General features: G+C 59.7%; 100 protein-coding genes and 3 pseudogenes (2 of these 103 only partly in view). 64 read left to right on the plus strand and 39 right to left on the minus strand.

Translation table 11 applies throughout. The features are described 5' to 3' along the window. The 3 genes in view from QP999_RS00275 to QP999_RS00285 are tightly spaced (at most 20 nt apart) and all read right to left on the minus strand, a layout consistent with a single transcriptional unit that may run on beyond the window. Positions 1 to 414, minus strand: partial view of a sirohydrochlorin chelatase gene (locus tag QP999_RS00275; RefSeq protein WP_070564874.1) — the 5' portion only. The gene continues 279 nt to the left of window position 1, outside the view; only the first 414 of its 693 coding nucleotides appear in the window; the start codon lies at positions 412 to 414; its stop codon lies off the left edge, out of view. A 20-nt stretch (positions 415 to 434) separates the two neighbouring features. Continuing rightward, on the minus strand, positions 435 to 683 hold the full coding sequence (locus QP999_RS00280) for a hypothetical protein (RefSeq protein ID WP_070597285.1): 249 nt from the start codon (positions 681 to 683) through the stop codon (positions 435 to 437). After that, positions 680 to 2350: a nitrite/sulfite reductase gene (locus QP999_RS00285; protein WP_284847335.1), complete on the minus strand. Its 1671-nt coding sequence runs from the start codon at positions 2348 to 2350 to the stop codon at positions 680 to 682. The genes QP999_RS00280 and QP999_RS00285 overlap by 4 nt, the downstream gene beginning before the upstream one ends. Positions 2351 to 2579: 229 nt before the next feature. On the opposite strand from QP999_RS00285, the gene QP999_RS00290 reads away from it, so the two are divergent. Continuing rightward, positions 2580 to 3932, plus strand: coding sequence for an FAD-dependent oxidoreductase (locus tag QP999_RS00290; RefSeq protein WP_284847336.1), 1353 nt, complete (start codon positions 2580 to 2582; stop codon positions 3930 to 3932). Between the two features lie 197 nt (positions 3933 to 4129). On the opposite strand, the gene QP999_RS00295 is transcribed toward QP999_RS00290, so the two are convergent. Continuing rightward, positions 4130 to 5497, minus strand: a complete 1368-nt coding sequence (locus QP999_RS00295; protein WP_070530873.1) for a phosphomannomutase/phosphoglucomutase — start codon at positions 5495 to 5497, stop codon at positions 4130 to 4132. Between the two features lie 48 nt (positions 5498 to 5545). Next, positions 5546 to 5989, minus strand: a complete 444-nt coding sequence (locus QP999_RS00300; RefSeq protein WP_083299235.1) for a DUF3499 domain-containing protein — start codon at positions 5987 to 5989, stop codon at positions 5546 to 5548. A 93-nt stretch (positions 5990 to 6082) separates the two neighbouring features. On the opposite strand from QP999_RS00300, the gene QP999_RS00305 reads away from it, so the two are divergent. After that, positions 6083 to 6553, plus strand: a complete 471-nt coding sequence (locus QP999_RS00305) for a metallopeptidase family protein (RefSeq protein ID WP_070564863.1) — start codon at positions 6083 to 6085, stop codon at positions 6551 to 6553. Positions 6554 to 6681: 128 nt separating this feature from the next. On the opposite strand, the gene QP999_RS00310 is transcribed toward QP999_RS00305, so the two are convergent. The 3 genes from QP999_RS00310 to QP999_RS00320 all read right to left on the minus strand — a co-directional run bounded on the left by QP999_RS00310 (position 6682) and on the right by QP999_RS00320 (position 9446). Then, the gene (locus QP999_RS00310; RefSeq protein WP_005528147.1) at positions 6682 to 6930 is read right to left on the minus strand and encodes a WhiB family transcriptional regulator; all 249 of its coding nucleotides are present in this window, start codon (positions 6928 to 6930) and stop codon (positions 6682 to 6684) included. Between the two features lie 489 nt (positions 6931 to 7419). Then, positions 7420 to 8514, minus strand: a complete 1095-nt coding sequence (gene manB / locus QP999_RS00315) for a mannose-1-phosphate guanylyltransferase (protein WP_070522520.1) — start codon at positions 8512 to 8514, stop codon at positions 7420 to 7422. Between the two features lie 56 nt (positions 8515 to 8570). After that, the gene (locus QP999_RS00320) at positions 8571 to 9446 is read right to left on the minus strand and encodes a glycosyltransferase family 2 protein (protein ID WP_502870645.1); all 876 of its coding nucleotides are present in this window, start codon (positions 9444 to 9446) and stop codon (positions 8571 to 8573) included. Between the two features lie 89 nt (positions 9447 to 9535). Between QP999_RS00320 and QP999_RS00325 the strand changes: the two genes are divergently transcribed. The 3 genes from QP999_RS00325 to QP999_RS00335 are packed head-to-tail and all read left to right on the plus strand — an operon-like array spanning position 9536 to position 12679. After that, on the plus strand, positions 9536 to 11188 hold the full coding sequence (locus QP999_RS00325; RefSeq protein WP_210384679.1) for an LCP family protein: 1653 nt from the start codon (positions 9536 to 9538) through the stop codon (positions 11186 to 11188). A 45-nt stretch (positions 11189 to 11233) separates the two neighbouring features. After that, complete coding sequence (locus tag QP999_RS00330; RefSeq protein ID WP_070564858.1) at positions 11234 to 11932, plus strand: TIGR03089 family protein; 699 nt, start codon at positions 11234 to 11236, stop codon at positions 11930 to 11932. A gap of 24 nt (positions 11933 to 11956) precedes the next feature. Beyond that, entirely contained in the window at positions 11957 to 12679 is a 723-nt protein-coding gene (locus tag QP999_RS00335) for a sulfite exporter TauE/SafE family protein (RefSeq protein WP_070564855.1), read from the plus strand. A gap of 88 nt (positions 12680 to 12767) precedes the next feature. On the opposite strand, the gene QP999_RS00340 is transcribed toward QP999_RS00335, so the two are convergent. Together QP999_RS00340 and QP999_RS00345 are read right to left on the minus strand one after the other, a co-directional pair. Further along, positions 12768 to 13388, minus strand: coding sequence for an endonuclease domain-containing protein (locus tag QP999_RS00340; RefSeq protein WP_246818411.1), 621 nt, complete (start codon positions 13386 to 13388; stop codon positions 12768 to 12770). Positions 13389 to 13874: 486 nt separating this feature from the next. Further along, positions 13875 to 14756 (minus strand): LysR family transcriptional regulator, encoded by an 882-nt coding sequence (locus QP999_RS00345; RefSeq protein ID WP_284847337.1) that lies wholly within the window; start codon positions 14754 to 14756, stop codon positions 13875 to 13877. 130 nt (positions 14757 to 14886) lie between these two features. Between QP999_RS00345 and QP999_RS00350 the strand changes: the two genes are divergently transcribed. From QP999_RS00350 to QP999_RS00360, 3 genes are read left to right on the plus strand one after another with little or no spacing between them, the layout of a single operon-like run. Next, the gene (locus tag QP999_RS00350) at positions 14887 to 16542 is read left to right on the plus strand and encodes a thiamine pyrophosphate-dependent enzyme (protein WP_070565236.1); all 1656 of its coding nucleotides are present in this window, start codon (positions 14887 to 14889) and stop codon (positions 16540 to 16542) included. A gap of 12 nt (positions 16543 to 16554) precedes the next feature. Further along, positions 16555 to 17889, plus strand: coding sequence for an aromatic amino acid transport family protein (locus tag QP999_RS00355; RefSeq protein ID WP_070565234.1), 1335 nt, complete (start codon positions 16555 to 16557; stop codon positions 17887 to 17889). Between the two features lie 13 nt (positions 17890 to 17902). Beyond that, positions 17903 to 18943: a histidinol-phosphate transaminase gene (locus QP999_RS00360; RefSeq protein ID WP_070565231.1), complete on the plus strand. Its 1041-nt coding sequence runs from the start codon at positions 17903 to 17905 to the stop codon at positions 18941 to 18943. Here QP999_RS00360 and QP999_RS00365 read toward each other — a convergent pair. Next, positions 18940 to 19689, minus strand: a complete 750-nt coding sequence (locus QP999_RS00365; RefSeq protein ID WP_350309527.1) for a TetR/AcrR family transcriptional regulator — start codon at positions 19687 to 19689, stop codon at positions 18940 to 18942. The two genes, QP999_RS00360 and QP999_RS00365, sit on opposite strands and share 4 nt — an antisense overlap. 66 nt (positions 19690 to 19755) lie before the next feature. Between QP999_RS00365 and QP999_RS00370 the strand changes: the two genes are divergently transcribed. The 4 genes from QP999_RS00370 to QP999_RS00385 are packed head-to-tail and all read left to right on the plus strand — an operon-like array spanning position 19756 to position 25166. Continuing rightward, positions 19756 to 21267, plus strand: a complete 1512-nt coding sequence (locus QP999_RS00370) for a flavin monoamine oxidase family protein (RefSeq protein WP_284847338.1) — start codon at positions 19756 to 19758, stop codon at positions 21265 to 21267. Between the two features lie 2 nt (positions 21268 to 21269). Further along, positions 21270 to 22214, plus strand: coding sequence for a universal stress protein (locus tag QP999_RS00375; RefSeq protein WP_070565221.1), 945 nt, complete (start codon positions 21270 to 21272; stop codon positions 22212 to 22214). Then, entirely contained in the window at positions 22211 to 23764 is a 1554-nt protein-coding gene (locus tag QP999_RS00380; RefSeq protein ID WP_070565218.1) for an APC family permease, read from the plus strand. The genes QP999_RS00375 and QP999_RS00380 overlap by 4 nt, the downstream gene beginning before the upstream one ends. A gap of 25 nt (positions 23765 to 23789) precedes the next feature. After that, the gene (locus tag QP999_RS00385; protein WP_284847339.1) at positions 23790 to 25166 is read left to right on the plus strand and encodes an NAD-dependent succinate-semialdehyde dehydrogenase; all 1377 of its coding nucleotides are present in this window, start codon (positions 23790 to 23792) and stop codon (positions 25164 to 25166) included. 75 nt (positions 25167 to 25241) lie between these two features. Here QP999_RS00385 and QP999_RS00390 read toward each other — a convergent pair whose 3' ends face one another. Further along, positions 25242 to 26471, minus strand: a complete 1230-nt coding sequence (locus QP999_RS00390; protein ID WP_070565212.1) for an aromatic amino acid transport family protein — start codon at positions 26469 to 26471, stop codon at positions 25242 to 25244. Between the two features lie 78 nt (positions 26472 to 26549). After that, the gene (gene gabT, locus QP999_RS00395) at positions 26550 to 27878 is read right to left on the minus strand and encodes a 4-aminobutyrate--2-oxoglutarate transaminase (protein ID WP_070565209.1); all 1329 of its coding nucleotides are present in this window, start codon (positions 27876 to 27878) and stop codon (positions 26550 to 26552) included. A 117-nt stretch (positions 27879 to 27995) separates the two neighbouring features. Between gabT (QP999_RS00395) and QP999_RS00400 the strand changes: the two genes are divergently transcribed. Next, a complete protein-coding gene (locus QP999_RS00400; RefSeq protein WP_070565206.1) occupies positions 27996 to 29441 on the plus strand; it encodes a PucR family transcriptional regulator in 1446 nt (481 codons plus the stop codon). A 4-nt stretch (positions 29442 to 29445) separates the two neighbouring features. Here the strand turns inward: QP999_RS00400 and QP999_RS00405 are convergent, their stop codons facing one another. After that, a complete protein-coding gene (locus QP999_RS00405) occupies positions 29446 to 30972 on the minus strand; it encodes a helix-turn-helix domain-containing protein (RefSeq protein ID WP_246816527.1) in 1527 nt (508 codons plus the stop codon). Between the two features lie 111 nt (positions 30973 to 31083). Between QP999_RS00405 and gabT (QP999_RS00410) the strand changes: the two genes are divergently transcribed. From gabT (QP999_RS00410) to QP999_RS00440, 7 genes are all read left to right on the plus strand, one after another. Further along, positions 31084 to 32409, plus strand: coding sequence for a 4-aminobutyrate--2-oxoglutarate transaminase (gene gabT / locus QP999_RS00410; RefSeq protein ID WP_070684102.1), 1326 nt, complete (start codon positions 31084 to 31086; stop codon positions 32407 to 32409). A 35-nt stretch (positions 32410 to 32444) separates the two neighbouring features. Next, positions 32445 to 33893 carry a flavin-containing monooxygenase gene (locus QP999_RS00415; RefSeq protein ID WP_284847340.1) on the plus strand — a complete coding sequence of 483 codons (1449 nt, stop codon included), beginning with the start codon at positions 32445 to 32447 and terminating at the stop codon, positions 33891 to 33893. A gap of 15 nt (positions 33894 to 33908) precedes the next feature. Continuing rightward, positions 33909 to 34889, plus strand: coding sequence for an alpha/beta hydrolase (locus QP999_RS00420; protein WP_284847341.1), 981 nt, complete (start codon positions 33909 to 33911; stop codon positions 34887 to 34889). Positions 34890 to 34988: 99 nt separating this feature from the next. Further along, on the plus strand, positions 34989 to 36299 hold the full coding sequence (locus QP999_RS00425) for a YkvI family membrane protein (protein WP_070597254.1): 1311 nt from the start codon (positions 34989 to 34991) through the stop codon (positions 36297 to 36299). A 32-nt stretch (positions 36300 to 36331) separates the two neighbouring features. Beyond that, positions 36332 to 38050 (plus strand): helix-turn-helix domain-containing protein, encoded by a 1719-nt coding sequence (locus QP999_RS00430; protein ID WP_284847342.1) that lies wholly within the window; start codon positions 36332 to 36334, stop codon positions 38048 to 38050. A 117-nt stretch (positions 38051 to 38167) separates the two neighbouring features. Further along, positions 38168 to 39286 (plus strand): alcohol dehydrogenase catalytic domain-containing protein, encoded by a 1119-nt coding sequence (locus QP999_RS00435; protein WP_284847343.1) that lies wholly within the window; start codon positions 38168 to 38170, stop codon positions 39284 to 39286. A gap of 101 nt (positions 39287 to 39387) precedes the next feature. Beyond that, entirely contained in the window at positions 39388 to 40920 is a 1533-nt protein-coding gene (locus tag QP999_RS00440; protein ID WP_284847344.1) for a permease family protein, read from the plus strand. A gap of 166 nt (positions 40921 to 41086) precedes the next feature. Here QP999_RS00440 and QP999_RS00445 read toward each other — a convergent pair whose 3' ends face one another. Further along, on the minus strand, positions 41087 to 41776 hold the full coding sequence (locus QP999_RS00445; protein WP_284847345.1) for a TetR/AcrR family transcriptional regulator: 690 nt from the start codon (positions 41774 to 41776) through the stop codon (positions 41087 to 41089). 144 nt (positions 41777 to 41920) lie between these two features. On the opposite strand from QP999_RS00445, the gene QP999_RS00450 reads away from it, so the two are divergent. The 4 genes from QP999_RS00450 to QP999_RS00465 are packed head-to-tail and all read left to right on the plus strand — an operon-like array spanning position 41921 to position 47235. Beyond that, the gene (locus tag QP999_RS00450) at positions 41921 to 43429 is read left to right on the plus strand and encodes a flavin monoamine oxidase family protein (RefSeq protein WP_070523376.1); all 1509 of its coding nucleotides are present in this window, start codon (positions 41921 to 41923) and stop codon (positions 43427 to 43429) included. A 13-nt stretch (positions 43430 to 43442) separates the two neighbouring features. Next, positions 43443 to 44333 (plus strand): universal stress protein, encoded by an 891-nt coding sequence (locus QP999_RS00455; protein ID WP_083299233.1) that lies wholly within the window; start codon positions 43443 to 43445, stop codon positions 44331 to 44333. Then, positions 44330 to 45853: an APC family permease gene (locus QP999_RS00460; protein ID WP_070523379.1), complete on the plus strand. Its 1524-nt coding sequence runs from the start codon at positions 44330 to 44332 to the stop codon at positions 45851 to 45853. The genes QP999_RS00455 and QP999_RS00460 overlap by 4 nt, the downstream gene beginning before the upstream one ends. Before the next feature lie 8 nt (positions 45854 to 45861). Then, entirely contained in the window at positions 45862 to 47235 is a 1374-nt protein-coding gene (locus QP999_RS00465; RefSeq protein WP_070523382.1) for an NAD-dependent succinate-semialdehyde dehydrogenase, read from the plus strand. 47 nt (positions 47236 to 47282) lie between these two features. On the opposite strand, the gene QP999_RS00470 is transcribed toward QP999_RS00465, so the two are convergent. Beyond that, on the minus strand, positions 47283 to 48464 hold the full coding sequence (locus QP999_RS00470) for an acyl-CoA dehydrogenase family protein (RefSeq protein ID WP_284847346.1): 1182 nt from the start codon (positions 48462 to 48464) through the stop codon (positions 47283 to 47285). Between the two features lie 87 nt (positions 48465 to 48551). Between QP999_RS00470 and QP999_RS00475 the strand changes: the two genes are divergently transcribed. From QP999_RS00475 to QP999_RS00495, 5 genes are all read left to right on the plus strand, one after another. Beyond that, positions 48552 to 48962, plus strand: coding sequence for an acyl-CoA thioesterase (locus QP999_RS00475; protein ID WP_070597241.1), 411 nt, complete (start codon positions 48552 to 48554; stop codon positions 48960 to 48962). 77 nt (positions 48963 to 49039) lie between these two features. Then, positions 49040 to 50011, plus strand: a complete 972-nt coding sequence (locus QP999_RS00480; RefSeq protein WP_070523392.1) for an NAD(P)H-dependent flavin oxidoreductase — start codon at positions 49040 to 49042, stop codon at positions 50009 to 50011. Between the two features lie 2 nt (positions 50012 to 50013). Next, the gene (locus QP999_RS00485) at positions 50014 to 50814 is read left to right on the plus strand and encodes an enoyl-CoA hydratase-related protein (RefSeq protein WP_070523396.1); all 801 of its coding nucleotides are present in this window, start codon (positions 50014 to 50016) and stop codon (positions 50812 to 50814) included. 234 nt (positions 50815 to 51048) lie between these two features. Continuing rightward, the gene (locus QP999_RS00490; RefSeq protein ID WP_209167619.1) at positions 51049 to 51429 is read left to right on the plus strand and encodes an MmcQ/YjbR family DNA-binding protein; all 381 of its coding nucleotides are present in this window, start codon (positions 51049 to 51051) and stop codon (positions 51427 to 51429) included. Between the two features lie 55 nt (positions 51430 to 51484). Next, positions 51485 to 51931, plus strand: coding sequence for a MarR family winged helix-turn-helix transcriptional regulator (locus tag QP999_RS00495; protein WP_070523402.1), 447 nt, complete (start codon positions 51485 to 51487; stop codon positions 51929 to 51931). Positions 51932 to 51952: 21 nt separating this feature from the next. Here QP999_RS00495 and QP999_RS00500 read toward each other — a convergent pair whose 3' ends face one another. Both QP999_RS00500 and QP999_RS00505 read right to left on the minus strand, forming a co-directional pair. Further along, entirely contained in the window at positions 51953 to 53188 is a 1236-nt protein-coding gene (locus tag QP999_RS00500) for a M20 family metallo-hydrolase (RefSeq protein ID WP_284847347.1), read from the minus strand. Positions 53189 to 53197: 9 nt separating this feature from the next. Beyond that, positions 53198 to 54790, minus strand: coding sequence for an amidohydrolase (locus QP999_RS00505; protein ID WP_284847348.1), 1593 nt, complete (start codon positions 54788 to 54790; stop codon positions 53198 to 53200). A gap of 141 nt (positions 54791 to 54931) precedes the next feature. Here QP999_RS00505 and QP999_RS00510 point away from each other — a divergent pair, with 141 nt between their 5' ends. The 6 genes from QP999_RS00510 to QP999_RS00535 all read left to right on the plus strand — a co-directional run bounded on the left by QP999_RS00510 (position 54932) and on the right by QP999_RS00535 (position 62843). After that, positions 54932 to 56071: a helix-turn-helix domain-containing protein gene (locus QP999_RS00510; RefSeq protein ID WP_284847349.1), complete on the plus strand. Its 1140-nt coding sequence runs from the start codon at positions 54932 to 54934 to the stop codon at positions 56069 to 56071. Positions 56072 to 56209: 138 nt separating this feature from the next. Beyond that, positions 56210 to 57562 (plus strand): MFS transporter, encoded by a 1353-nt coding sequence (locus QP999_RS00515; RefSeq protein WP_284847350.1) that lies wholly within the window; start codon positions 56210 to 56212, stop codon positions 57560 to 57562. 65 nt (positions 57563 to 57627) lie between these two features. Next, the gene (locus QP999_RS00520) at positions 57628 to 58236 is read left to right on the plus strand and encodes a cation efflux transmembrane domain-containing protein (RefSeq protein ID WP_070597224.1); all 609 of its coding nucleotides are present in this window, start codon (positions 57628 to 57630) and stop codon (positions 58234 to 58236) included. 407 nt (positions 58237 to 58643) lie between these two features. Continuing rightward, positions 58644 to 60026 (plus strand): hypothetical protein, encoded by a 1383-nt coding sequence (locus QP999_RS00525; RefSeq protein WP_284847351.1) that lies wholly within the window; start codon positions 58644 to 58646, stop codon positions 60024 to 60026. A gap of 217 nt (positions 60027 to 60243) precedes the next feature. Continuing rightward, a complete protein-coding gene (locus tag QP999_RS00530) occupies positions 60244 to 61398 on the plus strand; it encodes an alpha/beta hydrolase (RefSeq protein WP_284847352.1) in 1155 nt (384 codons plus the stop codon). Between the two features lie 50 nt (positions 61399 to 61448). Next, the gene (locus QP999_RS00535; RefSeq protein ID WP_070523571.1) at positions 61449 to 62843 is read left to right on the plus strand and encodes a GntP family permease; all 1395 of its coding nucleotides are present in this window, start codon (positions 61449 to 61451) and stop codon (positions 62841 to 62843) included. Here QP999_RS00535 and QP999_RS00540 read toward each other — a convergent pair. The 3 genes from QP999_RS00540 to mmuM form a co-directional block, all read right to left on the minus strand. Beyond that, entirely contained in the window at positions 62840 to 63331 is a 492-nt protein-coding gene (locus tag QP999_RS00540; protein ID WP_070523424.1) for a gluconokinase, read from the minus strand. The two genes, QP999_RS00535 and QP999_RS00540, sit on opposite strands and share 4 nt — an antisense overlap. Before the next feature lie 68 nt (positions 63332 to 63399). Next, complete coding sequence (locus QP999_RS00545) at positions 63400 to 63786, minus strand: hypothetical protein (protein WP_070523427.1); 387 nt, start codon at positions 63784 to 63786, stop codon at positions 63400 to 63402. A 43-nt stretch (positions 63787 to 63829) separates the two neighbouring features. Further along, positions 63830 to 64720, minus strand: coding sequence for a homocysteine S-methyltransferase (gene mmuM, locus QP999_RS00550; RefSeq protein WP_284847353.1), 891 nt, complete (start codon positions 64718 to 64720; stop codon positions 63830 to 63832). A gap of 555 nt (positions 64721 to 65275) precedes the next feature. Between mmuM and QP999_RS00555 the strand changes: the two genes are divergently transcribed. Both QP999_RS00555 and QP999_RS00560 read left to right on the plus strand, forming a co-directional pair. Beyond that, positions 65276 to 65830 carry a CAP domain-containing protein gene (locus QP999_RS00555; RefSeq protein WP_284847354.1) on the plus strand — a complete coding sequence of 185 codons (555 nt, stop codon included), beginning with the start codon at positions 65276 to 65278 and terminating at the stop codon, positions 65828 to 65830. A gap of 82 nt (positions 65831 to 65912) precedes the next feature. Then, positions 65913 to 67253 (plus strand): AAA family ATPase, encoded by a 1341-nt coding sequence (locus tag QP999_RS00560; RefSeq protein ID WP_070597214.1) that lies wholly within the window; start codon positions 65913 to 65915, stop codon positions 67251 to 67253. 158 nt (positions 67254 to 67411) lie between these two features. Here QP999_RS00560 and QP999_RS00565 read toward each other — a convergent pair whose 3' ends face one another. Beyond that, positions 67412 to 68926, minus strand: a complete 1515-nt coding sequence (locus QP999_RS00565) for a sodium:solute symporter family protein (protein WP_284847355.1) — start codon at positions 68924 to 68926, stop codon at positions 67412 to 67414. Positions 68927 to 69166: 240 nt separating this feature from the next. On the opposite strand from QP999_RS00565, the gene QP999_RS00570 reads away from it, so the two are divergent. Beyond that, entirely contained in the window at positions 69167 to 69883 is a 717-nt protein-coding gene (locus QP999_RS00570; RefSeq protein ID WP_070523448.1) for a FadR/GntR family transcriptional regulator, read from the plus strand. 9 nt (positions 69884 to 69892) lie between these two features. Here QP999_RS00570 and QP999_RS00575 read toward each other — a convergent pair whose 3' ends face one another. Genes QP999_RS00575 through QP999_RS00590 form a run of 4 tightly spaced genes read right to left on the minus strand, consistent with a single transcriptional unit; the run spans position 69893 to position 73240 of the window. After that, entirely contained in the window at positions 69893 to 70603 is a 711-nt protein-coding gene (locus QP999_RS00575; RefSeq protein WP_070523451.1) for an N-acetylmannosamine-6-phosphate 2-epimerase, read from the minus strand. Between the two features lie 41 nt (positions 70604 to 70644). Beyond that, positions 70645 to 71586 (minus strand): ROK family protein, encoded by a 942-nt coding sequence (locus QP999_RS00580; protein WP_070597211.1) that lies wholly within the window; start codon positions 71584 to 71586, stop codon positions 70645 to 70647. Positions 71587 to 71617: 31 nt separating this feature from the next. Next, a complete protein-coding gene (locus QP999_RS00585) occupies positions 71618 to 72562 on the minus strand; it encodes a dihydrodipicolinate synthase family protein (protein WP_070523457.1) in 945 nt (314 codons plus the stop codon). Positions 72563 to 72607: 45 nt separating this feature from the next. After that, the gene (locus tag QP999_RS00590; protein ID WP_070597208.1) at positions 72608 to 73240 is read right to left on the minus strand and encodes a 3'-5' exonuclease; all 633 of its coding nucleotides are present in this window, start codon (positions 73238 to 73240) and stop codon (positions 72608 to 72610) included. Between the two features lie 300 nt (positions 73241 to 73540). On the opposite strand from QP999_RS00590, the gene QP999_RS00595 reads away from it, so the two are divergent. After that, the gene (locus QP999_RS00595; RefSeq protein ID WP_284847356.1) at positions 73541 to 75403 is read left to right on the plus strand and encodes a GmrSD restriction endonuclease domain-containing protein; all 1863 of its coding nucleotides are present in this window, start codon (positions 73541 to 73543) and stop codon (positions 75401 to 75403) included. A gap of 120 nt (positions 75404 to 75523) precedes the next feature. Then, positions 75524 to 76030 carry a GNAT family N-acetyltransferase gene (locus QP999_RS00600; protein WP_070523467.1) on the plus strand — a complete coding sequence of 169 codons (507 nt, stop codon included), beginning with the start codon at positions 75524 to 75526 and terminating at the stop codon, positions 76028 to 76030. Positions 76031 to 76107: 77 nt separating this feature from the next. On the opposite strand, the gene QP999_RS00605 is transcribed toward QP999_RS00600, so the two are convergent. Together QP999_RS00605 and QP999_RS00610 are read right to left on the minus strand one after the other, a co-directional pair. Beyond that, positions 76108 to 77820 carry a bifunctional metallophosphatase/5'-nucleotidase gene (locus tag QP999_RS00605; RefSeq protein ID WP_284847357.1) on the minus strand — a complete coding sequence of 571 codons (1713 nt, stop codon included), beginning with the start codon at positions 77818 to 77820 and terminating at the stop codon, positions 76108 to 76110. Positions 77821 to 77948: 128 nt separating this feature from the next. Beyond that, on the minus strand, positions 77949 to 78410 hold the full coding sequence (locus QP999_RS00610; protein ID WP_284847358.1) for an ASCH domain-containing protein: 462 nt from the start codon (positions 78408 to 78410) through the stop codon (positions 77949 to 77951). Positions 78411 to 78729: 319 nt separating this feature from the next. On the opposite strand from QP999_RS00610, the gene QP999_RS00615 reads away from it, so the two are divergent. Continuing rightward, positions 78730 to 79923: an ATP-binding protein gene (locus tag QP999_RS00615; protein WP_284847359.1), complete on the plus strand. Its 1194-nt coding sequence runs from the start codon at positions 78730 to 78732 to the stop codon at positions 79921 to 79923. Positions 79924 to 80330: 407 nt separating this feature from the next. After that, complete coding sequence (locus tag QP999_RS00620) at positions 80331 to 81578, plus strand: arginine deiminase (protein ID WP_284847360.1); 1248 nt, start codon at positions 80331 to 80333, stop codon at positions 81576 to 81578. Between the two features lie 466 nt (positions 81579 to 82044). Here QP999_RS00620 and QP999_RS00625 read toward each other — a convergent pair whose 3' ends face one another. After that, positions 82045 to 82383 (minus strand): hypothetical protein, encoded by a 339-nt coding sequence (locus tag QP999_RS00625; protein ID WP_141748952.1) that lies wholly within the window; start codon positions 82381 to 82383, stop codon positions 82045 to 82047. 843 nt (positions 82384 to 83226) lie between these two features. Here QP999_RS00625 and QP999_RS00630 point away from each other — a divergent pair. The 8 genes and pseudogenes from QP999_RS00630 to QP999_RS00665 all read left to right on the plus strand — a co-directional run bounded on the left by QP999_RS00630 (position 83227) and on the right by QP999_RS00665 (position 90569). Beyond that, positions 83227 to 84798: an alanine/glycine:cation symporter family protein gene (locus QP999_RS00630; RefSeq protein WP_284847361.1), complete on the plus strand. Its 1572-nt coding sequence runs from the start codon at positions 83227 to 83229 to the stop codon at positions 84796 to 84798. A gap of 21 nt (positions 84799 to 84819) precedes the next feature. Beyond that, positions 84820 to 85452, plus strand: a complete 633-nt coding sequence (locus QP999_RS00635; RefSeq protein WP_284847362.1) for a type 1 glutamine amidotransferase — start codon at positions 84820 to 84822, stop codon at positions 85450 to 85452. 390 nt (positions 85453 to 85842) lie between these two features. Beyond that, positions 85843 to 85947 (plus strand): annotated as a pseudogene (locus tag QP999_RS00640) (arginine deiminase family protein); the annotation flags it as partial. Between the two features lie 304 nt (positions 85948 to 86251). Continuing rightward, a complete protein-coding gene (locus QP999_RS00645; protein ID WP_284847363.1) occupies positions 86252 to 87526 on the plus strand; it encodes a hypothetical protein in 1275 nt (424 codons plus the stop codon). Between the two features lie 31 nt (positions 87527 to 87557). Then, entirely contained in the window at positions 87558 to 88130 is a 573-nt protein-coding gene (locus tag QP999_RS00650; RefSeq protein WP_284847364.1) for a hypothetical protein, read from the plus strand. A 3-nt stretch (positions 88131 to 88133) separates the two neighbouring features. Next, positions 88134 to 88715, plus strand: coding sequence for a hypothetical protein (locus QP999_RS00655; RefSeq protein WP_284847365.1), 582 nt, complete (start codon positions 88134 to 88136; stop codon positions 88713 to 88715). Between the two features lie 197 nt (positions 88716 to 88912). Then, positions 88913 to 90166, plus strand: a complete 1254-nt coding sequence (locus QP999_RS00660; protein ID WP_284847366.1) for an ATP-binding protein — start codon at positions 88913 to 88915, stop codon at positions 90164 to 90166. 55 nt (positions 90167 to 90221) lie between these two features. Then, complete coding sequence (locus QP999_RS00665) at positions 90222 to 90569, plus strand: DUF2200 domain-containing protein (protein ID WP_284847367.1); 348 nt, start codon at positions 90222 to 90224, stop codon at positions 90567 to 90569. Between the two features lie 33 nt (positions 90570 to 90602). On the opposite strand, the gene QP999_RS00670 is transcribed toward QP999_RS00665, so the two are convergent. Continuing rightward, positions 90603 to 90833 carry a hypothetical protein gene (locus QP999_RS00670; protein WP_070597191.1) on the minus strand — a complete coding sequence of 77 codons (231 nt, stop codon included), beginning with the start codon at positions 90831 to 90833 and terminating at the stop codon, positions 90603 to 90605. A 1-nt stretch (position 90834) separates the two neighbouring features. Further along, a complete protein-coding gene (locus QP999_RS00675) occupies positions 90835 to 91677 on the minus strand; it encodes a RelA/SpoT domain-containing protein (protein ID WP_350309524.1) in 843 nt (280 codons plus the stop codon). Positions 91678 to 91879: 202 nt separating this feature from the next. Between QP999_RS00675 and QP999_RS00680 the strand changes: the two genes are divergently transcribed. The 8 genes from QP999_RS00680 (at position 91880) to QP999_RS00715 (ending at position 100795) form a co-directional block, all read left to right on the plus strand. After that, complete coding sequence (locus QP999_RS00680; RefSeq protein ID WP_284847368.1) at positions 91880 to 92842, plus strand: DUF2891 family protein; 963 nt, start codon at positions 91880 to 91882, stop codon at positions 92840 to 92842. Positions 92843 to 92997: 155 nt separating this feature from the next. Continuing rightward, entirely contained in the window at positions 92998 to 93996 is a 999-nt protein-coding gene (locus QP999_RS00685; protein ID WP_227485844.1) for a sortase family protein, read from the plus strand. Positions 93997 to 94291: 295 nt separating this feature from the next. Beyond that, positions 94292 to 95035 (plus strand): hypothetical protein, encoded by a 744-nt coding sequence (locus QP999_RS00690; RefSeq protein ID WP_284847369.1) that lies wholly within the window; start codon positions 94292 to 94294, stop codon positions 95033 to 95035. Positions 95036 to 95454: 419 nt separating this feature from the next. Further along, positions 95455 to 95820 (plus strand): hypothetical protein, encoded by a 366-nt coding sequence (locus QP999_RS00695; RefSeq protein ID WP_284847370.1) that lies wholly within the window; start codon positions 95455 to 95457, stop codon positions 95818 to 95820. A 223-nt stretch (positions 95821 to 96043) separates the two neighbouring features. Continuing rightward, on the plus strand, positions 96044 to 96805 hold the full coding sequence (locus QP999_RS00700; RefSeq protein ID WP_284847371.1) for a 5-oxoprolinase subunit PxpA: 762 nt from the start codon (positions 96044 to 96046) through the stop codon (positions 96803 to 96805). Then, complete coding sequence (locus QP999_RS00705; protein WP_284847372.1) at positions 96805 to 98352, plus strand: 5-oxoprolinase subunit B/C family protein; 1548 nt, start codon at positions 96805 to 96807, stop codon at positions 98350 to 98352. The genes QP999_RS00700 and QP999_RS00705 overlap by 1 nt, the downstream gene beginning before the upstream one ends. A gap of 24 nt (positions 98353 to 98376) precedes the next feature. Beyond that, the gene (locus tag QP999_RS00710) at positions 98377 to 100173 is read left to right on the plus strand and encodes an acetyl/propionyl/methylcrotonyl-CoA carboxylase subunit alpha (protein ID WP_284847373.1); all 1797 of its coding nucleotides are present in this window, start codon (positions 98377 to 98379) and stop codon (positions 100171 to 100173) included. Positions 100174 to 100195: 22 nt separating this feature from the next. After that, complete coding sequence (locus tag QP999_RS00715) at positions 100196 to 100795, plus strand: GntR family transcriptional regulator (protein WP_284847374.1); 600 nt, start codon at positions 100196 to 100198, stop codon at positions 100793 to 100795. Positions 100796 to 101055: 260 nt separating this feature from the next. Here QP999_RS00715 and QP999_RS00720 read toward each other — a convergent pair whose 3' ends face one another. Both QP999_RS00720 and QP999_RS00725 read right to left on the minus strand, forming a co-directional pair. After that, positions 101056 to 101835, minus strand: a complete 780-nt coding sequence (locus tag QP999_RS00720; protein ID WP_502870646.1) for a putative hydro-lyase — start codon at positions 101833 to 101835, stop codon at positions 101056 to 101058. Then, complete coding sequence (locus QP999_RS00725) at positions 101826 to 102989, minus strand: NRAMP family divalent metal transporter (RefSeq protein WP_284847585.1); 1164 nt, start codon at positions 102987 to 102989, stop codon at positions 101826 to 101828. The genes QP999_RS00720 and QP999_RS00725 overlap by 10 nt, the downstream gene beginning before the upstream one ends. A gap of 307 nt (positions 102990 to 103296) precedes the next feature. Between QP999_RS00725 and QP999_RS00730 the strand changes: the two genes are divergently transcribed. Both QP999_RS00730 and QP999_RS00735 read left to right on the plus strand, forming a co-directional pair. Then, entirely contained in the window at positions 103297 to 104457 is a 1161-nt protein-coding gene (locus QP999_RS00730) for an acetyl-CoA C-acyltransferase (protein ID WP_284847375.1), read from the plus strand. Beyond that, a complete protein-coding gene (locus QP999_RS00735) occupies positions 104458 to 106644 on the plus strand; it encodes a 3-hydroxyacyl-CoA dehydrogenase/enoyl-CoA hydratase family protein (protein ID WP_284847376.1) in 2187 nt (728 codons plus the stop codon). 175 nt (positions 106645 to 106819) lie between these two features. Here the strand turns inward: QP999_RS00735 and QP999_RS00740 are convergent, their stop codons facing one another. Then, on the minus strand, positions 106820 to 107017 hold the full coding sequence (locus QP999_RS00740; RefSeq protein WP_158014578.1) for a hypothetical protein: 198 nt from the start codon (positions 107015 to 107017) through the stop codon (positions 106820 to 106822). Between the two features lie 444 nt (positions 107018 to 107461). Beyond that, positions 107462 to 108202, minus strand: a pseudogene (locus QP999_RS00745) (IS3 family transposase); the annotation flags it as partial. Positions 108203 to 108837: 635 nt separating this feature from the next. Between QP999_RS00745 and QP999_RS00750 the strand changes: the two are divergent. After that, complete coding sequence (locus tag QP999_RS00750) at positions 108838 to 109149, plus strand: helix-turn-helix domain-containing protein (protein WP_062036437.1); 312 nt, start codon at positions 108838 to 108840, stop codon at positions 109147 to 109149. Positions 109150 to 109602: 453 nt separating this feature from the next. On the opposite strand, the gene QP999_RS00755 is transcribed toward QP999_RS00750, so the two are convergent. Next, a complete protein-coding gene (locus QP999_RS00755; protein WP_284847377.1) occupies positions 109603 to 110169 on the minus strand; it encodes a hypothetical protein in 567 nt (188 codons plus the stop codon). 77 nt (positions 110170 to 110246) lie between these two features. Between QP999_RS00755 and QP999_RS00760 the strand changes: the two are divergent. From QP999_RS00760 to QP999_RS00770, 3 genes and pseudogenes are all read left to right on the plus strand, one after another. Then, positions 110247 to 111192: pseudogene (locus QP999_RS00760) on the plus strand (methionyl-tRNA formyltransferase). A gap of 65 nt (positions 111193 to 111257) precedes the next feature. Beyond that, positions 111258 to 112274: an iron-siderophore ABC transporter substrate-binding protein gene (locus tag QP999_RS00765; RefSeq protein WP_005291893.1), complete on the plus strand. Its 1017-nt coding sequence runs from the start codon at positions 111258 to 111260 to the stop codon at positions 112272 to 112274. 173 nt (positions 112275 to 112447) lie between these two features. Then, positions 112448 to 113086 (plus strand): DedA family protein, encoded by a 639-nt coding sequence (locus tag QP999_RS00770; RefSeq protein WP_005325329.1) that lies wholly within the window; start codon positions 112448 to 112450, stop codon positions 113084 to 113086. Between the two features lie 10 nt (positions 113087 to 113096). Here the strand turns inward: QP999_RS00770 and QP999_RS00775 are convergent, their stop codons facing one another. The 3 genes in view from QP999_RS00775 to QP999_RS00785 are tightly spaced (at most 50 nt apart) and all read right to left on the minus strand, a layout consistent with a single transcriptional unit that may run on beyond the window. Continuing rightward, complete coding sequence (locus QP999_RS00775; protein WP_019176090.1) at positions 113097 to 113879, minus strand: ABC transporter ATP-binding protein; 783 nt, start codon at positions 113877 to 113879, stop codon at positions 113097 to 113099. A gap of 50 nt (positions 113880 to 113929) precedes the next feature. Continuing rightward, positions 113930 to 115024: a FecCD family ABC transporter permease gene (locus QP999_RS00780; protein WP_005325330.1), complete on the minus strand. Its 1095-nt coding sequence runs from the start codon at positions 115022 to 115024 to the stop codon at positions 113930 to 113932. After that, a protein-coding gene (locus QP999_RS00785) for a FecCD family ABC transporter permease (protein ID WP_005325331.1) crosses the window boundary here: on the minus strand, positions 115024 to 115343 show its 3' portion. It continues 799 nt past the right edge of the window; only the last 320 of its 1119 coding nucleotides appear in the window; its start codon lies off the right edge, out of view; its stop codon occupies positions 115024 to 115026. Before QP999_RS00785 ends, QP999_RS00780 begins: the two co-directional genes overlap by 1 nt.

Genomic DNA, 115343 nt, shown 5'->3' on the forward strand with positions numbered 1-115343 from the left:
ACGCTCATCGGAGGAACCGACGGAGTACACCACGACGGTATCCGTTCCTTCCGGCACCTGCTGCGCGAGCAGCCTTGCCATATCCTCCCCGGTGCCGAGGCCGCGTGCTTGGCGGAGGGTGACTCCGGAGGCCGCGGAGGCCTGGGCCAGTGCAGCGGGGACGTCGACGCGCTGGTGGTAGCCCTCTGTAAAAAGCAAGGGCACAACAATCGCCTCGCGCACGCCTTGTTCAGCAAGGTTGTGCGCGGCCTCTTCGAGGGGAGGATCGTTGAACTCGAGGTGCGCGGCGGTGGCTGGCGCACCGGCAAGCTCGCCGGCAGCGCGGGTCAGGGCCGCCACGCTCGCTGCGGCCGCGGGATGGCGCGAGCCGTGCGAGAGGGTCAGCAGTGCGGTGGTGGAATTCGGGGCTGTCATAGCTGGGCGGTGTCCTTTTCCTAGGCGGTGGCGGTGGAGTGGCCGCGGCGAGCGAGGGAGCGCTGCAAAGCCTCCGTTGAGGACACCGCCGGCGCGGGCGCTACGGGGGCATCGTCTTGGCCATGGAAACGCACGGAAAAGATCCGGAGGCACTCTTCGCACTTCCAGGCGAAGTCATCTTCTTCATCGGGGAACAGGTTGGTCCCAGCGCAATAGGGGCAGTAGGCGGGATGGTTGCGGTTGGGGTTGGGCTTGCGGCGGAAATTCATTGCAAGTCCTCCTCGTCCGCGCGCAGCACCCAGTGGCGGAACTGCTCGCCGTCCTCGCGCTGCTCCTTGTATTTATTGACCAAGCGGATGACATAGTCGGGGACTTCATCGGCCACCACCTTGTGCCCGCGCAGCTTGCGCCCCCAGTCCGGGGATAGGCCGAGGGCACCGCCGAGGTGGACCTGGAAACCTTCGACGCGATTGCCATCAGAGTCAGTGACTATCTGTCCCTTCAGCCCAATGTCCGATACCTGCGAGCGAGCACAGGCATTGGGGCAGCCGTTGAGGGCGATGGACAGCGGCACATCGAGGTCGCCAAGGGTATCTTCCAGGATGTCGACAAGCTCGATGGCGCGGGCCTTGGTGGTCACGTGGGCGAGCTTACAAAATTCCAGGCCGGTGCAGGAGATGACGCCGCGGCGGAACTCCGAGGGCTGGGAGTACAGGCCCGTCTCATCCAAAGCGCGGGACAGGGCGGGGATGTCCTCTTCCTCAACGTCGAGGAAGAGAAGCTCCTTCATCGGGGTGGTACGGATGCGGTTGATGCCGAACTTCTCCGCCACGTCGGCGATGGCGATGAGCTGTTCGCCGGTGGCATGCCCCACGGTGGGCTTGACGCCCACGTAGAACTTTCCATCCCGCTGCCGGTGCACGCCGAGGTGGTCGCGGTTGCCGGGGGCGATGGGGAGCGGGAGGCCGTCGAGAAGCGGCGCGTCCAGATACTCCTCTTCTAGGACCCTGCGGAACTTCTCAATGCCCCACTGCGCCACGAGAAACTTCAGGCGCGCGCGGTTGCGGTTGCGGCGGAAGCCATAGTCGCGGAAGATGCGCGCGACACCGGCCCACACCTCCGGGACGCGCTCAAGCGGGATCCATGCGCCGAGGGATTGCGAGAGCATCGGGTTGGTGGACAGGCCTCCGCCCACGAAGCAATCGAAGCCCGGCCCGTACTCAGGGTGCTCGGTGCCAACAAAAGCGATGTCCTGGATTTCGTGCGTCACGTCCTGCCGGGAGTTGCCAGAAATGGCGGTCTTAAACTTGCGCGGGAGGTTGTGAAACTCCTCGCGCGGGAGGTAGTTGTTCTTGATCTCCTCGATGGCCGGGGTGGCGTCGATAATCTCGTCGGCCGCCACGCCCGCTACCGGTGAGCCTAGGATGACGCGGGGCACGTCGCCGCAGCCCAGCAGGGTATCCAAGCCGACGGAGCGCAGTTTCTCCCAGATGGCGGGAACGTTTTCAATCTGAATCCAGTGCAGCTGAATGTTCTGGCGGTCCGTAAAGTCCGCGGTGGAGCGCGCATAGTCGCGCGAAATCTCTCCTACGGCACGCAACTTGGCGGGATCCGCGCGGCCCCCGTCGAAGCGCACGCGCATCATGAAGTATTCGTCCTGCAGCTCGGCGTTGGTGAGCTTGGAGGTCATCTCACCGCCCAGGTTCTGGTTGCGCTGGGTATACAGGCCCAACCACTTAAAGCGCGGGGCAAGATCCTCGGCGGGGATGGAGGAGAAGCCCTGCTTCGAGTAGATATCGATGACGCGCTGGCGCACGGCGAGGGCGTCGTCGGCCTGCTTAATCTCCTCATCAGCGTTAAGCGGGGCGGTGCCGTCGATCTTCCACTGGCCTTCCGGTTTCTTCGCGCGTGGCTTTCGCTGTGTGGCGGTGGTCATAATCTGCTGCCTTTCGTCGGATACTGAAAACCTACCGGTCTAGCTAAAACAGACAAAGCAGTCTTTTTTATTTTCTCTCAAATATGCAAAGCACGCTGGGTTTATGCCACAATGTTCTCCGAATGTAATTAGGCCCAGTTGCCCTACAGCAGACAAGCCGGTTCAATGAAACCCACGCTTGTTTAGACCTAAGCTTTCGTTAGTTACTACAACATTCCGAAAGGCCATCATGACCCAGCAGCCCCTGAAAGTAGCCGTCATCGGCGCCGGCCCAGCCGGCATCTACGCCTCCGACATCCTGGTGAAGAAGACCGGCGGCAACGTTCAGATCGATCTCATCGAGCAGATGCCAGCCCCCTTCGGGCTCATCCGCTACGGCGTGGCTCCGGACCACCCGCGCATTAAGGGAATCATTAACTCCCTGCACCGCGTGCTTGACACCGACCAGATCCGCCTTCTGTCCAACATCACCGTGGGCCGCGATGTCACTGTCTCCGAACTCGAGGAGTATTACGATGCCATCGTCTTCGCCACTGGCGCTGTTGGTGACTTGGGCATGCAGATCCCAGGCTCCGACCTCGAGGGTATCCACGGTGCGGGCGAGTTCGTCGGCTTCTACGACGGCAACCCGCGCTTCGAGCGCTCCTGGGATCTCTCCGCCACCGACGTCGCAGTGATCGGCGTGGGCAACGTGGGCCTGGACGTGGCCCGCATCCTGGCCAAGACCGGCGATGAGCTTAAGGAAGCCACGGAAATCCCCGATAACGTCTACGAGTCCCTGGCCAAGAACCAGGCCACCACCGTGCGCGTCTTTGGCCGCCGCGGTCCGGCACAGGCCAAGTTCACTCCACTGGAGCTCAAGGAGCTCGACCACTCCCCCACCATCAACGTGGTGGTGGACCCGGAGGACATCGACTACGACGAGGCCTCCCTCAAGGCCCGCGAAGAGGCCAAGTCCTGCGACCTGGTCTGCCAGACCTTGGAGGGCTACGCCATCCGTGAGCCCAAGGATGCCCCGCACACCCTGCAGATCCACCTCTTCGAGCAGCCTGTCGAGTTCATCGGTGAGAACGGCAAGGTCACGGCAGTAAAGACCGAGCGCACCGCACTCAACGGCGATGGCTCCGTCTCCGGCACCGGCAAGTTCACCGAGTGGCCGGCACAGGCCGTCTATCTGGCCGTGGGTTACCGCTCTGATGCCATCGAGGGCGTTCCCTTCAATAAACAGAAGAACGTCATCAACAATGACGGCGGACACGTCGTCGACCTCGACGGTGAGGTCGTGCCGGGCCTCTACACCACCGGCTGGATCAAGCGCGGCCCGGTTGGGCTCATCGGCAACACCAAGTCCGATGCCACGGAGACCATCGGCATGCTGCTTGCCGACGCCGATGCGGGCAACCTCTCCCACTCCCGCGAGGAGGACATCGTAGAACTCTTCAAGTCCAAGGGCTTGGAGCACCTGACCTGGGAGGGCTGGAAGAAACTGGACGCCGCCGAGCGCGCACTGGGTGAGGCAGAGGGCCGCGAGCGCAAGAAGTTCGTCGAGTGGGAAGAGATGGTCACCCACTCTCGCGACTAGACCGGCCAGCATGGCTCGGCCGCTCTCTTCGGCTGAGCCGCCTATGCTTTGGCCTACCCCAGCCCAACTAAAACCAAAACTGCCCTATCTGACGAAGTTATCTCTCTCGCCGCGATAAACGCGGGGAAAATCGTCAGATAGGGCAGTTTTCGTCTCAAGTCTCAAGGCCTTCGTGTGAAGGCACGTGCCTTCACACGCTAGGCGCGGATGATGCCGAGGACCTCGTCGACGATGGCCTGCACCTCGTCGGCAGTCTTGGCCTCAACGTTGAGGCGCAGCAGCGGCTCAGTGTTGGAGGCGCGGACGTTGAACCAGGCATCGGTGCCCTTCAGCTGTACGGTCACGCCATCGAGCTCGTCGACGGACTCAATCTTGTCCGCCAACTCATCGAGCACGCGCTGCGTCGTAGCCTTCTGGTCATCCACGGTGGAGTTGATTTCACCCGAGGCCTCGTAACGCGAGTACTGCGCCATGAGCTCGCTCAGCGGCTTGTCCTGCTCGCCCAGAGCAGCCAGCACGTGCATGGCAGCGAGCATGCCGGAGTCCGCATTCCAGAACTCCTGGAAGTAGTAGTGCGCGGAGTGCTCGCCACCAAAGACCGCCTTCTCCTTGGCCATCTGGGCCTTGATGAAGGAGTGGCCCACGCGGGTACGCACGGCCTTGCCGCCCTTCTCCGCGATGAGCTCCGGAACGGTCTTGGACGTAATCAGGTTATGGATGACGGTGGCACCAGGGAACTTGTCCAGGTAGCGCTCCGCCACCAGCGCACAAATAGCAGAAGGCGAGACCGGCTGGCCCTTCTCATCCACCACGAAGCAGCGATCCGCATCGCCGTCGAAAGCAAGGCCGATATCCGCCTTCTGTTCGACGGTGAACTTCTGAAGATCCACCAGGTTCTTCGGATCCAGCGGGTTAGCCTCGTGGTTGGGGAAGGTGCCGTCGAGCTCAAAGTAGAGATCCCGGACGTCGAAAGGCAGGCCCTCAAAGACCGCCGGGACGGTGTGGCCGCCCATGCCATTCGCGGCGTCGACAGCCACGACCAGTGGGCGGGAGTTCTCCAGCGGCACCAGGCCGCGAAGGAATGCCGCGTAGTCCGGAAGAACCTCACGCTCAGTGACGGTGCCCGGCTCACCGTCGAAGGCCGGGGTGCCGTCGATCAGCATGTCCTTGATCTGCTCCAGCCCCGTCTCCTGCCCCACCGGAACAGCGCCCGCGCGGCAGAGCTTGATGCCGTTGTACTTAGCCGGGTTGTGGGAGGCGGTGAACATAGCGCCCGCGCAATTGAGGTGGCCGGCGGCAAAGTACAGCTCATCGGTGGACGTGAGGCCGAGCTGGATAACATCAAGGCCCTGCGCGGCAGCGCCCTCAGCAAAGGCGGCTGCCAGCTGCGGGGAGGACGGACGCATGTCGTGGCCCACTGCCACGGTGGTCTCCCCTTCCCCGCGGAGGATGGCGGCGTAGGCCGCGCCAGTATCGCGCACGAGGGTTTCGTCGATGTCCTCACCCACGACGCCACGGACGTCATAGGCCTTGATCACTGCATTGAGCTGTTCACGAGTTCGCATAGCCCACAAGCATACCCCCGTCAGTCGCGGTAATCCGCGTGCGACGAACTAGTCGGCGTCCGGAACCACCGTCAGGTGAGCGCGGCGGCGCTGGCGGGCATCGTGGACGCGGCGGGTTCGGAACACGGGGTGGTTCGAATTCCGCGGATCCGCGCCGTCGAAAGTAGCGGAATAGTCAATGGGATCGGCGCCGGAACCAGCAGTGGAATCATCCACCAAGCCAGTGGTCACGCGCCCAGCCTCACGGACCGCCTCGGCGAGAGCTGTAAGGTCATCATCCTCATCGAGCTCGATGCGGTCAACGCGCACCATTTCCCATCCTTGCGGGGCGGTAATTCGTGCGCTGTGCTTTTCGCACAGATCCCAGGCATGGGGATCGGTTTCTTCGGAGAGCGGGCCCACGACGGCGGTTTGCTGCGCATAGGCATAGGTCAACGTCGCCACGGCGGGACGGCCGCAGCCGGGGCGGGAGCAATGGCGAGAGCTATTCACGGGCCCAAGTCTAAACCCTAACTTGAGATTTAGATAGTTCAGCGCGGCGCGTCTCGCCGCGAGCCCACCTCGATGCGGCTTAGACTAAGCCGCATGACCACGCCTCGCCCGCATATTCGCCCGGCCCGCCACCGCCATGGCCGTGGTGCCCGCGGGCCGCTGTTGCCGCAGAATACGCCGCGCTACCGCAGCAGCGCCGAGCGCTTCGACATGGCCGTGCTCGAGGCCTACTCCCCCATTCACAATGCCTTTGCCGAACAGCTCACCGGACTCGATCTCGCCGTTGATACCGTGCCCCGCATGCGCCTCTCAGTTGATATGACTGTGTTGCCGGATGAAATCATCGCGGATGGCCCCGTTCCGCTCGGGCGCATCGTCCCGGCGGGCGTGGATTCCGAAGGCCAACCCACGCGCGCCCGACTCGTCATTTTCCGCATGCCCGTGGAGGAGCGCGTGCACTCCGCGCAGGAGCGTGAAGAGCTACTGTCCACGGTGCTAACCGCTCTGGTGGCCAATTACCTCAACGTCGATCCCGGTGATATCGATCCGCGTTTTACTTGGTAAAGGCTAGGGGTGCAGAGCGCCCCTGCCCTAAAACCACTACTCCCCCTCACCGCCGAGACCCGAGCCAAATGACATAGGACTGTGCAGTGAGGGGGAGCACTGATGCTGGTTAGTAGCTGCTTTGAGCTCTAACCAATCTCACGCTTGAGGCGGCGACGCTCACGGTCCGAAAGCCCGCCCCAGATACCGAAGCGCTCGTCATGCTCCAAGGCATACTCGAGGCATTCATCACGCACCGCGCAGGCCTGGCAGATACGCTTAGCCTCGCGGGTAGATCCTCCCTTTTCCGGGAAGAATGCTTCTGGATCCGTCTGGGCGCACAGCGCCTGGTCTTGCCACTCCTGCTCGACGGCACCAAAGAGTTCATCGAGCGACATCTCTGCAGCAGCACCGCCACGGAGAATAGCGCTGTTATTCGTTGTATTGTCCACGCCGCTTCCTTTCTCCGAGGTCGTTTCTCTCTTAATTCGATGGCACCGACCCTACACCGAAAAGATTTTTCGGTGCCGTGCCCGCCGTGCCGTTGATTACACTGATGTCATTTCACACCGAATCACTAAATATCGTCAACCTGTCGCGAGAGATTTTTCGGCGGCTCCAGCGAAAACGCTGTACAGCATCCCCAACTTTCACATCCGTCACAGATCGCCCATCTAGGGGGCAATCATCGGGGGTACTACATGTAGTGGCCACCCCCAACCCTGTGAACAATTCTAAGGTTGCTTCGGCGTGTCGCCACCCAGTTGGGCAAAACACATGGATCTCATTCGCACCATGAAAACCATGCGTCACGCCCAAAAGATACGGAAAGCACCGAGAAGGTTCCTTCCTCCTCGGTGCCTTTTCCTCCTTTTACGGCGCAGCGCTTAGGCGTCGGAGCTGAAACGCACGCCAGCGTCCGGAATGCTCACGCCCGGGAAGACGCGCATGCCGCCCTGCAGTTCGCAACGCGCGCCAATGGTGGCGCCTTCACCAATAACGCAACCATCAATATGCGCGTTGGCACCGATGTGCGCGCCCGAGGCAATGATGGAGTTGTTAATGATGGCACCCGGCTCAATGGTCACGCCGTCAAAGACCACCGTGCCGTCCAAACGCGAACCCGCCCCAATGACAGACCCGCGACCCACAGCCGTACCCGACAGCAACAGCACGCCACCGGCAATACCCGCGGACTCATCCACCACGGACTCGCCCGTGCGGCCCACCAGCAACGGTGAATGCGCAATGCCGCGCACCAGATCGGAAGAACCACGGACGAAATCATCCGGGCGGCCCATGTCGCGCCAATAGGAGTTGTCCACATGCCCAACCACTAGGCGGCCAGACTCCAGCAGCTGCGGGAAGGTCTCGCGCTCCACGGAAACCACACGGCCCTCCGGGATGGTCGCAATAACATCCTTCTTAAACACGTAGCAGCCAGCGTTAATCTGGTTCGTCGGCGGATCCTCGGTCTTCTCCAAGAAAGCGGTCACCCGCCCGTTGGAATCCGTCGGGACGCAGCCAAACGCGCGGGGATCGGCGACGTTGAGCAGGTGCATCGTCACGTCGGCATCCTTCGAGTGGTGAGTATCGAGGATGCCGTTGAGGTCCATACCGGACAAAACGTCACCGTTGAACACCATGACCGTATCCTGACGCAGCTTGTCGTAGACATTGCGGATACCGCCGCCCGTACCCAGTGCGGTTTCCTCCACGACGTACTCGATCTCCAGACCCAGATCTGAGCCGTCCCCGAAGTACTCCTCAAAAACCTCCGCCTTATAGGAGGTGGAGAGCACCACGTGCTCAATCCCCGCGTCCTTGATGCGGGCGAGGAGGTGCTGAAGGAATGGGTAGTTGGCCGTGGACAGCATCGGCTTCGGTGTGCCAATCGTCAGCGGGCGCAGGCGAGTGCCGCGACCTCCCACCAGAATGACGGCATCGGCCGTCGATCCCCACTGGGGCGCTGATTCAGTCATATCGTTCCTTAATCTCTTTTCAGATAAGCCACCGTTAGTGTATAGGCGCACCTAGCTCAGGAGCCGTCGCGGCACGCGCTTAATACCAGCCCACGTACGCGCAGCCCCAGCCACAAGGCCACGCGCAGGGGCGCTTGGTACCAGTGCGGGTGCCTGTCCGCCTGGAAGCGATAGGCCGAATCATGGTGCGCGCGCAGCATTGCGCCGCGGTGCGCCTGCGTCGAATGGCCTTTGGCGTGGGTAATCACCGCCGTGGGGCAGAAGATATTGCGCCAGCCGGCGCGGACGAAGCGGTCACCTAAGTCCACATCCTCCAAATACATGAAGTAACGCTCATCAAAGCCGCCAATCTGTGCAAAAGCCTCCCAGCGCACCAACAGACAGGAGCCGGATAGCCAGCCGGCGGGGCGCTCGCTGTCCATGTCGGCGTCATCGCGGTAGGCGCGCGACCACGGGTTGGAGGGCCAGATCGTTCCGAACAGCGCATGGCCAATTCCCGTGAGCAACGTGGGCACTGCGCGCGCCGAAGGATAGTTACTGCCGTCCGGCTCCACGATGCGCGGCCCCACCGCCGCGGCATCCGGGTGACGGCGTGCGCACGCAATCAGCTCATCCAGGGAGCCTTCGCTAAAGGTCACGTCCGGGTTGGCGATGAGGAAAAATTCGTCATCGACCCCACGCGCACGCACAAAGCGCGCGCCGGCATTCATCCCCGCGCCGTAGCCGAGGTTGCCGCCGGTATCGAGGAATTCCACGTCCACGTGTTCCCGCGCGGCGGCTTCCGGCACCCCGTCGGTCGAGCCGTTGTCGGCAAGGATGGTGAGGGTAGGGCGGGACGTCGCCAAGCGCAGCGAGGACAAGAAGTCGCTGAGGTAACGGCCAGGAGAAAAGGTCACGGTGACCACGGCCAGGGGTTTCTGTAAATTCTTCACGATGAATCTGAGCGTACCCAACGCCAACGCGCGCACGCGCCCGCGACACTGCTTCACGTTTTTGCAGCGAGCTCACCTAAACTAGTCCCGTGACTTCCCCGAACTCCCCGCGCGCCGCCCGCCATATCCAGGCCGCGCCCTCGCAGTCCGCGCCCACCGCCCAACGAGGATCGACGCCGGTGAAAGCCATCGTCGCTTTCTTGTCCGCCGTTGTCCTCGTGGTCTCCGGCGTGGGTTACTTCACCGTGGGCAAGCTGGGAAATGACATCTCCTCTGCGTCGAACCTGGCACTGGGTAACCAGGGTGGTTTCAAGGACAGCAGTCTCGATGGCGCGGTCGATATCCTGCTCGTGGGCAAGGACTCCCGCACCGATGCCAAGGGGAATCCGCTTTCCGAACAGGAGCTGGCAGATCTGCATGCCGGCGTGGACGAAGGTGAGGAAAACACGGACACCATCATGGTGATCCGTATTCCGAACGACGGCTCGCGCGCGACTGCCGTGTCTATCCCGCGCGATACCTATGTCCACGACAGCGAGTTCGGAAACACCAAGATCAATGCTGTCTTCGCGCTCCACAAGTCCGCCAAGATGGAGGAGCTCCAGCAGGAGAACGCTGAAGCTGAGGCAGCAGGTAAGAAGCCTCCCTACACGGAGAAGGAGATGGAGAAGGAGAGCACGGAGGCCGGCCGTGCTGGGCTCATCTCGATGGTGCGCACGCTTACGGATGTCAGCGTTGATCACTACGCTGAGGTGGGGCTCTTGGGCTTTGTGCTGCTTACCGACGCCGTCGGGGGCGTCGATGTCTGCCTCAACAATGACGTGGATGATCCGATGTCCGGTGCGAAGTTCCCGAAGGGGCGCCAGACCCTCAAGGGCTCCGAGGGCTTGTCCTTCGTGCGCCAGCGCTATGACCTGCCGCGCGGCGACCTTGACCGCATCGTGCGCCAGCAGGCATACATGGCATCCCTGACCTCGCAGGTTTTGGATTCGGGAACGCTGACGTCCCCGGGCAAGCTCAACAAGATTGCCGATGCCGTGGAGCGCTCCGTTGTCATCGATGATGGCTGGGACATCATGGGATTTGTCACCCAGCTGGCCGGGCTGGCCGGCGGCAACGTGACCTTTACGACGATCCCGGTGACCTCAATTACCGGCGTGGGTGACTATGGCGAATCGGTGGTGACCATCGATACTGCGGAGGTACATCGCTTCATGGATGATCTGGCCAAATCCCAAGAGAAGGCTGAGGAAGAAAAGAAGTCTGAGGATGCCCCAGCCGACCAGGAAGGTGAAGACGGCGAAAAGCCCGTGGCCGAGGACCTCAACCTCCACGTCCTGAATGCAGGCACCGTCGACGGCATGGCCGGCGGAATCGGTGCGTGGTTGAAGAACGTGGGCTACACCGTTGAGCGCACCGCCAACGCGCAGTCGGGCCTGTATACCGAGTCCCAGATTGTGGCCGCGGATGCCAACGATGAGCGCGCCCAGGCCTTGGCTGAGCAGCTCGGCGGCCTGCCGGTCACGGCCAACGAGGAGCTCGAGCCGGATACCTTCATCGTGGTGGCTACGGATGATTACTCTGGCCCGAAGGATGACTCCGCGCAGGAAGAGGAGGCTTCCGCCGAGACGAGCGAAGGCGGCGACACCCAGCAGGTGGGTACTCCGGGCGATGACTTCGGTACCGCGGAGGTGGCACCGGAAATCGACGCCGGCGGCGACGGCCCGCGCTGCGTGAATTAACAGCGTCGTGGCGGGCTGAGCGCCCGCCACCTACGATGGGCGGACATGGAACTCCTTCAGCATCTCTTGACCGCCGATGCCTCCGCTCCCCGCCTCAGCGTCTACAACGAAGCTGACGGCACCCGCATGGACTTCTCGGCGCAAACGCTGGAGAACTGGACCTCCAAGATTGCCAACATGCTGTTGGAAGAGCTCGACCTTGAGCCCGGCACCGATGCCCGCATCCTCATCGACCTTCCGGTGTCGTGGCAGGCTGCCGTCATTGCGCTTGGGGCACTAGCCGCGGGCATCCCCTTTGACATTACGGATGGTGCGGCTGCCCCAGAGCCGCACGTCGATGATGTCGCCGTAGTTTTCACCTCCCCGGAGGCCTACCTCGAGGCCACCGCCGGCTCGGCTTCTACCCCACTGGTCGACACGGTGCTGGTCACGCGAGATCCTTTTGGCCGCGGCGTTGTCGAAAGCGGCGGCGAGTTGCCGCTCGGCACCATCGACTTCGGCCCCACGGTGCGCTTTTATGGCGATCACTTCTATGGTTCTACCACTCCGCTTCCGAAGCTTTTCCCCACGGATTTGGGCGCTGAGCGCGTGTTGTCTCCAGGGTGGAGCGACACCGCCTCCTTCCAACGTGCTGTGTTAGAGCCACTGGCTGCGGGTGGCTCGGCCGTCATCGTGTCCGGATTGTGCTCGGCGGACCGCTTGGAGGAAATCGCGGCCAACGAGAAGGTCACTGTCCGCGCTTAAAGCTTGTCGTGAGATAGTAGAGCGATGTTCAGCTGGCTCTACGTCTTCATCGGCCTACTCATCCTTGTGGGCACAATCTGCCAGGGAACCATCGGATTCGGCCTGGGCACCATCGCCACCCCAATCTTGGCGCTGATTAAGCCGGAGCTTGTTCCCACGCTTATCCTCCTGCTGGCCTTCGTCATTTCAACCACGACAATGCTCAAGTCACGCTCAGCGGTGTCGTGGGACATCGTGGCCATTTCCTCCATCGCGCGAATACCCGGCTCCCTGCTCGGCGCGTGGGCCATTGCCTCCCTCTCCCACCGCGGGCTCTCCCTTTTCATCGGCTGCGCCGTCATCTTTGCCATGACCTTGTCTAGTCTTGGCTGGTCGCCGAAGCGAACCACCACCAACATCGCGGTCGCGGGTGCTGCTTCCGGGCTCCTGGGCACGTCCACCTCCATCGGTGGTCCACCCATGGCGTTAGTACTCAAAGGATACGACCCCACCCGTGTGCGCGGCACCCTGTCGGGCACGTTCATCATCGGCTCCACCATCTCGCTAGCCACCTTGGCCTTGAGCGGGCAAATCACCAGCCTGCAGCTCACCGCGGCCGCGGCCTACCTTCCGGTAGCCATCGTCGGCCTCATCGCTGCCGGATACCTCAACCGATTCATCAACGCCACGGTGCTCAACCGCATCGTCATCATCGTGGCCATCAGCGCGGCTGTGGCGCTCATTGTTGAGGGGCTGGTTGCTGCCTAGCGTCCGCGGCCTACTGCCACGACCACGCTCCGCACTGCCCGTTCTGCCAAAGTTCTCGCCTCCGACTCAAGATCTGGCAATAACTTTGTCAACTAGGGCAGTTGGGTGGCTCCGGGAAATCTGGCGGTTCCGGGTAATCGGGTGGCTCAGGCAAGTCGGGCGGCAGATACCCTAAGTGCTCGCTGTATTCCCAGGGCTTTGGCTTGGGCGGCAACACTCCCTCATGCCAGAAGCCGATGAATTTGAAGTAGCGCTTCTCGAAGTCCGGATTCCTGGCATTGGCTATCTGGTCGATGACATAGTCCAGATGATGTGCCACGCAATGACCTGTGTAGCGCAACGTGAGCCACCCAATCAGCGCACCCTCGTTGTTCTTCCAATGGTCTCGTAGCCATGCCTCTCGCTGGGAATGGAATTTCATCCCGTTGATTTCTACCGCAACCTTGAGCTCTGGGAGCACGATGTCCCAGGTGTAGTGGCCGATAACAACGTTGCACTCAACTTTGAGCCCACGCCTCTTCAGTCCCTTCGCCACCTTGACCTCCGCACCGGAATCCGTGAACAGGGCGGCTTGCTCCAGCATCCGTTGGCTTGCAACAGGGATGACATTGAGTGCTTCGCGGTGGCTGTCCAAGCGAGCACGCCCCGACTTCGAAGAATAGATAGATTCGAAGACGCGAATCCCCAGATCAGGACTAACGGACTTCATAGCGACAAGAGGATTAAGAATCCGGATCCCCGACAAAGTGACAAAACTAGTGACGCTCACCCGCGAGTGCACATAAAAGGTCGATGTCGGCATCCTCTCTGCACTAGCGAGCCTCAGCGGAAAAGTGACAGGCTCGCCAAGGAGTACCTGGGCAGCCGTTGTACCTGTCGCCTTAAGGTATGGACGGTGCTCCTGCAACAGCTTCAAAGCTCTAAAGGCTCGGGCCTGCCCCAGACGTAGATTCCCTTGGCGATTCTCGCAATCTCCCCACGGCTCACGCGAGTTGCAAGCGCGCCTTTAGATAGGCCGCGCACAACGCCATGGTTCATGTCATTCCCCCCCGGAAAGTTTGGCCTCCACGCTAACATGGCGCCCCGCCACATGCCGAGCAACTGCCCGTTCTGCCAAAGTTATAGCCTCTGATTCAAGATCTGGCCTGATCTTTGGCAACAACGACAGTTATGCCCACTGCAAACTAAGCAGACCCTAGCGAAGCGACCCCTCAATAAAACTGCGGAACCGCCGAGCAATCTGCGCTATCTCCTGCCCCGCGAAGTGGCCCGGGGACCATGCCGCCACCAGCGGCACACCGCCTAGAGCGCGCTCGCCATCAACGACATCAAAGCCCACCAGCCGCGCCGGCTGCAGCTCCGTCATTAAAGCTACGGCTCGCCCGGCACGCGCCAAGGCGCATAACGTCGCCGTATCATCGCACTCCACGTGCGAGCCCAGGGCATAGCCGGCCGTGCCCACGAAGGAATCCACCACCCCGCGGGACACGCTGCGCCGCGAGGGCAACGCCACATTTTCCTGCAGCAAGCGCTCGACCTCCACGCTTGTCGAACCCGCGCATTCCAGCACCAGCGGGTGCGTCGGCGGCGCCCAGGCGCGCACCGGAATCGTGCCCAGCGGCAAGGAAGCCACGTCATTGCCCGGCGGGATGGTAGCAATCACCATGTCGGCGGTTCCTTCCAGCGCCTCGAAGACGTCGTAGTGCGAGACCGGAGTCGTCGTAAGCAGAGGAATCGACGAGCCGGCGGCCTCTATAAACGGGGCGAGAAGCGTCGACATCGTCGTCGGCGTGGCCGCCACGCGCAGCGCCGGAATTCTGCCAGCCCGAAGTGCCTCCACCGCCTGCCCGGCGCGCGCGGATGCAGCGAGGAGGCGGCGGCAGGTGGGAATGAGGGCGTGCGCGGCATCGCTTAGCACGAGCGAGGAACCGGCCCGCACAAAGAGCTCAAGGTCCAGCTCTTTTTCAAAACGCCGCAGTTGGCGGCTCAACGCCGGTTGGGTAATTCCGAGGCGTGAGGCGGCAGCGGTCACCGTCCCGGCCTCAGCCACCGCGAGGAAATATTTGGCCTTCACCATGTCCATTCCCCTACTTTTACCAGCCCCCATGCCCTATATGCATGGCTTTAGAGCTTTAGCAACATTAGACAACATGACATCACCAAAGAATAATGAGACCACTACCACAACGAAGTCAGGGAGGTTCTCCATGTCACATGTCGGCGCCGCCATTGCCGCATCCCTTGCCGCGCACAATGTGCCCCGCGCATTCCTCGTACCCGGCGAAAGCTTCCTTCCCGTGTTGGACGGACTCTACGATTCCCCCGTCGAAGCCATCGTCTGCCGCCACGAAGGCGGCGCCACCTACATGGCCGAAGCCCAGGGCAAAGCCACCGGCCAGCCCGGCGTCGCCATGGTCACCCGCGGGCCCGGCGCGGCCAACGCCTACGTCGGCATCCACACCGCTTGGCAGGACGCTACCCCGCTCGTCCTCTTCGTCGGCCTCATCCCCACTTCGGACCGCGACCGCGAATCCTTCCAGGAATTCGATCCCAAGGCGTGGTTCGGCACCCAGGCCAAGCAGGTCTTCGTCCTCGACGATCCGGAGCGCGCCTCTCGCGTCGTGGCCGAAGCCTTCTTCCAGGCCCAGCAGGGCCGCCCCGGCCCCGTCATCGTGGGCCTGCCGGAAGATGTTCTCCACAAGGAGTTCACCGGCACCATCCACCCGCCCATCCCGGTTGCGGAAGGCGCGCTTTCCGACGATCACCTGGGCCTCCTCTCCCGCGAACTGAGCCACGCAGAGCGACCACTTATTTTCGCCGGCGGTCCGCGCTGGACCCCAGAGACCGCGGAGAAGATCACTCGCTTCGCCGAAGAGCACCGTATCCCGATCATTCAAGACTTCCGCGCCGCCGACCGCGTGCCTTTCGACTCCCCCGCCAACGCCGGCTGGCTCGGCTACGGCCGCGACCCCCGCGCGGCGCAACTTTTGGAAGCCGCCTCCCTCGTCATTGAAGTTGGTGCCGTTCTCGGTGATGTTCCTACCGACGGCTATACCCTGCGCCAGTCACCGCAGGCGCGCAACATCGCCATCAATCCCGACACCAGCCTGCGCGGGCACTCGGTACCCCTCGAGAGCCACATCGTGGCAAGCCCTGTGGCCTTCGCCAACACGCTGGACCGTCTAACCGTCGAGGGCACGGAGCAGCGCGGCGAGTGGTTTGATTCCGCGCACGCGAACCACCTCAACTTCGCCACCCTCCCCGAGCCCGCAGACTACCGTCCAGGCAAAGAGGGCACCGCCCACATGGAGGCCATCCTCGCAGCGCTCCACGAGCAGTTGCCCAAGGACTCGATCTACACCTTTGGCGCCGGCAACCACTGCATCTGGGCCCAACAGTTCTTGCGCTCGACGGTCTACCCCTCCCAGTTCAGCGTGCGCAACGGCTCGATGGGCTACTCCATCCCGGCCGCAGTTTCCACCAAGCTGCAGTTCCCGGAGCGCACCGTGGTCACCATTGCTGGCGATGGCGAATACCTCATGAACGGCCAGGAGCTGGCCACCGCGCTGCAATACGGCGCGCCTTTCCTCATCATCGTGATGTCCAATGGCGAGTTCGGAACCATCCGCGATCACCAGAAGAAGCACTTCCCCGATCGCGTTTCCGGCACGCAGCTGGTGAACCCGGATTTCGCGGCGGTTGCCCGCGGCTTCGGCGCCCACGGCGAGCTCGTCACCGATGACGCACAAGCACCAGAGGCAGTCGCGCGCGCTCTAGCCGCCATCGCCAACGACGGGGTACCGGCACTGATCAACGTCATCACCGATCAAGAACATTCCCTGCCTATTCCGCCCACCAACTAAAGGAGGCTCATCATGAGCTCTACCAACACTCCCCCAACAACCACGCCACCCACTACTGAGCTGAAGGAGGGCGAGCACATTGTGGGCGATGGGGTCGTCGCCAAGCAGCGCCCCGCCGCATCCACCGCATCGTGGATCATTACGCTCTTCGGTACCGCCGTGGGTGCCGGCATCCTCTTCCTGCCGCTCAACGCCGGTGGTTTCGGGTTCTGGCCGCTGGTCTTCGCCACGGTCTTCATCTTCCCGCTGGTGTTTTTCTCCCACCGCACCTACGCGCGCATCGTCGCGGGCGCCCCCAAAGAGGACCACGGCAAGGACATCCTCGAGCTGGTCTCGCAGTACCTGGGCAAGGGCCAAGGAATCGTCTTCGCGGTGCTGTATTGGATCACGGTCTTTTCCACGGTCCTGATTTACGGTGTCTCCATCACTAACGCGGTGGATAGCTTCATCGTCAACCAGCTGGGCGGGCCTTCGCTCGACCGGTGGCTACTGGCCATGCTCTGCGTCGGCGTCATGACCGGTGCCTTCGCCATCGGCCGCAAGCCCATGATTTGGCTGGCCCAGGTGCTGGTGTACCCGCTGATTATTGCGCTGGCCGTCACCTCCATTTACCTCATCCCGCGCTGGGACCTGCAAAGCTTCCTTCACTTTGATGACGGCTCGGATGGCTACGGCGGCATTTTCAAGGGAATTTTCCTCATCCTGCCGGTGCTGGTCTTCTCCTTCTCCCACATGGCAGCGCTGTCGCAATTCGCCCTCGATATGCAGCCGCAGTACGGCGAGAAGACCGAGAAGCGCGTCTCCCGCACGGAGTTCTACACCTCCATCCTGCTCGTGGTCTTCACCATGTTCTTCGTGTGGTCCTGTGTCCTCGCGCTCGGCGCCGACGGCATGAATGAGGCCCTCGAGCAAAACATCCCGGTGCTCTCCTACTTCGCCAACGTCACCGGCACGCCGTTCATGGCCTACATGGCGCCCATCGTGGTCATCTGCGCCATCGTCTCCTCTTACTTCGGCCACATGCTCGGCACAGAAGAAGGCACGGAGTACCTGCTGAAGAACGCCGCTCCGAAGCTGGCGGAGAAGGTCTCGCACCGCACGCTGCTCAACATCATTTATGTCATCGCCTTCGTGTGCACCACGCTCGTGGCGATCTTCAACCCCTCCATTATTTCCATGATTTCCGTGGTCTCCGGTGTCTTCGTGGCGTTCATCGTTTACCTGGTTCCGGTGTACATGTTCAAGAAGTTGGACGTGTACAAGCACTTCCGCAATGACCCGTGGAACTACTTCGTCTTCGGCATGGGCCTGCTGATTATGGCCGTGACCATCTGGGACATGATTTAGAAAGGACGTGATTATGCTACGCAATGATCTCTCGAGCTTCCCCGAGTACAAGGTGGGCAAGGACTTCCCCAACGCGCTCAAGCTCTCATCCAATGAGGTCCCCTTCCCGCCAGCTGAGGACATCATCGCCGCGGTTGCCGACGCCGCCCGCACCACCAACCGCTACCAACAGCCCGGCAGCCTGGAGCTCACCAATGCACTGTGCAACTACTTGGGCGTGCCGGCGGATAATATCTTCGTCTCCGCGGGCTCCACGCCCATCCTGCAGGCCACCATCTTGGCGTCCTGCCATACAGGCGATGAGGTCATCGTGCCCTGGCGCAGCTTTGAGGCCTATCCCCTGTACGTGCGCATGGCCGGCGCGGAACCGGTTCTGGTCCCACTCACGGAGGATTACCGCGTCGATCTGGAAGCAGTACTCGAGGCGCTAACGGAGAAGACCAAGCTCATCATCTTGTGCAACCCCAATAACCCGACGGGCACCGTGATTACCCGCGGTGAATTCCGCGCCTTCATGGACAGGGTGCCCAAGGACGTGGTCGTGCTGCTGGATGAGGCTTATTGGGAGTACAACGACGCCCCCGATACCCCGGATTCGGTGGAGGAATACCAGCGCTACCCCAACCTGCTCGGCGTGCGCACCTTCTCCAAGGCGTGGGGTTTGGCCGGCATGCGCGTGGGCTACGCGGTGGCGGGCGAAGAGATCATCAACGCGCTGCGTCTGCTCTCCCTGCCACTGACGGTGACCGCCATGGCGGAAACCGCCGCCGTGGAGGTGCTCAAGCGCCACGACGAGCTTGCCGACGCCGTCGAGATCACCAAAGCACAGCGCGACCGCGTCTGCGCGGAGCTGGGGGCTGAGAAGTCCTACGGCAACTTCGTCTGGCTGCCGCGCGCGGATGCCGCGGAGGTGGAAACGAAGATGCTCGATGAAGGCGTGGTCATCCGCCGCTACCTCGACGAAGGCGTGCGCGTGTCCATCACTGATGAGGCCGAGACTACGCAGTTCTTGGAGGCCTGGCGGCGCGCGGGCATTGAGCCTTGGAGGGGCTAGCCATTCTTCTCGTCGGGGAGATCTGACAGGAGGGCTTCAAGGCCTAAGCGGAACGGCTCGTCGGCATAGGGATTCCTCTGAGCCTGGCTCTCTGCCATGGAGGCGTCCGGTGAGAAAGCACCGCGCGCATCGGCCAGTGCCGGTGCGCGCGCCTCACTATCCACCGGAAGGTCAAAGATGTCTTCGGGGGCGTGGACATCGTAAGCACTGCCATAAATGAAGGATTCCAATGCCACGATGCGCGGCATGATGGCCGAGCGCGGAAGACCAGTCAGCTTCAAAACTCGGGCTAGTACCTCGTACATTTCAACCGTACGAGGTGCTCCAGAAATAGGTGTCAACGCAATAATCCGCACGAGCGGAACATGCCGTGCGCAGACATCGCGGTAGGACGTTGCCCAACGTATGAGTGCATCGCGGGGTGAGAGTGTCGGGGTGGCCTCCAATACGGCATACAAGGAACTGCATTCCACTTGCTCCATGACGGCATCTTCGATCAGCGCGAGCAAGTCATCTTTCCCCGAAAGGTGGTTGTACAACGCGCTGGTTCCCACGTTTAGACGGCGGGCAATGCGCGCCATTGTGAGTTTTTCATATCCTTCTTCCCCCACAATGGTGAGCGCAGCCTTAGCGATTTTTTCGCGCGTAACCAGCGCTTTATGGGGACGACCTTTAGACCGATGTGAATTCCCAGCTTCAAAACCTTGTCTCACGTTACGTTCCTTCTGTACAGTGATACGAGACACAAAATGAATGATGTTCATTTTGCCACACCTGCCCCTTCATCGTCCCATAGGAACGGAGACACCTTCATGACTTCACTCGTCAATCCAGACAATCCCGTTATCGAGCGCGATGTCGTCGTTATCGGCGCCGGCCCCGCTGGCCTCATGGCCGCACATACCCTAAAGAAGAAGGGCCTGAGCGTAGCCGTCCTGGAAGCTCGCGAGCGCGTCGGTGGCCGTACTTGGAACGGCAAGGTCAAGGATGCACAGGGAGTCGAGCACTTCGTAGAGCTCGGAGGCCAGTGGATCTCCCCCGACCAGACCCGCCTCATCGAGCTCGTTGATGAACTCGGCCTCGAAACTTTCTCCCGCTACCGCGAGGGCAAGTCGATCTACGTCTCCCCTGATGGCACCCGCCACGAGTACGAAGGCACCGTATTCCCAGCCGATGAGAAGACCATTGCTGAGATGGACCGCCTCATCAAGATCATGGATGAACTCGCAGCGGAAATGGACCCGGCAAACCCTTGGTCCCACCCGCGCGCCAAAGAGCTAGACTCCATCTCTTTCCGCTCTTGGCTTGAGGAGCTTTCCGACGACACTGAAGCCATCGACAACGTTTCGATTTATGTGGCGTCCGGCATGCTGACCAAGCCCTCTTACACGTTCTCCACTCTTCAAGCAGTGCTCATGGCTTGCTCCGCAGGCTCCTTCAGCAACCTTGTGGACGAGGACTTCATCCTGGATAAGCGCGTCGTCGGCGGTATGCAGTCCGTTTCCTTAACTCTTGCCAAGGGCTTGGGCGACGATGTCCACCTCGGCACTCCTGTGCGCGAGCTTCACTGGGCGGAGCCGGATGCATCTACCGCGGACGAACTCAACAACATCAAGGCAGATGTTCGCAACGGTGTCGCGGGTAATGGCGAGGCTGGAAACGTTACCGCCATTTCGGAGAAGGTCACTGTCAAGGCCCGTTTCGCTGTCCTTGCTGTTCCGCCAAACCTGTACAACCGCATCTCCTTCGTCCCGCCGATGCCGCGCGACCAGCAGATTGCGCACCAGCACATCTCCATGGGACTGGTTATCAAGGTCCATGCCATCTACGACACCCCGTTCTGGCGCGAAGAAGGACTCTCCGGCACCGGCTTTGGTGGCGGCCGCCTCGTTCAGGAGGTTTACGACAACACCAATTACGGCAAGAATTTTGCCGAATCTACCGCAGATAAGGAAGACACCTACGGCACCCTCGTGGGCTTTGTCTCCGACGTTTATGCAGAGGAGATGTGGCACCTGCCGACTGAAGAGCGCAAAGAACGCATTCTCGACGCCATGGCAGATTACCTTGGCCCAAAGACCAAAGAGCCCATCGCTTTCTACTTGTCCGACATGGCAGCCGAAGAGTGGACGCGTGGCGCCTACGCTACCTCCTATGATCTCGGTGGACTCTCGCGCTGGGGGCACCTCCAGAATCAGCCGACCGGCCCCATCTACTACGCATGCTCCGACATCGCTGCGGAAGGTTACCAGCACGTCGACGGCGCAGTACGCCAGGGCGAGATTGCAGCATTAGCCATCGCAGAGCAAGCAGCGAAGGCTTAAACATGGCTCCCGCAAGTTTCCCTCGCCGCAGCACTAGTGGTTGCATCCTCGTGGGCTACGTCGCTACCGATTTCGGCAAAGACGCGTTGCGCTTAGGAATTGCTCTCGCAAAAGAGCGCAACGTGCACCTCGAACTCGTTATGGTAGCCCCCGCGCATAGCTCCTTCTCGGGCGTTTACCCGCACGACCGTGGCTATGACTCCATTGTGGAGGAACAAATCGCTGGATGGCTGGAGGAGGCTCTCGCGGAGGTTCCTGAAGAAATCACTGCAACCGCACGCATCGTGACGGGAGATTCCGAAGCTGCCGCGCTCTGCGAAACTGCGGAGACCCTTGGTGCTGACTTGCTCGTCGTTGGTGCCCGGAAGGGCGGCCTCTTCGGACGTTTCCAGATGGGTTCTGCGGTCAATGCGCTCTTGCACTCTGCCCCTGTTCCTGTCGCGCTTGCACCACGCGGATACTCCTACCCAGGCCCTATCACTCGAGTCACAACCTTCTTCGGTCCTCGCCGTGGCACCTCCGACGTCATTGCGATCGGCCTTGATCGTGCGCGTCGCCGTGAGATTCCCTTGCGGCTCGTTTCGCTCGTCCTAAGCGGTGAGTCTGACATGCATGGGCTCGGAACCGACGTGCCCAGTGCGCTCAATGCTTATGCCAACCGAAAACTGGCTGACTCCGCCCAACACATGCTTGACGCCGGGCACGCCACCACCGAGGTGGCCTCTGGCAAGGATGTCAGCACTGCGTTGGAAAAGCTGAACTGGCAAGACGGGGAAATCGCCGTTGTCGGTTCCTCCCGCATGGCCGTTCCTGGACGCCTCTTCTTAGGCTCAACAGCGTCTCGAATGCTCCGCTTGATCCCAGTCCCCATGATTGTTGTGCCCGCCGGCTACATGCAGGCCGGCGAAGAAAACAATCTTTTATCGAAAGGTGGTGACAACACATGACCACCACGACCCCTTCGACGCCAACCACCCACTCGGTAAATGAGACAGCGTCGAACAAAGGCCTAGCTACGGGCCGCGTCGGATTGCTTGGCGCAGTAGTCATTGGCGTCAGTTGCATCGCCCCTACCTATACGCTGACCTCCGGTATTGGCCCAACGATTTCAGCTGTGGGCCAATACGTCCCGGCAGTGCTGTTGCTGGGCTTTATCCCCATGCTGCTTGTAGCGTTTGCCTACCGCGAGCTCAACAACGCAGTCCCTGATTCAGGTACTTCCTTCACGTGGGCTACAAAAGCCTTCGGCCCGTGGGCCGGCTGGATGGGAGGATGGGGGCTTATCACCGCCACGATTCTGGTGCTATCAAACCTGGCGGCGGTGGCCGTCGATTTCTTCTATCTACTTCTTGGCCAGCTCTTCAACAACCCGGCTATTAGGGATCTAACCCGGAACCTGTGGGTTAATATCCCGACTACCTTCGTCTTTATCGCTATCGCGGGCTACATCTCTTACCGCGGCCTCGACTCAACACAAAAGCTGCAGTATGTACTCGTAGCGATTCAGATTGCTGCCATTGTGCTTTTCGACGTCGTCGCAATCCACAACGCCTATAACAACGGCGGATTCGACTTCACACCGATTTCGCTCGAATGGTTCAACCCGGTTGGCATCGGTAGCTTTTCCCTCATTGCTGCGGGCATCTCACTGTCCATCTTCATGTTCTGGGGATGGGACGTAACCCTCACGATGAACGAGGAAACGAAGAACCCCGAAAAGACGCCGGGTCGTGCAGCTACGATCACGGTGCTCATCATCATCGCGCTGTATATCCTCACCGCGCTGGCAGTCATCACTTGGGCCGGCACAGGTGCCACAGGCCTGGGCGCTGGTAATCCAGAAAACCAGGAATCGATTTTCGCGGCGCTTTCAGAGCCTGTCTTGGGCAAGGCCTCGATCCTGATTTATATCGCGGTTCTGTCCTCTTCCTTCGCCTCCCTGCAGTCCACGATGGTGGGCCCCGCCCGCACCTTGCTGGCTATGGGCTACTACCGCGCTTTGCCGCCGGTGTTCGCAAAGATCAGCCCCCGCTTCCGTACACCGTCGACGGCCACCATTGTTTCCGCTGCAGCAGCAGCCGTGTTCTACGCGGTAACCCGCCTTATTTCGGAAAACGCGCTATGGGACACCATCGCTACGATGGGCCTCATGGTCTGTTTCTACTATGGAATTACGGCCGTGGCCTGCATCTGGTACTTCCGAACCGAACTGTTTAGCTCGATGCATAACATCGTGTTCAAGTTCCTCTTCCCCACTGTGGGCGGCGGATTCTTGCTCATGATGTTCTTCATCACTGCATTCGATTCCATGGATCCGTCCTACGGATCCGGGTCTGAAATCGGTGGTATCGGCATGGTCTTCATATTGAGCGTCGCTGTCTTAGGACTCGGCGTATTCATCATGCTGTTCACTCGCTTTGCCCATCCAGGATTCTTCAAGGGCGAAACCCTCACGCGAATTTCCTCGCGCGACGACGACCAGCAACCGCTGGTCTAACTACACACGAGAAAAGGAGTAATCAATGTCCAACACCTATCGCGTACAGAACCCCGTAACCAATGAGGTAGTCGAAACCTTCGATACCGCTACCGACGCTGAAGTCGAAGCAGCACTGGCAAAGTCCGCCGCGGCTTATAAAGAGTGGTCTGCACGCCCCATCTCTGAGCGCGCAGAAATCATGACCCGCGTCAGCGAGCTCTTCGAGGAGCGCAAGGAAGAACTAGCCCAGATCGCCGGCGAGGAGATGGGCAAGTTCCACTCCGAGGGCATCGAGGAAGCTGAGTTCTCTTCCGCCATTATCAAGTACTACGCCGATAACGGCGCAGACTTCACCAAGGACCAAGAGATCCCAACTGCCTCCAACGGCACGGCAGTCATCCGCCGCCTGCCTATCGGCCCACTGCTCGGCATCATGCCGTGGAATTTCCCCTACTACCAGATCGCCCGCTTCGTGGCACCCAACCTGATGCTGGGCAACACCATCATTCTCAAGGACGCGGAAATCTGTCCGCGCTCGGCCCTCGCCGTTCAGAAGATCATGGATGACGCTGGCGTTCCTGAAGGCGTGTACAACAACGTCTTTGCTTCCCACGACCAGATTTCCACCATCATCGCGGACTCTCGCATCCAAGGTGTATCTCTTACCGGTTCTGAGCGCGCAGGCTCCATCATCGGCGCGCAAGCCGGCGAAAACCTCAAGAAGGCTGTTCTCGAGCTCGGCGGCTCTGACCCGTATGTCCTGCTCGATACTGACGACGTCAAGGCAGCTGCGGAGCTGGCATGGGGCACGCGTATGTACAACACCGGCCAGGCCTGCAACTCGAACAAGCGCATGATTGTCATGGAAGACATCTACGACGAGTTCGTCGCTGAGCTCGAGCGCCTCGCCAACGCTGCAGTAAAGTCCACTCCGGACAACCAGACTGAAGGCGCATACTCTGCGCTGTCCTCCCGTGAGGCAGCCGAAAAGCTGCGTGACCAGCTGGACCGTGCCGTTGCTGCCGGTGCTAACTTGCGTGCAGGCGGCGAGCTCTCTGCGGAAGGTGCTTACGTCTCCCCTGCTGTCATCACCGATATCCCGGTTGGCTCCGATATTTACTACGAGGAGTTCTTCGGCCCAGTCGCGACCGTTTACAAGGTAAGCAGCGACGAAGAAGCCCTCGATTTGGCTAATAACACCCAGTACGGCCTCGGCGGCACCGTGTTCTCCCAGGACACCGAGCGTGCCGCCGCTGTCTCCCGCCGTCTCGAGTGCGGCATGGCCAATGTCAACACTCCCGCAGGCGAAGGCGAAGAAATGCCATTCGGTGGCGTAAAGCGCTCCGGCTTTGGCCGCGAGCTCGGCCCACTTGGCATGGATGAGTTCGTTAATAAGCAGCTCTACTACGTGGAGAAGTAGCCCGAAATAGATCACCAAAAGGGTGTTGGATTATCGACGGATAATCCAACACCCTTTTAGTTCACTTTGCTGAGGTTAAGCCCAACCCGCCGGCACCAGCCCGACGATCGAAATGATCGAATAAATGAAAGCCAAGAAATACACCACGATGATGGTTGCCTGAATAACCGGGTGCGCAAGACCACCCACGGTCCAGCCGGGATCGCGGTCGCCCTTCTTGCGGGAGGCGTGCAGCAGCATCACCGGGATGACGGACATGATGGCACCCGCAAAGCCGCCCGCATAGGACAGCGCCGCAACGAAGCCGCCGAGGCCTGCAATCGAGATCACCAGTGGCGGTACCACCGTCAGCGCCACCGCGACGATGCGCTGCCCCTTCACACCTTCCCAGTGGAAGATGTCGAGGACGTTGCGCATGGTGGTGAAGCCAATCGCCAGGAATGACGTCAGCATGGCCGCCAGGGCAAAAATGTTGGCCAAGTAGTAGGCAACCGGGCCCAGTGCCTCACCCCAGGCAATGGTCACCACTTCGGTGACTTCCATACCGAGAAGGCCGAGGGCTGCAAATGGAACCAGCGCCAGGGTAAAGCCCGTGATGACCATGCCGACGACGATCGCGCGCGCGGTCTCCTGCGGCTTCGACGGATCCATCCCCTGGACCAGCTCCGGAACCACATACTGCGCCAGGAAGGAGAACACCGCCAGGTTCAGAATCGGGACGATGAAGAAGGGGTGAAGAACCAATAGGTTTTCCACCTTGATACCTGGTCCCAGGATGGTCCATCCGCAGAGGACAGCGATGATGATGGCCATACCGGCGGTAACGGCGCCCTCAGTGGCACCCGTGGTGTGCAGACCGCGGTACATCACCCACGAGCCAAACCCAAAGAAGATCAACGTGCCCAGAAGCGGCGGCAGGCCGAAAATGTTGTTGATCAAGTCACCGGAGCCGGCAGCATAGGCAATGAGCGCACCGATACCGTTGACGATGATGGCGACGAAGACCAGCCACCGCCCCCACTGCCCCAGGTAGTGTTCGGCCAGTCCCGAGACTTGCAGTGTGGCCTTGGTGCGCATGGCGGACTCCGCCACGTACAACATGGAAATGGTCGTGAGCGTGCCAGCCACGAGCAGGGCGATGACGAGCGCGAGGAATCCACCGTTGCGAGCGGCATAAGGAATGGAGAGAACTCCAGCGCCGATGTTGGTGCCGAAGATGAGGGCGATGCCCTGCACGAAGGACAGGGCGGGCTTGAATTCCTTCGTGGATTCATCCTTCTGAGGCACAGAAATGTTGTTGGACAAAGACTTCTCCGATGACTATTAAATGGCTATTAAAACGTGAACTCACCCGGCCATCGCCGGGTGAGAACTGCATTCGCCTTACTTGAATTCGTTGAACTGCTTGACGACGACCTGCAGCGCCTCACGCCACAGGTCCTCCGGGATGGCCAGGGAAGGCAGGAAGCGAATGACATTGTGGTCCAGGCCGCACGTCAGCAGCAGGACGCCCTCGGCCTTGGCACCGTCAGCAATCTTGTGCACCAGCTCGGAGTCCGGCTCGCCCTCAGCGGTAACAAACTCGAGGGCAAGCATGGCGCCGCGGCCGCGGAACTCGGCCACGCGCTCATCGCCCAGGATGGGCTCCAGCTCCTCGCGGGCGACCTTCTCCAGGTTCTGAGCACGCGCACCGAAGTCCTTCTCCTCAAACTCCTTGAAGGTTGCCAGCGCAGCCGCGCACGCCACCGGGTTACCGGTGTAGGTACCGCCCAGGCCACCAGGCTGCGGGGTATCCATGATTTCCGCACGGCCGGTCACTGCGGACAGCGGCATGCCGGAGGCAATGCCCTTCGCAATGGTCACCATGTCCGGCACGATGCCCTCGTGGTCGGAAGCGAACCAGGTACCGGTGCGCATCATGCCCGCCTGGATCTCGTCGATGATGAAGACGACGTCATTGTCGTTGCACCACTTCTGGATTGCTGCGAGGTAGCCCTCGGCCGGAACGACGAATCCGCCCTCACCCTGAATCGGCTCGGCAACGACGCAGGCCAGGTTGGTCGCGCCGACTTCCTGCTCGATCATGGTGATGGTCTTCTTGGCGGCCTCGGCACCACTCAGACCATCGCGCAGCGGGTAGGACATCGGTGCGCGGTAGATCTCCGGGGCGAAGGGACCGAAGCCGTTCTTGTAGGGCGATTGCTTGGCGGTCATCGCCATGGTCAGGTTGGTGCGGCCGTGGAAGGCGCGGTCCATGACCACCACACCACGCTTGCCGGTGTAGTTGCGGGCAATCTTTACTGCGTTCTCGACGGCCTCCGCGCCGGAGTTGAACAGCGCAGTCTTCTTCGGGTGGTCACCCGGGGTGACCTCGTTGAGCTTTTCTGCCACGGCCACGTAGGACTCATAAGGAGAAACGGTGAAGGAGGTGTGGGTGAAGTGCGCGACGGCCTCCTGGACCGCGGCCACGACGGCCGGGTTCGAAGCGCCAGCGGAGGTCACGGCGATGCCGGAGGCAAGGTCGATGAAGCGGTTGCCGTCGGCGTCGGCAAGAATGCCGCCATCGGCATCCACTACGTAACCCGGAAGCGACGGCGCCATGCCCGCGGGGAGGGCGTTCTTGCGGCGCTCATCCAGGGCGGCGCTCTTCGGGCCCGGGACCTGCTGGCCCAGGTGGCGAGACTGCTCAATGTGGTACTGAAGTTCCTGCATGATCTTCCTTTTGTGCTCGGATGAATAGTGTGCCCCTTAGTGTGGTCTCCACCACCCTCCGCACACTATGGACGAGATGTATAAATTTCCTCCCCTTAGCTGTGTACCCTGTCCACCATGCGTGAGATTTCCTTCCGCTGGCTGCTCAACCAGCGCTCATTGAACCTGCGAAGCATCGTCACCGGTAGCGCCACATTCAACACCATCCACGCCTCCGAGCTCGCGGACCCCAGCGAGTTCACCTCCCCCGGCGCGCTCATGCTCACGTTGGGGCTTGCCTTCCAGGAAGAACCGGAGGGCTTCGAACGCTATGGTGCGGCCCTGGCCGCGGCCGGCGTGCAGGGCATCGGCTTCGGCACCGGACTGGCCTTTAGCGAGGTCCCCACCGCGCTCATCCATGCCTGCTCCCAGCACAATCTCACCCTCTTTGAGGTCCCGCGCGCCACCCGATTCGTCTCCATCACCACGGCCGTGGCTCAAGAACAGGCCCGCTTGGACAACAACGCGCACTTTGCACTCCACCGCCAGCAGGAGCGCCTCAACCAGGCCGCGGCCACGAGCATCGGGGCGCTCGTCATGCAAGCCGGCAAAGAACTCGGTGCCGCGGTAGCGGTGGCCAGTTCCTCCGGAGCGGTGGTCAGCCGCAGCGATCGCGGCCAGCTCAGTGCGGCCGACGCCGCGGTGGAGGCCGCGGAGCAGACGGGGCGGGGAACGGGGACGTCGACAAGCACAGGCGCAACCATCACCAGCATCTTCGGCTCGGCGGGACGACGCTGGGCCATCGCGGTAACGCGCGCGGAGAAGTTCGATTCCTACTCCCGCGCGCTCATCCGGCACCTCGCGGGCCTGGCCAGCCTGCTCTTAGATCATCCCGACACCACTGCACACACGATCCTCGGGGCGTTGGCGCTTGACGCCCAACTGGCCGGGGTTGACTCCCCCGCCTTACAGGCGGCCTTCCATACGGTCGATAGCCACGACCTCGTGGATGTTCTGTTTCTCACGGCACCATCCCCCTCCCGCCTCGCGCGGGCATTAAGCGAGATTGGAAAAGCCGAGCCTCTCAGCCTCATCCGCCCGGAACACGATTCGGCGCTTATCGCGCTTCCCCCGGGCACCGCGCACACGAACTTGTGCGGGAAACACACCCGCTACCTCCGAACGTCCATCCTGCAGCGCATCCAATGGCAGGCGTTGACACCGGCGCTCTTGTCCTCTCTCCAGAGCCACGCGCGCAGCCTGCCCCTCGGCACGGCGGCCGTTTTCGATTCGGCTGCCCCTACCTGGCTGGCAGAACCCGGCGTACCCGAGGCCCTCGCTGCCCGGCGCGCGGCGACGGTCAGCCTTCTTACCGAGCACGATGCGCAGCACAACACAGAGCTGTGCGCCACGCTGCGTTCCTTCCTCGTGGGCAACGCCAACTTGGCCACCGCCGCCGCGGAGCTCGGCGTTCACCGCCACACCGTGCGCGCCCGCTTGGACAAGATCGAGCAACTCTGCGGCGTGGACCTGGGCAACCCCGTCACCCGCGCGGAGCTGCTCTTGCTCAGCCTTGATTCTTAAGATCTCAGTCCGGAACGCTCACGCCCAGGATGAGAAGTTCCGCCGCCACGAGGGGATCCTTAAGGTCCACCTCCAATAATTCCTCCAAGTCCGCGATGCGCTTGCGCACGGTGTGGCGGTGCGAATGCAGCTCCTCAGCGGTGCGGCTTACATGCCCGCCGGCGCGCAAGTAAACCTCCAGTGTTTCCGCCAAGTCGGTGCCGTGCTCGGCGTCAAAGGAACGCACCTTGCCCCAGGTCTCCTTCGCGCGGTTGTGCGCCGCTCCTTTAACCCGAGGGTCCCTAGTCCAGCTCAAGGTGCGCGATTCCGGCCCCGCGAGCATCCCCGGCTGCAGCCCGAAAGCGAAAGACTCCAGCTCGTGGACAATCCCCACCCCCAGCTCGGCCCACGGCATGGGTTGGCCCACGACGATGCGCTTGCTCCCGCGAATATCGCGCAGCAAATCCTGCAGATTTTTCATCGTTCGGCTTCCCCTAAAGAGCAGGAGGCTGGAGGACTTATCCAGCGCGTACTCGAAGAGCAAACGCCCGTGGTCTTGGAGTCGGGCGTCCAGGGCCTGGATGAAGCGCTGGTGAGCCCGCTCCCCCTCGGATTTCACCAAGACCGGGCGCACCCTCCCCTGCGCATCACCCACGAGGTGGAAGATGCGCCGCATGGGATCTTCGGGTTCGTCCAACCCCAGCTGAATGGCCAAAGCCATGGAGTTGAGCTCATTCTGTGTGCGCCGCAGCTCTTGTGGGCGCTTCACGCTAAGCTCCGCTAGGCCCGCGGCCTGCTTGAGTAGCGCGCGCTCGTTCACGCCGAAACCATCACGCGCCACTGCCAAGAGCCCGAAGGAGCGCGCACCGTGGTCGGCCAAGCGCTGGGCCAAGACATTCCACCCGCCCACGCGGCGCGCGGCATAAAAGTTCTGGGCTCGGGTATCGGCGATCACCGGTGCCCAATCCACCGGAGGCAGCCCCGGGTAGCTCGACTGTGCAAAGACGCGCCCGTCTTTATCGACGAGACAGGAATGCGCGCCCAGGAGGCGACTGGTCTTGTCCACGAGGGCATCGAGGCCGGCCACGGCGGCGTCGTTGAGCGCACCCTGCTGGGCGATGAAACGCTCCAACCCTTCCTCGCGCTGGCGCTGCAATTCGTCGTGCAAACGCGCGAGCACCGAAACGAAAGGGACGCGCCGCGCCACCGTGAAGAGCGAAATATTGCATTCCCGAGCGGCCTCCAGCATTCCGGGAGGAACCTCGGCAAAGGCCAGCCCAACGCCGAAACCCACCCCCGTTACCCCACCCACGGACACCTTGCGGATGTACTCTGCCAGTTCCTCAGGCTGTCCTTCAAATGCCATGCCGGTGAGCAAAATGACGGCCCCGGATCCCACAAATTCGCGCGGATCGCGCAGTTCACACGGGTGCATCACGGAAAAGGAACGCCGACAATCGTGCAGAATCTCTATCCCCAGATCGGGTTGATTGGCCAACCACGTGAGGGACACGCTCCCCTCTTCCAGCCCGGCCGCTACCCCCTTATCCACTGTGGACAATTTCTCACCATTCTTTCACCAGATCGTCTGTGGCCCTCCTGAAGTTTAGCCGCCAGAATGACCTACGTCATAACAAATCCCGAGCATTAAGGAGCAGACAGCATGCAGGATCTCAAGCACCGCCTCCCTCAGGAGCGGAATGTTTCCACCGCAATCCCTGGCCCCCGCAGCCAGGAGCTGAATGCCGCCCGTGAAGCAGACGTCGCCGCTGGCGTCATCCCGGGCTACCCCTCCTACATCACTGACGGCGACGGTGGCGTGCTTGTCGACGTCGACGGCAACACCATCGTCGACTTCGCATCCGGCATCGCCGTGACTTCCGTCGGTGCCTCCAACCAGCGCGTTGCCAAGGCCGTCGCCGAAGCTGCCAGCCACCTCACCCACACCTGCTTCCTCAACGCTCCTTACGAGGGCTTTGTCCAGGTAGCCAAGAAGCTCAACGAGTTGACCCCGGGCACCCACGAAAAGAAGTCCTGCCTCTTCTCCACCGGTGCTGAGGCAGTGGAGAACGCCATCAAGATCGCTCGCCGCTACACAGGCAAGAACCGCGTCGTGGTTTTCGACGGTGCCTTCCACGGCCGCACCAACCTGACCATGACCATGACCGCCAAGAACAAGCCGTACAAGTCCGGCTTTGGCACCCTGGCCGCTGACATCTACCGCGCGCCGATGTCCTACCCGCTGCGCGACGGCCTCGACGGCAAGCAGGCAGCAGCGCGCACCCTGCGCTACATCGAGCAGTACGTCGGCACCGAAGAGTTGGCTGCCGTCATCATCGAGCCGGTTCAGGGCGAGGGCGGCTTCGTTGAGCCGGCCAAGGGCTTCCTCCCGGCACTGCAGGAATGGTGCACCGACAACGGCGTTGTCTTCATCGCCGATGAGATCCAGGCCGGCATCTGCCGCACCGGCTCCTGGTTCGCCTGTGAAGACGAGGGCATCATCCCAGACCTCATCACCACCGCCAAGGGCGTGGGCGGCGGCATGCCGCTCTCCGCTGTGACCGGCCGTGCCGAAATCATGGATGCCCCGGACCCGGGCTCCCTGGGAGGCACCTACGCCGGTAACCCGGTGGCCTGCGCTGCTTCCCTGGCAGCCTTCGAGGAAATGGAGGAGCTGGACCTCAACTCCCGCGCTCGCGAAATCGAGGCCATCATCCGCGAAGAGCTGGAGCCGCTGCTCGAGCTCACCGCCGTTGCTGAGGTCCGCGGCCGCGGCGCCATGATCGCCATCGAGCTGGTCGATGACAACAACCAGCCAAACGCCGACCTCACCGCCAAGGTAGCCAAGACCTGCCGCGAGCAGGGCGTGCTCATCCTCACCTGTGGCCTCGACGGCAACGTCATCCGCCTCCTTCCGCCCCTGGTCATCAACGAGTCCACCCTGCGTGACGGCCTCCAGGTTCTGGCTGAAGCCATTCGCGCGAACTAATCCGAAACACCAACACCTCAAGGAGACACACCACCATGAAGATCTACGACTGCATCATCCTCGGCACCGGCTACGGCGGACTGGGCATGGGCGCCCAACTTGTTCGCGACGAGCAGCAGGACTTCCTCATTCTCGAAGCAGCCGACGAGGTCGGCGGCGTCTGGCGCGACAACACCTACCCGGGTGCTGCCTGCGATACCCAGGCTCTGATCTACTGCTACTCCTACTTCCTCAACCTCGGCGTCTCCCGCATGTTCGCCGGTCAGGACGAGATGCAGGGCTACCTCAAGGCCCTCGCAGAAGAGTTCAAGCTCTACGATCACATCAAGTTCAACCACCGCATCACCCGCGCCGAGTGGAAGGAAGACCTCAAGGCGTGGGAGATCGAGGCCAACGGTGAGACCTACTACGGCCGCGTCTTCGTCGGCGCCTGGGGCCAGCTCTCCAAGCCGAAGATCCCGAACTTCCCGAACCGCGAGGCATTCCAGGGCGTGCAGTTCCACTCCGCCGAGTGGAACCACGACGTCGACCTGAACGGCAAGAAGGTCGCCGTCATCGGCAACGCGGCCTCCGCTGTCCAGCTGGTTCCGGAGGTTGCAAAGGTTGCGGAGAAGCTCTCCGTGTTCCAGCGCTCCGCAAACTACATCCTGCCGCGCAACCAGGTCATCTTCACCGAGGAGGAGACCAAGGAGTTCCAGGAGAACCCGGATTCCTACCGCGCCATCCGCCAGGAAATCCACGAGGTCCGCGAGGAGGGCTTCGACCGCACCCGCAAGGGCACCGACTCCGCCGCCGAGGGTGTCGAGCAGGCCATGGAGCACCTGCGCTCCCAGGTCAACGACCCGGAGCTGGTGGAAAAGCTCACCCCGACCTTCGCCTTCGGCTGCAAGCGCATCTTGCGCTCCGATGACTTCTACCCCACCTTCAACCGTGACAACGTGGAGCTTGTCACCGCTGGCATCGAGAAATTCACCGAGACCGGCATCCGCACCGAGGACGGCGTCGAGCACGACTTCGACGTTGTCATCTACGCCACCGGTTTCCACTCCCAGGAATTCCAGGGCGACCTGCCGATTGCCGGCCGCGACGGCATCGACCTGCGCGAGCGCTGGGGCAACTCTCCGGAGGCTTACCTGGGTATGACCGTGGATGGCTTCCCGAACTTCTTCATGCTCTACGGCCCGAATACCAACCTCAACCACCACTCCGTGGTAGCCATGCTCGAGGCACAGGACCGCTACATCTCCCAGGCCGTTGCTTACCTGCGCGAGAACCCGGAGGCAGCCCTCGACGTGAAGAAGAACGTCATCGACGAGTTCAACACCCGCATCCAGAAGGAACTCGAGGAATCTGCGTTCTCCGCTGACTGCTCCTCGTGGTACAAGAACGAGGAAGGCCGCGTCATCAACAACTGGTCCGGCAACGTTGCTGAGTACTACGAGCTCACCGACAAGCTGGAGATCAACGACTACGAGCTGGTCTAGAAGGTAGTGATCACGATGCACACTCTGCACGACGAATACTCCGGGCGCCCCGTCGCTGAGGATGCGTGGAAGGCGCTGAAGCCTTTCCGCGATGGTGGAGCGAAGTCCTTCCATAACTTCCCCATCCCGCAGGTGCGTGAGAACTACGTAGCCTCGGCCCACGCCAACCCTCTCCACGAAGAAAAGGAACCTGCGACCACAGATTTCCAGGTCGACCAGTTCCAGGTTCGCCTTTATGACCCCCGCCCGGAGGCAGAACGCGGCCAGGAGACCCCCGCGGTGCTCTACATGCACGGCGGTGGCTGGCTCATGGGCAACCTGGAGACCCACCACTCCTCGGTACGCCGTATCGCGGTGCTGACCGGCCTCCCGGTCGTCGCGGTGGATTATCGCCTCGCCCCGGAGCACACCTACCCGGCGGCTATCGACGATTGCCGCGCCGCCTACCGCTGGCTGTCCAACCCCGAGGCAGAGCACGGACTGACCGTGACCTCCATCGCGGTCGCCGGTGATTCGGCCGGCGGCCAGCTGGCTGCCACGTTGGCGAATGAGTTCGCGGTGCTTGACGACGTCGCCAAGCTCAGCGCCCAGATCCTGCTCTACCCGATCACGGATTGCTCCCGCGAGCGCACCGAGAACGGTGCTTCCTACAAACGCCTGGAGGAAGGCTTCCCTCTCGCCTCCGACACCATGCGGTGGTTCATCGATACCTTCGTCACGGAGGAATCCCAGCGCACCGCCACGGATCTCTCTCCGCTGCTGTTGGAAGAGCTGCCGGAGGGCCTGCCCCCGTCGCTCGTCATCACGGTGGACAACGATCCACTGGCGGATGAGGGCATCGAGTATGCCGGGAAGCTAGCTAAAGCTGGCGTCGACGTCACTCACAAGCACCTCCTGGGCTACCACCACGGCTTGTTTACCTCCGCCGCCATCATTGACCGCGGCGAGGAGGAGCTTGCTGGAATCGCCGAGTTCATCAAGGCGGTGACGAGCTAACAACTTTCGCTCCATCACGCACGGGGCAGGCGCCTTTCCTAGGCGGCCTGCCCCGTCTGCATTAGTAGAAGCATTAATCCATCCACAGTTAGGTTCACCATGCTTAAACGCTCATTCGGCATCGCGATGGCCTTCATCGGCGTGCTCGCGGGAGCCTCCTTCGCGTCCGGCCGTGAGGCCCTCCAATACTTCGTTGCCTTCGGCAACATGGGCATCGTCGGTGCCATCGTCACCGCACTGGCCATGACCATTTCCGGAATCACCATTCTCCAATTGGGTTCTTATCACCGCGCAAAAGAACACACTTCTGTGTTCAACGCGGTGTCCACGCCAATTGTGTCGAAGATCCTTGACTTCGCCACGCTGACCTGTCTTTTCTGCATCGGCTTCGCCATGTTCGCCGGCGCCGGCACCAACCTCAACCAGCAGTGGGGCTGGCCGGTGTGGATCGGTGCGATCCTCATGCTCATTCTCACGCTGCTGACTGGTTTGCTCGATGTGGACAAGGTGACCATCGCCATTGGCGCTATCACCCCGTTCATCATCATCCTGCTGACCATCGGCACCGTGTATACCGTGTTGACGTCCAGCCCCGATTGGTCACACCTCAACGAGCAGGCGCAGACCATTCCCACCACGCTGCCCAACTGGTGGGTCTCCGCCATCAATAACTTGGGCCTCAACGTCATCGTGGTGGTCTCCATGATGATCGTCATCGGCGGCAACTTCCTCGATGCCAAGGAAGTGGGCTATGGCGGCATCCTCGGCGGCCTGTGCTTCCTGTTCCTGCTCGCGGTCCTGGTGGGCGGCCTCTACGTTTCGGTGGGCCCAATTACCGACGCCGAAATGCCAACCTTGGCCATGATTGAGCAGATTCATCCAGCGCTCGGAGTCGCCATGTCCATTGCTATCTACGGCATGATTTATAACACCGCCATCGGTATGTTCTATGCCTTTGCCAAGCGCCTGACCCGTGGCAAGCCACAGCACTTCTACAAGGTTTATGTCATCTCGGTGCTCATCGGATTCGTGCTCTCCTTCGTCGGCTTCTCTAACCTCATCGGCTGGGTATATCCGATTCTGGGCTACATGGGTATCGCCATCATGTTCATCATCGGCTTTGCTTGGATGAAGAACCGCAAGGACCTGCAGTCTGAGGCCGATCTGCGCCGCCGTGCCCGCGAACTACTCAAGAAGCGTTTTGAGAATGACAACCATCTCTCTGATGAGGAAATGCGCGAGCTTTCCGCTATCGCCCGCAATTCCTCCATTCCCGAATCTGACTTCATCAGAGAAATCATGACTGAGGTCGATTCCGAGGACGTGCCCGAAGAGCTACAGATTGGTGATGGCAAGCTCCACGCGCTCATCACTGGCAAGCCCATTCCGCGCACTAAGAAAAAAGTCTGATCCTAATAATCTGATCCAAATAAACTATAGGCATGTCTCTCCTCGGCACCGTACTCTCCCACCTCGCCAGCGGCACCCGTGTCCCCGACGAGCTGCGAGAGCAACTGGATGCCGAGGAGCTCAGTTCGCTTCGGGCCGTTGAGGAGACCATGCGCGCCAACCACACATGGCGGGTGATGTCGACCAAACTGCTCGATGTTTCTCAGATGCTCAACTCGGGCCGCGAATCCACTGATATCTTTCACGCCATCGTGCGCCACGCGCGCACCACTATTGGCACGGACGTGGGTTATCTCAGCCTCAACGATGAGGACACCGGCTTTACTAAGGTGCTGGCCACCAGTGGTGTCGTCACCGAAGAGTTTCGAACCATCAACATGCCGATGGGCTCGGGAGTCCTCGGCATTGTGGCCGCCACCAACCGCCCGGCGTGGACCTATGACCATTCCGCCGACCCCAACGTCACGCACGTGGATTACGTGGACCGCGCGGTGGAGGCCGAGGGAATCCGCGGGATCCTTGGCGCCCCGATTCGCATTGCCGGGCGCACCATCGGCGCGCTCCTTGTGGGCGACCGCCACCCCCGTCACTACACGCACGAGGAGATTGCCGCGCTCGAGGTGCTTGGCTCTATCACCTCTGTGGCATTGGAGAATGCGCAAGTCATCGAGAGCCAAGGCGAATCCGTTGCCGAGCTAACCCGCTCGCAGATAGCTCTGAGCCGCCATGTGGAAGAGCTGCAGTGGCTCAATGAGGTCAACGCGAAACTGCTCCACGTGCTCATGAATAATGCCAGCTTCGAAGAACTCGAACGCGTGCTGACTGAAAGTCTCGATGCTCCGGTGATGCTGTGGACCACGGAGGATGCCCCGGACACTTTCCCAGCAAGCACGTTCCCTGTGGAGTTTAATGGCCGCGCACTAGGAACGATTGGTGTGGACAAGCAGCTCAGCGACGCCGAATTGCGCGTCATCAGCCATGCTTCCGCAGCCTTTACGTCGATCGCCCTTTTTGCTGAGGCGCTTGTCGACGCCACCGCGCGCAAAGTCGATGACCTGGTCTATGCCGTAGCCCTCGGCAATGCCGGGCGCGAAGAGATTGCCCGCCTGCGACATCTGACGGGTATCAGCCTGAACTCCTCAGCACAGCTGTATTTCGTCGGCCTGCACTCAGCAAAGGGCCTGCCCACTCGTCCGCAGCTGGAACACCTCTTACCGGGTAATGCCGCTATTACGCACCACGATCAGCACGTGTGCGTGCTGTACCAGCCGGATCGAGGTATCGATGCGGCGCTGGCCCCGCTGCTAACTGAGTTCCCCGATTTAACGGTCTCCGCCATCGGCTTTGATGGCCTGAGTGAAGCACGCAGCGCACATGATTCCGCCATGTCTTACCTGGAATCAGCGCTCGCCCTGGGAGTGCGCGGCCGTCTGATCACCGAGGACTCCCTGGGCACGGTGGGCCTCATCTTGGGGGCGGACCCTCACGCATTGAACGCTCTATCCACGCGCACCATCGGCCCGCTGCTGTGTTATGACGAGGAGCATTCCACGGAGCTAACCGATACCGCCCACCACTATCTGCTCTCCGGGCACAGCATCCCGCAGACGGCCCGCGCCATGTTCATCCACCCCAACACGGTGCGCCAGCGCCTCGACCGCATCGCTGAGCTGATGGGTGATGAATGGGCCGTCGGCCAGCGCGGGCTCGATGTCTTCGTGGCGCTGCGCGCCCACGCGCTCGCCAAGTAGACAATTCCCCATCTATACCCCCATCTGATGTAATTTCTCCCATACCGTTCCTGCCCTCATCGACGTTCTGTGGCGTACATTACGTTGCATTAACCCACCCGATGTCTGGAGGTAGATATGTCTGACACGATTACCATTCGCGGCGCCGTCCTGGAGCGCTCCGGCGATGAGCGTCCCTACGCCGACTCCAAGCCCATTACCGTGAGCGAGCTCGAGCTCACCGCCCCCGGCGAAGGCGAGATCCTGGTCAAGATCACCGCCGCTGGCCTCTGTCACTCCGACCTCTCAGTGGTCAACAACAACCGCCCCCGCCCGCTGCCGATGCTTTTGGGTCACGAGTCCGCTGGCATCGTCGAGAAGATCGGCCCAGGCGTGACCAACGTCAAGGTTGGCGACCACGTGGTCATGACCTTCCTGCCGCGCTGCGGCGAGTGCGCCGGCTGCAAGACCGACGGCAAGATGCCCTGTGAGGTCGGCTCCAAGACCAACAACGAGGGCACCCTCATCCGCGGTACTCGCCACCTCACCCGCAATGGTGAGATGGTCCAGCACCACCTCGGTGTTTCCGGCTTCGCCACCCACGCAGTGGTTTCCGAGCTCTCCGTCGTGCCGGTGGGCTCCGATGTCCCGGCGGATATCGCCGCTATTCTCGGCTGCGCCATCCTTACTGGCGGCGGCGCCATCCTCAACGAAATCGATCCAAAGCCCGAAGACAGCATCGCCGTCATCGGCCTCGGTGGCGTGGGCATGGCCGCCATCATCACCGCCGCTGCACTCGGCGTGAAAGAGATCGTGGGCATCGACATGCAGAAGGACAAGTGCGAAAAGGCCCTCGAAATCGGTGCTACTTCCGCCATGACCCCGCAGGAAGCTGAAGAGTCCGGCAAGAAGTTCACCGCCGTCGTGGAGGCCGCCGGCCACCCGAAGGCCCTGGAAACCGCCTACAAGGTCACGGCACCGGGTGGCCTGACCGTTACCGTTGGCCTGCCAGCACCGGGCTCCACCATCACCATCGACCCGCTCGTGATGACCGGTGAGGCACGCCGCCTGCACGGCTGCTACCTGGGTTCCTCCGTTCCGTCGAAGGACATCCCGAAGTACGAGCAGCTGTGGCGTGAGGGCAAGCTCAACGCCGAGGCCCTGATCTCCGACCACATCAAGCTCGAGGACATCAACACCGCCATGGACCGCCTGTCCGACGGTGTGGCACTGCGCCAGATCATCGAGTTCGACTAAGCAAGACTCGTCTAAACCTCAACCACTTCGCCTTTCCTCACCAAGCCCTGCGCGGTTCGCGCCCGTGGGGCTTGGTCCCTTTTCTTTGAAAGGAGGCCGTCATGGCCGCAACCACCGAAGCCGCCGAACCCGAAGAACAGGGAATCGGTCAAGCTTCGCCCCACTGGAAAATGGGGCCATTTGATGTCCGCTTGCCGTTCGTGCACTACCGCATTGAGTGGCCGGACTTTGCCCAAGGCCTGTTCATGTGCGTGGTCGATCTGGGCGCTATCCCCCTGATGACTGAGGCCCTCGGCATGCCCTATGAGGCGGCACTGGCCGTCGTCATGCTCAACGGCCTTCTCTACCTGACCCACCACCTCTTGGGTGACCCGGTTGTCCCGGGCTGGATTACCCCAGCTATTCCGCTGCTGACGGTCTACATCCAGACCTTCCCGGAAGGAGAGCAGCGAATCTGGGCGCTGATCAGTTTCCAGCTCTTGCTGGGCATATTCTCCTTAACACTGGGTATAACTGGGTGGGCGTCAAAGGTCGTTCGCCTCATTCCTTCAGGTCTGCGCGCCGGTATCGTGCTTGGTGCCGGTATTGCAGCGATTATCTCGGTATTTCAAGAAGACGGACGTTTCCACTCCTTCCCTATCACCATCACCATCGCGGTGGCCGTGGCCTTCTTCCTCATGTATTCGCGCGGCTTCCAGGCACTGCGGCAGAAGGCCGCCGGCTGGCGCTTCCTGGCTTCGCTAGGCATCCTGCCTGCAATCTTCGTCGCGGTTTTCGTCGCACCGCTGGCCGGCGAGGCACCGTGGCCGGACGTGGAATGGGGCTTCTCCAAGCCTGACTTCATGACCTTGTGGTCTGAGTACACGGTCTTCGGCGTTGGCTTGCCACCGGCGCACATGTTCCTCACCGCCATCCCCACAGTGTTGGCTGCCTACATCGTCGTCTTCGGTGACGTCCTGCAAGCCAACGCCGTTCTCAAGGAAGCCGACCATGTCCGTACGGATGAGGCCGTGGTCTACAGCCCGTCGCGCGCACACCTCCTCTTCGGCGGCCGCAACATGCTGATGTCCATCATCGGCCCAGACATCGCCATGTGTGGTCCACTGTGGGCGGCGATGCACGTGGTCATCGTTGAGCGCTACAAGCAGGGCAAGCGCGCCATGCGCACCATATTCGGTGGCGCGGGCTCCTTCCGCTGGGGCACCAACACGGGCCTCCTCCTGCTACCGATTACCTCTTTCGTTGAGCCTATCCTGCCGGTGGGCTTGGCACTGACGCTCATCATCCAGGGCTTCGTATCCGTGCGTGTGGGCATCATGGAGGCCAAGAACCAGAAAGACCTCGGCATCGCAGGCATAACCGCTGGCGTGCTGGCCACCCAGGGCGCCGCGTGGGGATTCGCCGCCGGCATCATTATGGTGCTGGTCATCTACGGCAAGGACATGTTCAAGGACGAGCGCGACGGCACCATCCGCAACTTCGATGAGATCGATCCGGAGGAAGGCTTCGCCGACGCGCAGGCGGATTTCACGGAGCTGGCAGAACTCAATGATCTAGACGCTGACGGGCACCCGATCGATCCGAACGCCCACCGCACAGGATCCAAAGAATCTCCAAAATCTAGCGAGACCTAAGCTCAACCAGCTTATTCCCCAAGGTGCTTCCCTCCCCAATAGCAGTTCACCCCTAGCTGCAGGGGAGGGTTTCGCACGTCATCCTTCTTTGTCAGCTATTCGAGAAGCTGCTGGATGGAATCCGTTTTATCCGTGGGGCTGTGTTCTCTAAATAGACGTCACAAATCTAAGCCTCATTTGATGATAGGAACTGTTCCAACAGGGCTTCCAAACCAGTTTCAAACGACTTGTCCGCACGAAGTTTAGATTGTTCGCTCTCCTCCGAAGACTGCTCTCGGAATTGAGCCAAGTAGATGTCATTCATCTTGTTCAATGGACTATCTCCAGGCCCAGGCGATTCAAAAATATTCAAAGGCGCATGAACGTCGTAAGCAGAACCAAAAACAAAAGACTCTACTGCGACAAGCCTCGTAATAACTTCCGCTTCGGGAACTCCAGCGAGTGCAATTACTTGGACGAGCAATTCGTACATCGAAATCGTTTGGGGCGAACCATAAAGTGGAAGCTCAGTAATTACGCGAATCAGCGGAATATTATCAGCCAGAATATCCCGATACGACCATGCCCATTGCCGAAGCGCATCAGCTGCTGGTAGTTCCCCTGCAAGGGCGTGCTTCAGCGACGAAGTATCGACCTTTGCAATGATGTCATCTTGTACCAGAGCCAGCAGTTCTTCTTTGTTGGAAATGTGATTGTAGAGCGCTGCCGTACTAACCTTCATTGACCTAGCTACCGCTGACATCGATAAGGCTTCAAGCCCCTTGCGCTCAACAATTTGCAGTGCGGCTGATGCTATTTTTTGCCGGTTCACCAGCGCTTTCAATGGCCGCCCTTTGGGGCGCGAAACACTTACCACTGTGATCCCTACAATTCTTGCCGCGCGTTTGTTACTGTAGTCACAACGTTAAATTAAACCCTTTAATTTAACGTTGAAACACCATCGTCCATACGAAGGTCTCACTCACCGCATACCTACTGCACGCGAAGGAGAAACGCTCCAATGGTCACGCAACGTAATGGTAATCCCAACGCCGAAGAGCGCACAGTCGATGTTGTAATCATCGGCGCCGGTGCTTCAGGGCTAATGGCTGCCCGCACTCTCAAGAAAGCAGGAAAATCAGTCTGTGTTCTCGAAGCCCGCAATCGCGTGGGCGGCCGTACCTGGAACGGAAAGGTACTCGACGACCAAGGTACTGAACACTTCATTGAGATCGGCGGCCAGTGGATTTCCCCCGATCAAACGCGCCTCACCGAACTCGTCCAAGAGCTCGGACTCGAGACTTTTGATCGGTACCGCGAAGGAAAATCAGTCTACGTGTCCCCAGACGGCACGCGCCACGAATTTGAGGGAGATACCTTCCCAACGTCAGAGGAAACCGCCTCCGAGATGAATCGATTGATCGCTGAGCTCAATCAGCTGGCCGAGGAAGTCGACGCTAACGCCCCTTGGGAGCACCCACGAGCCAAAGAACTCGATAGCCAATCCTTCCGTGACTGGTTAGAAAGCCTATCTGACGATTCTGAGGCAATTGACAACATCTCGCTTTACATTTCCTCTGGAATGCTTACTAAGCCTTCCCGCACCTTTTCCGTACTTCAAGCAGCTCTGATGGCTTCATCTGCTGGTTCTTTCGACAACCTTGTTGATGAAAACTTCTTGCTTGATAAGCGAGTTGCCGGCGGCATGCAGTCAGTTTCCATAACGATGGCAGAGGAACTCGGCGATGACGTCATTCTCAGTTCACCTGTTCGCACTCTCGAATGGGCTACGCCAGATCCTTCTACGGCAGACGCCCCCAACAATGTTGAAGCGGACGTCCGCAATGGTGTGGACAACAATGGTGGACCGGGAACCGTAACTGCCTATTCTGATCGCGCTGTTGTCCATGCTAAAAACGCTATCCTTGCGGTTCCGCCAAACCTCTATAATCGCATTTCCTACGTGCCTCCCCTGCCGCGAGAACAGCATGTTGCCCATCAGCACATTTCCATGGGTCTCGTCATCAAAGTTCATGCAGTCTATGAAACTCCCTTCTGGCGTGAAGAGGGACTGTCCGGTACTGCATTCGGTGGCGATCGACTCGTTGCCGAAATCTATGACAACACCAATTACGGCAAAAACTTCGCAGGCGGTGAGGAAGGAAAAGAAGACGCATTCGGCACATTGGTTGGCTTTGTTTCCGACGTTTACGCCGAAGAGATGTGGGCTCTCCCCGCTGAAGAACGCAAAGAGCGCATCCTCGATGCAATGTCCATTTACCTTGGTGACAAGGTGAAGAAGCCAATCGCATTCTTCCTCTCCGATATGGCGGCCGAAGAATGGACTCGCGGAGCCTACGCAACGTCATACGATTTGGGTGGACTATCGCGTTGGGGCCATCTTCAGAACAAACCAACCGGCCCTATCTATTACTCCTCTTCTGACATCGCTGGTGCAGGTTACCAGCACGTCGACGGCGCGGTGCGTATCGGTGAAGCCGTTGCGAAACAGATTCTTGGGCAGGGATAAGCGGTGACTGTTCATGAATCCACCCACAGATTTTCCGCGCCGCAGGGCTAACGGCTCTCTGCTAGTCGCATACATCGACACCTCTGACGGTCATGATGCTCTCCATTTAGGAATTGCTCTCGCGCGTGAGCGCCAGGTCAACCTGAAGATAGTCTCGGTTATTCCTCCTGTTAGTCCTCAAGGTTTTGGTGTTCAGACTCAAGATCCTGGTTACAACGCGATTGTGCGAGAACAAACCGAACAGCGTCTCGCCAGTGCGTTAAATAGTCTTCCCGCTGACATTTCTGCGACATGGCACGTCGTCGAGGGGACAGAACCCGCACTTGCCTTGAATGATGCCGCGCAAAAACTTGAGTGCGATTTAATCGTCGTCGGAGCACGCTCAGGCGGACTTTTGAACCGATTCCGCATCGGTACAGTACCAAGTTCATTGCTATACACAGCACAAACACCAGTAGCGCTAGCTCCTCAAGGCTATTCATATCCAGGACCGATAACGAGCATTTCTGCCCTTGTTGGCCCGCGCCGAGGACGATCAGATGTCGCGGCAATCGGACTCGACCGCGCAAACCGCCGAGAGATTCCATTACGCATCATTACTTTGAAGATCTCCGGAGAAGATGCCGGGCACGGATTTGAGCTCCCACTCTCAGAGGCAATCGAAGGAGCGGTTTCCAAGGGACAAGCGTCACGCATCACTACTTCGGGATCAAGTGTCCAGTCAGCGCTGCGAAACCTTAGCTGGGAAGAGGGCGAAGTGGCAGTTCTTGGTTCTGCGCGTATTGCCGGCGATGGTCGGCTCTTCCTTGGCACAACTGCTCATCGAATCCTCAAGCACTTACCAGTTCCAACCATTGTTGTCCCTTCGGGCTACATGTCGCTGAAAGGAGGTGCTCCCTCATGAGTGAACAACCAGCAGTTTCAGAGAAAGGATTGGCAGTCGGCAAAGTCGGTTTGCTCGGAGCTGTCGTCATTGGCATTAGTTGTTTGGCGCCAACTTACACACTCACTTCGGGAATCGGTCCTGCCATCTCGGCCGTGGGCGTCTTCGTTCCAGCCGTTCTCATTCTGGGGTTTATCCCCATGCTGCTTGTGGCCTTTGCTTACCGCGAGCTCAACAACCGTGCTCCTGATTCAGGAACCACTTTTACATGGGCGACCAAAGCCTTCGGCCCGTGGGTCGGTTGGATGGGTGGCTGGGGTCTGATCGCCGCCACGATATTGGTCCTATCGAACCTTGCCGCAGTGGCCGTTGACTTCTTCTATCTGCTCATCGCACAGCTTGCCGGTAGACCAGAGCTCGCTGAACTCACACGCAACCTCTGGGTAAATATTCCAACCACACTTGTGTTCTTAGTTGCTGCAGCTTGGGTCGCGTATCGAGGTATGGACACAACGCAGAAGATGCAATACATCCTCGTTGCAATTCAAATCATCGCAATTGTCTCCTTCGATGTCGCAGCATTATGGAGGGCTTACAACGGAGATGGATTCGATTTCACCCCCATCCAATTCAGCTGGTTCAACCCATTTGAAATCAAGGACTTCTCGGTGGTTGCTGCCGGAATCTCCCTATCCATCTTCATGTTCTGGGGCTGGGATGTCACCCTAACTATGAATGAAGAAACGAAAAACCCAGAAAAAACTCCTGGCCGGGCGGCTACCGTCGTCATCGTCATCACGATCATTTTGTATGTACTTACAGCGGTAGCCGTTATGGCATGGGCGGGCATCGGCGAAAGCGGACTAGGCGCCGGTAACCCAGACAATCAGGAATCAATTTTTGCAGTGCTTTCTTACCCGGTTATGGGCCCATTTGCCATCCTTATTTATATCTCGGTTCTAGCTAGCTCTTTTGCATCCTTGCAATCCACGCTGGTTAGCCCCGCCCGCACGATTCTGGCGATGAGCTATTACAAAGCTCTTCCCCCACAATTGGCTCGAATCAGCCCACGATTCCAAACTCCAACCGTCGCAACGATTGTCGCAACCGTCGTTTCTGGAGCCTTTTATGCCATAACAAGAGTGCTCTCAGAGAATGCACTTTGGGACACAATTGCTGCTCTTGGTCTCATGATTTGTTTCTATTACGGCATCACAGCAGTTGCCTGTCTGTGGTATTTCCGAAAAGAACTCTTTACTTCAGTAAGGAACTTCCTGTTTAAGTTTCTATGCCCGTTGCTGGGCGGTGGCTTCCTTCTCTTAATGTTTTTCATCACCGCTTATGACTCCATGGACCCGAGCTTTGGTTCCGGTTCTTCTCTTGGAGGGGTCGGAATCGTCTTCATCCTGGGCGCCAGCATCCTCGTGCTCGGATTAATCCTCATGTTCATTACCCGACTCCGCAACCCAGATTTCTTCACGGGCTCAGTAATCAGCCGTAGTGAATCCAGTTCAGATACAACAACCCCAAACTTTTCCTAGGAGGAAAAATGTCTCAGTACCGTGTACAGAATCCAGTCAACAACAAGATCATTGAAACTTTCGATGCTCTCGATGATGCTGCTATTGAGCCAATCCTCGAAGCTTCTTCCGTAGCTTTCACCGAATGGTCTGGAACTCCAGTCTCACAACGAGCAGAAATTGTGGCCAAGGCAGCTTCACTCTTTGAAGAACGCAAAGAAGAACTCGCTGCCATCATTGCTGAAGAGATGGGGAAGCCACTTCCGGAAGGCGTTGAAGAAGCCGAGTTCTCATCTGCCATCATCCAGTACTATGCGGACAACGCGGAGAAGTTTCTCGCGGATCAAGAGATCCCTACGGAGGCGGACGGTAAGGCATTCATTCGCCGCCGCCCATTCGGGCCTCTGCTCGGCATCATGCCGTGGAACTTCCCGTACTACCAGGTAGCGCGATTTGCAGGACCCAACCTTGTCGCAGGAAACACCATCATCCTTAAACACGCGGAGATTTGCCCGCGTTCTGCTCTGGCGATCGAAAAGATCTTTCTCGATGCCGGCCTTCCGGCAGGGGTGTACACCAATGTTTTTGCTACCCATGAGCAAATCTCTACCTTGATCGCAGATCCCCGCGTTCAAGGAGTTTCTCTTACCGGATCCGAGCGGGCCGGAGCTATCGTTGGTGCACAGGCTGGCCAGCACCTCAAGAAAGCTGTACTCGAGCTTGGAGGTTCAGATCCATATGTCATCCTCGACACGGATGATGTTAAGGCTTCAGCCGAACTCGCTTGGGGTACGCGTATGTACAACACCGGCCAAGCCTGCAATTCAAACAAGCGGCTTATTGTCGCAGAAGACATTTATGACGAGTTTGTTCAAGAACTAGTTAATCTTGCGCAACAAATGGAGCCAGGACTACCGGATACTGCCGGGGAAACTGTGTATGCCCCGCTATCTTCCCGTAGCGCTGCAGAGAACCTCAAAGAACAGATCGAGCGCGCTGTTTCTGCTGGAGGCCAGCTACTGGCGGGTGGTGAACTCTCAGAGGAGGGCGCCTACATCTCCCCTGCAGTAATCACAGATATCCCTCGAGGTAGCGATTCCTATTATGAGGAATTCTTTGGACCGGTCGCCACGGTCTACAAGTTTAAGACTGATGAGGAAGCGCTCGAGATAGCTAACGACAATGTCTTCGGCCTTGGCGCAGCAGTGTTCTCTCAAGACTCCAAGCGAGCCCAAGCAATTGCTGAGCGCATCGAATCTGGCATGAGCAACGTCAATACACCAACTGGTGAAGGTCCTGAACTCCCCTTTGGTGGTGTCAAGCGTTCAGGTTTCGGTCGCGAGCTTGGTTCACTTGGTATCGAGGAGTTCATCAATAAACAGATGTACTTCATCGCCAACTAAACACAGCTAGGCCCGAAGCCTCTTCATCAAGGGACTTCGGGCTACTTTTAGCTAAACGCCTGCTCCCCCGTCAGCACACGCCCCAGAATCAGCGTGTGGATCTCATCGGTGCCCTCGTAGGTGCGCACCGATTCCAGGTTGGCGGCGTGCCGCAGCGGCGAGTAGTCCGCGGTGACGCCGTTGCCGCCCAAGATGGTGCGGGCTTGGCGGCAAATCTCGATGGCGGTGCGGCAGTTCGCCAGCTTGCCCACCGAAATTTGATAAGGCTCCAACGTTCCCGCGTCCTTGGCGCGGCCCAGGTTGAGCGCCAACAGCTGCCCCTTGTTCAGCTCCACCGCCATATCGACCAGCTTTTGCTGCGTGAGCTGGAAGGATGCCAACGAGCGGTCGAATTGCTTGCGCTCCTTGGCATACTTCAGCGCCACCTCCAAGGAATCGCGCGCAGCGCCCAAAGCGCCAAAGCTAATGCCGAAACGCGCCTCATTAAGACACATGAACGGCCCCTTGAGGCCAGGGTGCTTGGGCAGCAGGGCGTCGCCAGGCACGGCCACACCATCCAGCGAAATATCGCACTGGATGGAAGCGCGCATCGACAGCTTGCGAGTGATTGGGGTAGCTCTAAAACCCGGCGTAGATGTCGGCACAATGAACCCGCGCACGCCCGCCTCCACCCCGGCGGCGGAGGCATCCTCCTCGGACACCTTGGCCCAGATGATGGCCACCCCGGCCACGCTTGCCAGGCCAATCCAGCGCTTCGCGCCATCCAGAACCCACTCGCCTGAGCGGTAGCGCGCCACCGTCGCCATGCCCGCCGGGTCGGAGCCCGCGGTCGGCTCCGTTAGCCCGAAGCAACCGATGACGTCACCCGCGGCCATCTTAGGCAACCACTGCTTCTTCTGTTCCTCCGAGCCGTGTTTATAAATGGCCGACATCGCCAGCGATCCCTGCACCGAGACCACCGTGCGAATTCCCGAATCGCCGGCCTCTAGCTCCTGCATGACCAACCCGTATTCCACGGCAGTGCGCCCGGCGCAGCCGTAGCCTTCCAGGTGCATCCCGAACAGACCAGCCTCCGCCAGCACCGGGAAGATCGAGTCCGGCAGCACCGCTTCCTCGTACCACTGCGCCACGTGCGGGCGGATGTGCTCATCCACCAGTGCGGCCACGCGGTCACGCGTGGCTTTTTCTTTTTCGCTCAGGAGGGCATCGATTCCCAGCAGATCCGTCATGGCATTCTCCTCACGGTTCGAGTGACGAACCACAATTCGTATGTATAGTAATACGCATCACTCTACCTGCTCCCCCAAGGAGGAACAATGCGCGCGCCCGCCAACGCCATCCCGGTGCCCCTCGCTTTGCGGTGGTCCGACCAGGACGCGAACGCCCACGTCAACAACGCCACGATAGTCACCCTCCTCGAGGAGGCACGCGTCCGCGCAGCCGCCGCACTGACCGGCCCCGTCGCCACCGATACCTACGCTCACGTGGTGCGATCCCTCGAAGTGCAGTACGAGGCCGAGCTCACCTACACCGATTCCATCGAGGCGCGGGTGTGGATTTCCCGCATCGGAACCACCTCCTACCAGGTCGCCCACGAACTCATCCAGGACGGCACCTCGTGCGTGTTCGCCACGGCGACGCTGGTGCTTATCGACGTCTCCGCGCGCCGCCCCATCCCCCTGCCCGAGGACCTCACCGAGCGCCTGCGCGCTCATTTCTCCGAATAGCCATTCACCACCTTTAGCCCAGAACTTCCATCCACTTCTCCCCAATTGCTAGTCACCCACAAAGGAGCACCACCCTCATGATTTCCACCCGCGTTACCGAGATGCTCGGCATCACTCACCCCATCATCCAAGGCGGCATGCAGTGGGTCGGCCGCGCTGAGCTTGCCGCTGCCGTATCTAATGCCGGCGGCCTCGGCGTCGTCACCGCGTTAACCCAGCCCACCCCGGAGGACCTGCGCCACGAGATTCGCCGCACCCGCGAGCTCACCGACAAGCCCTTCGGCGTCAACCTCACCATGCTGCCGGCGATTACCCCGCCGCCCTATGCGGAGTACCGCGACGTCATCATTGAGGAAGGCGTAAAGATCGCCGAAACCGCCGGCAATAATCCCAAGGAGCACATGCCGGCTTTCAAGGACGCGGGTATCACCGTCATCCACAAGTGCACCTCCGTGCGCCACGCGCTCAGTGCGCAAAAGGTGGGCGTGGACATCGTCAGCATCGATGGCTTCGAATGCGCTGGCCACCCTGGCGAGGATGACATCCCGGGCCTAGTCCTCATCCCCGCCGCCGCGGATCAACTCGATATCCCCATCATCGCCTCGGGCGGTTTCGCGGATGGCCGCGGCCTGGCCGCCGCGCTCGCTTTGGGCGCCGAGGGCATCAACATGGGCACCCGCTTCGTAGCCTCCGCAGAGGCGCCGGTGCACGAGAACGTCAAGCAGGCCATCGTGGAGCGCTCCGAGCTGGATACCCAGCTCATCCTCCGGGAGCTGCGCAATTCCACCCGCGTGGCCAAGAATGCCGTGAGCGATGAGGTAGCCGAGCGCCTCGCTCAAGGCGCGGAGTTCGGCGATATCCGCCACCTCGTTGCCGGCAAGCGCGGCCGCGCGGTCTACGAGACCGGTGACTTGGATGCGGGCGTGTGGACCTGTGGTACCTCGCAGGGGCTTATCCACGACGTCGCCCCGTGCTCCGAGATCGTCTCCCGCATTTCCGCCGATGCCCAGCGCATCATTTCCTCCCTCACCGAACTCGTTAAGGACTAACCATGACCGACGCCATCCTCACCCGCCGCGAAGGCTCCGCCCTTATCGCCCAAATCAACAACTCCGCGCGGCGCAACGCCATTGCCAAGGAACACTGCGAAGCACTTTCGGCCGCGCTTGCCGACGCCTCCCAAGACCCCTCCATCCGCGCCCTCATCATCACTGGTGATGAGACCGCCTTCTGCGCGGGCGCGGACATCGTGGCGGCGGCACAGGCTGCGGCTGCAGCGCAGCAGTCAGGCGAGACCCCCAACCCGGCTGAGTCGACGATGCTGCCGCAGCTCAACGCGCTCGTCACCGAAATCCAGGCCGCCGAGATTCCCGTCATCGCTGCGGTCGAAGGCGCAGCCGCCGGCGCTGGGGCATCGCTGGCCTTCGCCTGCGATCTCATCGTGGCCGGCGAGCAATCTTACTTCACGCTGCCCTTCGGCAAAATTGGTCTCATCCCCGACGGCGGTGTCAGCCTCACCGCGCTCGCCTCCGTGGGGCGCCACCGCGCTCTTGCCTTGGCACTGCTGCAGGACAAGCTCGGCGTCGCCGAAGCGGAGGCGGCTGGGATCGTCGCCAAGCGCGCGCCCCAGGGCCAAACCCTCGAGGCCGCGCTGCAGCTAGTCCAACGCCTGCATATCGCGCCACGTGACGCCCTGGCCAAGGCCAAGGAAGCCATCAACCGCACTGCGCTTGGACAGCTCGATGAGCAGCTCGCCTGGGAGGAGCCCACGCAGTACGCACAGATGGATTCGGCAGGCCACAAGGAAGGCGTCATGGCTTTCCTGGAGAAGCGGCCCGCGCGCTTTGATTAGCGGCGGTTTTGACTAGTAGAAAACTGCCAGGGAGACCACATGGTGAATCCAGCGTCGCCCGCCATACTCATTCTTGTGCGTTTGAGAGAGCGCATGCGAGAGAGAGAACCCCTCACCCTCCAGAGGGCGGCCAGTGGCCGATACACGGAGGGACTTGATAGAGACGCCGTTGGGCCCCTTTCTTCGAGAAATCGAAAAAGGGGCCCAACGGTGTTTTCACCTAGTGTGGACCTCATGAGCACCGCTGCCCTAGACCTCCATGCCTGCGCCACCGCACGCGCTGCGGAGCTTCCCGGCGCCACGCTGACACACCCCTTCGGGCCGGACTGGGACGTCTTTAAGGTACGCGGCAAGGTCTTCCTACTTCTCACCGCCGTGACTGGTTCCCAGCAAGCCATCCTCAAGGTCGAGCCCCTCGATGGCGAAGCGCTGCGCAGAGAGTATTCCTTCATCGCACCTGGCTACCACATGAATAAGCGCCATTGGGTTTCCGTGTATCCCGACGCCAAGCTCACCCCGCAGCTGCTGGCCGAACTCGTGACGGACTCGTACCGCCTCGTGGTGGAGAAACTCCCTCGCTCGCAACGGCCCATCGATCCCTCCACCTTTGGTTAGGGTTGTCAACGTAAACATTTGCGGACGCGAGTCCTCAACTCTTACGCTGGATCGCGTGAGCAAAAATGAGCTAATCGATGAGACCATTGCGGAATATCGCCGCTTCGAGCGCGCCCGCGCGCGGTTCGATACGGAAGCGCGCCGCGAATACGGGATCACCGGCTCCCATCTTTCGCTTCTCCGGCTCATCGATAAGAAGAGCCCCATCCCCATCCTGCAGCTGCGCAAGGAGTTGGGATGGCAGCCCGCCACCATCGGGCAGGCGGTCAAGCGCTTGGTGCGCGATGAGCTTATCTCCATCGATGATGATCCGGAAGATCTTCGCCGCCGCCTGTGCAGCATCACCGAGGAAGGCCAGCACTTCTTGCTCCACGTCCCCCTCACCGGCCCGGTGCGCCTGCGCACCTACGAGCACAGCGAGGAAGAACTAAAAGCAATGAAGCGCGGATTCGAAATCGCGATGAAGGCCTTCGGGTATGAACCGTGGAGCGATGAGGACTAGCGCGTCGTCCGCGCTAGCAACCTAGCGCTCGCCGCACCCGGATTCCACGAGGCGCTGAGCCACGTGCGTCAACACGTCCACGCCGGCCACGCAGTCCTCTTCCGTGGTGAACTCCTTTTCGTTGTGTGAGATGCCGTCGACGGACGGGATGAAGAGCATGACCGTCGGCACCACCTCTTTCAGGTTGGTCGAGTCATGCCCGGCCACCGTGTAAATCTCTTGGTGCGGATACCCGAGCTCCTGCACGACCTCACGGGCTAATTCCACGCCGGCGGCCGGGTAAGGGTTAAGCGCCCACTCGTGCGTCGGGGTCAGCTCAACCGAAGTGCGTGATTCCTCTTCCGCCGCAGAAATGATCTCCTGCAGGCGCGCTTGGGCCTTGTCCAGTACCTCCGTGGAGGGCGAGCGCACATCCACGTTGAAGCGCACCTCCCGGGCGATGGTTACCGGCGAATTCGGCTCCAGTGTTAACTGCGAAACCGAGGCCTGCAGCTGGCCTTCATCGAACTCGTGGGTCAGGCGCTCCACCGAAGCAATGATGAGGGAGGCACCGAAGAGCGCATCCTTCCTATCGGCCATGAGAGTGGAACCGGTATGGCCCTGCTCACCGGAGACCACCGCCTGGAATTTCTTCGCGCCCCACGTGGCGGTGACCAGACCAATCGTGTTGCCGGCGGCCTCAAGTTCCTTACCTTGCTCGACGTGAATCTCCGCATAGGCCGCGAGCTTCGGGGCTTCACCGCGTGGGGACCAGCCCGCTTCCTCCTGGGCTTGCGCGACGGTGACGCCGGCAAGGTCGGTGGCGCAGTGGGCGCGCTCAAGCGCCAGCGTTCCCACAAACACGGAGCTGCCCATCATGGAGGGTGCAAAGCGTGAGCCCTCCTCGTTGAACCAGTTGATGATCGCCAGGTTATAGCGCGCCGTGGCTCCCGATTGCGCCACGCGCCCGGCCGCGTGGGCTGCGGCCAGCACGCCATAGGCACCGTCGAAACGGCCGGCCAAGGGCTGCGAATCCAGGTGCGAGCCTAGGCCCACGTACTCGGCGCCGGGGGCGATCTCGAAGAGTCCGTACTGGTTCCCAATCTCGTCGTAGATAACGCGCGCCCCGAGGGATTCCAGGACCTCATGGAACCAGGCGCGGTTGAGGTTATCGCCGGCACTGGCAGCCTGGCGCTCCACGCCGCCGCCCGCAGTGGCGCCGTTGGCGGACATGGCCTGGAAATCGGCCAGGAATTGTTCGTTAGTGGTTGCTCGCATGTCTACTCCTTAAAAGCTTCCGTAGCGCAGCTCGCCGCCCACGATGGTGGCGGCCACGTCGATGGTGGAAAGGTCATCAGTGTTCAGAGGGTCCTGGGAAAGCAGCACGAAATCCGCCAGCTGCCCCGGCACCACCTGCCCCTTGCGCCCGGCCCACCCCGTCGCCGCGGCCGAGCCGGCGGTATAGGCGTAGAGAGCCTCGGCGGGGGTCAGACGATCCTTAGGCCCATAGTCCCGGCCCGAGGCGGTGCGCCGCTCCACGAAGGCCTGCATGACCTCCAGCGGCACACCGGGCGCCACGGGTTGATCGGAGCTGCCGGGGAGGATGAGGGAGGCGTCGAGAAGCCGCTTGCCCGGGTAGCTCCACGCGGTGCGCTCCGGGCCGAGGGACTCCGCCATCGCATCACCGAAAGCCGGGATGAACAGCGGCTGCGGCACCACCACGATGGGCTGGCCGCGCAGGCGCTCGATCTGGTCGGGGCGCACCACGCCGCCGTGCTCGATGCGGTGCGGCATCGCAGGCGCGCCATGCTTGTCGACGGCCTCCTCCAGCGTCTCTATCGCAAAATCCACTGCCGCATCGCCGATGGCGTGAATGGCCAAGGACCAGCCGGAATTCGCCGCCTGCAGCGCACGTGTTCGCATCTGCTCAGGATCGCCCTGGAAGTAGCCGTGGTGGGAGCAGCAGGCGTAATTCTCGGTCAGCGCGGCGGTGGTCCCCAGCAGGGAGCCATCGCTGAAGATCTTGACAGGGCCAACCTGTAACCACTCGTCACCGAAGCCTGTGCGCAGGCCGCCATCCAGGCCCCAGCCGGGACCGTCGGAGGCGTGGCCGGGAATCTCGTGGAGCACGTCCATGGTCACCATCACCTGCATGCGTGTGTGCAGGGTGGCGTTTTGGTAGGCGGCGATCTCACGCGGACTGTGCCCGATCCAGCCGCCGGCCACCCCGGCATCCGTGACGGAGGTCAGACCGCGCTCCAGGTAGCGGCGCGTGGCCAGTTCTAATGCGCGGCCGATTTCCTCCCCGGATTCCGGCAGGGTCACGTTCTGGATGGCGCGCATGGCGTTTTCATCGAGCAGCCCCGTGCAGTGCCCATCGGCATCGCGGACGAACTCGCCGCCTTCCACCTTCGGTGGGTTGGTGGGATCGACGCCCGCCGCGCGCAGGGCCGCGGTGTTGACCGTGTAGGCGTGGCCGGAGTTGTGCTTGATCAACAGCGGAGCGCCACCAGTAGCGTGGTCGAGCTGCTCTATCTCCACCGGGGCATCCAGCCCGGAGGGACGGAATCCGGAGGCCACCACCCAACCGTCGGGGTTCGGGTCGGCGGCTCGCACGGCGGCGTAGACCTCATCAGGAGTTGTGACCTCGGAAAGATCCACCTCGAGCAGCGTCTGGCCGAACCACACGGTGTGGGAATGCACATCGTTAAAGCCAGGGGTGAGCGTGCGCCCGCCGGCATCCCACGTCTCGTCGGCGGGCAGGGCGCGGGCGGCCTCCCCCACCGCAAGGATGCGCCCGTTGGCAAAAGCCACCGAGTCCGCCACCGGCCGCGCCGGATCCTGAGTCAGGATGTGGGCGTTGTCGATGCGTGTGATCATGCGTCCTCCTGAGTTCTCCTGTTTCTCCGACAAACTGCACGCGGCGCGTGCTGTGCTAGTCCCCACATGCTAAGCGCTGCAGTGATACACCTCTCGACATAGAGGGCAATTCACCAGCGCCCAACGTGTAGCGTTGTGCACATGCACGAGAAGCGCTGGCACGATATCGTCGCGAAGGTCCATGGCACCATCCCCCGCTTGGTTGAGGATTTCCTCGCCGCCTTTTCCCGCTCGGGGCGCTACGGCGATTCCTTGGTGAGCGAGGACGAGCTGCGCCTGACCGCCTTCGAGGTTTTCGCGCGCATCACGGACGTGCTGGTTGGGGCGATGGATGAGGAGGAACTGCGCACCCACGCCCAGAGTTTGGGCCGGCGGCGCGCGCACCAGGGGGTGGAGCTAGCCACGCTGATCGACGCCATCCAGCTCGACTTCACCGTCCTCTGGGAACACCTGCGCCGGGCCGCCGGCGCGGATCAGGAGGCACTCATCGACCACGTGGCGCAGGTGCACTCCGTTGTGACGATGTACAACCTGGTGGTGCGCGATGCCTACCGCTTGGAGGAGGCTCGCGGTCAGCACGACGTACACCGCGCCCACGCCCGACACTTGGAGAGGCTCTTCGCCACCGAATCCCTGGGTGCGCTCGGCATCGCGGAAATCACCCGCGCGCTCAACCTGGATGCAGATTGCCACTTCGACGTCGCGGTGGCCCACCCCACCGCTGCGGTGGAGATGCGCGCGTTTCTCGACGAACCCATCTCCTCCGGCGAAGCCTTCGGCCATGGCGCGCGTGGGATGTTCGTTGCCTTCTGGCCTAGAGACCAAAGGAACAGCGAGCATCCCACACTGGACACCGGCGCAGAGCTCACGGAGATCTCGGGCATACTTTTCCGCGACGTCATCGGCTTAGCTGGAGTTCGCGCGGCGGCGCAGCAAGCGCCGCGCATCTTCGATGCCACCGGCCCGCTGGACAACTTAACCGAAGCGCCCGACGCCCTCTGGGCCGTCGCCGGCGATGCCATTGCAGACTTCCCAGCCAGCGGCATCACGGAGCTCACGCAAGCCATCACCGAGCTACGCCTTGCCAACGCGCCGCTCTACCAAACCATCACCACCTACCTGGATTGCGGCTCCATCAAGGACTCCGCCGAGGCGCTGCACTGCCACCGCAACACGGTGCTCAACCGCCTGCGGCAGGTCACGGAACTCACGGGACTCGACATCACGCGGCCGAAAGACGCCGCGCGAGCATTGCTGGCGTTACACCGGACCGAGCGATAGCTCTTGTGCAGAGGAACAAGATCCACTCTCAATTGATGGGTCGATGCATAGAAAATGCCTCCGAGCATTCACCGGGAGGTGATGCGCGCCTAATGTTTCCCAGAAAGGTAATGCGTTTCACATAAGGAGCACTTCGATATGACTACCCACGCACCTCCTTCCAACCCGGCCCAATCCGGCAGCGAGGAAATCCAAGTCGAGTCAAAGGACGTCTTCCGCATCGCCAGTTCCGCGTTCGTCGGCACAGCCCTCGAGTGGTACGACTTCTTCCTCTTCGGCACCGCAGCCGCGCTCGTCTTCAACGATCTCTTCTTCTCGGGGATGTCAGGCACCGGAGCAACCCTGGCATCCTTCGCCACCTTCGGAGTGGGCTTCCTGGCACGCCCACTCGGCGCGGTCATTTTCGGTCAAATCGGCGACAGGATGGGCCGCCGACCGGCCCTCATCATCTCCATCGTCGTCATCGGCGTGGCCACCGGCGTCATCGGCTTGCTTCCCATTTTTGACAGCATTGGCATCTGGGCGCCCATCACGTTGGTCATCCTGCGCCTGCTTCAGGGCATTGCCGTCGGCGGCGAATGGGGCGGCGCTACAACCATGGCCATCGAGCACGCCCCAGCAGAGAAGCGCGGTCGCTATGCCGCTTTCGTGCAGATCGGTTCCCCCGCCGGCACACTGCTTTCTTCCGGAGCCTTTGCGCTTGTACTCATGCTGGACGATGCCACAGTGAGTTCCTGGGGTTGGCGTGTGCCTTTCCTCATCGCCTTTCCTTTCCTAGCGGTAGCACTGTGGATTCGCACGAAGGCTGAAGAATCTCCTGTTTACAAGGCCCTTGAAGAGGAGGCAGAAGCAGATGAGGCAGCCCACCAGGGCTCACTGAAAGAGCTCTTCACTGAGCATTTCTCGCAACTGTGCCTTGCTTCCGCGGCGGCCTTCCTCGGCATTGGTGGCTTCTTCGTCATGAGCACCTATGTCCTCTCCTACGCTACGACCACGCTGGACTTCCCGCGGCAAACTGTCGTTAATGCCACCCTCCTCGGCGCCGTGTGCCAGATCTTCATCAACATCATCTTCGGCCGCATCGGCGAAAAGATTGGACCCGGTCGCGTTATCGGATATGGCGCGCTTGCCACCGCCATCATGGCGTGGCCGCTGTGGGCAATGATCGACACTGGGAACCCCGTACTCCTCACGCTCGCTGTCTGTCTCGGTCTGTCGCTAGTTACGATCACCTATTCCGTATCTGGAGTCCTCCTCTCGGAGGTCTTCCCTGCGAACGTCCGCTATTCCGGCGTGGCTATCTCCGCCAACATCGCGTCGGCAGTATCGGGCCTGCTCCCTTTCCTCGCCACTGCATTGAACGCATCCAATGAGACCCCCAGTTCTACACCGGGAATCATCATCTTGGCTGTCACTGCCTTAATCACAGCCTTCGGCGGTTTCGCCGGCGAGAAGCACCGCCGCGAAGACGACGTCACCATCGTCGACTAGCCCGAAACAGTTCATAAGAAAAACAAGTTGGGACACGGCACTCAAGCCCATTAAGCTCAGGTACCGTGTCTCACGATCTCTCCTCCTCCACCCTGAACGCACGCGCCCGGCGGGTTGTCGCCTGGGTGGCCGCGCTGAATCTCGCCGGTTTCTTCGTCGAATTCGTCATCGCCTGCATCATCGGCTCAGCCTCACTCTTCGCTGACGCCGCCGACTTCCTCGAGGACTTTCTCATCAACGCGCTCGTGCTCTTAGCGCTGCGCTGGTCGGTGGAGGGGCGTCGCAAAGCAAGCTATGGCCTAGCCGGGCTCATCCTGATCCCCGCGGTGGCGTCCTATGGCATGGCGATATGGAAGATCATCAGCGGCGCCGTTCCTGAGCCACTCACACTTTCCGGCACGGCCATTTTCGCCATGCTCATCAACTTGCTCTGCGCGGTGCTGCTGGTGCAATTGCGACACGGAGGTGCGCTCACGCGTGGGGCGTGGTTGGCCGCACGCAATGACGTCGCCGCCAACATTCTTATCCTCGGCGCTGGTCTTGTGATGCTGGCGTGGGCGAGCCCCTGGCCAGACATCGTGGTCGGCCTCATCATCGGCACCATCAACCTGCGCGCGGCGGCTGAGGTCTTCGAACAGGCACGCGCGGAAGACCCAGAGATCGAAGAAGACTAACGCGCCGTTTTTAAGAATTACTTAAGCAAACGGTGGTCGGTTGGGGTCTGCTCCTTAGACCACAGAGGCTGAAATTGCGCGTGACACGAACCCACAAACACCCTTTCACTCCCCCTAATGGGGTCATTCTTTAGTTTGTGCACGAACGGTCAAAGAGACGTTTTCCCAGAATACGGTCTAGTTAGACAAAACCAAGGTCGGCGCAAATTTCTTAGTCAATTGTTCACCCGGGGCCACCCGATCGAAATGTATTTCTGCATTTAAAAATATAAACAATTCAAGGGGTGCGTGATCCTGAAAAGCGCCTTATTGTTGCAACACGTCACGCACTGGGCATGACAGCGCGAACACAGCGCCACCACAGTGCGTCACCGCATTGCCCCAAACTTTCATCCAGGAGAACAACAATGACCCAGCGTCGTCGTACCGCCGGCTTCATCGCCGGCCTCGCGATTGCAGGCACCGCCCTCATCGCACCGGCTGCATCCGCAGCAACCCACACCGAGTCCTACCCGGAGACCCCGGCTGTCAACGCCAAGCTCCCCATCGTTCACACTTCCCACGGTTCCGACCACATGAAGGCCAACGTCCTCAACCCGCGTCCGGTATGTAACCCGTGGGAGGACCACCGCACCGTGGTCTACAAGGTGACCGACAACTTCATGCCGGCTGGCACCATCTCCACCACCAACCAGACCAAGAAGGACATTCCGCTGCAGCAGAACCTGTCCAAGTCCCAGTCCATCACCCTGTCCGTCAACGGTGACCGCACCGAGACCACCTCCATGAACATGGGCGGCAAGGGCTCCGGCAAGGGTGCTGAAGGTTCCTTCGGCATCTCCCACCAGATTGCCACCAAGCTCGGTGCTTCCGCTTCCTACTCCCTGTCCTGGGAGGCTGGCCAGTCCATCGGACCGTACGATGTTCCGCCGAACCACACCGGTGAGGCCACCTACGGCTTCCGCGTTCTGAACATGACCGGCACCCAGCAGTACTGCAAGCCGAACGGCACCTGGTCCACCCCGACCTTCTGGTCTGCAATGCAGCCGATGAAGAACGAGGTTCGCGTCAAGCTGTACGACGACATCGCTGATTCCTACGCTCCGAACAAGGACGCTCAGAACACCACCGACGTCAACGACCCGAAGGTTGTTGAGGAGGAGAAGTCCCCGGAGGCTGACGCTGAGGTCATCAAGGACAACGAGGTCGCTCCGGAGGAGAAGGCCGTGTCCGAGTCCGAGGGCAAGAAGGAAGAGGAAGCCGACAAGAAGGTCCAGGAGGACGTCGAGAACGGCAAGACCGACGAGGCTAAGCAGAAGCTGGACCTGAAGCCGGTTCTGACCACCTCCGGCGCTAAGCACGCTGGTTACGCTGGCACCGTTGCTCTCCGCCTGGAGAACGTCGGTTCCGAGCGCTACTACGGCGACTTCCCGGCTGTCCAGTACCGCGTTGATGTGAAGACCGCTGAGGGCCCGAAGGGCGTTGACCGCCTCATCACCCCGCGTTCCTCCAACGGTGCTCACATCCGTGACCTGGGCTTCGACGAGAAGTCCTCGACCCGCTCCTTCGAGGTCACCCTGGCCAACCCGATTAACGCTGGCGAGTCCGCTCGTGTTGCCAACCTGGACTTCGGCGACGGCAACACCAAGGAAGGCCGCCTGAAGAACTACATCGAGGTCACCCAGATTTCCCGCCTGAAGGGCGACAACTCCACCGACAACGACCAGAACGTTGACTCCCGCGAGATCACCGTGAAGGACACCGGCAAGAAGGCTGAGGGCCTGTTCTAAGGAACATCCCTCGCCCACTGCAGAGAGTGTGCACAGCCCGCCGGCGCTTAGTCCGGCAGTGAGAGAGTGAGAGGACCCCGACCGCTGTGAAAGCGGTCGGGGTTTCTTTATGCCCTTAATCCGCTTCCACCAACTGTCCCGCAGCTCTCCCGCTGCCCCGCCTTCGTTAACGCCGTGGAAGTTCTGCGCTGCAGGGTTAGTTGGCTATTGTGAACTAATGAAATTCTTTCGCTCCGCACTAGCGGGCATTCTCTCGGCGGGGTTGATCATCTCCCCCGACCTCGCGCAGCCGGCACACACACAAGCACTGGATACGATGAGCAGCGATGCCGCCAACATCGATCAGCACTCCAGCGCCCTCGATCCCATCGCTCTGGGACCGCTGGCACCTCTACTCTTCGCCGACAACATTTTCGCCGCCTGGTCACAGGTGCTTCAACAATTGAAAGTCCCGGTGTTGGCACCGGACGCTACGCGCCCACCGGTGACAGCAGCCCCGGCACAACTGCGCGGACTGCGTCACGTCCAGGACAACGTGTGGGAGCTCAAGGCCTATTCACCGGCCATGGACCGTGTCATCACCAACGACATCATTCTTCCTCCAGGAGGATTGGAGAACACGCAGCCCCGCCCGAGCTATTACCTACTGGGTGGTGCCGGCGGTGGCGAGGACGCACTGTGGTGGGACGGCGGCGGGGCCTCCGAGTTCTTCCGTGACAAGCATGTCAATGTCATTTCCCCGCGTGGCGCATATGGATCGATGATGTCCGACTGGGCGCAGCCTCATGACACCCACGGAAAATACAAGTGGGCCACCTATCTGACCAAGGAACTCCCGCAGCTTATCGACGCCGAGTTCCACGGCAACGGCCGCGACGGAATCGCGGGTCTAAGCAACTCCGGTGGCCCCGCATTGGAGCTGGCTACGTTCGATCCGCGCTTCAAGGTGTCTGGTTCCTTCTCCGGTTGTCCCTCGACCACAGGTGTTCTCGCGCAGTCCTTTGCGTGGGCAAGTGCTGCGTTCTACGGCACTGACCCGGCTCGCTCCTTCGGCGCGCCGTGGGATCCGGCGTGGGCGCAGCATTCGCCGGTTCTCAACCTCGATCAGCAACGCGGGCGTAAAACCTTCGTCATCGTCTCCCGCGGCGGCCCGGCCGATTTTGACGTCGACATCGAGGACTCACCACTTCCCGCGCTGGGCCTCAACGAGCGTTTGGATTATTGGTGCAGCTCTTATTACGCCAAGCAGGCCACCGCAGCTGGCGTAGACCTTGACTATTACGAGCTTCCCGCGGGGCGCCACACATGGGGGCTGTTCCGGCGCGAGCTGGCCATCAGCTGGGCCACGGTGGGCCCAGCGCTCGGGGTGTAACCCCTAGATCACCGCAGGCTGCAGAAGTAAAATCAACATTCATGAATGTCATGGATACTTGGGAGCCCACGCTGGGCACCGGACCACTGTTAGGGATTGCGGTTGCGGCCATCGCCGTCATCCTCGTCCTCGTCATCTACTTCAAGGTGCACGCTTTCGTCACACTCGTCACGGTCTCCGCGCTTACCGCCCTGGCCGCTGGCATCCCGCTGGATGGTGTGGTTCCCACCATGACGAGCGGCTTCGGCTCAACGTTGGGATCCGTGGCTTTGCTGGTGGGGTTGGGCGCCATGATCGGGCGTCTGGTGGAAACTTCCGGCGGTGCTAAAACGCTTGCCGACGCCCTCGTGAAACTCTTCGGCGAAGACAAAGCGCCCCTAGCACTCGGCGTGGCCTCCCTCATCATGGGCTTCCCCATCTTCTTCGACGCGGGTCTCATGGTTATGCTGCCGGTCATCTTTGCCGTCGCCAGGCGCCTGGACGGCCCAGTTCTGGCCTACGGCATCCCCGCCGCCGGCGCTTTCTCCGTCATGCATGTCTTCGTGCCGCCGCACCCGGGCCCTGTTGCCGCCGGTGAGTTCTTCAGCGCGGACATCGGTCTGATCCTCATTTTTGGCCTCCTCGTTGCGCTGCCCACGTGGTATCTCTCCAGCTACCGCTTCGGTCTCCACCTAGGAAAGAAGTATCCCTACCGCCTCGAGGAAGCCATCACCGGCGCCTTGGTCAGCGATGCCGAACTCCCGGATCGCCCGGCCTCCCCGGCCTCAGTAATTGGCATCCTGCTCATCCCCATGGTCCTCATCTTCGGCAATACCGGGTTGACCACGCTGGGCACCGCTGGTGTTGTTGATCCTTCCGCCACGTGGGTTCGCTTCTTCGTCTTCTTGGGCCAAACACCCATCGCGCTGTTGATTACTACTCTTGCAGCGATGGCCGTGCTGGGCCTGCGCCGCGGGGAGGGCAAGAGCGCAATTGAGAAGACCGTGGAGTCTTCGCTCGGACCGATCTGTTCCGTCGTCCTCATCACCGGTGCGGGCGGCATGTTCGGTGGGGTGCTGCGCACCAGCGGTATCGGTGATGCGCTGGCGGACTCCATGTCTAACCTCGGCGTCCCTGTCATCCTGGCCTGCTACCTCATCGCGGTAGCCCTGCGTCTGGCGCAAGGCTCGGCCACCGTTGCGCTGACGACGGCCGCCGCGCTCATGGTGCCTGCCGTGGAGGCTGGCGGCTTCAGCGAAATCCAGTTGGTCCTCATCACGCTCGCCACCGCAGCCGGCTCCGTCTTTGGCAGCCATGTCAATGACTCGGGCTTCTGGCTCGTTGGCCGTCTCATGGGCATGGACGTGTCCACCACCCTGAGGACGTGGACCGTCAATCAGGCGCTGATTTCCTCGATTGGCTTCGGCATCGTCCTTATCTTCTACGGCGCCGCCGCGCTGTTCTAGGCCTGCAGGTACTCGGCCGCCGCGGCGGCCAGCTCCTCCGGGGTGGCGCTGACATCCAGCACGATGCCTGCCTCCTCCGGCCGAAGTTCCTCTAGAGTCTCGAACTGCGAATCAAGCAGGGACACCGGCATGAAGTGTCCGGTTCGCCGGCTCATGCGCTCCTTGAGCAATTCATAGGAGCCGTGCAGGTGGATGAAGACCGTATCGGGTGCTGCGGCGCGGATGATGTCGCGGTAGGAATGCTTGAGCGCGGAACAGCCCACGATGGCCCCGGACTCTTGTTCGGCGAGAAAGCGGCCGATGGATTCGAGCCAGGGTTTCCGGTCATCGTCGTCAAGCGCCTGCCCCGAGGCCATCTTCTCGATGTTCGCCGCCGGGTGCATATCGTCCCCATCCCGGAAGGGAAGGCCGGTGCGCTGCGCCAGCAACTCCCCGACCGTCGATTTGCCGCAGCTCGAGACTCCCATGATCACCACGTGCTTGCGCATCAATCCTCCTTAAGACAGCATCCGATCCTACGCGCTACGGGGCGTCGCGCGGCTGACCACAGCGCGGCTTAGCCCAGTGGCCCGTAGCCAAAGTCGCCGCGCTGCACCTCGCCGCGGGCATTCGGATCAAAGGTGGCACACAAAGCCGCCGCCACGTAGCGCACGCCGCCCTCCGGCGCGGAGGAGCCGACGCGCTCTGCGCAATTCTCAAGAGCAGGCATGCCGATGCTCTGCCCCGGCATAGTCATGGAAAAGAAGGACGCGGCCATCATGGTGTTGCCATCGGCGCGCACGTACTCCGAGGAGCCCTTGATGGCCTGCCAGGCAACTGCCCCGACGGGATCGGTGCGGAACTGATCCCGCTCAGTCTGGGTCAGCTCGGCATTGGCGGCGGGCACGGACAGCGTTGTGATGAGAAGTGCAGCGGATGCGGCGAGTAGAGAAAACTTTTTCATAGGAACACTCTATCCTCTCGCCAGAGGATTGTCGCGGCGTTTTCTATTTGTCTTCGAAGCGGATCGATCGGCACAGCTGCTGAATCTCAGCGGGCCCCAGGCGGCAGCAGCCGCCCAGTAGGCTGACCCCAGCCGCGCGCATCTCGGCCGCCGCCTCAGTCAATCCCACCGCGCCGGCGGGAGCAGGACGCCAGTCACGGGCGCCCTGGTCCCAGATCTCCCCGCTGTTGGGACATGCTAAAAGCGGCTTATCCGTTCCAGCACGCAATGCCTTCACCACCGCCCATGCCTGCGGTGGGCGCACACAATTCACACCCACGACACCCAGCCGCGGTGCCTGGTTGGCCAGCGCGATCACCTGTGAGAGCTTCATCGGGTCGGCCGCGATGGCACCGGTGATGCTCAATGCAAAGGGCTTGGGCTGGGCCGAGAGCAGCTCCAGAAGCATCGCGGCCTCATCGACATTCGGGATGGTTTCAGCAAGAAGGAAGTCGGCCTCCGTGTCCGCGAGCACCTCTACCCTGCGGGCATGCCAGCGGCGCAATTCGTGCGCCGAAAGACCATAGGCCCCGTCGTACTCGTTGCCCCGGCCCGGGCCTGCTCCATAGGGGCCAACGGATGCGGCAACCAATAGATCACCGTGGGCAGCATGTCTGTCGCCGGCCTTGCGGGCGGCGTCACGCGCTACCGTGACGCTGCGGCGCAAAAGAGACTCCGCCTCCCTGCCCAGCACATCGAAGGTGATTTGATAGGAGGCCGTGGTGGCAATCTGGGCGCCGGCGGCAAAGAAATCCGCATGGGCAGATTCGATGAGGGCGGGGTTCTCACGCAGCACACGCGCCGACCACAGCGGACCCGAGATGTCGTACCCCAGGGCCTCGAGGTGGGTTCCAAGGCCGCCGTCGAAAAGCAGCGGCGCGTCAAAGAGGGCCATGGCGCACGAGCCTAGCAATGCGTGGGCAGCCGACCCCCACCATGCCAATAGGTTTCATTAATAGTTGCATTACTTTTCTTAATCTTTTACCTTCTGACACTGAGCCTCAACAGCCCTTCTTCCTGCTCATTGCCATGCTTTTCGACGTTCCCCTCTCACTCAGGTTCCTCACCGGAGGATAAACGCAAACTATACTTTCCCAGCCTTAATCCAGGGATTTTTGAAGAAATTCCTGAGTTTTTGAGAATAGTTGACACATCACCAGCACTTTCTTGGGAAAGCTTTCCATCAACCTAAGAAGCCACCCCCAAGTGCCACCCCCGCCGCCCGTCATTTCTAAAGAAAACTATGCGATTTCAAGCCTTCAGGGCGGCAAACCCAAAAGAAACTTAAACCCGCCGCGCGAAGACACATAAACTCACAGGCAAACCTTAAAACTGCTGGTCAGATGGATTTTTAGCACCCAAAAGAGCTTTAATTTTAAGTGAAAGTACCGCTCGGTACGAGGTCGAAAAAGCCTCCACTTAACACCTGAAGCAGAAAGAGGTGCCCGCCATGTTCCGCCTCCCATTCGGACATAAAGCCACAAAGATCGTCGCCCCGGTTGCTGCCGTTGCAGCACTCTTCGCCGGTTCCATCAACGCCCCTGCTCAGGCTGGTAGTTCCTTCAGTGCATTCAACCCGGCTGACTTCGGCTTCACCATGCCGTCCGTTGCCGGCCCGGCAGCCCCGGCTCCGCACGCTGCAGCCAGCGTTCAAGGCCTCATTAATCAAACCAATGCGCAACGTGTGGCCAATGGCCTCGCACCGCTGCGCGTTGACCCGAACCTGACCAACCTGGCACAGGATTGGGCCAACACCTTGAGCCGCGATGGCAGGACTCGCCACCGTCCGAACTACTGGACCTTCTACCCCGCCGGCCTACCCGCTGGTGGTGAGAACGTCCTCCAGGCATGGAGCGACTACTCCGATGCCAGCCTGGTGAAGCTGTGGATGGATTCCCCCGGCCACCGCAAGAACTTGCTCGACCCCCGCGCTAAGTCCGTGGGAATCGGCCTGACCGTCGCCCCCGACGGCCGGTTGTACGCCGTGCAGAACTTTGGGCGGTAGATCTAAAACCCGAAAGGGGCGCAGTTAGGCGGCTCATCCTGCGCCCCTGGGTGTTCACTCGCTGCACGCTATAGTGGACTCCATGCTCACGCGACTCGAAGTTGATGGTTTCAAGAACCTCAAGAATTTCAGTGTCGATCTCGGCCCTTACACCTGCATCGTGGGCCGCAATGCTGTCGGCAAGTCAAATATCTTCGACGCAATTTCTTTCTTCGGCTCAACAGCCAATGCCTCTCTCAACGATGCCGCCGCCAATCTCCGCGGTCTGCGTGGCGATATCAGCGAAATCTTTGGCAACGACACGAACTCGATCACGTTTGCCGCCGAGATGATCGTCCCCGCAACTTTTCGAGATGACTTCGGACAAGAAGTAGAAATCACCACGACTTTCCTGCGGTACGAGCTTGAATTCCAACTCGTGGAGCAGGAATTCACTGCGGATCAAGTCGTGCGAACCATCGAACTTGTCCGTGAGGATCTCACGGCACTCACCCAAAAGGACGCCCGTGAAAGGCACCCCTGGGCTGCAGAAGCATTTCGCAAGACTGCTATTAAAAGCACAGGTGGCCGCCCCGCGTTCATTAAGACAACGGCCGAAGACTCCATCGAGGTTAAGTCGGGTAGAAGGGGGCGCAATCCGCACCTTCCCCTGAAGGAAGTTCGCTCCACGGTTCTATCCGTCTACGGGCGCAGCGCGGATTACCCAGCAATTGCTGCAGTACGTAGAGAGCTTTCCACGTGGAAGCTACTGGGCCTTGAGCCGAGTGCGATGCGTGCTCCGAGCGCGATGAGTGATCCGTCAAGCGTCGATGCCCGCGGCGCCAACCTCCCGGCGACCCTCGCCCGCCTCACGCAGGAAATCGGCGATCAAGCAACTGTTCAATTAGAAGACACGCTCCTCGATCTCGTTGATGTTCGCTCGATTGACCTCGACATCGACAGCTCGCGTCAGTTGATCACGCTTCAAGCAGAAATTGGCAATGCACCGCTGCTTCCCGCGCGTGCGCTCTCGGATGGAACACTGCGTTTTATCGTCCTGGGTCTCCTCGCCATCGACCCCAGCACGAACGACGTTTTATGCTTCGAAGAACCAGAAAACGGCATTTATCCCGACAAGCTTCGCGCTATGTATACGCTCCTGCATGAGCTGGCTGTCGATTCACGCCACCAAGTGGGCCCGGACAATCCCCTGCAGCAAATGATTGTGAACTCCCACTCCCCTGCCTATTTATCCCTACACCAAGAGGATTGGGGCGAACTACTTGTCGCCGATAGCCACCCCATTGACAACTCCTTAAGGCTCCTTCCAGTCCTTGGCAGCGAGAATTGGCGGACCATAAATCCAGGAACACCGGGCGTTATCGCAACGGTCATCGAAGAAATCCTCCACGTTTCCTTGAAGCATCAGGATGAAGCTGCTTGAAGCACAACTACTGGGACACCGGTCCAGAGGCGGCAACCCCACCGACAACAGCAACAGCGTCGAAGCCCCTCCACACTCGTTACGAGCACGCCGCGGCCATGCGAGATGTACCCCACGGAGAGCAACAACTCACGCTGCGTGGGCTTAACTTACTTGATTTAAGCACCAGGCGTTTGCATGGCGCTACGCCGCGTGTACTCAAGGTCCTTTCCGTAAATAGTCAAGCCCGTGATGTCGTGCTGGTCCGATTTCCGGAAGATGAAGGATGCCAGATAGCCGATAACGAGAGTTCCTACGAACGCGACAATCGAGACCAAGAATGGGCCTTGGTCCAGCTTTCCAGCGAAGTACGCAGCAATCGCTCCGCAAAGGAGCCCGATGAGAACGCCATTGGAATTTGCGGACTTCGTAAAGATACCCAAGACAAATACCGCAGTGAGCGGAACTCCAAAAAGACCGGTGATCGCGAGGAACAGGTCCCACAGGTCCGACTGGTTGGTAATGATGAGATACAGCGCAACGGCCAATCCGAAGGTTCCGGCAACGATGATGACCAGGCGAGAGAAAGTAACCGACGCTTCCTTCGGGGAGAAGCGGTTATAGATATCCACGACAACGCACGCGGAAATCGAGTTGAGCGAAGAAGAAATTGTCGATTGCGCAGCCGCCAAGATGGCAGCAATCAAGAGTCCGGCAATGCCTGCAGGCAGCTCCGAAAGAATGAAATACGGCACTACAGCAGAAGTGTTGACTCCCTCAGGCAGACCACCCTTCGCTTCGTAGAAGTTATACAAAGCCGTTCCCATCCCGTAGAACAGCGGAATAGTTATCAGCGCCAGAATTCCGTTGACGATGAGAGACTTCTTCGTCGCTTGAATCGTAGGAGTCGTTTGGTAGCGCTGAACGACGTCCTGAGAAGAGGTGTACTGGTGCAAGCTGTTCAGTACATTTCCGATAAAGATGAATGGTATCGAGGAGAAGACTGCATTCGTGGTGAAGTTGTCCGCTGAGTAGAACTTTCCTTCTTCAGCGGCGTTAACCACCGCACCGCTAAATCCGTCGGGAGTCATAGCCATGGCCGTCAGCACTACCGCTGCAGCGCCAGCCAGCAGCAGGACACCCTGAATCACATCAGACCAAATCACGCCTTCCATGCCTCCCAGGAAGGTGTACACAATACAAAGAGCGCCTACAAACGCGGCGACGACCAGCGGGTTGATATCTGCCACCGACGTGATCGCCAATGTTGGCAAATAGATAACGATGGCGATGCGCCCGACGTGATAAAGAACGAAGAGGAGCGAGCCGAGGACTCGGAGGGCTACGGAGAATCTCTCCTCGAGGTATTCGTAGGCCGTAGTGACATCCAGCTTCCTGAAGAACGGAACATAGTAACCGATCAAAATTGGAACAATGGCAAAAATAGCGAGGTTACCAGCCGAGTAAGCCCAGTCAGTCAGATACGCCTTTTCCGGAGTGGACATAAACGTGATGGCAGACAGCGTCGTGGCATAGATTGAGAATCCTGCCGCCCAGCCAGGAATCCTGCCACCCGCTTTGAAGAATTCGTCCTGATCACTGCCGGCCCTACGCGCAAAATAAGCGCCGACAAGAAGCATTCCCAGGAGATAGAGGATCAGAACTATCCAGTTGAGTGTTCCGAATGATTGCATTTGGCCTTCCCTTCAGGGCTTTCGATATAGAGAGCTAAATCACTCTCTAATTTGTCTGTGCAACAAAGCATGTTAGAAGATACAATACATCAGACGTCTGATGTTTGAAGGGATTTAAGATATAGCCGTCTACCCCTGATCGTCAGAGCGGAGTGCTACTCCCCCGCAGCGCTCATCCTTTAAGTACCCCGCCAACGTGGAAGGCTTAAGATATATCGAAAAGAAAAGAGGGATTAACCAGTGCACACCGGAACGTGGGGATTCAGTGAAGCCACACATCGCCCTGCCTCAACCACCCAGCAGGCTGTAGAAGGCATCAAACAATACATTCGGGACAACGCCCTCAAGCCCGGGGACACTTTGCCAACCGAATCAGAGCTCTGCGAAGAGCTTGGCTTCTCTCGCTCCTCTGTCCGAGAGGCCATCAGAATCCTAACGACGCTAGATATCGTCGACGTCAGGCACGGAACAGGAACGTTTGTCTCCAGCACGTCCCTCAAAGCTCTAGTTCAAGGACTCATTTTTCGAGCGACTCTCGACGCTGATGACAACCTTGAAACACTTCGTGATGTAGTGGAAATCCGGCAGGCGATTGATCTTGCTATCGGGCAAGAAATCACAGCCAAACTCGACCCCTCGAAGCTAGAGCAGTTGAGCATCATCGTGGAAAAGATGTCAGCCAAGCGGAAGCAGGGCCTAAACTTTGCCGAAGAGGATCGGGAGTTCCATCAGGTGCTGCTTTCCGAAATTGATAACCCGATCATCCGTGAGCTCAATGATGCCTTTTGGCAAGTGCACATGAACGTCATTCCGCTTCGCAAGTTGGAAGAACCACAGGACTTCAGCAGGACGGTTCGCGCGCACCAAGACATCGTCGATGCTCTACAGAACAATGACCTGAAGAAGTATCAAGAGTCTGTACTCAGGCATTACGAGCCTCTGCTGACTTCGCTGTGACAATCCGCGTCAGCTATTGAAGCTCCGCGTAATCCAGGCAGGATCTGTGATGGCAGTGCCAATGATGATTGCATCGGCGCCAGCGCGCTTTCCTGCAGCCACATCATCGCGCGAGGCAAACCTGCCTTCGCCTATCAAAAAAGCATCTTCACCACAGAGCCGTCGCCCCTCTGCCAAGCATTCAAGATCCGGACCTTCAGTCTTGCTCCGGAATTCTGTATAGCCGGCCAGCGTCGTTGAAATGATATCCGCCCCCGTGTGGTGCGCCTGCTGCATTTCTTCCGGGGTTGAACAATCGGCCATTGACAAGACATTAAGCCGGTGACACTCTGCGACAAGATCAGAAAAGCTTGAGCCATCAGGCCTAGGGCGATCCGTGGCATCTGCACAGATAACAGCTGCCCCTGCCTCAGCCAATCGACGGACGGACTCTACAGTTGGCGTGATATAAACCCCCTCACTCCCCTCCTTTGTAAGGCCGAAAACTGGTACATCTACTGCAGCTGCGATTGCCTCGACATCCTCGATGCCGCCATACCCGCCACACCGGATTGCACGGCTTCCTCCCTCAACGCACGCACGAGCGACATGCGTCAAGGTATGGGTATCGCGCATTGGGTGACCATCTGGCGCTTGCACCGAGACAATCACCGAGTTTCGAATTAACCCTTGGACTTCTTCTCGGCGTTCCGCCAGTTCACTACTCTTAAACCTAAACATATACCTGAGCCTTCTTCTGGATATATCGCAGATAAACGGTGCTAAAAAGCGTTATCTCGAGCAAAAGCCGCTGCACCCACTAACGGTGCTGTCGCCGGAGATTCAGTAACCCGAATTGCAACGGAGCGATTCGGCTTCAATGCGAAATCCTCTATGGCCTGACGGAATGGTTCTTCCACAGCGGCACCAATCTGACACACACCGCCGCCCAAGACAACGGCATCAAGATCAAGAGCCGAAACAAGACCAGCCACCGCACGGCCAAGGCCATAAGAATTCCCTCGAATAATCCGGGAAGCGAGTTCATCTCCCTGGTTCATTCTTTCCACGACCTTTTCGAGGGGAAGCACTAACTGGGCCCGTTCCTTCCACTGCACCCGCTCGCTCGCCGGGTTCGTAGAAAATTCTTCATAATACGCAGCCAAGCTATTGCCGCTCATAATGTTTTCGGCGCGGTCCGCAAAGCCCCGGAAATCAGCGCACAAGAGCTCCGAAAACTCTCCGGCCGATCCGGTAGGTCCGCTGAGCAGACTCCCGTTATCGCTTACCGCACCACCGACACCAGTTCCCAACGAAAGGTACAGGACTCTGCCGGACTGGAACTCCCTCGCGGCTCCGAGCATCAGCTCTCCGTACGCCCAGACTCTCACATCATTGTGAACAGCACACGGAAGGTCAACAACCTCTTTCGCGACCTCACGAAGATTGGTACCAGACCAGTTCTTAATGGTGTCCCCGTTGTAGGTGACGAGTCCCTCAGGTGCCTGAATCACTCCTGGCGAACCAATGCCGATTCGCGCCGGGGCAATGCCCGATCCTTCCAACGCCAGCTGAACGGCTTTCTTAATCTGCTCCTGTGGCGAAGCACCGGCCGGCTGGGTAGGAATCTTTCCCAACGCAACTGCCTGCGTTGGGTCTTCATCAGACACGAAGCCCCAACCAATCTTTGTTGCACCGACATCAAGCGCAAGGGTACTAGTCACTCTTCACTCGTTTCGTCGTAGTTCAGCGAAATTAGGGCTCGATCACCTGAGCGGCATCGACGATCTCATGAATCTTAGCCAGCTCCTCATCATTCAGAGCGACGTGCGGACGGGACATCAGCCCCGACGGAAAGACGCCCAGGTGGTGAAGCGCTGCCTTGAAGCTGCCGAGACCTTGCGAGCTTCCGCCCATGCGGGTCCCATCGCCCACACCAACGATGGTGAAAAGGTCACAAATCTTAGACTGCAATTCCGCGGCCTCGGCATACGCCCCGTCCACCAGTAGCTCATGCAACTTCACGTAGGAAACCGGGTCCACGTTGCCCAGACCAGGTACCACGCCATCGGCACCTGCCAGGTAAGCAAAGTCGACCGTAGTTTCCGAGCCAGTTAAAACCACAAAGTTTTTCACCCCAGCCTTGTCGCGGGCGCTAATCAGAGCACGCGTGTATCCATCATTGCCGCCAGAATCTTTAACGCCAGCGAGCACACCTTCCTTGGCGAGAGAAATAAGGGTAGAAATATCCAGTACCGAGTGAACACTGACCGGAATGTTGTACGCGTAGATGGGAGTCTCTGGCGCGGCTTCGTGAAGAAGTCGGAAGTGCTCAGCAATTTCTACATCGTGAGTACGAACATAAAAAGGGGCAGTGGCAACTAGACCCTGGACCCCGAGCGCGACGGCATCTTCAATATGCTCAATGACTCGCGGAGTCGTCATGTCAATCACGCCTGCAACTACCGGAACTCGCCCGCGAGCCTGTTCCGCCACCGTTGCAATGACTTCCTTACGCTGCTCTCGTGTAAGGAAAGCCACCTCACCTGAAGAACCGAGAACGAACAGACCATGAACACCAGCCTTAATCAGCCGTTCGGCCTGACGCTTGAGGGTATCGATGTCGACGGAGTAGTCCTCGTTAAACGGAGTCAGAAGCGGCGGTACAACGCCGTGCAGGAGCTGTGTGCTTGCAGTCATGTCTTGAACCCTTCCTATTCACCTTTTCACTTGAGTCATAAGACATCATACGTCTCCTGCGATTGTGATGCAGCTCCTTCCAGCGAAAGGAAGCAAAGGAAGAGAACTGACTAACCTAACCTGGCAACAGCTCGGAGGCCTCCCCACCACGCTCACTACGAGCACATCGCGGGCGCGCGAGGCTGCTACGTAGAGCAACGCCCGCTCGCGCTGCAGCGCCTCGCGGCTTACATCAAGCAAGATGACGTGCGTGAATTCTAAGCCCTTGGCGTTGTGCATCGTCATCACCGCCATCGGGCGCTCCCGGGACGTGCGCCGCCCAGTGCTCACGGCCACGCCCAGCTCGCCCAACTGCGTGGCGATCTCATCCTTGCGCGCATTAGTCCGGGTCAGCACACCGATGGAGACATCGTCATCCCCGAAGGTCCAGTCCCGGATACGCGCGGCCAAGGCCTCAGCTTCCTCCGCCTTGCTCGCAGAATTCAAGACAACCGGCGCAGGACCCTGGCGCAACGAACGATAACCATGCAGATCGTCGATATTCTCTTCCGAATCCACCCACTCGGCACCGTCCAGAATCGCCGTGGCATAGCCCAGGTTCTGCCGGGTCGTGCGGTAATTCACGCGCAGCTTCGTCGTGGCACGCCCTCGCGTTTCAATCCCGTAATCACGCAGCACCAACCGCTGCCCATAGATGCGCTGGTGCGCGCGACGTTGCTGACCAGCCAGTGCTCATCACAGCAGGAGATGGGTACATCGAGGGCGAGCTGGGAGTAGTCGGAAAGGCTCATGGAGTCCAAGGCATCAGCGGGGCTGGACCTTTTGGGAGGATTGCGGCTCAGGAGTTCGAGAACATTTCACCTGGCTAAGCCCAACACCAAACGCAGCCTTTTGCTAAAATGAATCTCCAGAGTTCTCCTCCCCTTTGCCCCTTTTAAGGCATGCTGGAGAAGACTATTCGCTACAGAGGAGGCTCCGGTGGGTTTCAACACCAACATGCACCAACTATCGGCGCTGATGCGCAATACCGAGAACGGAGAGATTCAGCTCCCCGATTTTCAGCGAAAGTACAAGTGGGAGGACGAGCGCGTCCGCCAGCTCCTCATAACCATCTTCCGTGGGCATCCGTTGGGCATCATCATGTTGCTGGAAACCGGCAATTCTTCTGTCAGGTTCAAGCCACGGCCCATCGAAAGCACCGAGGCGACTGCTACCTCCGAGCCCAAGTTCTTGCTTCTCGACGGCCAGCAACGACTGACATCGCTTACCCAAGCCCTCAAGGGTGATGGTGTTGTTCACACCAAAGACTCACGCGGCAAGCGCCTCGACCGCAGGTACTTCATCAATATCCAGAAGTCTATTGAGGATCCCTTCGAGCTGGATGAAGCAGTGATCTCGGTACCGGCTGATGGAGTTATTCGAACCAACTTTAACCGCGACATCGTTCTCGATCTCAGCAGCCTGGAGAAGCAACACGAAGCGGGTTATATCCCCGTTTCGCTACTGCTTGATCAGATGGGGCTTTTCGAATGGTTCGGCAAGCTAGGTGACACCGAGCTCATGACCGCATTCAGTGATGGGATCATCCGTCAGGTCAACGAATACAAGATTCCTGCAATTGAGCTGGACAAGCAGACGGACAAGGCAGCGGTGGCCACTGTCTTCGAAAAGGTCAATGTTGGTGGACTCCCACTCAACGTTTTTGAGCTCCTCACGGCGGTGTTTGCCGGCGATGCAGAGTACTACGACAAGTACCAGCGCGATTTCCGCCTCAACGATGACTGGGTGGAGACCAAGGAGCTGTGGAAAGAACATGACGTCCTCCACAAGGTGGAGAACACTGACTTCCTCCAAGCAATCACGATGCTGACAACTCTTGAGCGAAGCAAGCACTCCTCGGTAAGCCGCAAAGTCGGCCTGTCTGCCAAGAGGGAAGACGTTCTAAAGCTTGAGTTGAACGACTACCTCACTTGGCGCGACGCCCTGCGTCAAGGATTCATCTGGGCGGCAGGCTTCCTCGCAGATCTGCACATCTATCGGTTCAGGGATGTCCCCTACCCGAAGCAATTGGTTCCGCTTGCTGCCATTGCTGTTGTTCTTGGCAAGGAAGCAGACAAACACCACGTGAAAGAAAAGATCACGCAGTGGTTCTGGAGCGGAGTCTTGGGCGAGCTCTATGGCGCTGCTATTGAGACGCGCTTCGTACGTGACCTCGAAGGGGTACCTGCTTGGGCGATGGGTGAAGAAACTTCCGCCCCACGAACCGTGCAGGACGCTACCTTCGCTGAATCCCGCCTTCATTCTTTGCGCACCCGCAATGCCGCTGCCTACAAGGGCATCGCAGCACTCATCATGGCACAGGGCTCAACAGACTGGGTCGAGGGAAAACAATTCGGAGCATTCCAGTACAGGGACATGGCCGTGGATATTCACCATATTTTCCCTCAAGACTGGTGCAAGAAAAACGGAATTGATAACGAGCGCCGCGAATCCATCGTCAACAAGACGACGCTCAGCGCACGCACGAACCGCGTCATCGGTGGCGTCGCACCGTCACAATACCTATCCAAGGTTGAAAGCGAATCTGGCTTCGATGCCGACGGCGTGGACGACGTTCTCCGCGGACACCTCATTTCGCCCGAAGCACTGCGCAGCGATAACTTTGATGCTTTCTTCGAGCGTCGAAGGGAATCACTCTGCACACTCATTGAGGGTGCTCTGAAGAAGACGGTTCAGCGCGATGTCAGCGAAGGAAACGCTGTGGAAGACTCGTCATTCTTCGAGGAAGAAGCGCTTGAGGAGCCTGTCCAAACGGGAGTCGACCCCCTTTCGGAGGCCTAAGGCAAAGTTGCTTCCTCTCTGACCGACGCAGCCAGGCAGCTTTCGACCAAGAGCGACGGCACCACGCGTGTGCAGATTAGACAACTTGGCCGAACGCCGCTCTCAACCTCAGGACTCGCAATGAATGATATTCATACTCTTCGCACTCCCCGACTCAGTTTGTCGGCACCAACTGATGCCGACATAGACGCCATCTTTGCCATCCACTCGGACGCCCGCACTTACGAACACCGCCCTGACCTAGCTATGAAGACCAGGGAGGAAGCCACGGAGTTGGCACGCACATGGCAGGCCAACTGGCGCGAGAATCAGCTGGGCTACTACGTGGTATCCACGCTCGATGGCACGACCATAGGATTTACTGGCGTGCGCCATAGTGCGGAAGCTGGTGAAGAAGTACTCAACCTCTACTACCGCTTCGCACCCGAATCGCAGGGCAAAGGCTACGCAAAAGAGGCCGCAGCCGCTGCAATTGCCAGTGCGCGCGAGCGTTTCCCACAGCTCCCCGTCGTCGCCATCATCGACCCCACCAACGAGGCGTCGATTGCCCTAGCCTTGAAGCTCGGACTGCAGCACGTTCCTGGCGCCGGAGTGCCGGACGACTATGAGGTCTACCGACTGGGCTGATAAAAATATCTCGACACTCGCAGCTCAGCCACTCTTTTGAAACGTGGGAATGACTCCGTAGAACTGAAATGCCCTGGTTATTGATGCAGTCCCTGCAAGGGGAAGCGATCCGAAGGAAGATTTAGTTGCCACGAGCCCGGCAAGAAGGTCTTCAGGTAGCGAACAATCCCCTCCAGTACGGGCTTGGGAGTAAACGCGACGAAAGCACCCGCCAGTGCGGCAATCACCCCGATAGCAACGGCTGCTCCACGCGAAGATCCAATCGATGATTCTTCTCTCTTCCCATCGTTTGCTGGGCTGTTTGGCTTATCAGGAGTCTTCAAAGGTAAGAGCTCACCATGCCGCTTGATGTACTCGGAGAAGACATCGACGTCGATTGCCGTGCCCTCGGAAGTCACTGGCGCATCGACGAATGAATCGATCTTGTCGCCACCATTTACCACGTAGTTGCTAATGGCTAGTGAATAGGTGGCATTCATGTCCATTGACGTGCCATCATCGAGCTTTATCGCCGTGACGCGCTCGCCAAATGGCGCATTTATCTCGTAATCAAACGTGAATCCAGCAGTCCGCGGGAAGCCGTTTCCACCGTCTGGGTTGGATTCAATACCTTTTTCCAGCGCATCTTTAATCTGTGCGCCTGTCGCTTGAATCGCGATTGGTGAGTTTCCAAAAGGAAGCACCGATTGCGCATCGCGACGGGTTAATGTCCCTTCTTTCATGGCAGCACGCTGGCCGCCACCGTTTTGCCATCCAAGCTGGGTATCGAAATGTTCGCGGTATGCATCCGCTACCAACGGACCTAGTTCTGCTTTTGATAAAGTCTGCGTCGCAGTACCAAGTTGCTCGCCCAGTTGGCGGTCTAATTCACCGTAGAGTTTCTCGCTGCGTGTCTTCCACTCTTCGTTAGCGTTAAGCGATGGATTGACCGGATGGTTCACCACTTTCACTGTGTTCTCCTGTGTGGACCGGTCAACGGTGATGTCGAGGTGAACCAACGTTCCATAATCAGCGCGCGGTGCGACGATCGGCCGACCATCTGCGGTGTAGGTTACTTCTTCCGGTGATTGCGCCTCGTTTTCTTCACGCAACGCTGCTGCAAGCTCGGGATTCTCTTCCATTACCCGAGTGGTGTCTTCTTTTGAAATCTGGCTCAGCAAAACGATTGCATCGACGCCTTCTTCTTGGAGCTTGTTAACCCCGGCGCGTGCGGAATCAATGAAGTCCCCCACTACCACATCCTTGGCGGCTACCGTTCGATCAAGGTCGGCAGTAAGAGAAACAAACCCGACGGTGAGGTCGCCAGACTTAGCGGTGAACGTGGTCCCGTCATCACTGATCGGCTCGCCATTCTGGGTAGTCAGGTTGCTGGAAATCCACGGAAACTCGGCTTTTTCGATAAGGCTACGAGTATGGTCCACGCCGTAATCAAAGTCGTGGTTGCCAAAATTGCCAACGTCCACACCGAGTTCGTTAAAAGCCTCTACAAATGGCTCACCGCGAAAGACTGAGCCAAACAGGCTGCCGGCAGCAAGTTCTCCACCAAAGGCGACAATAGGGTCACCTTCTTCTTGGCGGGTTTTCTCGAGGGCAGTTGCTAAGTAGGCGATGCCACCTTGGTGGCTACCGTCATCCCAGGCTCGGGGCTCAAATTCCTTCATGTCCTGGAAGTAGACAACGTCTCCGGTCGCTACTGCCGCCTGACCTGGGTCCGATTCAGCAGCGACAGCGTTAGATGCGTTAAGAGAAAGAAGAGCAGTCCAAGCAAGAATAGTGTGACGATTGCGCATAGAGGAATCTTGCCTAACGCTGTTGGAGGGGTCCCAACCTTGAAGCAAAGTTTAGATGAACATTCATCGTCCACATGTTTACCGCTGGGCCCAAGCTACGAATACGCCTAGCCCGCAGGCATGCCCCTTCAGGAATCCCACGGTTCCAACGCCTTAACCGGATACCGCCCATCAACAGCAAAACGCTGGCACACCACCTGGGTGTCGTCGTTAATGCCTATCTCTCCGATGTAATCAACGAACTCGGGCGAGCGCCAGAACTGCTCATGCCCTGCGCGCCATTCGCTGGCATCGACGTAGCCCTCGCCCTCAGCGATGGCATGCTCATCGCTGACATCCGCAAGCCGACAGACCTGAACCTCGGTGGTGCGGATGACGCACACCACGTTGTCGTGTGAGTCGAGGACGGCCTCAAGGGTGCCCACATCATCGCGCGGGTCATGGCCGCGCGGGTGCTCAACCAGCAAGGATGACGTAGTGGTTTTCGTGCCGTTCAGGATGGCGGTGACGAGGGCGTCGCGAAGCGGGCCAGGGAATGCGAACTCGCCGCGAGGCAGTCCCGATATCGGTTCCAAAGCGTCCTGAGTCATACGTTTACAGTACGTGGCCAGTTAAAAGTTGCTGAGTGAGTACGCGCTCGCTTTCTGTTCCGACCGGCCCGATGCTCGCTCCCCCAAACTCGCTTCATCCACGACGATGTCCGGGCGCATCCCTTGCGCCAAAGATGCTCCTTACAAAGAACTTGTAAACCAACTTCTTTCCCAATCGCTCCATGCCGCGCCACTGCCTCCTATTAATAGCGACGCAGGCCCTTCTTCAAACTTCAAAGCTCTTCATAAACTTCAAAGAATTCACAAAATTCATAAACTTCACAAGACTTCAAAAGCTCTGTGGTCTAGAGTGAGGGACATGAATCCGAAACACACCAACCCTTTTACGGCTACTCTCGGCGCCACTCCCCCGCTGTTGGTTGGCCGCAGCGATGCCATTCGTGATTTCGGTTTTGCACTCGATGAAGGCCCTGGTGCCCATGAGAGGATCTCACTCATCATCGGACCACGCGGCATCGGCAAGACAGTCCTTCTTAATGCCTTCGAAGACGAAGCGCTCGAGCGTGGCTGGCTCACGCTCAGTGACACTGCAACGACCGGTTTTGTTGAGCGACTGCGTAGCAGCATTATTCAGCTTCTGGCTAAGGAGAGGAAACAGCTCAAAGGCCTCAACGTCTCTATCCTCGGCATTGGAGGCGGGCTCAATTGGGATACCCGAGCTATCGCAGAGTCCACGTACTCGCTCCGCAATGCACTCAAGGATTTACTGGCCTATAAACGTGAGCTCGACCGGAAATCCCGCCAGGAGCCCGGTGGGGTTCTTGTAACACTGGATGAAATGCACCATCAACGCAGCCAGGAGCTCATAGAGCTCGGCGCTACGATTCAACATTTAGTTCGCGAGGGTGAGGACATTTCCGTTGTCATGGCAGGCATCCCGTCCTCAATTAGACCTCTGCTTTCCGGGAAGCTGAACAGTCGTGGCGACACCAATCCAGTTACCTTTCTTCGACGTGCTAACCGCATTGAGCTGGGCAGGGTCTCCGATTCGGATGTACGTGAAGCACTGGAGGAACCCCTTCACAGCGCCGCCACCTCATGGTCACAGGACGCTTTGGAAACCGCGGTTGAGGCGTGCCATGGATATCCATTCATGATCCAACTCGTTGGCCAGTGCTCCTTTCGGGAAAAGGCGCGTACCGCTGACGGAGGTACCGAGATTTCTATCGACGCTGCCCGGCGCGGAGTCGCAACAGCACAGCGCAAGCTCGGCCAGCTTGTTCATGAGCCAGCGCTGTCGGACCTCTCCCCCGTCGACCGAAGCTTTTTGGTTTACATGGCCCAAAGCGATGGCCCTTCCAAGATGGCGGATATCAAGGCACGCTTCAATAAGACTGATTCTTATGTAGGCAACTATCGCCGCCGGCTTCTCGACGCCGAAATGATCACCACCACGGGCCACGGCGAAGTCGATTTCGCCTTGCCGTACTTACGCGACTACCTCCGCGAACACGCGGCAAGCCTCATAGCCGAGGACTTCGACGCCCAGTAGCGAGGCCTCCCTCGCCCTCGGACTGCACGCCACAACTACCCCCGCGCGTTTACATCTCTACTATTCGCGCAGAGTTTCCACTCTTTTCGAAGTTATTCACCAAGCTCGCCGGGCAATGCCGCCCCTGCCAGCGTCGGTGTTGCCGCAGTGACGGAAGGCGGGGCGTCGGCAAGCGCGGCGCGGAACCGCACCATGTGACAGCCCGTGCCGTGTGAATAAACGGGGATAATAGTATGCACACAGCCGCAAAACCTGCATCTACGTGGGCTTTCTTCGGCTTGCGGGAGCTTGAAAAAGTGCGAACTTTTCTTAGAATTGTCGTCTAGTTCACATGCCACCACCCGGGTGTCCCTACTCACCACATTAGGGAATAACACGGCACACCCCGCCGAGAAAGGTTCACACACATGACAACTCCCCCGCTGGGCGTTTGGTCCGAAGTTGGCAAGCTCCACCAGGTCATGGTGTGTGCGCCGGGGCTCGCGCACGAGCGGCTGACCCCCAGCAACTGTGGGGAGCTGCTTTTCGACGACGTCCTCTGGGTCGACGAAGCCAAGAAGCATCACGCGGAGTTCGTCGCCAAGCTGCGCAGCTACGGCGTCGAGGTGCTGGAGATGCACACGCTCCTAGAGGAAACCCTGGCCACCCCGGGCGGGCGCGATTTCATCCTGGATTTCAAGCTGCTGGATAAGAACGTTGGTGTCGGCATCGGCGGCGAGCTGCGCCACTGGTTCGAGGACATGTCTAACAAACGCCTGGCGGAGCTCCTCATCGGTGGGCTACCCTTCGCCGAAATCCCGGAAGGCCTGGGCCACGGCACCATCGACGCCATGCGAGAGGTCTACGGGCCTTCCGCTTTTGCGCTGCGCCCGCTGCCCAACACTCAGTACTCGCGGGATAACTCGGCGTGGATTTATGGCGGGGTCTCACTCAACCCCATGCGGATGCCGGCGCGCCACCAGGAAACACTGCTGACCAGAGCGATTTATAACTACCACCCGCGGTTTGCGCAGGCGGATTTTCAGTTTTGGTACGGAAATACCGATGAGGAGCCGGGCCTGGCTTCCCTGGAGGGCGGGGACATCATGCCGATCGGAAAGGGCATCGTCCTCGTCGGCATGGGTGAGCGCACCACCTGGCAGGGAGTAAGCCAGCTGGCCATGCGCCTGTTCCAGGAAGGCGCGGCCGAGAAGATCATCATCGCCGCCATGGCCGCCGACCGCGCCTCGATGCACCTGGACACCGTGCTCACCTTCCTGGATGCCGATAAGGTCACCGCCTACCCCAAGATCGTGGACACTATCCGGCCCATCGTGTTGCACCCCTCCACAAGCACGGCGCCTTTCGACGTCGAACTGCCCACCGAGTCTTTCCTCGAGGTCGTCGCCAAGGCACTTGGCGTCAGGAGCCTGCAAGTGGTGGAAACCGGTGGGGACACCTATGCCGCCGCCCGCGAGCAGTGGGACGACGCCAATAACGTCGTGGCCATTGAACCGGGCGTGGTGGTGGCTTATGACCGCAACAAGTACACCAATAAGAAGCTGCGCGCCGCCGGCATTGAGGTGGTCGAGATCGGCTCGGCGGAGTTGGGCCGCGGGCGCGGGGGCGGGCACTGCATGACCTGCCCTATTGTGCGTGATGCGGTGGATTATTAATCCGGACGCCCAAAGGAACTATCACGGCCTTATTCGAGACCCCAGTTGTACGCATATTCTATACGGGAACGCTCCAGCAGTACTGGTTCTACATCGCGCGAAGCACCTGCTAAAACCCGAAGGGGCCTGCTTCCCTCACTACATATACTCGAAAGCTAGCCGCCACGCTCAAGGGTCAGATGAATAACTTTCATTCCCCCTCCCAGAATCCGCAGGCCACAGTGCGTCGAGACTGTGGACTGTGACATCGATGCGCTGATTTTCAGCGTGTTCAAGATGCATAATCACCGAGCAGGCTGCGTTATTGAAGAGCGCGCTGGGGATGGACGCGGATGTCCTGCCTAGCGGTCTCGGTGGCCTTGAAAAATGCGTCTATGGGAGGAAGATTCAGTTCTGAAAGAAAACGCACTGCCATCGGTGAAGGCACATACCACGTTCCTCTCGCCGAAGCACGCGGCGATGGTCCTTACGCTCGAGATAAAACCAAAAGTCCTGCCTCCTTACCCGACGGACCGGACGCGGTACGCCCCTGACCCGCGCTGAGCGCAAGGCCGTACAGGAAGTAATGAAGTTCTTCTCCGCCAAGTGCGCTTCTCCTTTGAAACTGCCCTATCCTACTGTGGCAGCAGTTGCGATACACATTGTAGAGCATCGCACCGGCACGGAGGGTGCATTTGTTCACGCGCTCGTCGACGAAGCTCAGGTTTTCCACGCCGGCCACTGGAAATTCCTCCGCGTATTGGCGAAGCGCAATCCAAATGAAATCTTTATCACTAGAGACTCTCACCAGCGGAATTTCAGTCAACGTCCGGTACTACAAAACTTCGGAATCGAATCCCGCGGACGAGTTCCTCAAAGCAGCCCGTTAAGTACCGCACTACAGTCCAGAGCCTGGGCTATGCCAAAGCCATCTCAGAATTCACTTGGTGGTCGAACTCCGAAAAGAGGGTGGATAAGCTCACCGGCTACCACTCCGCGTGTCAGAGCAGGTCGTTCCCATAGATATGTTGACCCGCGCCAACCAGTGCAAGGAGGGGATTGCTCTGCAGCTAGACAAACACGGCGTAGCGGTCAGCGCCATTTCATCGGAGAGTCCAGTCACTGTCATAACCATGCACAATGCCACGGGATGAAATTCACGCAGGTTATACTCCCCTCCTCGACGCAACCGCAAGAGCCCTTCCACAGCGATATCTGCTCAAGGAACTTGCTCCTGCTAAGCCTGACGAGGCACTCCAGTACACAATCAAGCACTCCCACACGTAGCGGGCTCACGCACCCGCTACGCGCCCCTTGTCAGTGTTGAGGGGCTGCGTTGAAACTGCTTGATTGCAGAAGCTAGAAGTAGACGGAGGAAAGAAGATCGACTCTTCAAATCAGGGAGTGCCCGAATCTTCAGTAAGTAAGAAAAACTAACCCCTGTATGGGGGTGCTTCTACGACTCATCGGTTGATTTTCAAAAAGTTAGCAAAAATGGAAAAGTGGCTAAAACTCTCCTGTAACCACTATTTTCTCGCAAAATCGACAATCTACATCTTTAACACTCCGCAACTTTAACGTAACTTACCGCACATTCACACTATGACGTGACCATAATCCTACTAACCGATTTGTTGGGATGAGAATTACAGAAAGGGCCTTCTCCGTAATGGAAGTTCTAGGTGCAATAAGTGGAGTGCTTTGGTCACCGGCACTAGTTGTATTACTGCTTGGTGCAGGTTTGTATTTTACGATTGCGACGAAGGGGGTACAGATTCGATGCATTCCCAACATGCTAAGGCAGATTCGGAGCTCAGAGAAGTCATCTTCCGGAATCTCGTCACTTGAATCGCTCATGGTGTCCCTAGCCGGCAGTGTTGGCATTGGAAACATGGCTGGCGTAGCGACAGCAATCGCTTTTGGTGGTCCGGGGGCAGTTTTTTGGATGTGGGCCGTTGCAATCATGGGTGCCGCTTCATCCTTCATTGAATGCACATTAGGGCAAATCTATAAGGAGAAGGACCGCGATACTGGTGAGTATCGTGGTGGTCCGGCTTACTATATTGAAAAAGCGTATCGCGGGACGAAGATTGCACCCTTCATGAAGGCTCTAGCGGCCATCTTTGCGCTGGTAGTCACTCTTTCTACGGGATTCTTCTTGCCGGGGATTCAGTCGAATAGTGTAGCTGCAGCACTAGATAACGCTTGGGGGATTAATATTACGGTCTCAGCAGTGGTTCTCACCACTGCGATTGCAATCATCATCATTGGTGGAATTAAGAGGATTGCGAACTTCGCTTCTCTTGTCGTTCCACCGATGGCAGGGTTGTATATCGTTTTCGCAATAGTCATCCTGTGCGTTAACTTCGAACAAATTCCAGAGGTCTTTGGGCTAATTTTTAGATCTGCTTTTGGGCAGGAGCAATTGTTCGCTGGGCTCTTGGGCTCCGCGATTATGTGGGGCGTCAAACGAGGTGCCTACTCCAACGAAGCTGGGCAGGGAACTACTCCTCAGTCAGCAGCTGCAGCAGAAGTTTCACATCCTGCAAAGCAGGGATTTGTGCAGTCTTTCGCGGTCTACGTCGATACATTGTTTGTTTGCTCCGCGACGGCATTCATCATCATTTCGACAGGGATGTTTAAAGTTTTCGAACAACCCTCAGAAGAGAGTCCCGTCCGCTACCGCGGAAATCTTCCTGAGGATGTAGCAGTTGGTCCAGGTTTCATTCAGAACGGGCTTGATACCGTCCTGCATGGTTTTGGATCGTCCTTTGTGGCGATTGCGATTGGGTTCTTTGCCTTTACTACCGTTCTTGGTTCCTATTACTCGGCAGAAGTGAACCTTAGCTATTTCAATCGATGGGTAAGCAGTCTGAAGGCCCGACGGGGACTCATATGGACATTAAGGATTCTATTGCTGACATCTGTCTTCGTAGGGGCAGTTTCTACTCCGACAGTCGCTTGGGCACTTGGAGACATTGGCATGGGCGCTACGGCTTGGATGAACATTCTCGTCATTCTTGCTCTTCAAGCACCGGCGATCACCTGTTTGAAAGACTATGTGGAACAGAAAAAGCGTGGAGTGGACCCAGAATTTGATCCTAAACGTGTCGGTATCAAAAATGCTGACTTTTGGGAGGAGCGAAGCCAAAATCTTGGTTCGGCGGAGCGCATTCACTCAGAATCTGTTGTAAGACAAAACTCGCAGGAAGACGATCCAGGAATAACAGTTACAACGTAAGTAGAACAGAAAGGGAGAATTATGATTACTGTCATTCAACCAGACCCCATCGTAGGTTTGGATAGGTTTGAAAATTGGCTAGACGATGAGTACGAAATTGTCCCTCCAACACCTTCGCTTGAGGACTGCGGTGATCGAATCATCGTGCTTGGTGGAAGGATGAATGCCATTGATGGTGATTGGTTGGAAGATCTGCGCCAGCTATTGATTGAAGCCGTATCCCAAGGGGTTCCGGTTCTGGGGATTTGCCTAGGACATCAAATCCTTGCGACAGCGTTTGGCGGGGACGTCAGTTTAAACTCGGGTGTAGAGGACGGACCATTCAAAATTAAACTAACCGAAGAAGGCCTCTCTGACCCGATGTTTTCGGAAATCAAAGGTGAGTTTTTGGCAGCAGAATCGCACTACGACTCTGTCACCAAGATCCCCGAAGGTGCAGTGCTGCTGGCATCCAGTGAAAACGCAATTCAAGCATTTCGGATCGGTTCCGCGGTTGGAGTTCAATTCCATCCTGAGGCGTCGCCGAAAACTATGGCCTACTGGGCTACGCTTTCCGACCAAAGCGAAGAGGAAATGCTCACCAAGATGTCCGCTGTAGACGATCGGATTGTCGCAGTTGGGCAAAGCACTGCTAAAAACTTTAGAGACCTGTAAGGCCCGTATTTCCGGTTGGGTTGAGCGACATCTCAAAGTGAAGGCGAGTCCATTTCGAAGTCTTGAAGTTGTTTGCCTTACTACGTTGTTAGCAGTTCCGCTTGAGGGAACCCAGGACTCGTAAGCCTTGACCCATGCTGGGTCAGGCTTTGTTTATCTGCGTTCCTTCTGCCTTGTGGCAGTGAGACTAGTCACTAGCTCCGGAATGGTTTGTTTTCGTCCCTGCCTGAAAATAATCCGGGGTAGGGCACCCTCAAAACTGTAATCAACCATGCACACGTTTCTTTTCCGGATTTAGCACTGCAGTCTCATTCTCTCTCACTGGTGCGAAATCGGTTCCACCCACTCAAGCATCCGTTAGCCCGAATTAGTCCCTAACAGCGGTGGACTGCCGACATCGAGGTAGTCGAGATCGGCTCCGCGGAGTTGGGCCGCGGGCGCGGCGGTGGGCACTGCATGACCTGCCTTATTGTGCGTGATGCGGTGGATTATTAGAAGGTTCCCTGGGCAGTGTTCCTACGGTGTCGCGCCGCGCATTCCCTTCTTCCAACCACCAGTGCGCGTATCCCATAAAGTCAAGAGACCGGGTCTGCACTGACCCACCCACACGGGGTTATACAGAAGTTTGTGTACGAAAGATCAATGGGCTGGCCAGCAAATACTTAACGCCACTAACTTTCTTCAAGCGTCGTAAGCCGTTTTCTATATCCATTGTCTACCCCCTGCATGCCTCCTAAAATAATTGCGGATTCTACAAATCTCTCACTTTCGCTTAATAAAATATAAGGACGGTACACAGGTGCTCTCTAAGGGACTGCGCGCGCTTGCACCACTGGTGGCAACCGCGGCATTAGTTACCCCCTCGGCACAGGCGGCCAACATTCCGCCCATGCCACAGGCCTACCCCATCACCAACCTCTACAAGAGCTGCAGCGCAGCAGGTGAAGACAACGCCACGCCCGAGTGGCACTTCGCAGAGACCGGCCGCCGCTACTTGAGCGACGGCACCCTGCAGTTTAAGAACACCACCGATCAGGACGTGCCCTATACCGCCTCCATTGAGACCGGCACCAACCACAAGATCGAGGCCAACTCCAAGGCCGCAATGCCTTCTGGCTGGGATACCACCGCTAAGTCCGATATCGGGCTGAAGCTGTCCAACGGCTGGCACGACAAGGAAACCTTCGGCCCCATCACCTTGAAGCCGGGCGAGTCCTTCCGCGTGGAGTACGGCGTGGTGGAGAAGGACTTCATCTCCATGTTCGTCGGCTGCAACGACGACCGCCTGGAAAACCTCCCCGGCGCCAACGTCATCCGCGGCAAGGGCCCGGCTGAGCGCTATGCCTTTGCCTACATCATCAAGGCCGATGGTTCGATTTCGGACTTGGCCATGGAGATTCCTTCCCGCTCCCCGGGCGCGAACTCCAAGCCCGTTGAGGGCAACTACACCTCCGTGTCCGGCCCGAGCTTGGAAAAGATTGCGGACCCGAAGAAGGACGAAATCATGCAGCCCTCTGAAGAGCTGCAGCGCGATCCGTCCTGGCCCAAGGAAGGTGAAACCTGCAAGAGCGGCGATAAGTCCTGGTATCCGCTGGACATCACCGCTGTGAAGCCGACCTTCCGCAAACCGGGTTACTCCACGGACTTCCTCAACTGGTCCAAGGGTGATTACGAGTACGCGCCGGTGACCGACTTCGTCGTTGGCGCGGAGCACGCGCCGTACACCAACTGGCGCGGCAACCGCGGCGATATCCCGAAGGGCTGGCTGGAGTCCGTCGGCGCGGTCAAGCGCGCCTACATGCCGGTGGGAACCGAACTCGAGCACATCGACTTGGCTCCCGGTGAGCGCGTGCGCGTGGAGTACGGCACCACTATGACTCGCATCGACTACCGCGAGTTGCACTGCGGCAAGGACGGAAAGTACAGCTTGACCTCCAATTACAAGCAGACCACCGCGCCGAGTGGATTTTGGGCGGAGGCCACCATCACGGGCAAGGACGGTTCCACCCGCACCGAGGACGTGACCCCGGACGAGTACCGCAACCTTCCTGTTCCGACCCAGACCATCTACTAATCCCCCATTTGCTTCCCAAGGAGAAATCACCATGTTCAAGACCAAGATTGCTTCCACCACCGCTGCCGTTGCCATCGCCTGCGGCCTGATCACTGCCCCAGCCGCCAACGCTCTCCCGGCACGTGACCTGGGCCCGGCTAACCCGACTACCATCGGCGAGCAGTGCTCTAACCCGGGTGATACCGGCCAGACCGTCAACATCAAGCGCACCTACTTCGATGGCTCCGCCGGTTCCTGGACCATCTCCAACTACAACGACGAGCCGCTGCCGGTAACCCGCTCCATTACGGAGACCAAGACCAAGACCTGGAACGTCTCTGCCGGCGTTGACTTCAAGCTGCTGGATCTGATCAACTTCACCTTCTCCTCCAGCTACACCGACTCCCAGTCCTACGAGGTGGGCGAGCAGGTCGGCCCGTACAACATTGCTCCGGGTAAGACCGCTGTGCTGCGCGCCGGCTGGGTCGTCTCCGACTTTGAGGGTCAGAAGACCATCTGCGGTTCCGACCACACCTGGCAGGCCAACGGCGGCACCTTCACCGCTACCCTGCCGAAGGAGCGCCACATTGAGGTCTCCACGCGCGACAACAACGATTGGGGCTAAGGCGTGCTAAAGAAGTCCATCGCGAGCACCTGTGCCGCACTCAGCCTGCTGGTGGCTGCTCCTGTAGCCCACGCTGCCGACTTCGGCGGGGACTTCGAGTTACCTCAGCGCTGGAATGATGATTTCCAGCCGGGCACGCACTGCTCGACGCCCGGTGAGAACGGCACCTACGTCACTGCCAAGCGCCGCTGGTTCAAGCAGACGGACGCCACCAGCGTGGCCAACCGCAACGCTGAGCCGGTGCCGGTCAGCCACACCGTGACGCAGGCCCGCACCCAGACCATCGAGGTCTCGGGCTCCATCAAGGGCGAGGGCGAGCTGGCCAAGGTGCTCACCCAGACTTACGGTTTCCACTACGTCAGCGAGCAGCACTGGAAGCTCAACCAGAAGGTGGGGCCGTACACGCTGCCGGCCAACTCCCAGGGCAAGCTGGTGTGGGGCTTTACCATGCTCGACACCGACGGCCAGGACGTGCGCTGCAACGCCGACCAGGAATGGGAGGCCGTGGGCAAGCCCTACTCCGCCACCGTTCCGGAAGCGCGCTACTCCGAGCTACAGCTGGGCGATGCCCCCGTCTGGAACTAACCCAGCTATCTCACCCACCCAGATTTTACAAAAGAGGGCACCTTCACACCGCTTCGCAGCGGCTGAGGGTGCCCTCTTTTTGGCGTTTCACAGCATGATCAAACGGCAACGAGAGCATTGCAGAACGGCAACGAAGTTTTTGCAGAATGGCAGCGGGAGCATTGCAGAACCGCAACAGTGCAGGTAGATTTACTGTCATGGCTGATTCTTTTCTACATAGAAACGCACAAGATTTGGCGGAAGAAGTTCTGTCGGATACACCTGTGCTGACTATTTCCGGCGCGCGCCAAGTAGGAAAGAGTACCCTCGTCTATCAATTGCTCGAAGGTAGAGAACACAGGTTCTTTAACCTTGATGAGAGCGCTTCGCTGGCCTCTGCAAAAGCGGACCCAGACGGGTTTGTCAGGCAGCTCCCCGAGGGGACATTGGCCATTGATGAAATTCAGCGCGCACCAGAGTTGTTTCGCGCGATTAAAGGCGCACTCGAAGAAGATCGACGGCCGGGTCGTTTTATCCTTACCGGATCATCCAACCTCCTCAGTCTCACAGGAGCTGAAGAATCTCTCGCTGGCCGCGCAGAAACTATTCGCCTTCACGGCCTCAGCGTGGGCGAACGTTTAGGTATCCACGAAGACTTTGCAGGCCGAATGTGGTCATTAAAAGATGCAAGCGTACAACCCGCATCCGCCCTTTCCCGGGCTGACTACTTCCAGCTCTTCTGCACGCCGAGTTTTCCAGGACTTAGGGATTCTAGTCGGCGACGGCAACACCGGTGGTTCGATGCTTATATTGAGCGAGTCTTGTCAAAAGACGCTGCCGAGCTCTACGGCATTCAATTCCCTGACCGCTTACACAATCTTCTCGCCAAGTTTGCTGCACAAGGCACCGCGGAACTTGTAGCGGCGCACATTGGGCGTGCACTCGACATTCCCGAACGCTCAGTCCCTACCTATGTAGCTGCTCTGAATGATGTCTTCTTGATTAACCAATTACCATCATGGGGAACAAATCTTGAGAAGCGAGCTATCTCTAAGCCTAAGGTCTTCCTCTCGGATACCGCACTGGCCACAAGTCTGGCAGGCCTCGAGCCAGAGGCATTGGAGATGAACATTTCCAGCACGCTTAGCGGCGGCATCTGCGAAGCCTTTGTTGCCAACGAGCTTCTGAAGCAGAAAGCATGGTCATCAGTTGATTATCGCCTCTTCCACTTTCGGACTTCTACTGGCAAAGAGGTTGACCTTGTGCTGGAATCACGATCCCGGGACGTTGTTGGCGTGGAGGTCAAAGCCGCAATGTCGATCCAGCCGAAGGACTTTGCTGGCCTGCGCTATCTTCAGCAGGTAGCTGGTGATTCTTTCCGCGCAGGAATTGTCTTGTACACAGGCAAGGACGTCTTGCCGATGGGTGAAAACCTCTGGGCAATGCCAATCTCGACGCTCTGGCACGGCTAAACCGCGACAACGAACGGCCGCCGCGCGCCATGAGGCCCACCGATATACTGCGCCCATGTCTCACCGCATCTTTTCCGTTCCCTTCGCCGATATTTATCCGCACTACGTTAAGAAGGTAGAGCGCAAAGGCAGGACTGTCAGCGAGCTTCACGAAGTCATCACTTGGCTTACCGGCTACTCGGTTGAGGAGCTGGAACGGGTCCGGAAGCAAAAGGTCACCCTCGAGGACTTCTTCGAGCAGGCCCCGCACCTGAACCCATCCCGCTCCCTCATCACCGGCAGCATCTGCGGGCACCGTGTCCAGGACATCGAGGACCCGCTGATGCAAAATATTCGGTACATGGACAAGCTCGTTGACGAGCTAACCAAAGGAAAAGCCATGGAGAAAATCCTTCGCGGCTAGCTTTCGACAACTACGCTCTTCAAAGCTTTGAGCTTAAGCCACAAAGGGATACGGCGGCGCGGTCTTCTCACGGAAGAAGTAGCGCGCGTGCGTGTGTCGAACGGACTCTAGGCTTTCAGCGCCAATGGCAACGAGCTCAACGTCTGGGTCATCGTTGATTTGATCGAGGTCGTGACGGGCAAGAGTTGCCGCAGTTAGGGATTCAAACTCCGTGACATTCAGTGCACCCGTCGGACGGTGATACTTAATAAGAAAAGCCGGCATACTATTTACTCCCTTCCGACTCGTTTTCTGTCCGTCTCCGGTCGAGCTCACTAATTAGCCTATCCAACATCCTAGAAGTCCTTTGCCGCAATAGCCGGGCTTCACGCAACTCCACCGTTTCCACTGGGCGCTCGGCAAACGGAGAAGAGAGCACATCGAAGTATTTTTCTACTCTATGCGCCACTTCTGAAAGCTCATGCAACGAGCGAACCTGGGTCTCAAATTGCAACGGTACGTGCTCTCCGAACTCAAGGTATCGGATGCCGCGACCGTACAAGTCACCAGCAAGTTCATAAAGGTTAGCCCATCGTGACTGGAGCGCCGTCCGGAGCTGAAACTCAGCCCGGCCTGCCGGAGAGTAAATATGTAAATGGATCGCCCTATACCCAGAGTGCGGCTTTTCTCTCATATCCTGAATTTTGACGCGGTCGGCTCCCCTTTCTTCGAAGTCCTGAGCAAGCAACTCCGCCAGCCTTGATTGTTCAGAGAGCGTCACATCAAAGTCCATTCGCACTCCTGAAAAATCTTGGATGCTCTCTAGCGGGAAGCTCGGCATTCTCCGCAGTTTCTCAACGAGCACCTGCCGAGTCTTGACCCGCGAACCTATAAGGAATCGTGTCGAGTCCGGTTCCACAACGGAATCTGTCGAGCGCTCCAGCGGCACGCTCAGTTCATTCAGTGTCGACGCTGCCAAGGACTCAAGATGGTCACAAAGAGCAGACTGATGTATGAGTATGCGCCGATATAGCTCTTCATCGATCTCTTGCCCAGTGCGCAACGCACTACCTATTCGATGTACTTGTCTCTTACTAAACGTCGTCGGCCTGTTTTCCAAGAACTGCACAGTTCCCCCTTCTTCGATAGTGGCAACCCCCAAAGACGAAGAGCATTGCCAGCATTTTCAGACACCCACACATCCCCCACCCCTTGGATGCCTGCCCTAAAGACTACGAGGGCGACCGGACACCAACACCACGATTTCGCATATATGTTCGACGTTTGCGCTGAAACGCACATCCCACCTTCAGCTTTGCCATACTTGACGCATGACCACGCTAGAAACTTGTTCCAGCGCCTGGGCGAAAGCAATTATGGCCGCACTCGAGCGCGAATTCCCCGCCGCGATGCACCACACGAGCGCTTCCACAGAAGACTGCGACGTGCGCCCGCGCGAGCTGCACCCCAGTTTCTACGGCTGCTTCGACTGGCACTCCAGCGTCCACATGCAGTACTCAGGCGCGCTACTAAACAAGATTCTCGGGCCCGAGTCTCCCAAAGAACTTGCCGCGCTTCTCGACGATCGCCTCAGCACAGAAGCCCTCACCACGGAATACAACTACCTCCTCGCCCACCCCGGATATGAAATGCCCTATGGGCGCGCCTGGCTGCTACAGCTAGCCTCTGTCCGCCCCAGCGAAGCGATGGACAAGCTCGTTGAGCTAACCGCACAGCATTGCCACGACTGGCTTGAATCACTCAACCAACCGGTGCGCCACGGCATGCATTCCAATACAGCCTTCAACCTTTTCCTCATCCTCGAGGCCTCGGAGAAACTCGGACTGGATTCGCTGGCGAGTTCGGTGCGCGAGGCCGCTGTCCGCCTTTTCCGCGACGACCACAACTACCCGCTGGAGTGGGAGCTGTCCGGGCACGATTTCCTGTCCAACGGGCTATCGGAGGCCCTGCTCATGTCGCGCGTTCTGCCAGACTTCACACAATGGTTCGACGGCTTCCTTCCCCACCGCACCGAAGCGCTGGACTCCCTTACACAGATCCCGGAGGTGCTCGATCCAACCGACGGCCGCCTGGCCCACCTCTACGGCCTAGCGCTGACCAGAGCATGGATGCTCGTTGAACTCGCCGAGCATTTCGACGCCTCCGTCCTACCACGCGCCCAAGCACTAGCAGCCAGTGCGCAACCGCAGCTTGTCGACGGCCACTTCATGTCCACCCACTGGCTCATCACCTACGCGCTGCGCTTTCAGTTCGCCGTTGATGCAAGACATTAGCCACAAATAAGGCTTCCTCATCACCAGCCATCCAGGCCGAGAGTTCAGGCCGGCAAGCCAAGACTGCCCCTGCAGCCATAGTGAGCGCATACGGAATAGTTACTTAGCGAGTAGTACTGTAACTTTCTAATTATCGTTCTCTTCAGGAGCTCACTATGGATTCTCGCTACTCGGCACAGCGCGACAACTACCGCCTGCCAGAAGAAGGAATCCGTATTGATCTGCGCGCCGAGCGTGCCCGCCAGAAGGGCTCTACTCACGACCGCGAGAGCACTGCCCCTGAGCGCCCTTCCTACCGCCCGCGACGCCGCCCCAGCCACGATCGCCTAGCTTCGTCCCCGTCGACAACTTCCCCTTCCCGTCGATCCGCTTCAACGTCGGCGCCTGCCCAACAAACGCCATCCCAACAAGCGCCGACCCGAACGACACCGAAGCAAACAACAAAGACTGCACCACGGCGCCAAGCATCGCGCCCGCGAACACCCATCAGCCGTCGCGGGTTGGGAGTTCTCCTTATTTTGGCGATGGTTCTCGTCGGCATCGTCGCCGCGCTCCAGTTCAATAAGGAGCCAGACGCGCCCGCGCCACAACCAACCGATGTGGTTGCGGAACCCGCCGCCGTCATCGAGCCCTCCCCAGCGGTGGAGATGTACATCCCGACAATTGATGTGCGCGCAGAGTTTGAAGAAGGCTCCTGTCGAATCAAAGACAATAAGATCAACCCCGACTCGATGAATAAGGCTTGTACCTACACCGCGGAGGATAAGCCCTATTCGCTCCCTGGTACGGATGCGCAGGACGTCGTGGTGGTCGCCGGACATACCGGTGCGGGAGTACCAGCGGTGTTCAATAACCTCTATGACGGTAGCGCCGACGAGCACAAAGCCTCTGTGGGCGACAAGTTGTACCTGCGCACACAGAACTCCGGCGAGCAATGGCTGGTATACACCGCAACAGATCTGCACGATCCGTCGAAGGACGGCCTTGAGCAGGACGAGAGCATCTGGGGCACCGATGCCCAACCCGGTCGCCTTCTCACTATCAGCTGCATCCAGCCGGCCAACCCTTTGGCTGCTGCGGTGCGCAATGCCGTGGTGGGATGGCAGTTTGAGGGCGTAACCGAAGCTCCTGACCCCGCCGCAGAACAGAGCTAAGCCTGGTGCAGCATCCCCCGTTCAGGGGGATTTCCGCCACTACGCGCAGTTATCGAACATTTTCGCAGCTCAACAGACAACACCGTTCTTATCCTTGCAGGTTAACAGACCTTGCAGCGCCGCCCGTGAGGGCCTCAACCCACCGAACATGCCACCCGTTTGGCACGAAAAGCATCCGCCATGTTACGGAGCGAAATTTCGAAACCCTTGTGATTAATGTGGAAAGTGTGGCTATTGTGGTTCACGTCGGGTTGAATCCCTCTCACATACCTCACAACCCCGCAAGGAGAAGCTTATGAAGCGCATCAACCGCACCCTGACCGCAGCCGTTCTGGCTGGTTCCCTCGCACTGGGCGGCACCGCCGTTGCCTCTGCCCAGATCCCAGCTCCGGAATCGATCGAGGTCGATGGCTTGACCTACGTGAAGCAGGCAGACGGCAGCTACATCCACAAGAACGAACTTGGCGACACCAAGCTCACCAAGGAAGAGGCCGATTTCATTTGGGAGCAGCAGCAGGCTCAGGCGGCTGACGCCGAAGCACCCGAGGAAGATGCACCGACCACCACCAGCGTGATGGCCCCGGACATGGACATGGCAGCCACCGGCGAGGCTACCGCTCCGTCTTCCGTTGACTACCCGATCAACGGCGAGTCCGAGGCTGAGCCGACCAGCGCCGAGTTCGACAAGAAGCAGCTGGCTTGGCTGGCTTTGCCGGCCGCCCTCATCATCGGTGGCGTGACCTGGTACCTGGCCAAGGACGGCAAGACCTACGTGAAGTCCGAAGAGGCAGCTCAGAAGGACGCTCCTTCCGCTGAGGAGAAGGCCGCTTCCGAGAAGATGCTGCAGGAGAACAAGGACGAGGTCATCGCCCAGGGCGGCAAGGTTGCTGAAGGCACCGCCGCACAGACCCCAGCACAGTCCCGCGGTATCTCCGCTGAGACCGGTTCCAACACCGTTGCTCGCGGCCTCGCCGCACTGGCAATCGCAGCGATGATCGCCGCTGGCGCTGTCGTTGCTCGCCGCAAGCTCTTCATCTAAGAGGTTTAAGGCCTAGGGCCAACAGGCAACCCATCCGCGTCTCCCCCTCTCCCTACCGGGGGTGGAGAGACGCGGCTTTTGCGGTTTTATGCGCCCGTTGGGCCACCACTTTTCTGGCCGCACCCCTTGGAGGAAGTTAAAAGATTCAATAGATGAACTAGCACGCAAGCAAGCCCCAAAACCCGAACCACGCAGGAAGTTTCATCCCACCACAGCAAGGCCCGGCGCCATCCGACGCGCCAGCACACCCTGACGCGTTCATGAAAATTTGCGTGGAGTAGCTTAAAAAGTGGAAATAGTTTGACCTATCTCACTATTTCTCGGTTAGTATGTGGGAAGTCGACATCAGTTAACGGTGACAACATCGTCTGATACGGCGTTGACCAAACTTTCCCGATCTAACCCCAGGAGTAAGAAACATGAAGCGCATTTCCCGTAACCTCACCGCCGCAGCCCTGGCCGGCGCCCTCGCACTCGCAGGCGTCACCGCCGCCAACGCTGAAGACACCACCGGCCAGAGCGCCAACGCCACCTCCAGTACCGGCACCGAAGGCGATAACGGCAGCAGCAACCAGGGCGGCGACGCCGGCAGCAGCAACGAAGGCAAGGGCGACCAGAGCAGCGAGGACCAGAGCTCTTCCGACGACATCAAGGGCAAGCTCTCCTCCGAGGACGGCAAGCCTTCTGGGCTGGGCATCGCCGTCATCGTCCTCGGCGTCGTAGGCGCGCTGGCCGCAGCCGCACCGGCCGCAGCACAGGCACTGGGAGTCAACCTCCCGTTCTAATCTGATTCCTGCACCATCGAGCTTCAAACGCGAAGCTCTTAGCAGCGCCGTCCCACCGGCGCGAGGCAGCCGCACCCCCATCACCGTCGTGATGGGGGTGTTTTCACGTCCCACCCATCCACAGATACGGGACACACTTCACAAACCTACGTGATGCGGGCTACACTAGGCACCCATCGATTGTTCAACAATTTGGGAACTACAGAAGAGGTGTCCTCCTGTTATGAGCGCGCTGCACATAGACCTCAACGCTGACCTCGGCGAAACCACCGCCGGCAACCCCGTTGCCGATGACGCCGCGATGCTCCAGCTCGTCTCCTCCGCCAACGTCGCCACCGGCTTCCACGCCGGCGACCCGCACTCCATCGCGGGCACCCTCAAGGCGGCCGCAGAAGCAGGCGTCACCGTCGGCGCGCACGTTGGTTATAACGACCCAGCAGCATTCGGACGTCGCTTCATCGATTACGCCCCTGCCGAGCTTGCCGCCGAAATCACCTACCAAATCGGTGCCCTCCAAGCCTTGGCCCAGGCCAATGGGACTCGGGTGGCCTACGTCAAGCCGCACGGCGCGATGTACAACACCATCGTCCACCACGAAGCCCAAGCCCACGCCGTTATCGACGGCATCAAGGCCTTCAGTGATCTGCCCGTCATGCTGCTGCCCGGCGGCGTCGCCGTCGACATCGCCGAAAAGAAGGGACTCACCGTCATCCGCGAGGCCTTCGCTGACCGCAACTACAACCCCGATGGCACGCTTGTCTCACGGCGAGAGGCGAATGCGGTGATGGGTGATGAGGGGGACGTCGTCAAGCGCGTGCTCGAGGTCGCCGAAACCGGCTCCATTACCGCCATCGATGGCTCCGTGCTCAACGTGGATGCACAGTCGGTGTGCACGCACGGTGATTCGCCCGGTGCGGTAGAGCTGCTGCGCGGTGTGGTCAAGGAACTGCAGGCGCGCGGAATTGAGATTCGGAGCGCCATCTGATGCAGATTCACCCCGTAGGAACACGCGCGCTGCTCATCGAGCTGGAGGACTTGTCCCAGGTCATGGCGTGGCACGCGGCGCTCGACGCTAATCCGCTCAAGGACCAAGTCGATGCGATTGCCGCCGCCACCACCTTGCTGCTGACCTTTGCCACGCCGAACTCCGCCGCCGCAGCCGCTGAGAAGCTGCAGGATTTCCGCCCCACCGCGCAGGCGGGCGAGGATCCGCGCTTTGTGGAGATCGACGTTCTCTATGACGGCGAGGACCTCGATGAGGCCGCCGAGTTGATGGGCATGTCGCGCGAAGGCCTCATTGACTGGCATACCTCCACCGAGTGGCTCGCCGCTTTTGGCGGCTTCGCGCCCGGTTTTACCTATTGCACCCCGGCTGACCCGGCGCAGAATTTCAACATCGAGCGCCGCGCCACCCCGCGCACCGCGGTCCCAGCCGGCGCCGTCGGTATCGCCGGCGGTTTCTCCGCGGTCTACCCGCGCGTCTCCCCGGGCGGCTGGCAGCTGTTGGGCACCACCTCGACCCCCATGTGGGAATCCGATGCCCACCCGCCGGCACTGGTCCAGCCCGGTGACCGCGTGCGCTACCGCGCGGTGAGCTCGCTGCCGGACGTGGTCTCCACCACGCCTTTTGGCCGCCGCACCCCCGCGCGCCTGCCGCGCTTGGAAGTCCTCGACGCCGGCCTGCTCACCCTCTTCCAGGATCAGGGCCGCCCCGGCCGCGGCAACCTGGGTGTCACGCCCTCGGGTGCTGCAGACTTGGCTGCGGCGGCCACGGCCAACGTTGCGGTGGGCAACCCGCGCGGCGCCACCGTGCTGGAGAACATAGGCGGAATTCGCCTGCGCGCGCTGACCGACGCCGTCGTGTGCGTCACCGGCGCCCAGTCCCGCGTCCTGCTGGACGATATGCCGGTGCACCTCGCGCGCCCGGTGCTCGTCACGGCCGGCTCAACGGTGACCGTGGATCCCGCGACGGTGGGCCTGCGCAACTACATCGCTATCCGCGGCGGCATCGTGGCGGATGCGGAGCTGGGCTCAGCCTCCACCGACGTGCTCTCCGGGCTGGGGCCTGCCCCGGTGCGACTGGGCGACGTCATCGGTGTCCTCCCCCGCTCCACCGCGATGACCGATGCGCAGCTGAGCAACCCGATGCGCGTTCGCGAAGGCGCGCACGGACAGACCGAGGGTGTGCTGCGCTGCGTGCTCGGTCCGCGCGATGACTGGTTTACTCCCGAAAGCCTGGAGGCATTCTTGGCTACGGAGTGGACCGTTACCGCGCAGTCCAACCGCGTGGGCGTGCGCCTGGTGGGCCCGGAAGGTTCCGTGACCCTGAGCCGTGCACGAGAGGGCGAGCTGCCCTCGGAGGGAATGGTCGCAGGTTCAGTCCAGGTTCCGCCGAGTGGCGAACCCGTGATTTTCCTCCGCGATCACGCCGTGACCGGCGGCTACCCGGTCATCGCCACTGTCCTCGAAGAAGATATCGATATTGCCGCGCAGCTCCCGCCGGGGGCGACGGTCCGCTTTGAACTCGCTTAAACACTAGTAAAGGAACACCCACCCATGATCTCTGCAGTCCTTATTGCTAACCGCGGCGAGATCGCCGTCCGTATTGCCCGCACCGCGCGTGACCTGGGCATCCGCTCCATCGCCATTTATTCCGAAGCCGATGCCGGCGCCCTGCACACCCAGGTGGCTGATGAAGCCTATGCCCTGCCCGGCAACTCCGCGGCGGATACCTACATGAACATCCCGGCGCTGCTCGATATCGCCGTGCGCGCCGGCGCCGACGCCATCCACCCCGGCTACGGTTTCCTCTCGGAGAATGCGGACTTCGCCCGCACCGTGGCGGAGGCCGGCCTGACGTGGATCGGGCCTTCCCCGGAATCCATCGAGCTGCTCGGTGACAAGATTGCCGCACGCCGCGTGGCCGAAGAGGTCGGCGCCCCACTGGCACCAGGCACGTCAGATCCCATCGATGACTGGCAGGAAGCCCGCGCCTTCGCTGAGGAGCACGGCCTGCCTATCGCGATTAAGGCTGCCTACGGCGGCGGCGGACGCGGCCTCAAGGTGGTGGAGAACCTCGAGGACATCGAGGCCGCCTTCAACTCCGCCGGCCGCGAAGCCAAGGAAGCCTTCGGGCGCGCGGAGTGCTACGTGGAGAAATTCCTGACCCACCCGCGCCACGTGGAGGCGCAGATTCTAGCCGATACGCACGGCAACGTCGCCGTGCTGGGCACCCGCGATTGCTCCACGCAGCGCCGCTTCCAGAAACTCATCGAGGAGGCCCCGGCGCCCGCGCTTAGCGACGAACAGCGCACCGGCATCCACGAAGGCGCCCGCGCCATCTGCGCGAAGGTCGGCTACACCGGTGCTGGCACCGTCGAGTACATCGTCTCCGAGGATGGCACGATCTCCTTCCTCGAGGTCAACACCCGCGTGCAGGTGGAGCACCCGGTGACCGAAATGGTTACGGGCGTGGACATCATCGCCGAGCAGTTCCGCATCGCCTCTGGCGAGCCCCTCTCCTTCGCGTCCGGCGCAACATCCGATTCCGATTCCTCGTCTGAAGCATCCGCTTCAGACGCGTCGGACCCTAGGTCCGACGGCCACGCCTTCGAGTTCCGCATCAACGCCGAGGACATCCTCAACGGCTTCGCTCCGTGCCCCGGCACCATCGTGCGCTTTGAGCCGCCGACGGGTCCTGGCATCCGCGTTGATTCAGGCGTGCGCTCCGGTTCCATCGTGCCGCCCTATTATGACTCGCTCGTGGCCAAGCTGCTGGTCTGGGGCCCGACCCGCGAGATCGCGCTGAAGCGCGCGCAGCAGGCCCTCCAGGAATTCGATATCGACGGTGTTCGCACCGTCCTGCCTTTCCACCGCGATATGGTCTCCTCCCAGGTCCTCGTGGACCACGGCGATGCCGACGCCGTAGCCGGCATCTACACCGACTGGCTCGACCATAACTACCGTCCCTCCGCGGAGGCCACGAGCGCCACCGTTCCGGTGGAGGCCATCTACGCGCAGCGCACCCGCGTGGCGCTGGAAATCGACGGCAAGCTGGTCAGCGTAGGCTTCCCCACGGAGATGTTGTCGCAGGGGCCGGTGAAGGGGGCGTCGGCAAGCGCGGCGTCTGGGGCCGGCGGCAGCGGCAACGAAGTGACCTGCCCCTACGAGGCCAACCTCGTGGCATGGAATGTAGAAGACGGCGAGACGGTCGAAGAAGGCCAGGCCATCGCCACGATCGAGGCGATGAAGATGGAATCTGCGGTCAAGGCTCCGACCGCGGGCAAGCTGAGCCGTATGGCAAAGGAAGGCTCGAGGCTGGAACCGGGCGCGGTAATCGCCACGATTTCTTAAGCGGCGGGCTACTGTAAGTCGCATGCTTGCAGATTCCGTCGCCTCCGCGCTCCGCGCCGCCATCTCTGAGGGCGAGTACATGCCTGGGCAACAGCTCAGCGAGGTCCGCGCGGCCGAGCGCTTTGAATGCTCCCGCAACACGTTGCGGGAGTCTTTCGCTATGCTCGCTTCCGAGCGCATCGTGGAGCGCATCCCGCACAGGGGCGTGTTCATTGCCACCCCGGATGCCGATTTCGTGCGCGATCTTTATTTAGCCCGCGCCGCCATCGAGCCGGCCGCTGCGCGCTACGCCGACTTTGAGGACCCAGGCGAGTTGGTGCGGCTGACCGAATCCGCCGTGCTTGTCGACGCTCCCCGCCCCCTCATCAACCAGCGCTTCCACAAGCAGCTAGTCGCCGGTCTGGGCTCTCCGACGCTGGACCGCTCGATGTCGCACCTGCTGGCGCGAATGCGCTTGACCTTTTTGTTGACGCTGGAGCGCTACCCGCAGATTCACGATAACCACGTGCAGGCCAACATCGATTTGGCCCATCTCATCGCGCAGGGCGAGCGTGAGGCCGCCGCCGATGCCTGCCGCGCGGACTTGATGCGCGCGATGGAATCGATTCTCCGGGTCCTTTAGTTTCCGAGGCCCTTGGTAAGGCCTCCGCTCCTGTTAGCCGGTTCCTGTTAGCCGGTTCCACCCGCGCGAAGCTAACCAGCCCCCCCACATGGTTCGAGTGAGATGGTTCGGGTCAAAAGGCTCGTTTACCCCCAAGTGAACCATCTATGCACGCATAGAAGGTTTGTTTGCCCCCAAACAAACCTTCTGACCAGAACCATCTGAGTAGAACCATGTATCGGCGCACTGAGAGCTTGGGGGGTAGCACCACTGCGCAGAATCTAAGGGATGAGGAAGTCGCGGTCCGGGATGTCGGTGACCAACATCTTGCCCGGGGCGTGCGTGATGGCCAGGCTGGGCCGCGAGTTCATCACGATGGCCTGCGGGGTCACGCCACACGCCCAGAAGACCGGGATTGTGCCCTCAGGAATGTCGACGGCTTCGCCGAAATCGGGCTGCGATAGGTCTTCGATGCCGATGGCAGCCGGGTCGCCCACGTGGACCGGGGCGCCATGCACGGAGGGGTAGCGAGAGGTGACGCGGACGGCATCGGACACCTGGCTCGCGGGAATGGGACGCATGGAGACAACCATCGGCCCCGAGAAGACTCCCGCCGGGGTGCAGGGAATCGTCGTGCGATACATCGGCACGTTGCGGCCCTGCTCGATATGAGCGATGGAAATGCCGTTTTCCACAAGCGCATTCTCAAAGGTAAAGGAACAACCGATGAGGAAGGAGACGATGTCTTCGGAGTAGAAGGGGGAAGCGTCGCCAAGCGTCTGCGTGAGCTGGCCGTCCTCGTAGATGTTATAGGCGGGAATGTCTGTGCGGATATCGCCGTCCCGAATGAGGTCGGAAGTGAACTGCCCAGCCTCGAGCACGCCAACGATGGGGCACGGCTTGGGGTTGCGCTGCGCGAAGAGCAGGAAGTTAAAGGCGTACTCCTGCGGCAAAGCGATGAGGTTGGCCTGCATGAAGCCGCGGGCATGGCCAGCGGTGGTGGTCATGTCGTGGGCGCGGGCGAAGGCGCGCACTTCTGCGGGAGTCTGCATCATGCCCATAGGTTAACGATTCCCGAGATGGACTTAACGCCGATGAAGATTTCCAACAGCAGCGCCAGGACACCAGCGATGAGCAGCCACATCGGCTGCTTAACACCGTGCGTGAGGTCGTGGCGCTTGAACGCCACCCACATGACCATGGCGAAAGCGATGGGCAGGATGATGCCATTGAAGGCGCCCGCGAAAATGAGGAGCTTCTGCGGTGCGGAATTAAGAATGCCGAAGAGAATAGCGCAGACAACGATGAAGCCTACGGTTAGGAAATTGCGGGTGCGCGGGCTGACCTTCTGGGTGGTCACGAAGGTGATCGAGGTGTAGGAAGCACCGATAACGGAGGACAGGCCGGCAGCGAAGAGGACGACGCCGAAGGCGCGGAGACCAAATTCACCGGCGGCTTGGCGGAAGGCATCGGCAGCCGTGTTGTCTTCAGAGAGCGCAACACCGGTCGACACAACCCCGAGGACCGCAAGGAAGAGCAGCACGCGCATGATGCCGGTGACGATGATGCCGAGGACAGAGGTCTTGGTAATCGCGTTGACGTTTTCCGGTCCAGACAGGCCGGAGTCAATGAGGCGGTGCGCGCCGGCGAAGGTGATGTAGCCGCCCACGGTGCCACCAATGAGGGTGGTGATGACGAAGAAGTCAACGCTTTCTGGCATGACGGTGTTCTTCAACGCCTCACCCACCGGCGGCTGAGAGACAATCGCCACGTAGAGCATGAGCAGAATCATGATGGCGCCCAGCGCCGCAACGATGCGGTCGAGCGCTACGCCGGCTCGCTTGGACAAGAAAATGAAGATAGCGATAGCGGAGGCGATAAGACCGCCGATGCGCGCATCGATGCCCAGCAGGGCGTTAAGACCCAAGCCAGAGCCGGCGATGTTGCCGATGTTAAAGACCATGCCGCCGATGAAGACGAGAATGGCGAGGAACCATCCGAGGCCAGGCAGAACAGTATTCCCCAGCTCGTTGGCACGCATGCCGGAGATAGCGAGCACGCGCCACACGTTCAGCTGGATGGCGATGTCGACGATGATCGACAGCGCAATGGCGAAGGCAAAGGCCGCGCCCATCTGCACGGTGAAGACGGAAGTCTGGGTCAAAAAGCCCGGGCCGATGGCGGAGGTAGCCATGAGGAACATGGCGCCGGCCATGGCGCCGATGCCCTTGGGGGCCTGGGCTTCTTGCGGCGCGTTCTGGGCGGCTTCTTGGGAAGCGGAGGATTTGGTGGGGTCCGAACTCATTGTTGGGCACCTTTCGTGACGAAGGTCGCATTAAACGTTGGTGAAAGCATAGGGGTTGTTGAACAATCTGTAAACAGCGCGGGGGTGGCGCACGTTACACCCTGTGGAAACTGCAGCGCCACACACACCTGGACGCAGCCCCTATTGCACGACACTAAAAAGTGACCTAGGATACGGCTTTAACTAATGGCGATTCGTAAAATTTACGGAGGAACTCATGCCCCAGGACATCTACATTACAGGAGCTGCGCGCCTGCCCATCGGCAAATTTGGCGGCAGCCTGGCCCGCCTTTCCCTCACTGATCTCGGTTCGCTTGCCGCCGAAGCGGCTATTGAGCGTTCGGGGCTTTCCGGCACCGACCTCGATACCGCCGTGGCCTCCAACGTCATGCCCGTCGTGCCGAAGGACCTCTACCTTTCGCGGACCATTGCTAAAAACGTAGGCATGCCGGACTCCTCCACCGCCATGGGTGTTAACCGCCTCTGCGGATCCGGTGTGCAGGCAGTCATCAGCGCGGCACAACTACTGCAGTCTGGCGACGGCTCCCTGGCTCTAGCCGTCGGCGTGGAATCGATGAGCAACGCGCCGTATTCCGTCGAAGGCGCGCGCTTTGGCAAGCGCATGGGTGACGGCAAGCTCTACGACTGGCTCACCGGCGCACTCTCCTGCCCCTTCGGCACCGGTCACATGGGCGTGACCGCAGAAAACGTCGCCGCGGATAACAACATCTCCCGCGAGCGCCAGGACGAGTTCGCCGCCGAGTCCCAGGAGCGCGCCGCCAAGGCTCGCACGGAAGGCGTCCACGCGGAAGAAATCGTCCCGGTCGGCGAGCTGGACTTTGATGAGGCGGTGCGGGAGACGGACGTCGAGAAGCTGGCGAAGCTCAAGCCGGTTTTTGTTAAGAACGGAACCGTAACCGCCGGCAACGCCTCCGGCATCAACGATGGTGCGGCGGCCGCCGTGCTGGCCACCGCCGACGAGGTGGACAAGCGCGGCCTTGACCCGCTGGCGAAGATTGTGTCTTGGTCCATCGCGGGCGTAGACCCGACGCGCATGGGTATTGGCCCCATCGCCGCCGTCCCGAAGGCCCTGGAGAAGGCAGGCCTGAGCTTGGCGGATATCGACCTTATCGAATCCAACGAGGCCTTCGCCGCCCAAGCCATTGCTGTGCAGGACCAGCTGGGCTTCGACCCGGCCAAGACGAACGTCTACGGTGGCGCCGTCGCGCATGGCCACCCGGTTGGTGCCACGGGCGTCATCCTGCTGACCAAGCTGGCTTATGCGCTGCGCCGCGAAAGCAAGCGCTATGGCCTGGTCACCATGTGCATCGGCGGCGGTCAGGGAATCGCCATGATTATTGAGAACGGAGCGAAGTAAATGAGCATCACCAAAGTAGCCGTCATCGGCGCCGGTTCCATGGGTTCCGGCATCGCCGCCCTCTGCGCGTCCGCTGGGATGGACGTTGTCCTGCTGGACCAAAATGCGGAAGGCGCCCAGCGCGGCGTCGATATCCAGCTCAAGCGCAAAGGTTTCCACCTGCCGGAGTTTACTGAGCGCGTGCGCGCCAGCGATGATTACGCGCTGTTGGAGGACCGCGAGTGGGTCATCGAGGCCATCTTCGAGGACCTCGGCGCCAAGCACTCGCTCTACGAGGCCATCGAGCCTTATTTGTCTGCGGATGCTCTGTTGAGTTCGAACACCTCGACCCTGCCGCTGGCCTCCCTCCTGGAGGGCGTGCCGGAGGCCCGCCGCGAGAAGTTCGCTATCACGCACTTCTTCAACCCGCCGAAGGTCATGCGTCTAGTGGAGCTCATCGCTTCCGGCTCCACGGAGGCCGCTCTGCGCACGACCATCGAGCAAACCCTGGGCAAGATTGCGCTCGAATGCCGCGACACCCCGGGGTTTATTGCCAACCGCGTGGGCTGCTACTGGATGGCCGCCGGCGTGGCCCGCGCCCGCGAGTTCGACGTGAGCTACGAGCTTGCCGACGCCTCCTTCGGCCGCGCCTTCGGCATTCCCCGCACCGGTATTTTCGGGCTGCTCGACTACATCGGCCTCCAGCTGGTCAAGCCGATCTGGAAGTCCCTGGAGACGGCCCTGCCGGCAGGCGATCCGCTTTTGGACGTACCCCTCGGCGATGACGCGTTCATCGAGGGCCTCGTTTCTCGGGGGCTGACCGGCCGCACCGGTGAGGGCGGCTTCTACCGGGGCCGAAACGAGGTCATCAACTCCTCTTACGAGTACGTACCCCGCTCTCAGCCCTCCGATCCTGTCGCGGGCCTCAAGGATCCGCGTGAGGTCATGGAGACCGACTCCCCCGGCGGCCGCTTCGCCCGCGCGGTCTTCCTCGACACGCTGGCGTACTGCTGCGAGGTCGCACCTGAGATTGCTGAGCACGTGGGCCTCATCGACGAGGGCCTGACCTTGGGCTTCGGCTGGAAGAAGGGCATTTTCGCGCTTGCCGACGCCATCGGCATCGACTGGGTCGCCTCCGCCTACGGCTCCAACGTTCCGGCCTTGGTCTCCGCCGCGGCTTCGGCGGGCGGTTTCTACGGCAAGGACTCGGTGCTCTCCTCAACAGGTTCACGCCAGGAGCTCGCGCCTCGCGAGGGCGTCGTGACCTTGGCTTCCTTGGATACGGAGACCATCGTTTCTCTGGATGCGGGCGCTGTCCACGCGGTATCCACGTCTGCTGGCCGTATCGGCATCATCGACCTGCATACGCCGATGAATTCGCTGCCGACTCCGGCCCTCGAGGTCATCCGCGCCGGTCTGGGAGCTGCGATCTCGGAGAATCTTGTGGCGCTGGTGATTGCAAACGACAAACCGGTCTTCAGCGCGGGTGCGGATCTTGCCTCCATCGCGGCCGCAGGTGAATCGGGTTCAGCTTCGCGCGTCGAATCATTGATTGCGGATGGCTCGAAGACCTTGCGTGCGCTCAAGTTTGCTCCGGTACCGGTAGTGGCGGCTGTGCGTGGCGTTGCCTTGGGTGGTGGCTTCGAAACCGCTTTGGCCTGCGACCGCATCGTGGCTCACGCCGATACGCGCCTGGGCTTCCCGGAACGCACCGTGGGCCTCTACCCCGGGTGGACGGGCACCATCTCCTCGCTGGAGCGCCTCAAGGCGGCCGGTGTCGAAGACTATCACCAGAAGGCCTTCGATTTCATCGCGTCCGCCCGCAACTTCTCGTCTGCTTTCGAGGCACAGAAGGCTGGCTTTTTGTCCTCGGATGATGTCGTGCTCATGTCCTACGACCACGTCCTCGCCCGCGCTATGGAGGAGGCCGCCACCCTGGCCGGCTCCTACACCCCGCCGGCCGATGAGGAGATTGAGATGTACTCCGGCTCCCCCGCCCTCGACCGCGATTGGCCTATCGAGGGCACCACCGAGAATGACCACGTCATCGTGGCCAAGCTCGCCGAGATGTACACCGGCTCCGGCTCGCTGAGCTTCACCGAGTTCTGCGACCGCGAGGTGGAGTACGACGTACCGCTGGTCCTCCTGCCCGCCAACGTGGAGCGCGCCAAGCACATGGCCGCGACCCGCAAGCCGCTCAACAACTAGCCTGCGCCACCCTCATCGCAAATGGTCCCCTTACTCTGGTCCCCTTTACTCAGCAAAGGGACCATTTGTATGGGGTTTTGGTGTGGAGATGGTCCCTTATCAGCACTAAGAAACCAAAGTAGAAGGACCATCTAAACTCGGCGGTGCTTGATGAGGCTCGCTTTCCACCCCACCACTATGCGCTACGGTGCGACCTCACAGCCTTGAGCGCTGCCCGCACCTCACTGACCACTCGTGGTCTTTCATAAAGCAATTCGCTCGGGGAATACGGCAAGACAACAAAGCCTAGATTCTGGATGTGCTTTTCACGCTGCCGCTCCGCCCGGATGACCTCATCCACCGGTTTGCCGTAGGTGATTCCGTCATATTTCACATGCCCATCAATAACGAGTTGGACGCGATTTTCGTAGATAAGCGCAGTAGCGGGCAAGGCACGTTCGTCCCGATTGACTTTGACGCGGTCGTCAAAGCACGCACAAGACGTGTGAAGCTAACATTGTAAGTATTGTGGGCTCGCTACACCACAACGCTGGCCCAGCCGGGCCAGCGTCACTACAGCTACGACCGGTTCCGCCAACTGGTTGCCTCCCATGTCGACGCGGCCGGGCTGACCGCCCGGATCACCCATGCACCAGGGCATACGATGCAGGTGGATTGGGCAGGTACGAAAATGCGCCTGTACGACCCTTCAAGCACACCGGGGTGAAAGTCACCATTTTCGTTGCTTTGTTGCCGTATTCAGGGATGCTCTTTGCATGTGCGTGTGCTGACCAGCGGCAGGGCCTGACCCCCGGAAAGTAGACACGTCGGGGGTTAGCTATGCTGCTTGGGTCAGTGTAGCTGATGTGAGCGCTTCGAAGGCATCAGGGGCTAGAAGGTTGCACCAGTAGTGCCGTCTGCGCGTGTTGTAGCGCATGCACCACCGGAAGACTTCCTGACGGCAGACGATGGGATTGTCAAAGACTTTCCGATCACGCAGAACTTCACGCTTTAAGGTGGCGTTAAACGATTCTGCTAGGGCATTATCGGCACTTGTACCCACTGCTCCCATGGATTGGCGTACACCAAGTTGGGCGCAGTGGTCCCTAAATGCCTGTGAGGTGTACACACTACCGTGGTCGGAATGGAAAATTGCCCCTTTAAGGCTTCCGCGGACTTTCCTGGCATGAGACAAAGCCTCGATAACCAGCGATACCCGCATGTGATCGGCGAGTGCATGTCCGACGAGTTTGCGCGAGTAGACGTCGATGACTGTGGCAAGGTACATGTTCTTGCCTCCCTTACACGGCAGGTAGGTGATATCGCCTACATAGACCTGGTTCGGCTTATCAGCGGTGAATTTGCGGCCTACTAAATCTGGCATGACGCGGTGGCCAGGCTTGCGCCTGGTGGTGATGCACCGACGCCGTTTAGTAAAGCCTTTCAGGCCCATGGATTTCATGATGCGTGCGACCTTCTTGTGATTGATCGGGCCGAAGTCCGTATCGTCGTTGAGGCTTGCAGCGATGCGTTTAGCACCATAAAGCCCGTGCTCATCATCGAAGATGGCCTTGATTCGTGTCAATCCGACGGCAACATCACACTCACCACTTTTCTGTAGACATAAGACCTAGACCCCGCTAGACACGTGTAAAACAATGCTAGGAACGGCCCTATTTTACAGGAAACATTCTGCCGCATACCGGCGTAACAATAGGGTGTACCCCAAAAAGACACACCTGATTAAAGACCCACCCCGGCATCGATATAAATCCCCCATGCAGCCAGGGAAAACAACCAAGTGGAACAAAAAGTGCAAGAGGTGTGGGATCGCCCATGCGCCTAGGGGGGGGCAACCTCTTCCTGAGCAGCGAAAAAGCTGATCAAGACGCCCCAAAAAGTTCAAGTAGGCGAGACATCCCTCGCGGGATGACGCTGAGATACAGCCGAAACTGCACTCTGCACGCTTCCAAGCAAAACCGTCTCCCCGGGCCCATGCCCGGAAATTCAGTAATGCAATCCACGTGCGGTTTTAACGTCTGCTTCCGTCCGGAGCCGACGGCCCCCTCTACGGGGAGACGCTCGCCACCCTAACAGGACCCTGCGCCCCTGTGAACCACCGTTACCCAGTTCGAATTTAAGTTCGACGCTATCGGAGGGTGTCCACCCCAGTAGTTATCCTGCTCGTCCACTCACCACGAAAGGGCAACAAGGATGACCAATTCACCACAAGCTAAAAAATCCTCACCCAACACCAATCATGACCACGAAGGCTTCGTGTTTCGGCTCATTCCCACCCCTCAGCAAGAAGCCCTGTTTGAGGAGATGACACGGGCAGCACACTGGGGGTTCAACGCATTCACCGAAGCCTGGCAGAAGTACGACGAAAACTACCGGGCAAGAAAAGATCAGCTCCTGGCTGCCGGCGTGAACGCCAGCAGCGTGAACAAGCTGATCAAAAAAGAGGCCGAAACCAACCCAGCACTAAAAAACCGCACCGTTTTTCATTTGAGACAGATGTTTTAACTCCCGAAATCCGGCGTCACCGGGAGGCAGCAAAACTGCTGTGGCAACGAGACCACGGGAAACGATGGTCACCTCAACACCAAGAACGGCTTGATGCTGTCTGGAGTCCCGATACCAAGGGCGCCCGCCCCTTTCTCCATCTCGTCAACCGTCGCTGCCCCGTCAGTGGAATCAAAAACGCAGCCGAGGCCATGAAAAACTACTACGCCAGTAAAACTGGTCGAAGAAAAGGCCGGGCTATGGGAAAACCCCAGCGCAAGACCCACCGATCTCGGAAATCAGTCACCATTCACCCAGACAGCAGAATGGGGCCAAAAGGCTGCCCTCCACCCCGAGGGCAGCCCCAGATCACCGGGTACAAGCATCTATACCTGGCCAATCTTTTCTCGCATGCCTCCAAGCCGGATAAAAAAGACCGGATATTGCGCGTACGCGTCCATGGCTCCACCAGGACTATGTGGCTGCTGTTGATGATCGGCGGAAGCTCGGTGGCCAGTGCGCTGGCGAATGTTTGGGAGGTGTACTCCTCGCTGCGGTCTTTGGCTGCCGGCAGGAAGACGCGGTTGATCTGGGGGATAAGCCCTGCCGTGACTGCCCGGTCCAGTGCGCCCGTGAGGTCATGCAGATGGATCCAGTCATCGCCATCCAAAACACCACGGTGGTATCCGCACCGCGGTCATCGAGGCGCGCGGTGCAGCGCCTGCCGAATACCTTCCGGTCGATGGACAGGCGTGCGCCGGGCAAGTCCGCGATGACTTCTGGGGAGCGAGGCGGCCAGAGTGTCTGGTCCACAGAATCGCCGCTCAATAGGCTCGCCTGTGGGCCTGCGCCGTGTGCGTTATGTGGATCGGGATATTTCAGCTCGCCGGATTGAAAGCTATAGGTCACTGCTGAGTGCGCCGGGATGCGCACATCGACGGTGGACATCGATTCGGTGAGCTCGACGTTCGAGCGGTAGGGGTCCGGGAAAACGAGGGCTTCCGCATCCGCGGGCACCGAGATTCGGTGAAGGGTGGTCACGTCCGGGGAGTCTGGCATGAAAATTGCGCCACTTTCATCATTGACTACATAGGTAAACCTAAGCTAACATCCCCTGCATGCGAGTTGCTGTTTTCGGCTATCAGTCGTGGGGACACCGGACGTTGTCTGCGGTCATCAATGCTGGTCATGAAGTAGTTTTGGTAGTTACGCACCCTGCCAGCGATCACCCTTATGAGCAAATGTGGGCAGACTCCGTTGAGGAGCTCGCCAGCGAACATGAGCTCCAGGTGTGTGTCACTGAGCGCGTGGGTCAAGACGTCATTGAGGCGTTGCGCGATGCTGCACCAGACATCATCGTGGCCAACAATTGGCGAACCTGGCTTCCTCCCGAGGTTTTCAGCCTGGCCAAGCACGGCGCATTGAATGTCCACGATGGTCTCCTGCCCGAGTACGCCGGATTTTCGCCCATCCTGTGGGCGCTGTTGAACCGGGAAACTCACGTGGGCGTCACTGTGCACGAGATGGATGAAGTGCTGGACGGCGGACCCATCGTTGCCCAGCGCGCGATCCCCGTGGGTCCGCAGGACACCACCACGGATCTCGTGGCCAAGACCATCGACCTCATCGAGCCCCTCGTGGAACGCGCATTGAGTGACGTCGCCCAAGGCACCGCCACTGCGCAACCTCAAGATCCCACCCGCGCTACGTACTTCCACAAGCGCGGCGAGCAGGAATCTCGCATAGATTTCACCCAACCTGCGGAAGATATCGCCTTGCTGGTCAGGGCGCAGTCCGACCCGTACCCCCAATGCTTACTTTGAATTCCGAGGCCAGCGCGTCCGCGTGCTTTCCGCGCACGTCTCGCAGGGCCGCTTCGGCGGAACCCCCGGCCGAGTCACCATCCCTCACGAGGGAGGAATCGCGGTGGTCTGTGGATCGCCCCGTGCCAACGTGCCGGCGCCGGCGATTGTTCTGGATCGTGTTCGTCTCGACGACAACTCGGAACTGACCGCCACCGAATTCTTTGGACATAGGGCTGGATATATCCAACCAAAGGTTTGACCTTTCCCTTTTGTGTACGGGCCACGCCTCGCGCGGAAATCCGTCACCAGTAACAACGGAGAAAAATGACACTCAAGAAGATTCTCGTTAGCACCGCTGCTGTGCTGACCTTGGGCGCGGCACTGACCGCTTGCTCGACTGATGACCAGTCCGGAAATTCCGGGGACTCCCAGGCAGTCAACGCCGAGCAGGGCGCATTCCCCACCACCATCGAGCACCGCTACGGCTCCACCGAAATCAAGGAAGCCCCGCAGCGCGTGGTCTCCTTGGGCTACACGGATCAGGACGCACTGCTGGCGCTGGGAGTTACTCCTGTCTCCGTGAAGTACTGGGACGGAATGACCCCGGATGGTCAGGCTGCGGGCAACTGGTCCAATGACAAGATCGAGGGCGACACTCCTCGGATCGACAAGGACACAGAAGTCAACGCGGAAGCCATCGCCAAGGACAATCCAGACCTCATCGTGGCCGTGTACTCGGACATCGATGAAGACACGTACAAGAAGCTGTCTGAGATCGCCCCTGTCGTCGTACAAAAGGGCGAATACGAAGAACTACAGCAACCATGGGACGTGACCACGGAAGAGATCGGGCAGGCCGTGGGCAAGCCTGAAGAGGCAAAGCGCCAGGTGGAGCAGGTCAAGGAGAAGTTCGCAGAGCTCAAGGGCCGCCACCCAGAATGGGCCGAAAAGGAACTCGGCGTGGCCACTGTCTCCGACGAGAGCCTGGCTGTCTTTGCCGAGGGCGATCCGCGTAGCCGCTTCTTCACCGAGCTGGGATTCAAGATCAACCCGGCCTACGCGGGCATCACCAAGGACAAGTTCTACGGTGAGGTCTCCAAGGAAAACGCAGACCAGATCAACTCTGACGTGCTGGTGTGGGATCAACTGTCTTACTCTCCGAAGCAGAGCAAGGCTTCTGTGACCGAGGATCCGATCGTGGGCAAGCTGCCCGCCGTGAAGGACGGACACAGTGTCTACCTGGAAGGCGACCTGGAAAAGGCCTTCGGATGGCAGACCGTGCTGAGCCTGAACTACCTGCTGGACAAGATCGAGCAGCCGTTGGCAGACGCCACGAAGTAGTCTGAATCAACTGCCGAACCGCCCCGCATGAACGTGCTGGGGCGGTTTTGCTGTTGCTGGCTAGGGGACGGGCACTCATGGGGATAACGGATGCACGCTAGGGGCGAGCTGCCTGTATTCCGGTCAGAAACCGGGGTAAGAATAGACCAGTTGTTTTCTAGAAGGGATTCCCTGTGCACTTAAGCGACCTCATGGACGCCACCACCCTGCTCCAGAACTTTGGCGGCTGGGCGCTCGGCGGCATTGCGCTGATTATCTTTATTGAATCCGGCGTGCTCTTCCCGTTCCTCCCCGGCGATTCCATGCTGGTCACCGCGGCAATCTTGCGCGATCAGCTGGGCTTGAACGTTCCGATTCTGGTGGGCGTGGCCATCGTCGCGGCGTTCTTGGGCGACCAGGTAGGTTTCTGGCTCGGCCACCGCTTTGGCCGCAAGTTGTTTAAGCCCGACGCCAAGATCCTCATAACCGAGCACCTCGAACAAGCCGAGGCTTTCTTCCTGAAGTACGGGCCGTTGGCTCTGGTACTGGGGCGCTTCATCCCGATCGTGCGTACCTACATTCCCGTGGCCGCTGGTACCGCGGAGATGCCGTACAAGAAGTTCGTGGGATGGAACGTCACGGGTGCAGTGCTGTGGATTGTCAGCATGGTCGGCATTGGCGTGCTGCTGGGGGATATCCCGGGCATTGCGGATCGCATCGACATGATCGCCATCGTCATCGTGCTGGTGTCTGTGACTCCGGTGGTGATTTCCGCGATGATCAACTGGCGGAAGTCCAAGAAGACTCCCGCCCAGGAGCTGATGGAGGACTAAGCCCTGATCGTCACTTGGGGACGATCAGCGGACCGCCGGTGACAGGATCCTCGATGACTAGCGCGTTGAGGGCAAACGCCTCGAGCAGTAGCTCTGGGGTAATGACCTCGCTGGGACGCCCGGTGGCGAGGACCTGTCCATCCTTCATCACCACGAGATTATCGCTGTAGCGTACAGCCAAGTTGAGATCGTGCAGCACCATCACCACAGTCCGATCCAGCTCTCGGCGTAGACGCTGCACCAGCTCCAAAATCTCTACCGACGTGGCCAGATCCAGGTAGGTGGTGGGCTCGTCCAGGAACAGGATGTCCGTGTTCTGCGCAAGAACCATGGAGATCCACACACGCTGCCGCTGCCCTCCGGACAGAGAATCCAGGGTGCGCTCCGCCAGCCCCATCGAGCCAGTCATTTCCAGCGCCTTGTGCACCTCGGCTTCGTCCGTGGACGACCACTGACGGATCCACGATTGGTGTGGGTGCCGACCGCGCGAGACGAGATCAGCCACGTTGAGTCCCTCCGGGGCGGTAGGGGTTTGTGGCAGCACGCTGATGGTCCGTGCGAGGTCCTTGCGCCTGATGGATGAGATATCGGCGCCGTCTAACAGCACTTCGCCCTCATTCGCCGGAAGGAGACGAGACATGGCTCGCAACAACGTGGATTTGCCGCAGCCATTGGGGCCGATGATTGTGGTGATCTGCCCGCGAGGAAAGTCCACGTCCAAGCCTTCGATGACCGTCCGGTCGCCGTAGCCCACGGCGAGGCCGCGTGCGCTCATGCTGTGCTTCTGAGTCATGTGTCCTTCTTTGTTCGCGGCACTGCTAACTTCCAGGGTGGGATCTTTTCTCATGCCGTGGTTGACCTATTCCGTTGGACCAGCAAATAAATAAGGAACGCACCGCCGATTGCCGAGGTGAGAATGCCCACCGGCAGCTCTACGGGCAGAAGAGTTTGGGTGCTGATATCTGCCAGCAGGAGTAGCGCAGCGCCGGTCAGCGCAGAGGCCAGAAGCGGTGGTGCAGAGCAGTTGCACAAGCGCAGCGCCACCTGTGGGGCCACGAAGGCGACGAACCCGATGGGGCCAGCGGCCGAGACCGCCACTGCTGCCAAAGCCACGGCAGCGGCGAGCAGAAGCACCTGCACACCCTGGACGTTTTGTCCCAAAGCCCGTGCAGTATCCGAGCCCAGCAAGGTGGCTAAAAGTTGGTGACCAATCCAGGCCAGCAGCGGTGTAAACACCAACACAACAATGGCGATGGGCCACATCTTGGACCAGTCCGCAGTGCTCAGGGAGCCAGTAAGCCAGAACTGCGCGGCCGCGGCATCGCGCAACTCCGTGCGGATCATCAGGAAGTTGATATACGAGGTCAACAGAGCAGAGATGATGATGCCGAACAGCACTAGCCGGAAGGAATCAGTCGATCTCCTCCACGCCAGAGCCCACATCACCGTTGCGGTGACAGCCGCACCAAGCACCGCGGCCAAGGGAATGCCGATGCTGCTGAGCCAGCCGAGGAAACCACCAGCGCCACCACCCAGAGTGATGACGGTGACCGCGGCCGCGGACGCGCCCGTAGTGAAGCCCAAGATATCCGGGCTGGCCAGCGCATTGCGAGTCACGGACTGAGTGAGGGCTCCGGATAATCCCAGCGCACAGCCCACCAGAATGGCCGTCAGCGCACGAGGCATGCGCCAATCCAAAACCACCAGACGCTCAATGCGGGTGCCCTGGCCGGTGAACAGCACCTCCAGCACACGAGCCGGGGACACAGGATAGTCACCCAGGCCGATGGAGACCGCCGCTAGCAAGACGATCGCCACGAGCAGCAATAGAGACACCGTCAACGCGCGAGGGCGCCAGACCACAGAAAATGAGCCCACGCGGAATGGCGGGCGCCCAGGGATAGTGGAAGAGGTAGGGCGGGCAAGGAGGGAACTCATTAAATGGCCACCACCCGGCGTCGATAAATAAGGGCGATGAAGAACGGCGCGCCCACGAACGCGAGGATGATGCCTACTTGCAACTCGCCCGGACGAGCGATCAGACGGCCCACCACGTCTGCGAACAGCATCATCACCGCACCCGTCAGGGCAGAGTAAGGGAGGATCCAGCGGTAATCAGGGCCCGTGATGGCGCGCACGAGGTGCGGGACCACCAGGCCGATGAAGGTGATGGGGCCGGCGGCAGCTGTCGCGGCACCGGCCAGCAGTGCGATCAGAGCCATGCCAATCAGGCGGGCGCGCTGGGTGTTGATGCCCA

The organism is Corynebacterium sp. MSK004, assembly GCF_030232515.1.
Taxonomy (GTDB): Bacteria; Actinomycetota; Actinomycetes; order Mycobacteriales; family Mycobacteriaceae; genus Corynebacterium; species Corynebacterium hesseae.

What these genes read in the sequence shown, in the direction of transcription:
- QP999_RS00280 (WP_070597285.1), bottom strand. Translation starts at nt 683, where the DNA reads ATGAATTTCCGCCGCAAGCCCAACCCCAACCGCAACCATCCCGCCTAC.
- QP999_RS00285 (WP_284847335.1), bottom strand. Translation starts at nt 2,350, where the DNA reads ATGACCACCGCCACACAGCGAAAGCCACGCGCGAAGAAACCGGAAGGC.
- QP999_RS00290 (WP_284847336.1), top strand. Translation starts at nt 2,580, where the DNA reads ATGACCCAGCAGCCCCTGAAAGTAGCCGTCATCGGCGCCGGCCCAGCC.
- QP999_RS00295 (WP_070530873.1), bottom strand. Translation starts at nt 5,497, where the DNA reads ATGCGAACTCGTGAACAGCTCAATGCAGTGATCAAGGCCTATGACGTC.
- QP999_RS00305 (WP_070564863.1), top strand. Translation starts at nt 6,083, where the DNA reads ATGACCACGCCTCGCCCGCATATTCGCCCGGCCCGCCACCGCCATGGC.
- QP999_RS00310 (WP_005528147.1), bottom strand. Translation starts at nt 6,930, where the DNA reads ATGTCGCTCGATGAACTCTTTGGTGCCGTCGAGCAGGAGTGGCAAGAC.
- manB (WP_070522520.1), bottom strand. Translation starts at nt 8,514, where the DNA reads ATGACTGAATCAGCGCCCCAGTGGGGATCGACGGCCGATGCCGTCATT.
- QP999_RS00330 (WP_070564858.1), top strand. Translation starts at nt 11,234, where the DNA reads ATGGAACTCCTTCAGCATCTCTTGACCGCCGATGCCTCCGCTCCCCGC.
- QP999_RS00335 (WP_070564855.1), top strand. Translation starts at nt 11,957, where the DNA reads ATGTTCAGCTGGCTCTACGTCTTCATCGGCCTACTCATCCTTGTGGGC.
- QP999_RS00340 (WP_246818411.1), bottom strand. Translation starts at nt 13,388, where the DNA reads ATGAAGTCCGTTAGTCCTGATCTGGGGATTCGCGTCTTCGAATCTATC.
- QP999_RS00345 (WP_284847337.1), bottom strand. Translation starts at nt 14,756, where the DNA reads ATGGTGAAGGCCAAATATTTCCTCGCGGTGGCTGAGGCCGGGACGGTG.
- QP999_RS00350 (WP_070565236.1), top strand. Translation starts at nt 14,887, where the DNA reads ATGTCACATGTCGGCGCCGCCATTGCCGCATCCCTTGCCGCGCACAAT.
- QP999_RS00355 (WP_070565234.1), top strand. Translation starts at nt 16,555, where the DNA reads ATGAGCTCTACCAACACTCCCCCAACAACCACGCCACCCACTACTGAG.
- QP999_RS00360 (WP_070565231.1), top strand. Translation starts at nt 17,903, where the DNA reads ATGCTACGCAATGATCTCTCGAGCTTCCCCGAGTACAAGGTGGGCAAG.
- QP999_RS00370 (WP_284847338.1), top strand. Translation starts at nt 19,756, where the DNA reads ATGACTTCACTCGTCAATCCAGACAATCCCGTTATCGAGCGCGATGTC.
- QP999_RS00375 (WP_070565221.1), top strand. Translation starts at nt 21,270, where the DNA reads ATGGCTCCCGCAAGTTTCCCTCGCCGCAGCACTAGTGGTTGCATCCTC.
- QP999_RS00380 (WP_070565218.1), top strand. Translation starts at nt 22,211, where the DNA reads ATGACCACCACGACCCCTTCGACGCCAACCACCCACTCGGTAAATGAG.
- QP999_RS00385 (WP_284847339.1), top strand. Translation starts at nt 23,790, where the DNA reads ATGTCCAACACCTATCGCGTACAGAACCCCGTAACCAATGAGGTAGTC.
- gabT (WP_070565209.1), bottom strand. Translation starts at nt 27,878, where the DNA reads ATGCAGGAACTTCAGTACCACATTGAGCAGTCTCGCCACCTGGGCCAG.
- QP999_RS00400 (WP_070565206.1), top strand. Translation starts at nt 27,996, where the DNA reads ATGCGTGAGATTTCCTTCCGCTGGCTGCTCAACCAGCGCTCATTGAAC.
- gabT (WP_070684102.1), top strand. Translation starts at nt 31,084, where the DNA reads ATGCAGGATCTCAAGCACCGCCTCCCTCAGGAGCGGAATGTTTCCACC.
- QP999_RS00415 (WP_284847340.1), top strand. Translation starts at nt 32,445, where the DNA reads ATGAAGATCTACGACTGCATCATCCTCGGCACCGGCTACGGCGGACTG.
- QP999_RS00420 (WP_284847341.1), top strand. Translation starts at nt 33,909, where the DNA reads ATGCACACTCTGCACGACGAATACTCCGGGCGCCCCGTCGCTGAGGAT.
- QP999_RS00425 (WP_070597254.1), top strand. Translation starts at nt 34,989, where the DNA reads ATGCTTAAACGCTCATTCGGCATCGCGATGGCCTTCATCGGCGTGCTC.
- QP999_RS00430 (WP_284847342.1), top strand. Translation starts at nt 36,332, where the DNA reads ATGTCTCTCCTCGGCACCGTACTCTCCCACCTCGCCAGCGGCACCCGT.
- QP999_RS00435 (WP_284847343.1), top strand. Translation starts at nt 38,168, where the DNA reads ATGTCTGACACGATTACCATTCGCGGCGCCGTCCTGGAGCGCTCCGGC.
- QP999_RS00440 (WP_284847344.1), top strand. Translation starts at nt 39,388, where the DNA reads ATGGCCGCAACCACCGAAGCCGCCGAACCCGAAGAACAGGGAATCGGT.
- QP999_RS00450 (WP_070523376.1), top strand. Translation starts at nt 41,921, where the DNA reads ATGGTCACGCAACGTAATGGTAATCCCAACGCCGAAGAGCGCACAGTC.
- QP999_RS00455 (WP_083299233.1), top strand. Translation starts at nt 43,443, where the DNA reads ATGAATCCACCCACAGATTTTCCGCGCCGCAGGGCTAACGGCTCTCTG.
- QP999_RS00460 (WP_070523379.1), top strand. Translation starts at nt 44,330, where the DNA reads ATGAGTGAACAACCAGCAGTTTCAGAGAAAGGATTGGCAGTCGGCAAA.
- QP999_RS00465 (WP_070523382.1), top strand. Translation starts at nt 45,862, where the DNA reads ATGTCTCAGTACCGTGTACAGAATCCAGTCAACAACAAGATCATTGAA.
- QP999_RS00470 (WP_284847346.1), bottom strand. Translation starts at nt 48,464, where the DNA reads ATGACGGATCTGCTGGGAATCGATGCCCTCCTGAGCGAAAAAGAAAAA.
- QP999_RS00475 (WP_070597241.1), top strand. Translation starts at nt 48,552, where the DNA reads ATGCGCGCGCCCGCCAACGCCATCCCGGTGCCCCTCGCTTTGCGGTGG.
- QP999_RS00480 (WP_070523392.1), top strand. Translation starts at nt 49,040, where the DNA reads ATGATTTCCACCCGCGTTACCGAGATGCTCGGCATCACTCACCCCATC.
- QP999_RS00485 (WP_070523396.1), top strand. Translation starts at nt 50,014, where the DNA reads ATGACCGACGCCATCCTCACCCGCCGCGAAGGCTCCGCCCTTATCGCC.
- QP999_RS00490 (WP_209167619.1), top strand. Translation starts at nt 51,049, where the DNA reads ATGAGCACCGCTGCCCTAGACCTCCATGCCTGCGCCACCGCACGCGCT.
- QP999_RS00500 (WP_284847347.1), bottom strand. Translation starts at nt 53,188, where the DNA reads ATGCGAGCAACCACTAACGAACAATTCCTGGCCGATTTCCAGGCCATG.
- QP999_RS00505 (WP_284847348.1), bottom strand. Translation starts at nt 54,790, where the DNA reads ATGATCACACGCATCGACAACGCCCACATCCTGACTCAGGATCCGGCG.
- QP999_RS00510 (WP_284847349.1), top strand. Translation starts at nt 54,932, where the DNA reads ATGCACGAGAAGCGCTGGCACGATATCGTCGCGAAGGTCCATGGCACC.
- QP999_RS00515 (WP_284847350.1), top strand. Translation starts at nt 56,210, where the DNA reads ATGACTACCCACGCACCTCCTTCCAACCCGGCCCAATCCGGCAGCGAG.
- QP999_RS00525 (WP_284847351.1), top strand. Translation starts at nt 58,644, where the DNA reads ATGACCCAGCGTCGTCGTACCGCCGGCTTCATCGCCGGCCTCGCGATT.
- QP999_RS00530 (WP_284847352.1), top strand. Translation starts at nt 60,244, where the DNA reads ATGAAATTCTTTCGCTCCGCACTAGCGGGCATTCTCTCGGCGGGGTTG.
- QP999_RS00535 (WP_070523571.1), top strand. Translation starts at nt 61,449, where the DNA reads ATGGATACTTGGGAGCCCACGCTGGGCACCGGACCACTGTTAGGGATT.
- QP999_RS00540 (WP_070523424.1), bottom strand. Translation starts at nt 63,331, where the DNA reads ATGCGCAAGCACGTGGTGATCATGGGAGTCTCGAGCTGCGGCAAATCG.
- QP999_RS00545 (WP_070523427.1), bottom strand. Translation starts at nt 63,786, where the DNA reads ATGAAAAAGTTTTCTCTACTCGCCGCATCCGCTGCACTTCTCATCACA.
- mmuM (WP_284847353.1), bottom strand. Translation starts at nt 64,720, where the DNA reads ATGGCCCTCTTTGACGCGCCGCTGCTTTTCGACGGCGGCCTTGGAACC.
- QP999_RS00555 (WP_284847354.1), top strand. Translation starts at nt 65,276, where the DNA reads ATGTTCCGCCTCCCATTCGGACATAAAGCCACAAAGATCGTCGCCCCG.
- QP999_RS00560 (WP_070597214.1), top strand. Translation starts at nt 65,913, where the DNA reads ATGCTCACGCGACTCGAAGTTGATGGTTTCAAGAACCTCAAGAATTTC.
- QP999_RS00565 (WP_284847355.1), bottom strand. Translation starts at nt 68,926, where the DNA reads ATGCAATCATTCGGAACACTCAACTGGATAGTTCTGATCCTCTATCTC.
- QP999_RS00575 (WP_070523451.1), bottom strand. Translation starts at nt 70,603, where the DNA reads ATGTTTAGGTTTAAGAGTAGTGAACTGGCGGAACGCCGAGAAGAAGTC.
- QP999_RS00585 (WP_070523457.1), bottom strand. Translation starts at nt 72,562, where the DNA reads ATGACTGCAAGCACACAGCTCCTGCACGGCGTTGTACCGCCGCTTCTG.
- QP999_RS00600 (WP_070523467.1), top strand. Translation starts at nt 75,524, where the DNA reads ATGAATGATATTCATACTCTTCGCACTCCCCGACTCAGTTTGTCGGCA.
- QP999_RS00605 (WP_284847357.1), bottom strand. Translation starts at nt 77,820, where the DNA reads ATGCGCAATCGTCACACTATTCTTGCTTGGACTGCTCTTCTTTCTCTT.
- QP999_RS00610 (WP_284847358.1), bottom strand. Translation starts at nt 78,410, where the DNA reads ATGACTCAGGACGCTTTGGAACCGATATCGGGACTGCCTCGCGGCGAG.
- QP999_RS00615 (WP_284847359.1), top strand. Translation starts at nt 78,730, where the DNA reads ATGAATCCGAAACACACCAACCCTTTTACGGCTACTCTCGGCGCCACT.
- QP999_RS00620 (WP_284847360.1), top strand. Translation starts at nt 80,331, where the DNA reads ATGACAACTCCCCCGCTGGGCGTTTGGTCCGAAGTTGGCAAGCTCCAC.
- QP999_RS00630 (WP_284847361.1), top strand. Translation starts at nt 83,227, where the DNA reads ATGGAAGTTCTAGGTGCAATAAGTGGAGTGCTTTGGTCACCGGCACTA.
- QP999_RS00635 (WP_284847362.1), top strand. Translation starts at nt 84,820, where the DNA reads ATGATTACTGTCATTCAACCAGACCCCATCGTAGGTTTGGATAGGTTT.
- QP999_RS00650 (WP_284847364.1), top strand. Translation starts at nt 87,558, where the DNA reads ATGTTCAAGACCAAGATTGCTTCCACCACCGCTGCCGTTGCCATCGCC.
- QP999_RS00660 (WP_284847366.1), top strand. Translation starts at nt 88,913, where the DNA reads ATGGCTGATTCTTTTCTACATAGAAACGCACAAGATTTGGCGGAAGAA.
- QP999_RS00665 (WP_284847367.1), top strand. Translation starts at nt 90,222, where the DNA reads ATGTCTCACCGCATCTTTTCCGTTCCCTTCGCCGATATTTATCCGCAC.
- QP999_RS00670 (WP_070597191.1), bottom strand. Translation starts at nt 90,833, where the DNA reads ATGCCGGCTTTTCTTATTAAGTATCACCGTCCGACGGGTGCACTGAAT.
- QP999_RS00680 (WP_284847368.1), top strand. Translation starts at nt 91,880, where the DNA reads ATGACCACGCTAGAAACTTGTTCCAGCGCCTGGGCGAAAGCAATTATG.
- QP999_RS00685 (WP_227485844.1), top strand. Translation starts at nt 92,998, where the DNA reads ATGGATTCTCGCTACTCGGCACAGCGCGACAACTACCGCCTGCCAGAA.
- QP999_RS00690 (WP_284847369.1), top strand. Translation starts at nt 94,292, where the DNA reads ATGAAGCGCATCAACCGCACCCTGACCGCAGCCGTTCTGGCTGGTTCC.
- QP999_RS00695 (WP_284847370.1), top strand. Translation starts at nt 95,455, where the DNA reads ATGAAGCGCATTTCCCGTAACCTCACCGCCGCAGCCCTGGCCGGCGCC.
- QP999_RS00700 (WP_284847371.1), top strand. Translation starts at nt 96,044, where the DNA reads ATGAGCGCGCTGCACATAGACCTCAACGCTGACCTCGGCGAAACCACC.
- QP999_RS00705 (WP_284847372.1), top strand. Translation starts at nt 96,805, where the DNA reads ATGCAGATTCACCCCGTAGGAACACGCGCGCTGCTCATCGAGCTGGAG.
- QP999_RS00710 (WP_284847373.1), top strand. Translation starts at nt 98,377, where the DNA reads ATGATCTCTGCAGTCCTTATTGCTAACCGCGGCGAGATCGCCGTCCGT.
- QP999_RS00715 (WP_284847374.1), top strand. Translation starts at nt 100,196, where the DNA reads ATGCTTGCAGATTCCGTCGCCTCCGCGCTCCGCGCCGCCATCTCTGAG.
- QP999_RS00720 (WP_502870646.1), bottom strand. Translation starts at nt 101,835, where the DNA reads ATGGGCATGATGCAGACTCCCGCAGAAGTGCGCGCCTTCGCCCGCGCC.
- QP999_RS00725 (WP_284847585.1), bottom strand. Translation starts at nt 102,989, where the DNA reads ATGGCCGGCGCCATGTTCCTCATGGCTACCTCCGCCATCGGCCCGGGC.
- QP999_RS00730 (WP_284847375.1), top strand. Translation starts at nt 103,297, where the DNA reads ATGCCCCAGGACATCTACATTACAGGAGCTGCGCGCCTGCCCATCGGC.
- QP999_RS00735 (WP_284847376.1), top strand. Translation starts at nt 104,458, where the DNA reads ATGAGCATCACCAAAGTAGCCGTCATCGGCGCCGGTTCCATGGGTTCC.
- QP999_RS00750 (WP_062036437.1), top strand. Translation starts at nt 108,838, where the DNA reads ATGACCAATTCACCACAAGCTAAAAAATCCTCACCCAACACCAATCAT.
- QP999_RS00765 (WP_005291893.1), top strand. Translation starts at nt 111,258, where the DNA reads ATGACACTCAAGAAGATTCTCGTTAGCACCGCTGCTGTGCTGACCTTG.
- QP999_RS00775 (WP_019176090.1), bottom strand. Translation starts at nt 113,879, where the DNA reads ATGACTCAGAAGCACAGCATGAGCGCACGCGGCCTCGCCGTGGGCTAC.
- QP999_RS00780 (WP_005325330.1), bottom strand. Translation starts at nt 115,024, where the DNA reads ATGAGTTCCCTCCTTGCCCGCCCTACCTCTTCCACTATCCCTGGGCGC.